General features: G+C 64.6%; 79 protein-coding genes and 1 tRNA gene. 38 read left to right on the top strand and 42 right to left on the bottom strand.

The window, feature by feature from the left end:
- Positions 1 to 286, top strand: a 286-nt coding sequence (locus GDA49_00400; protein ID MBC6438885.1) for an NAD(P)/FAD-dependent oxidoreductase, incomplete at its 5' end; no start/stop codon positions are given.
- Between the two features lie 38 nt (positions 287 to 324).
- Positions 325 to 573, top strand: a complete 249-nt coding sequence (locus GDA49_00395) for a MoaD/ThiS family protein (protein MBC6438884.1) — start codon at positions 325 to 327, stop codon at positions 571 to 573.
- A 108-nt stretch (positions 574 to 681) separates the two neighbouring features.
- Here the strand turns inward: GDA49_00395 and GDA49_00390 are convergent, their stop codons facing one another.
- Positions 682 to 960 carry a hypothetical protein gene (locus tag GDA49_00390; protein ID MBC6438883.1) on the bottom strand — a complete coding sequence of 93 codons (279 nt, stop codon included), beginning with the start codon at positions 958 to 960 and terminating at the stop codon, positions 682 to 684.
- Between the two features lie 485 nt (positions 961 to 1,445).
- Between GDA49_00390 and GDA49_00385 the strand changes: the two genes are divergently transcribed.
- Positions 1,446 to 2,366 carry an aminotransferase class IV gene (locus GDA49_00385; protein MBC6438882.1) on the top strand — a complete coding sequence of 307 codons (921 nt, stop codon included), beginning with the start codon at positions 1,446 to 1,448 and terminating at the stop codon, positions 2,364 to 2,366.
- A complete protein-coding gene (locus GDA49_00380; protein MBC6438881.1) occupies positions 2,363 to 3,103 on the top strand; it encodes an HAD family hydrolase in 741 nt (246 codons plus the stop codon). Before GDA49_00385 ends, GDA49_00380 begins: the two co-directional genes overlap by 4 nt.
- A gap of 28 nt (positions 3,104 to 3,131) precedes the next feature.
- Here GDA49_00380 and GDA49_00375 read toward each other — a convergent pair whose 3' ends face one another.
- From GDA49_00375 to GDA49_00350, 6 genes are all read right to left on the bottom strand, one after another.
- The gene (locus tag GDA49_00375) at positions 3,132 to 3,530 is read right to left on the bottom strand and encodes a hypothetical protein (protein ID MBC6438880.1); all 399 of its coding nucleotides are present in this window, start codon (positions 3,528 to 3,530) and stop codon (positions 3,132 to 3,134) included.
- Entirely contained in the window at positions 3,530 to 4,411 is an 882-nt protein-coding gene (locus GDA49_00370; protein MBC6438879.1) for a 3-keto-5-aminohexanoate cleavage protein, read from the bottom strand. The genes GDA49_00375 and GDA49_00370 overlap by 1 nt, the downstream gene beginning before the upstream one ends.
- Before the next feature lie 35 nt (positions 4,412 to 4,446).
- On the bottom strand, positions 4,447 to 4,638 hold the full coding sequence (locus tag GDA49_00365; GenBank protein MBC6438878.1) for a hypothetical protein: 192 nt from the start codon (positions 4,636 to 4,638) through the stop codon (positions 4,447 to 4,449).
- An 88-nt stretch (positions 4,639 to 4,726) separates the two neighbouring features.
- Complete coding sequence (locus GDA49_00360) at positions 4,727 to 6,235, bottom strand: c-type cytochrome (protein ID MBC6438877.1); 1,509 nt, start codon at positions 6,233 to 6,235, stop codon at positions 4,727 to 4,729.
- On the bottom strand, positions 6,219 to 7,481 hold the full coding sequence (locus GDA49_00355; protein ID MBC6438876.1) for a peptidase: 1,263 nt from the start codon (positions 7,479 to 7,481) through the stop codon (positions 6,219 to 6,221). Before GDA49_00355 ends, GDA49_00360 begins: the two co-directional genes overlap by 17 nt.
- A gap of 102 nt (positions 7,482 to 7,583) precedes the next feature.
- Positions 7,584 to 7,808, bottom strand: coding sequence for a DUF2927 domain-containing protein (locus GDA49_00350; GenBank protein MBC6438875.1), 225 nt, complete (start codon positions 7,806 to 7,808; stop codon positions 7,584 to 7,586).
- Positions 7,809 to 8,213: 405 nt separating this feature from the next.
- Here GDA49_00350 and GDA49_00345 point away from each other — a divergent pair, with 405 nt between their 5' ends.
- From GDA49_00345 to betI, 3 genes are read left to right on the top strand one after another with little or no spacing between them, the layout of a single operon-like run.
- A complete protein-coding gene (locus GDA49_00345) occupies positions 8,214 to 9,290 on the top strand; it encodes a betaine/proline/choline family ABC transporter ATP-binding protein (protein MBC6438874.1) in 1,077 nt (358 codons plus the stop codon).
- Positions 9,287 to 11,458, top strand: coding sequence for an ABC transporter permease subunit (locus tag GDA49_00340; GenBank protein ID MBC6438873.1), 2,172 nt, complete (start codon positions 9,287 to 9,289; stop codon positions 11,456 to 11,458). The genes GDA49_00345 and GDA49_00340 overlap by 4 nt, the downstream gene beginning before the upstream one ends.
- 9 nt (positions 11,459 to 11,467) lie before the next feature.
- Positions 11,468 to 12,052: a transcriptional regulator BetI gene (betI, locus tag GDA49_00335; protein ID MBC6438872.1), complete on the top strand. Its 585-nt coding sequence runs from the start codon at positions 11,468 to 11,470 to the stop codon at positions 12,050 to 12,052.
- On the opposite strand, the gene GDA49_00330 is transcribed toward betI, so the two are convergent.
- Positions 12,049 to 13,320, bottom strand: a complete 1,272-nt coding sequence (locus tag GDA49_00330; protein ID MBC6438871.1) for an FAD-binding oxidoreductase — start codon at positions 13,318 to 13,320, stop codon at positions 12,049 to 12,051. The genes betI and GDA49_00330 overlap by 4 nt on opposite strands.
- Before the next feature lie 234 nt (positions 13,321 to 13,554).
- Here GDA49_00330 and GDA49_00325 point away from each other — a divergent pair, with 234 nt between their 5' ends.
- On the top strand, positions 13,555 to 13,737 hold the full coding sequence (locus GDA49_00325) for a gamma-glutamyltransferase (GenBank protein MBC6438870.1): 183 nt from the start codon (positions 13,555 to 13,557) through the stop codon (positions 13,735 to 13,737).
- A gap of 72 nt (positions 13,738 to 13,809) precedes the next feature.
- Positions 13,810 to 14,862 (top strand): hypothetical protein, encoded by a 1,053-nt coding sequence (locus GDA49_00320; GenBank protein MBC6438869.1) that lies wholly within the window; start codon positions 13,810 to 13,812, stop codon positions 14,860 to 14,862.
- Between the two features lie 241 nt (positions 14,863 to 15,103).
- Here the strand turns inward: GDA49_00320 and GDA49_00315 are convergent, their stop codons facing one another.
- The 11 genes from GDA49_00315 to GDA49_00265 all read right to left on the bottom strand — a co-directional run bounded on the left by GDA49_00315 (position 15,104) and on the right by GDA49_00265 (position 26,314).
- Entirely contained in the window at positions 15,104 to 15,730 is a 627-nt protein-coding gene (locus tag GDA49_00315) for a nitroreductase (protein ID MBC6438868.1), read from the bottom strand.
- Positions 15,731 to 15,754: 24 nt separating this feature from the next.
- Positions 15,755 to 17,710 carry a lytic transglycosylase domain-containing protein gene (locus tag GDA49_00310; protein MBC6438867.1) on the bottom strand — a complete coding sequence of 652 codons (1,956 nt, stop codon included), beginning with the start codon at positions 17,708 to 17,710 and terminating at the stop codon, positions 15,755 to 15,757.
- 22 nt (positions 17,711 to 17,732) lie between these two features.
- Positions 17,733 to 18,077, bottom strand: coding sequence for an iron-sulfur cluster assembly accessory protein (locus GDA49_00305; GenBank protein MBC6438866.1), 345 nt, complete (start codon positions 18,075 to 18,077; stop codon positions 17,733 to 17,735).
- A gap of 46 nt (positions 18,078 to 18,123) precedes the next feature.
- Positions 18,124 to 18,516, bottom strand: a complete 393-nt coding sequence (locus GDA49_00300; protein MBC6438865.1) for a DUF59 domain-containing protein — start codon at positions 18,514 to 18,516, stop codon at positions 18,124 to 18,126.
- A gap of 4 nt (positions 18,517 to 18,520) precedes the next feature.
- Positions 18,521 to 18,973, bottom strand: a complete 453-nt coding sequence (locus GDA49_00295; protein ID MBC6438864.1) for an SUF system NifU family Fe-S cluster assembly protein — start codon at positions 18,971 to 18,973, stop codon at positions 18,521 to 18,523.
- Entirely contained in the window at positions 18,973 to 20,217 is a 1,245-nt protein-coding gene (locus GDA49_00290) for a cysteine desulfurase (protein MBC6438863.1), read from the bottom strand. The genes GDA49_00295 and GDA49_00290 overlap by 1 nt, the downstream gene beginning before the upstream one ends.
- Positions 20,218 to 20,225: 8 nt before the next feature.
- Positions 20,226 to 21,509: a Fe-S cluster assembly protein SufD gene (gene sufD, locus GDA49_00285; protein ID MBC6438862.1), complete on the bottom strand. Its 1,284-nt coding sequence runs from the start codon at positions 21,507 to 21,509 to the stop codon at positions 20,226 to 20,228.
- A gap of 2 nt (positions 21,510 to 21,511) precedes the next feature.
- Complete coding sequence (gene sufC / locus GDA49_00280) at positions 21,512 to 22,261, bottom strand: Fe-S cluster assembly ATPase SufC (GenBank protein ID MBC6438861.1); 750 nt, start codon at positions 22,259 to 22,261, stop codon at positions 21,512 to 21,514.
- Between the two features lie 33 nt (positions 22,262 to 22,294).
- The gene (gene sufB / locus GDA49_00275) at positions 22,295 to 23,755 is read right to left on the bottom strand and encodes a Fe-S cluster assembly protein SufB (GenBank protein MBC6438860.1); all 1,461 of its coding nucleotides are present in this window, start codon (positions 23,753 to 23,755) and stop codon (positions 22,295 to 22,297) included.
- Between the two features lie 9 nt (positions 23,756 to 23,764).
- The gene (locus GDA49_00270) at positions 23,765 to 24,217 is read right to left on the bottom strand and encodes an SUF system Fe-S cluster assembly regulator (protein ID MBC6438859.1); all 453 of its coding nucleotides are present in this window, start codon (positions 24,215 to 24,217) and stop codon (positions 23,765 to 23,767) included.
- A gap of 105 nt (positions 24,218 to 24,322) precedes the next feature.
- Entirely contained in the window at positions 24,323 to 26,314 is a 1,992-nt protein-coding gene (locus GDA49_00265; GenBank protein ID MBC6438858.1) for a hydantoinase/oxoprolinase family protein, read from the bottom strand.
- Between the two features lie 133 nt (positions 26,315 to 26,447).
- Here GDA49_00265 and GDA49_00260 point away from each other — a divergent pair, with 133 nt between their 5' ends.
- The gene (locus GDA49_00260; protein ID MBC6438857.1) at positions 26,448 to 26,588 is read left to right on the top strand and encodes a hypothetical protein; all 141 of its coding nucleotides are present in this window, start codon (positions 26,448 to 26,450) and stop codon (positions 26,586 to 26,588) included.
- A 181-nt stretch (positions 26,589 to 26,769) separates the two neighbouring features.
- Positions 26,770 to 27,678, top strand: coding sequence for a DMT family transporter (locus tag GDA49_00255; protein MBC6438856.1), 909 nt, complete (start codon positions 26,770 to 26,772; stop codon positions 27,676 to 27,678).
- A gap of 173 nt (positions 27,679 to 27,851) precedes the next feature.
- On the opposite strand, the gene GDA49_00250 is transcribed toward GDA49_00255, so the two are convergent.
- The 6 genes from GDA49_00250 to GDA49_00225 all read right to left on the bottom strand — a co-directional run bounded on the left by GDA49_00250 (position 27,852) and on the right by GDA49_00225 (position 33,820).
- The gene (locus tag GDA49_00250; protein MBC6438855.1) at positions 27,852 to 28,622 is read right to left on the bottom strand and encodes an amino acid ABC transporter ATP-binding protein; all 771 of its coding nucleotides are present in this window, start codon (positions 28,620 to 28,622) and stop codon (positions 27,852 to 27,854) included.
- Between the two features lie 11 nt (positions 28,623 to 28,633).
- Positions 28,634 to 29,743, bottom strand: a complete 1,110-nt coding sequence (locus GDA49_00245; protein MBC6438854.1) for an amino acid ABC transporter permease — start codon at positions 29,741 to 29,743, stop codon at positions 28,634 to 28,636.
- Between the two features lies 1 nt (position 29,744).
- The gene (locus GDA49_00240) at positions 29,745 to 30,935 is read right to left on the bottom strand and encodes an amino acid ABC transporter permease (protein ID MBC6438853.1); all 1,191 of its coding nucleotides are present in this window, start codon (positions 30,933 to 30,935) and stop codon (positions 29,745 to 29,747) included.
- A 64-nt stretch (positions 30,936 to 30,999) separates the two neighbouring features.
- A complete protein-coding gene (locus tag GDA49_00235; GenBank protein MBC6438852.1) occupies positions 31,000 to 32,019 on the bottom strand; it encodes an amino acid ABC transporter substrate-binding protein in 1,020 nt (339 codons plus the stop codon).
- Positions 32,020 to 32,299: 280 nt separating this feature from the next.
- A complete protein-coding gene (locus tag GDA49_00230) occupies positions 32,300 to 33,532 on the bottom strand; it encodes an MFS transporter (GenBank protein ID MBC6438851.1) in 1,233 nt (410 codons plus the stop codon).
- Between the two features lie 9 nt (positions 33,533 to 33,541).
- Entirely contained in the window at positions 33,542 to 33,820 is a 279-nt protein-coding gene (locus GDA49_00225) for a hypothetical protein (protein MBC6438850.1), read from the bottom strand.
- 212 nt (positions 33,821 to 34,032) lie between these two features.
- On the opposite strand from GDA49_00225, the gene GDA49_00220 reads away from it, so the two are divergent.
- Complete coding sequence (locus tag GDA49_00220) at positions 34,033 to 34,929, top strand: DMT family transporter (GenBank protein MBC6438849.1); 897 nt, start codon at positions 34,033 to 34,035, stop codon at positions 34,927 to 34,929.
- Between the two features lie 318 nt (positions 34,930 to 35,247).
- Here the strand turns inward: GDA49_00220 and GDA49_00215 are convergent, their stop codons facing one another.
- The 5 genes from GDA49_00215 to GDA49_00195 form a co-directional block, all read right to left on the bottom strand.
- Positions 35,248 to 36,441: a hypothetical protein gene (locus tag GDA49_00215; GenBank protein ID MBC6438848.1), complete on the bottom strand. Its 1,194-nt coding sequence runs from the start codon at positions 36,439 to 36,441 to the stop codon at positions 35,248 to 35,250.
- A gap of 298 nt (positions 36,442 to 36,739) precedes the next feature.
- Positions 36,740 to 38,512, bottom strand: a complete 1,773-nt coding sequence (locus GDA49_00210) for a hypothetical protein (GenBank protein ID MBC6438847.1) — start codon at positions 38,510 to 38,512, stop codon at positions 36,740 to 36,742.
- A 299-nt stretch (positions 38,513 to 38,811) separates the two neighbouring features.
- Positions 38,812 to 39,174 carry a cupin domain-containing protein gene (locus tag GDA49_00205; GenBank protein ID MBC6438846.1) on the bottom strand — a complete coding sequence of 121 codons (363 nt, stop codon included), beginning with the start codon at positions 39,172 to 39,174 and terminating at the stop codon, positions 38,812 to 38,814.
- Positions 39,171 to 40,463, bottom strand: a complete 1,293-nt coding sequence (locus tag GDA49_00200; protein MBC6438845.1) for a glycosyltransferase — start codon at positions 40,461 to 40,463, stop codon at positions 39,171 to 39,173. Before GDA49_00200 ends, GDA49_00205 begins: the two co-directional genes overlap by 4 nt.
- A 12-nt stretch (positions 40,464 to 40,475) precedes the next feature.
- Positions 40,476 to 41,618 (bottom strand): ABC transporter ATP-binding protein, encoded by a 1,143-nt coding sequence (locus GDA49_00195; protein MBC6438844.1) that lies wholly within the window; start codon positions 41,616 to 41,618, stop codon positions 40,476 to 40,478.
- 50 nt (positions 41,619 to 41,668) lie between these two features.
- Here GDA49_00195 and meaB point away from each other — a divergent pair, with 50 nt between their 5' ends.
- From meaB to GDA49_00165, 6 genes are all read left to right on the top strand, one after another.
- Positions 41,669 to 42,607: a methylmalonyl Co-A mutase-associated GTPase MeaB gene (gene meaB / locus GDA49_00190; GenBank protein MBC6438843.1), complete on the top strand. Its 939-nt coding sequence runs from the start codon at positions 41,669 to 41,671 to the stop codon at positions 42,605 to 42,607.
- 176 nt (positions 42,608 to 42,783) lie between these two features.
- Positions 42,784 to 43,368, top strand: coding sequence for a sel1 repeat family protein (locus tag GDA49_00185; protein MBC6438842.1), 585 nt, complete (start codon positions 42,784 to 42,786; stop codon positions 43,366 to 43,368).
- Between the two features lie 79 nt (positions 43,369 to 43,447).
- Positions 43,448 to 44,332: a HEAT repeat domain-containing protein gene (locus GDA49_00180; GenBank protein ID MBC6438841.1), complete on the top strand. Its 885-nt coding sequence runs from the start codon at positions 43,448 to 43,450 to the stop codon at positions 44,330 to 44,332.
- Between the two features lie 594 nt (positions 44,333 to 44,926).
- Positions 44,927 to 46,435 (top strand): histidine ammonia-lyase, encoded by a 1,509-nt coding sequence (locus GDA49_00175; GenBank protein ID MBC6438840.1) that lies wholly within the window; start codon positions 44,927 to 44,929, stop codon positions 46,433 to 46,435.
- 2 nt (positions 46,436 to 46,437) lie between these two features.
- Positions 46,438 to 47,577 (top strand): alpha/beta hydrolase, encoded by a 1,140-nt coding sequence (locus GDA49_00170; protein MBC6438839.1) that lies wholly within the window; start codon positions 46,438 to 46,440, stop codon positions 47,575 to 47,577.
- 46 nt (positions 47,578 to 47,623) lie between these two features.
- Positions 47,624 to 48,505 (top strand): TIGR01459 family HAD-type hydrolase, encoded by an 882-nt coding sequence (locus GDA49_00165; protein MBC6438838.1) that lies wholly within the window; start codon positions 47,624 to 47,626, stop codon positions 48,503 to 48,505.
- A 253-nt stretch (positions 48,506 to 48,758) separates the two neighbouring features.
- Here GDA49_00165 and GDA49_00160 read toward each other — a convergent pair whose 3' ends face one another.
- On the bottom strand, positions 48,759 to 49,388 hold the full coding sequence (locus GDA49_00160; protein ID MBC6438837.1) for a CoA pyrophosphatase: 630 nt from the start codon (positions 49,386 to 49,388) through the stop codon (positions 48,759 to 48,761).
- 102 nt (positions 49,389 to 49,490) lie between these two features.
- On the opposite strand from GDA49_00160, the gene GDA49_00155 reads away from it, so the two are divergent.
- The 6 genes from GDA49_00155 to pepN all read left to right on the top strand — a co-directional run bounded on the left by GDA49_00155 (position 49,491) and on the right by pepN (position 55,107).
- Entirely contained in the window at positions 49,491 to 49,757 is a 267-nt protein-coding gene (locus GDA49_00155) for a hypothetical protein (protein ID MBC6438836.1), read from the top strand.
- 8 nt (positions 49,758 to 49,765) lie between these two features.
- On the top strand, positions 49,766 to 50,095 hold the full coding sequence (locus tag GDA49_00150; GenBank protein MBC6438835.1) for an aldo/keto reductase: 330 nt from the start codon (positions 49,766 to 49,768) through the stop codon (positions 50,093 to 50,095).
- Positions 50,096 to 50,101: 6 nt separating this feature from the next.
- A complete protein-coding gene (locus GDA49_00145) occupies positions 50,102 to 50,752 on the top strand; it encodes a hypothetical protein (protein ID MBC6438834.1) in 651 nt (216 codons plus the stop codon).
- A 5-nt stretch (positions 50,753 to 50,757) separates the two neighbouring features.
- Positions 50,758 to 50,970, top strand: coding sequence for a hypothetical protein (locus GDA49_00140; protein MBC6438833.1), 213 nt, complete (start codon positions 50,758 to 50,760; stop codon positions 50,968 to 50,970).
- Positions 50,971 to 51,067: 97 nt separating this feature from the next.
- Positions 51,068 to 52,294 (top strand): MFS transporter, encoded by a 1,227-nt coding sequence (locus GDA49_00135; GenBank protein MBC6438832.1) that lies wholly within the window; start codon positions 51,068 to 51,070, stop codon positions 52,292 to 52,294.
- Between the two features lie 182 nt (positions 52,295 to 52,476).
- The gene (gene pepN, locus GDA49_00130) at positions 52,477 to 55,107 is read left to right on the top strand and encodes an aminopeptidase N (GenBank protein MBC6438831.1); all 2,631 of its coding nucleotides are present in this window, start codon (positions 52,477 to 52,479) and stop codon (positions 55,105 to 55,107) included.
- A gap of 291 nt (positions 55,108 to 55,398) precedes the next feature.
- Here the strand turns inward: pepN and GDA49_00125 are convergent, their stop codons facing one another.
- Both GDA49_00125 and GDA49_00120 read right to left on the bottom strand, forming a co-directional pair.
- Positions 55,399 to 56,589, bottom strand: coding sequence for an MFS transporter (locus tag GDA49_00125; protein MBC6438830.1), 1,191 nt, complete (start codon positions 56,587 to 56,589; stop codon positions 55,399 to 55,401).
- A gap of 88 nt (positions 56,590 to 56,677) precedes the next feature.
- Positions 56,678 to 58,408, bottom strand: a complete 1,731-nt coding sequence (locus GDA49_00120; protein ID MBC6438829.1) for an ABC transporter ATP-binding protein/permease — start codon at positions 58,406 to 58,408, stop codon at positions 56,678 to 56,680.
- A gap of 177 nt (positions 58,409 to 58,585) precedes the next feature.
- Here GDA49_00120 and GDA49_00115 point away from each other — a divergent pair, with 177 nt between their 5' ends.
- A complete protein-coding gene (locus GDA49_00115; protein ID MBC6438828.1) occupies positions 58,586 to 59,767 on the top strand; it encodes an aminotransferase class V-fold PLP-dependent enzyme in 1,182 nt (393 codons plus the stop codon).
- 184 nt (positions 59,768 to 59,951) lie between these two features.
- Here the strand turns inward: GDA49_00115 and GDA49_00110 are convergent, their stop codons facing one another.
- Positions 59,952 to 61,601, bottom strand: a complete 1,650-nt coding sequence (locus GDA49_00110) for a hydantoinase B/oxoprolinase family protein (protein MBC6438827.1) — start codon at positions 61,599 to 61,601, stop codon at positions 59,952 to 59,954.
- Entirely contained in the window at positions 61,601 to 63,679 is a 2,079-nt protein-coding gene (locus GDA49_00105; protein ID MBC6438826.1) for a hydantoinase/oxoprolinase family protein, read from the bottom strand. Before GDA49_00105 ends, GDA49_00110 begins: the two co-directional genes overlap by 1 nt.
- 487 nt (positions 63,680 to 64,166) lie before the next feature.
- Here GDA49_00105 and GDA49_00100 point away from each other — a divergent pair, with 487 nt between their 5' ends.
- From GDA49_00100 to GDA49_00085, 4 genes are read left to right on the top strand one after another with little or no spacing between them, the layout of a single operon-like run.
- Positions 64,167 to 65,678 (top strand): trimethylamine methyltransferase family protein, encoded by a 1,512-nt coding sequence (locus GDA49_00100; GenBank protein ID MBC6438825.1) that lies wholly within the window; start codon positions 64,167 to 64,169, stop codon positions 65,676 to 65,678.
- Positions 65,679 to 65,694: 16 nt separating this feature from the next.
- A complete protein-coding gene (locus GDA49_00095) occupies positions 65,695 to 66,132 on the top strand; it encodes an SRPBCC family protein (GenBank protein ID MBC6438824.1) in 438 nt (145 codons plus the stop codon).
- Positions 66,129 to 66,833 carry a hypothetical protein gene (locus GDA49_00090; protein ID MBC6438823.1) on the top strand — a complete coding sequence of 235 codons (705 nt, stop codon included), beginning with the start codon at positions 66,129 to 66,131 and terminating at the stop codon, positions 66,831 to 66,833. Before GDA49_00095 ends, GDA49_00090 begins: the two co-directional genes overlap by 4 nt.
- A 1-nt stretch (position 66,834) precedes the next feature.
- Positions 66,835 to 69,243: an FAD-dependent oxidoreductase gene (locus GDA49_00085; protein MBC6438822.1), complete on the top strand. Its 2,409-nt coding sequence runs from the start codon at positions 66,835 to 66,837 to the stop codon at positions 69,241 to 69,243.
- 191 nt (positions 69,244 to 69,434) lie between these two features.
- On the opposite strand, the gene GDA49_00080 is transcribed toward GDA49_00085, so the two are convergent.
- Positions 69,435 to 69,947 carry an ankyrin repeat domain-containing protein gene (locus tag GDA49_00080; protein MBC6438821.1) on the bottom strand — a complete coding sequence of 171 codons (513 nt, stop codon included), beginning with the start codon at positions 69,945 to 69,947 and terminating at the stop codon, positions 69,435 to 69,437.
- Positions 69,948 to 70,491: 544 nt separating this feature from the next.
- Between GDA49_00080 and GDA49_00075 the strand changes: the two genes are divergently transcribed.
- Complete coding sequence (locus GDA49_00075) at positions 70,492 to 70,884, top strand: DUF393 domain-containing protein (GenBank protein ID MBC6438820.1); 393 nt, start codon at positions 70,492 to 70,494, stop codon at positions 70,882 to 70,884.
- A gap of 1 nt (position 70,885) precedes the next feature.
- Here GDA49_00075 and GDA49_00070 read toward each other — a convergent pair.
- From GDA49_00070 to GDA49_00055, 4 genes are all read right to left on the bottom strand, one after another.
- Positions 70,886 to 70,972 (bottom strand) — tRNA-Leu (locus tag GDA49_00070).
- 238 nt (positions 70,973 to 71,210) lie between these two features.
- The gene (locus GDA49_00065) at positions 71,211 to 72,014 is read right to left on the bottom strand and encodes a metal ABC transporter permease (protein ID MBC6438819.1); all 804 of its coding nucleotides are present in this window, start codon (positions 72,012 to 72,014) and stop codon (positions 71,211 to 71,213) included.
- Positions 71,996 to 72,751, bottom strand: coding sequence for a metal ABC transporter ATP-binding protein (locus tag GDA49_00060; protein MBC6438818.1), 756 nt, complete (start codon positions 72,749 to 72,751; stop codon positions 71,996 to 71,998). The genes GDA49_00065 and GDA49_00060 overlap by 19 nt, the downstream gene beginning before the upstream one ends.
- Positions 72,748 to 73,224 (bottom strand): transcriptional repressor, encoded by a 477-nt coding sequence (locus GDA49_00055; GenBank protein MBC6438817.1) that lies wholly within the window; start codon positions 73,222 to 73,224, stop codon positions 72,748 to 72,750. The genes GDA49_00060 and GDA49_00055 overlap by 4 nt, the downstream gene beginning before the upstream one ends.
- 113 nt (positions 73,225 to 73,337) lie before the next feature.
- On the opposite strand from GDA49_00055, the gene GDA49_00050 reads away from it, so the two are divergent.
- The 4 genes from GDA49_00050 (at position 73,338) to GDA49_00035 (ending at position 76,382) form a co-directional block, all read left to right on the top strand.
- Positions 73,338 to 74,459 carry a zinc ABC transporter substrate-binding protein gene (locus GDA49_00050; protein MBC6438816.1) on the top strand — a complete coding sequence of 374 codons (1,122 nt, stop codon included), beginning with the start codon at positions 73,338 to 73,340 and terminating at the stop codon, positions 74,457 to 74,459.
- A 238-nt stretch (positions 74,460 to 74,697) separates the two neighbouring features.
- Complete coding sequence (locus GDA49_00045; GenBank protein MBC6438815.1) at positions 74,698 to 75,282, top strand: DedA family protein; 585 nt, start codon at positions 74,698 to 74,700, stop codon at positions 75,280 to 75,282.
- Positions 75,283 to 75,312: 30 nt separating this feature from the next.
- Positions 75,313 to 75,825: a disulfide bond formation protein B gene (locus GDA49_00040; protein MBC6438814.1), complete on the top strand. Its 513-nt coding sequence runs from the start codon at positions 75,313 to 75,315 to the stop codon at positions 75,823 to 75,825.
- A complete protein-coding gene (locus tag GDA49_00035; GenBank protein MBC6438813.1) occupies positions 75,822 to 76,382 on the top strand; it encodes a demethoxyubiquinone hydroxylase family protein in 561 nt (186 codons plus the stop codon). Before GDA49_00040 ends, GDA49_00035 begins: the two co-directional genes overlap by 4 nt.
- A 146-nt stretch (positions 76,383 to 76,528) precedes the next feature.
- Here the strand turns inward: GDA49_00035 and GDA49_00030 are convergent, their stop codons facing one another.
- Positions 76,529 to 77,089: an HNH endonuclease gene (locus tag GDA49_00030; GenBank protein MBC6438812.1), complete on the bottom strand. Its 561-nt coding sequence runs from the start codon at positions 77,087 to 77,089 to the stop codon at positions 76,529 to 76,531.
- A gap of 166 nt (positions 77,090 to 77,255) precedes the next feature.
- Positions 77,256 to 78,275, bottom strand: a complete 1,020-nt coding sequence (locus GDA49_00025; protein MBC6438811.1) for a helix-turn-helix domain-containing protein — start codon at positions 78,273 to 78,275, stop codon at positions 77,256 to 77,258.
- Positions 78,276 to 78,385: 110 nt separating this feature from the next.
- On the opposite strand from GDA49_00025, the gene GDA49_00020 reads away from it, so the two are divergent.
- From GDA49_00020 to GDA49_00005, 4 genes are read left to right on the top strand one after another with little or no spacing between them, the layout of a single operon-like run.
- Positions 78,386 to 80,524, top strand: coding sequence for an acetate--CoA ligase family protein (locus GDA49_00020; protein MBC6438810.1), 2,139 nt, complete (start codon positions 78,386 to 78,388; stop codon positions 80,522 to 80,524).
- Positions 80,521 to 81,696, top strand: a complete 1,176-nt coding sequence (locus tag GDA49_00015; GenBank protein MBC6438809.1) for a TauD/TfdA family dioxygenase — start codon at positions 80,521 to 80,523, stop codon at positions 81,694 to 81,696. Before GDA49_00020 ends, GDA49_00015 begins: the two co-directional genes overlap by 4 nt.
- Positions 81,693 to 82,028, top strand: coding sequence for a hypothetical protein (locus tag GDA49_00010; GenBank protein MBC6438808.1), 336 nt, complete (start codon positions 81,693 to 81,695; stop codon positions 82,026 to 82,028). Before GDA49_00015 ends, GDA49_00010 begins: the two co-directional genes overlap by 4 nt.
- A gap of 11 nt (positions 82,029 to 82,039) precedes the next feature.
- Positions 82,040 to 82,867, top strand: a complete 828-nt coding sequence (locus tag GDA49_00005; protein ID MBC6438807.1) for an enoyl-CoA hydratase/isomerase family protein — start codon at positions 82,040 to 82,042, stop codon at positions 82,865 to 82,867.
- Positions 82,868 to 83,644 lie beyond the last annotated feature (777 nt).

The following is an 83,644-nucleotide window of genomic DNA, read 5'->3' as shown; positions in this document are numbered from 1 at the left end:
CGGCCTCATCTCGACATCCTATGGCCTGTGGGACGGTGCCGAGGGCGGTGACGAGTCGGTCCTGGTCGATGCGGAGCGGTCGAAGTATCTGCGCCTCAGCTTCAAGGACGACCTGTTGGTCGGTGTTCTGGCGCTCGGCGTCACGCAGCACGTCGGCGTGCTGCGCGGCCTGATCCAGACCAGAACGCCGCTGGGCGAATGGAAGGATGTGCTGATGAAGGATCCCCATCAGTTCATGTCGGCCTATCTCGCCTGTGCGCAGGACGCGAGCCGCCGCGCCGCATGAAGATCACCGCATGAAGATCACCGCATGAAAATCACCGAATGAAAATCCTTGTGAGGACCGCCGGGCTCCTGGGCAAACATCTGCCTGGGGGTCCGGAGAAAAACCGCGCGGAGATCGAGGTGCCCGAAGGCTCCACGCCCAGGAGCGTGATGGACCGTCTGGGTTTCCCCGAAGGCAGCTATCTGGTGACGCTGAACGGCAAGGCCCTGCCCACGGCCCAGCGGACCCGGGTCGAGCTGACCGACGGCGACAATCTGGCCCTGATGCCGCCGCTCAAGGGCGGCTGAACGCCTTGCCATGTCGGCGATCCGTCTCGGCAGCCGATCTTCCGGGCCTGCCGGAGACGGCCTGGCGTTTGCTGACCGATCAGGACCACTCCACCCGTTCAGATGGATTCAATCTGAACGGGATATGCTCTTGCCCTTCTTCCGCTCCATACCGATCGCGCGAGGCGTGTGCTTTCGGGCATCGATATCGAAGCCCTTGCGGATCTCCACGTTGCGCAGAATGACGTCGAGCACATGGGCATCGTCGAAGTCGCTGTGGCCCGGATCCTCATATTTCTCCTTCAGGTGCCGGACCATCTCGAGTTCGTTGGGCGTCAGCTTGTCCTCGATCTTCGCGATGTCCTCGAAGAGCGATGTGACGTGAACGTGGCGGGCGAGATCGATCACGACGAAGTCCTCCCTTGTGTCATCCCGGAAACTGCGACGCGGTTATCCGGGACCTCGGGACAGGAGCACATGCCTGTCGAAGTCCCGGCTCTGCGCCCTGTGAGTTCTGGCCGGAATGACATGAACGCGCCCACGCTCCGACCATGGGATAGCAGCGCACGCGCCGATTCCGCTTATCTCTAGCATGTATCGAACATGTATCGGAATTGGGCTCTGACGTTCGGGCTATGGCGGTGCGCACGAACGTCAATCCGCCGAACCCTCTGGATCGACATGGTTGAGAAGACGAGAGAATGACGGCACGGGATCGCGGGCACCATGCTGGCAACGCCGATGCTGACCGGTCAGGCCGGTGCGCAGGCCGGTGGATGCGACTGGACGGAAGAGGCGTTCAAACATTCGAAGGGATTGTCGGCCATGCCTCACCTTGAGTAGCGTGGCTATTCCTGAGAGTGTCCCGGCCGGGACACGGGAGCGCAAGGCGGATGGCCGGACAGCAGGGTACGCACCACTACGTCGACGACCCGCGCAACGCGGATGTGCTGATCTCGGTGAATGGCGAGCTGGTGCCGCGCAACAAGGCTGTCGTCAGTGTCTTCGACTCCGGCTTCATCCTCGGTGACGGCGTATGGGAGGGCCTGCGCCTCCACAACGGTCGCTTTGCCTTCCTCGACCAGCACCTCGGACGTCTGTGGCAGGGTGCCAGGGCGATCGACCTCGACCTCGGTATGACACAAGACGCCATGGCCGCCGAACTCCAGCGCACGGTCGAGGCGAACGGCATGGAGTCGGGTGTTCACGTGCGGCTCATGGTGACCCGCGGCATGAAGGCGACGCCCTATCAGGATCCCAGGGTCAACATTGGCGTGCCGACGGTCGTGATCATCCCCGAACACAAGAAGCCGTCGGAACGCAAGGACGGCGTGCGGCTCTTCACCGTGCATGTCCGCCGGGGTGCGCCCGACGTGCAGGATCCAGTGATCAACAGCCATTCCAGGCTCAACTGCATTACCGCCTGCATCCAGGCCGCCAAGGCCGGCGCGGACGAAGCGCTGATGCTCGATCCCCACGGCTTCGTCGCGACCTGCAACTCCACCCACTTCTTCATCGTGCGCGGTGGTGAGGTCTGGACCTCGACCGGACGCTACTGCCTGCACGGCATCACGCGCGGCAACATCCTGCGGGTCGCGCGCGAGGCGGGTGTTCTCGCGCTGGAGAAGGATTTCAGCCTGACCGAGGTCTACGACGCCGATGAGGCCTTCATCACCGGCACCTTCGCCGGTGTGACGCCGGTTTCGGAGATTGACGGGCGCATGATCGGCGACGGCACGCCGCCGGGTCCCGTGGTCCGCACACTCCAGGGCCTCTATGCCGATCTCGTCGAACGGGTGTGTCCGGCGCCGTGACGGTTCGCATCGCCATGTGGTCGGGCCCGCGCAACATCTCGACCGCGATGATGCGGGCCTGGGAGAACCGGCCCGACACGATGGTGAGCGACGAACCGTTCTACGCCGCCTATCTCTCGATCACGGGGATCGACCACCCCATGGCGGCTGAGGTCATGGCATCCCAGCCGAACGACTGGTGCGCGGTCGCCCGGGCGATCAGTGGCGATGCGCCGGATGGTGCGGCCATCTGGTTCCAGAAACACATGGCCCACCACATGGTGCCGGAGATCGGGCGCGACTGGTTCGGCACCCACCGCCACGCGTTCCTGATCCGCAATCCGGACGAAGTCGTCGCGTCCTATGCCCGGAAGCGGAAGGGCGTGACGCCGGTCGATCTGGGGTACGACCTTCAGGCCGGGATCTTTGACGAGGTCGTCGATCGCACCGGGTCGACACCGCCTGTGATCGCGGCATCCGATGTCCTGAAGAACCCCGCAAGGGCGCTCTCGGCATTGTGCGCCGCGCTCGATGTGCCGTTCGACGCGGCGATGCTGGCCTGGCCCGCCGGACGGCGTGAGAGCGACGGGGTCTGGGCCGGGCACTGGTATGCCAGCGTCGAGACGTCCACCGGCTTTCGCCCGTGGTCTTCGCCTCGGACAACGCTGACCGACGCACAGCGAGAGATCGCCGAGGCCTGCCGTCCGGCCTACGATCGGATGTCACACCACAGGCTGGCGATGGAAGACGGATCGTGAAACACGTCGAACAACGCCACGAAGACGGCTACTCCATCGTCCGTGGTTTCCTGCCGTCTGAATTGCCCGTGCGCGGCGAATGGGCCTTCCGCGACGGCGAGCCGGTCCCGCAGGTCGCCTTGGCGGGTTCGTGTTCGGTGGCGATCATGACCTCGTTCTCAAGACTGTTGTCGCGGATCGCAGCAGCCGGACAGAGGGTCGAAACGCCGAACGACGTGCCGTCCTCGACCACGCCCCGGACACCGACGGAACGACAGAGCCGCTGGCAGAACAGGGCCTTGTCGCGATCGGGCGCGACCATCCTGCAGACGAAGAAGCGATGGGTCTCGTCATCGCAACAGCCCGCCATGCATGATAGCGGCTCCCACAGCATGGTCACGCCGTCGGTGCAGGACCGGACAGCAAACCATGTGTCGGCAATGCGCATCAGTGCTGTTTGCTGAGGCCCAGCTTCTGGCGGGTCTCTGCGGGGCTCATCACGTTGCAGCCGAGGCGCTCGACGACGCCGACGGCCCGTTCAACGAGCTGTTCGTTGGTTGCCAGCACGCCACGGTCGAGATAGAGGTTGTCCTCCAGGCCCACACGCACATTGCCTCCGGCGATCACGGCCTGGGCCGCCATGGGAATCTGCATGCGGCTGATTCCGAAGGCCGACCAGTGGGCGTTCTCGGGCAGCATGTTGCGCATCGCAAGCAGCGTCTCGGGATCGGAGGGCGCGCCCCAGGGCACGCCGAGGCACAGCTGGAAGAGCGGCGGTTCCCTGATGTGGCCCTCGGCGATGAGCTGGGTGGCCAGCCGGACATGGCCGAGGTCGAAACACTCGAGTTCCGGCTTCACGCCCGCGGCCTTGATCCTGTCGGCCATGACCCGGAGATGGGCCGGGACGTTCATGAAGGCGCCATGGGTGAAGTTCATGGTGGCAACATCGAGGCTGCAAATCTCGGGCAGGAGCTCTTCGATGTGGAGGACACGGTCTTCCGGGCTCGCCATGTCGCAACCCTCGGCGGCCCGGCCGGGATCGTCGGGGTCGGGGACATAGTCGCCGCCCATGCCCGTGGTCAGATTGATGATGACGTCGGTGTCGCTGTCGCGGATGCGGGTGACGACCTCGCGGAAGTTGTCGCGATCACGGTTGCCCTGACCGGTCTCGATATCGCGCACGTGGATATGGGCTATCGCGGCGCCGGCCCTGGCCGCCTTGATGGCCGAATCGGCGATCTGTTCGGGCGTCACCGGAACATGGGGGCTCCTGTCGGTCGTGTCGCCCGCACCGGTCAGCGCGCAGGTGATGAAGACATCGTTGTTGATCGTCATGCGTCCCCCCCCCGGAGAGTGCTGTGGCCTCAGGCCGTCATGTGGTCGGCCACCAGCTTCTGGAAATGGTGCACGCCACCTTCCCGGAGGCCGTTGAACCGGGCGCCCGTCATGGCAGGCGACTTGTGGCCCTCGTGGACGGCTTCGACCGCCTCGAAGTCTTCGATATTGGTCTTGAACGCCCCGGCGGCGAAGGTCCAGTCCGTAACAATGCGCCATATCTGCCGCCCGTGTCACTTGCGGGTACAGAATCATGTGGTGGAACGAATGGGAATCCCTTCTTATGATCCAACGCAAGATGAAAACGCTCTAGAGCGACTCCAGGAGGGCGATCAGGCTGTCGCGTTCCTCTGCCGACATCGCTGCGAAATGGTCACGCGAGCCCTGCGCCTCGCCGCCGTGCCACAGGATGGCTTCGGTCAGGTTCCTCGCGCGGCCGTCGTGCAGAAAGTATGTGTGGCTGACCACGGTCTCTGTCAGTCCGATGCCCCAGAGCGGCGGCGTGCGCCATTCCGTCCCGCTTGCGAGACCTTCGGGACGCCCGTCGGCGAGACCCTCGCCCATGTCGTGAAGCAGGAGATCAGTGTAGGGCCAGATGAGCTGGCGCGACTGTTCGGGCTGACCGTCAATGACCGGCGTGATGAACTTCGGTATGTGGCAGCCGATACAGCCTGCCTCGTAGAACAGGCGCTTGCCTTCCAGCACCATGGGTTTGTCGACATCACGGCGCCCCGGTACGGCGAGATTGCGCGTGTAGAAGAGGATCTTCTCCATGATCCCGGCCGTAGCTTCGAGGCCGTCTTCATCGGCGCCGTGCGGCGCGTTGATGCAGGCTTTCTGGCCGGGCGTGCAGTCGCCCCAGAGAAAGGGAGAGACCGGTGTGGCGAGCCCGACGTCGGCCGTGAAGGCGTGGGCGTTCTGCTGATCGAGGAACGGCTCGCCGGCCTTCCAGCCGAACCGGCCTATGGCGGGTTCGCCGAGCGCCTCGCTCCAGACAATGTTGGCGCGACCGGAGATGCCATCGCCATCGGTGTCGTCGGGATCCGCGTGGGCCAGAATGTCGTCGACAGCGATGGCTTCGAGAAGGCCGAGCCCGATCATCTGAGGGGCCACACGTGGCGACATCATGATGTCTTCGGAGACCGGACCGTAGCCCGGCTTCGCAATGCTGTAGCTCGGCTGGCGCAGGCTCACGACCGTCCCGTCGTCGAGCGTGACGTCGAACTCCTCGTATTCGATGACCATCCGCCCCTCGGCATCCAGTCCGGGGATCGCGAAGTCCTGAAGCTGGCTGCCATAGACCGGATCCGGAATGACGTTCTGGCGATGCTCCGCCAGGAGAGCCTCCTCCTCAGGCGTTGCGGGCGGCACGCTGAGGCGCAGGAACATGGAGATGGCGTTGTCGTCGGGCCAGTTGCCGAGCGGGGGATGCCCACGGCCATCCTTGATGTGGCAGCGCTGGCAGGCGCGTGCATTGTAGAGCGGACCGAGCCCGTCGCTCGACGCGGTCGACGAGGGCGCTGTCACCCAGAGGCGCTTGAAGAAGCCGTTGCCGACCATGAAGTTCAGGCGATCCTCGAACGACATGTTGGTCGCCGGACGTGAGAAGGCGTCGTCGTTCAGGGTGCCGTGAAAGGTTCCGGCGCCGCCCTGATTGGTCTCATAGCGTTCGGCCGATGAGAATTCGGTTGTCGGCGCGATGATCGCCGCGTCGTCGGCACGCGGCGCCGCGAACGGGGCAGGCACAACAGCAAGCAGCAGGAGCACGACGGCTCCTGCTGCTTGCCGTATGACCACGGGATTACCGGAAGACGGCATTCGGGTCGTCGAGACTGTCGGAACCTTCGACGTCCAGAGACCCGAGGCCCAGGGTCGCAACGACGACCTCGATCTGGGTGGTCTGCTCCTTGAGTGCGTCGATCACGTCCCTGATCACGCGGTTTCCGTGTTCGTCACCCTCGGCCAGCATCTGGTCGTAGCTCTTGCCGGCTTCGGCGACCGTCACCATGCTCATGGCACGCGCCAGGCTCCTGTTCAATGCGCCGCGCATGGCCGCATCGACCTCGGCATCGGCCTCGGCCACGAGGTCGGAGACGCCGGTGCCCGACACGACGCTGCCATCGATCCGGGTGTAGGTGCCAAGGTAGACGTTCTGAATGCTGACGATGTCGTAGTAGTGCGACCAATGGGTGTTGTCGCTGAAGCAGTCGTGCTCTTCCTCGGGATCATGGAGCAGGAGGCCGAGCTGCATGCGCTCGCCCGCGAGCTCGCCGTAGCTCAGGCTGCCCATGCCGGTGAGGATGATGGCGAGGCCACCCTCATCGCCGGCGTCCATGACATTGGCGCGCGCATCGCCATCATTGGCCCACATGGCGACGGCATCCTCCAGATCGGACACCAGGAGATCGCTGGCCGCTTTCAGGTAGGCGGCACGCCGGTCGCAGTTGCCGTTGGTACAGTTCCTGGTGTCGTAATCGGTGGCCGCGCGATTGCCGGCGCCTGCATCGGTACCGTTGAGATCCTGTCCCCACAGGAGGAACTCGATAGCGTGATAGCCGCGCGACACGTTGGCCTCGACCCCGTCGATCTCATGCAGGGAATCCAGCAGGTCGGCGTCGATCGTTGACGCATCGACCTCGACGCCACCGATCTGAAGCGTCGGATTGGCGATCACGTTGGCGGCATGGAACATGTTGGCGTCCGAGCTGTCGCCGTAGCCGCCGTCGACGTAGTCGATCAGGCCTTCGTCGAGCGGCCAGGCGTTCACAAGGCCCTCCCAGTCGTCGACCATGGCATTGCCGAAGCGATAGGCTTCGGTCTGCTGATAGGGCACGCGCGCATGGACCCACGCTTCCCGGGCGCGTGCCATGTTGGCGTCGGTCGGCGCGGCGATCAGGGTGTCGATCGCGACGTCGAGCTCCCGGGCGCGGATCAGGGAGTCTTCGTAGGCCGCGTGTGCAATGTCGGTGTAAGTTGCAAGGACGTCCCCGACATCTCCTGCCTGCGCCGTTGTCGTGTGAAACCCGGCAGCGACCGCTGCTGCCGCAAGGACTCTCAATCGCATGATGACCCCTTCGTCTCTGGTGATGGCGGCATCGTAAACGCGAGTGCGAGTGAGTTGCAATTGAAATATCGACTTTTTCTGGAATGAACTGAAGCTTGTCGTTCAGCCGCTGGGGTCGCCGCTGGGGTCGTTGGAGATGGACGGCTTGATCTCGTCCGAGTCGTTCACCGGTCCCATCACCTGTGTGAGCGCCTCCACGCTACAGGCGCGCATCAGGAAACGGTCGACGTTGGTGGGGATCAGAACGAGCGCCTCGGTCCGCTCATCGGTGACGATGCGGCCGATGCAGGCGGCAACCTCCTGCATGGCTTCGTTCGACTTCTCCATCGCCGCTCAGGAACACCTCGGTCACGACCCTCTCCCACAGCGCGGATTCCCGTTCCGCTCCCATGTGCCGGCGCAAGGACCTCTCAAACCTCAATTTCACATGATCCGCGCTCAAGGGAGCATGTAAGACCCATGTTACGGAATCGACAGCAGCGATCACGGAGGCGAGACCGCCGTCACCGGGGCAAATCGACGCAGGAACGGCAAGCGTGACGTCTGTCACCCGTTTTCTGGAAACAAGGCAGGTTCCGGGCCATTCGCGTCACTCCTCGAGGCTCTTGCGGGGTAGTGGACGGTGAGGGGCGCGCGAGACTAGTCTGTCATGTTCGCGCCTTGGAGGCAGCAACCGGGAACATGAAGGACTGGGCCGAAACGCCGAAGAGCGACGGTCCAGGTGAGGTGGAGATGGCAGAGGCGTCTGAGCGCGACGTGAAGGTGACCTGTCGACATGTCTGGAAGGTCTATGGGCCCGATGCTGACAGCTTTTTTTCGAATGGTGACGGCAATGTGCCCGATCCCCGGGCTCTGGTCGCGAAGGTCCGCGAGAGCGGCCACATCGGGGCGGCCTGCGATGTCAGCTTCGACGTTCACGTGGGCGAGATTTTTATCATCATGGGCCTGTCGGGTTCGGGCAAGTCCACGATCGTCCGCTGCCTGTCGCGTCTGGTCGAACCGACCGCCGGCGAGGTCATCCTTGATGGTAAGGACCTGTTGCGCGTCAGCAAGGAACAGCTGATCGACATCCGGCGGCACAAGATGGGCATGGTGTTCCAGAACTTCGGACTGCTGCCGCATCTTTCCGTGGTCGAGAACGTCGCCTTTCCGCTCCAGGTCCAGGGTGTCGACAAGCACACCCGAGTGGAGCGCGCGATGGAGATGATCGAGCTGGTCGGGCTGTCGGGCCGCGAGACCAGCTACCCGCGGCAGCTTTCCGGTGGCCAGCAGCAGCGCGTCGGTATCGCGCGCAGCCTCGCGGTGGAGCCGGAGCTGTGGTTCCTGGATGAACCGTTCTCCGCGCTCGATCCCCTGATTCGACGGCAGATGCAGGATGAGTTCATGCGGCTGCAGCAGATGCTGCACAAGACCATCGTCTTCATCACCCATGACTTCCTTGAGGCGCTCCGGCTCGCCGACCGCATCGCCATCATGAAGGACGGTCAGATCGTGCAGATCGGCACGCCGGCCGAGGTCGTCATGCAACCGGCCGACGACTACGTCGAGGAGTTCACCCAGGACGTCCCGCGCGTGAAGGTGATCACGGCCGGCGACATCATGGGGCCTGCCGAGAACGGGCTTGAGGCCGCCGGGGCCGCCGGGGCCGTTGAGCCGGGCATGACGCTGGAGCATCTCATGCCGCGCTTCGGCGAGGGCCTCAACGCGATCGCCGTGAAGAACGATGGCGGTAACGTGATTGGCCAGGTTACGCCCCAGGCTGTTCTCTCGGTGCTTGCCACCGAAACCGACGAGGGAGCCGCTTCATGACTGTTGCGACCCGGGACCGGGCCCGGTCGCCGTTCAGCGGTGCGTTCACCGAACGGGTCTCGCCGCAACTGATCAGTTGGCTGATCTTCGCCGGCTTTGCCGCCCTCTGCCTGTACTATCGTGATGTCGAGGGCTTTCTGTTCAATCAGAAGGACTGGCTCGTCAACTATCCCGACGAGTGGTTGTTCGGCCTGACGATCGGGGGAGAGTTCCTGGCTATCAGCGATCTGCTCGAAGCGGCGATGGACAGGTTCACGCTGCACTTCAAGCCGATTTTCCGCTTCATATCCGACATCCTCGAATACCCCATGGAGGGCCTGCTCGAAGTCCTGCACTGGCTGCCCTGGCCTGCGACGATCGGTATCGTTGCCGTCATCGCGTACGCCGCGAAAGGTTGGCGTCTCGCGGCCTTCTGTGTCGCGGCCATGCTCTACATGGTGATCGTGGGCTATTGGGACGAGAGTATGTCAACGCTTGCGCTGGTCGGCATGTCGGTTCCGCTGTCCCTGGCTTTGGGTCTCACCCTCGGCCTCCTCGGGTTCCAGTTCCGCGGGGCGCGCCGGATCATCGAACCCATGCTCGATGTCATGCAGACGGTGCCGACGTTCGCCTATCTCGTGCCGATCCTCATCCTGTTCGGCATTGGCCCCGTCGTCGGCATGGTGGCCTCTGCGATTTACGCCAGCCCCCCGATGGTCAGAAACGTGATGCTGGGACTCGGGCGTGTTCCCGACAACGTCATCGAAAGTGGCCAGATGTCGGGTTGCAACGGCTTCCAGCTTCTGTTCCTCGTGCGTATCCCCGCGGCGACGCACACCATCATGATCGGTGTGAACCAGACCATCATGGCCGCTCTTTCCATGGTCATAATCGCAGCCATTATCGGCGGCTTCGCCGACATCGGCTGGGAGGTGCTCTCGACCATGCGCAAGGCCCAGACCGGCCAGAGCCTGCTTGCCGGCCTGGTGATCGTGTTGCTGGCGATGATGATGGACCGCATCAGCCGCGGCTTCGCAGAGCGCACCGGCGATATTCATCTTTCGCGCGGCGGCAACGTTCTGCAGCGGCACCCGTATATGACGGCCATGGTCATGGCGACGGGTATCGGCCTGATCCTTGCTGCGATCTTCCCGGCGTTCGAGGAGTATCCCGAGACCTGGATCTTCTACCCCGCCGAGACGCTGAACGACTTCGTCGCCTGGATCACGGTAAACTTCTTCGACGTCACCGACGCCATCAAGACGTGGACGCTGTTCTACTTCATGCTGCCGATGAACCGGGGTCTTGAAACGATCGCACGCCCGTCGACCTGGGGCTTCGACATGACGACCATGGCGTCGCTCATCTACCTCGGGATCGTGGTGGCAATCGGTGCCGCGATGATGCGCTGGCAGGGCTGGCGCGCCGGTGTCATCGTCGGGCTGATCTCAACTCTGTTCTACTACGGTTCGAGCGGTACGCCCTGGCCGGTGTTCATCGCCGCGGTCACGCTGATCGCTTGTCAGGTCGGCGGCTGGAAGGTCGCGCTGTTCGCCTTCTGCGGCATGCTGTTCATGCTGACCACAGGAGCCTGGTCGCGAGCCATGCTGTCGTTCTACCTGACCGCGACGTCGGTGCTGCTGTGCTTCGCGATCGGTTGTTCGATCGGCATCTGGGCGGCGCAGAACGACCGTGTCTCGGCGATCCTGAGGCCGATCAACGATACGCTGCAGACGATGCCGCTCTTCGTCTTCCTCATCCCCGTCATCATGGTGTTCCTGGTCGGCGACTTCTCGGCGCTGCTCGCGATCATCATGTACGCGATCGTGCCGGCCATCCGTTACACCGAACACGGCCTGCGCCAGGTCGATCCCGTCGCGGTCGAAGCGGCGCAGATGATGGGCTGCACGGAGCGACAGGTGCTGTGGAAGGTCAAGCTGCCGCTCGCCATTCCGGAGATCATGCTGGGCCTGAACCAGGTCGTGATGTTTGCGCTGGCCATGCTGGTGATCGCCGCACTCGTGGGCACCAGGGGGCTGGGCCAGTGGGTCTATGACGCCCTCACCAACGCGCGTTTCGGACAGGGTGTGATCGCCGGCGGTTCGATGGCTCTGATGGCGATGATCGCCGACCGCATCATCCAGGCCTGGGCAGTCAGGAAGAAGCGCGACCTCGGCCTGGCTGCCTGATCGGGTTCCATGCCGAAACTCGGTATAGAGCCGGTCCGTCGGCAGCAGCTGATCGATGCGACCATCGCGTCGATCCATCAGGACGGGTTCCAGGACGCGACGGTGGCGCGGATCAGCCGCCGCGCGGGCCTCTCGGTCGGGTTGGTCAACCACTATTTCGACGGCAAGACCGACCTTCTGGAAGCAACCATGCAGATGCTGGTCGACCAGACGCTCTCCGATATCGAGTCTGGCATGGCTGCCGGCACGACGGCGCGGGACAAGCTGATCGGCTTCACCGCCGGGAACTTCGCCCCCGGCCAGCGTTCACCCGAAGCGATCAGTGCGTGGCTCAGCTTTTATGCTCAAGTGCCTGAGCATGACGGGTTCGCGCGCATTCACAGGGCGTTCGACCGTGCGCTGTTCGACTTGCTTCAGCCGGTGCTCGCCGATGTCATGGCCCCGGACCAGGTCGATCACGCCGCCCATACTCTGATTGCGCTGATGTACGGACTCTGGCTGCGCCACGCCCACGATTCCGAGCGTATAGGACTTCGCCTGATCCACACCATCGCCCGCGAGCACGTCGAAACGCTGGCACCGCTCGACTCCTAGTTCCCCCACTTGTCCATGGCGCGGTAGCAGGCCACGGCCGCACCGAGGAACCAGGGATCACCCGTATAGAACGGACGGGTCGGGAACCTGGCATTGTCGAACGCGGTCGCGCCTTCCGGGTTGCCCAGAACCTTGTGGGCCAGTTTGTGGCCCATGTAGCTCGCCCAGGCGACACCGGACCCGCAATAGCCCATGGAGAACCAGACGCCATCGCGCCGCCCGATGTGGGGCAGGTGGTCGAAGGTATAGGCAACGAAGCCCATCCAGCTGTGGCTGATCCTGGTCTCGGCAAGCTCGGGGAAGATCCCGGTCATGACCTTGTGCAGCCGCGGTGCGTTGACCTCGGGGTCGGTCTCCTTGAGCGCGACGCGCCCGCCGAAGACAATACGCGTGTGATCGGGGGAGGAGCGGTAGTAGTAGATCATCTTGCGCGAGTCCGAGAGCGCTCGCTGCTGCGGCATGATCTTCTTCATGACGTCGGGGGCGACAGGCTCGGTGGTGATGATGTAGCTGCCGATCGGGATCACGCGGCGGCGCAGACCGGGTGTCAGCCGGCTCGTGTAGCCATTGGTCGCCACGATCACGTCGCGCGCCAGAACCTTGCCGCGCGTCGTCACGACCGATGTGCCGCCCTTGGCCGGATCGAGGCCAAGAACCGGCGTATGCGTCTCGATCCGGGCGCCGGCCCTGAGCGCGAGAACGGTCAGACCGTTTGCGAACTTGGCAGGGTGGAGAACCGCGTGGTGCGGCAGGACGGCGCCGCCGTGATACGCTTCGGTGCCGAGCTCGCGGTGCATGTCGTTCCTGGGCACCATGTGCCACTCGAACGGGACGACCTTGTTGAGGGTCTCGAAGTTCTCGGCCATCGAATCGTATCGATTGGGCCGATGGGCGCCGATGAAGCGGCCATTCTGCTTCAGGTCGCAGTCGATCTTCTCCTGCTTCACGAGATCCACGGTGAAGTTGAGGCTGTTCAGACCCTCTTGAAGGACGGCGCGGCCACCTTCACGGCCGAACTGACTCTCGAGGTCGCTGACACCGGGCTTCACGCCGGAGCTGATCTGGCCGCCGTTCCGCGCGCTGCATCCCCAGGCTGCGTCCTCGGCCTCGAGGACAACGACGCTGCGCCCGGCGCGGGCCAGAACCCGCGCGGCATTGAGGCCCGTATAGCCGGCGCCGACGATCGCAACATCGGCCGTCTCGGGCAGCGGCCGGTTGTCGATCGTCGGCCGTGGTGCGTCGTCCCACCAATAGGGCGTCAGCTTCATGTCGTCGGCGAACAGGGGATGGGTCACGGTTGCACTCCTGTCATACGGGTGAGGCCCCAGACTAGCCGACCTGGAGTCGGTTTTACAGCAATCCGGACGAGGAGGGTGTCTTGAGTGTACAGCTGACGGAAACCTGGCAGATCGCAACGCTCGAGCGCCTGCGGGATGCCGGACCGCGGGACCTCTACCGCGGCGATCTGGCACAGACGGTCGCGGCGGATATGGCCGCCGTCGGTGCCAGGGTTACGGCGGACGATCTCGCGGCCTGCGAGGCGCGCATCGTCGCGGCCAGGACCGGCCGTTATCGTGACGCGACGGTCCACGTCGCACCTCACCGTCGTTGACGCCAAGGGCAACATGGTGGCGCTGACACAGACCTTGCTGTCCGTTTTCGGCAGCCGGGTGATAGAGTGTTGACTTGATCCGGGATAGGTGCTGTGAATCTGTCCCATCTACAAACGAAGTAACGGAAAACGGAGTAACGGAACGATGAACCCTCTGTTGAAATCTGTATCGGCACTCGTGCTGGTCGGTGCACTTTCGGCCTGTAGTCATAGCGGCAGCAATCCGCCGCTGAATCCGCCCCCGCCCGCCGCTGATCTGACCAGCGAGGAGGGTATCGGAAGTTTTCAGGCTGCGCTGGAAGGAGCGACGGAGCCGACGGAAACCTATGAGACGCAGCGCAAACGCGCGGAGGATTTCGCAAGCTTCAGCAGTTCGGACGGACGTCTGAGTTCGAGTTTATCCTACCTGCTAACCGATGGCGACCAATCCTTAGATGGAAGGGATTTCTTATTAGGTAAGTGCAACGATAAAGGCACCTGCAACGTGCTCGGTTTCATAACTAACCGTGGGGTGGTAAGTATTGCTGCACCGGCAGCAGAAATTAACCTTGGCGACTTGGATCCGGAAAACGCGGCCGCTGGACAGGCGTTGCTGACGACCGAGAACGGTATCACACTTTTGGAAACCGTTAATGGCTATGTAGGCCCGGATCACCGGCTTTACGGCTCCTGGATGGACCACCGTGCGTTCGCCGTGGCGATAGGCATTGAACCAGAATACAGGAACGGCGTTACGAGCAGCGTAGAGGCCGAGAGCATTCTTGCCATCGCCAATGGCGGCGAGACCGGCACGCGCCCTGCCGCGACCGCGACATGGACCGGCGTGATGGTCGGTGCCTCGACTGCCCCTGCCTTTTACGGCGACCGCCTTGTGGGCGATGCGAAACTGACCTTCGATGCTATGGAAGGTCAGATTGACGCGACGTTCGACAACATCGTCAATGTTGACAACGACGAACACACTATACCCGAGATCGTGGTTGCGGCGCCTGTCACCCCCGAGGGAACCTGGGGTACGATTGACCTCGCGTCGCGGGCAATAAGTATCAATGGTGCCTTTGGTGGGGACAATCATGAAGAAGTCAGCGGTACCGTCGTGAGGTTGAATATCGATGTCAGGAACAATGGCGTTGTCGCTGCCTACGGGGCGAAGAAAGATGACGCCACCATGGACGCCACCATGAATGGGGGTCAGTGACCTTTCGCACTTGTGTGGTTGGACCTTTGATACGGCCCTGTTTCTGCTGTCTTGAGGCCTCGCCTCGCCTTGAGCCCATGGCCCGAGGCGAGGCGAGTGACCGCCGGGAGGAGGCGTCGAGACCGGCGCCAGACATGATCTGGCCACAGAGCGCCGTAAGGTGCCGGCGGTGAAGGTGCCGGCGGTGTAAGGTAGTTGTCTTCCAGTGCCCGTGTGGGACCGGTTCGGCCCCACAGCACACCTATGCAAGCTGGGACAGGCTTGCGACTCGATGGACGACGTCGGCTATCTCGGGGCGTTGCCGCTCGCTCGGCGCGTTCTTCGGCGTGCCGATGTGGATATAACCGACCAGGTGCTCGTCGGTCGGAATCCCGAGCGCGGACTTGATGCGCTCGTTGTAGGCGCACCAGTTGCTGACCCACTGTGCGCCATAGCCCATGGCTGTCGCGGCATTGAGCAGGTTGAAGCAGACATTGCCGCAGGACAGGAGCTGCTCCACGGGAGGCACGCCATCCCTATCGGCGGTCGTCCGGCTGCTGACCACGACCAGCACCGGCGAGCGCTGCGGCCGGATGCGTTCCAACTCGAGCCGTTCGGCATTGGCATCCGGCTCGGCCTTGCGGAACTCATCAACGAAGAGCTCGCCCAGTTCGGCCTGGGCGACCGGGCTCAGCACCTGGAGGCACCACGGGGTGAGACAGCCGTGATCGGGCACACGAACCGCGATCTCGAGCATGCGGTCGAGTTCGTCGCACGACGGACCGGGCGCGATCAACCGGGCGGCCAGGACCGAGCGACGGGACGCCAGAAGATCGAGCGGCGTGCTGTCGTTCACGTTGAGACCGGGTGCGGTGTCGGCGTTGCTCATGGGACCTCGAAACGGCAGGGGGCGTCAGCAGCCCGAGATGCAGGCCCGCCTGGAGTCCGGCACCTGGGTGCCGCTCAGCATGCGGTAGACCCGCATGCCCTCGATCACGCGCTGCACGTAGTTCTGCGTCTCGGAGAAAGGGATTTCCTCGATCCAGTCGACAATATCAATGCCTGGCGCATGGGGATCGCCGCGTTCGGCAACCCATTGGCGAACGCGCCCGGGGCCGGCGTTGTAGGCGGCAATGGCCTTCACGAACGAGCCGTCGTTCCGGTCGAGCATCTTGTCGATGTAGGTCATGCCCAGGAGCATGTTGTGCTGCGGATCCGAGAGCAGCTTGTTGGCCGAGGTCGAAACCCCGAGTTCACCCGCGATCTCGCGTGCGGTCGGCAGCATGAGCTGCATCAGGCCGTGTGCGCCGGCGGGTGAGATGGCGCCGGGGTTGAAGACGCTTTCCTGGCGGATGATCGACAGGGCGAGCGCCGGGTCGACATCGGTGCCGGCCGGAAGCGCGATCACAGGGTAACCCGCCGTCACGAGGACGGTGCCGGCCTTGACGGCGCGTTTGGCAACCATCACGGTGAGATCAGGCCGGTTCAGGACCAATGCGAGCTGCCCGATCAGTCGATGTCTCGGGCCCGATGAGGTTGCGTCGGTCATCCGCAACAGAAAGATGCGAACCAGGTTTTCCTCACCGATCTCGTGAAGCTGGCGCACCACCGTGGTCAGCTCGTCATCGGCAAAGGCCTGGATTTCGGCCTCCGAGATGTTGGGGGGATCGGGCAGGCGTGGCGCTACCCCGATCTTGTCGGCACCGAGCTGGCCGTAGAATGTCTGCCCGTTCCCGGCAGCCAGGTCGTACCAGACGGCCGCCAGCCCAGGGTCGCCGATCTCCTCGGCGGCGCGACCGGCCCAATAGGCCCCGCGAGCCTTGCTGATCGGGAAGTTGACCTGGCCGTGGAAGGTCGTGAAGTGGTCGAGCGCAGCCGCGGGGTCGTTCAGCTTGCGTAGCGCCAGCCAGCCAGCCAGCCAGTCGACCTTGTAGTGCAGGGCGCCGCTCTGCTCGTAATGTCCTGCGAGCACCCGGTAGGCGGCGAGGTATTCGCCGTCGTCCATGAACATCTCGGCCAAATCGAGCCTTTGCGCCGCCCAGAGATCCGGATAGGGGAGGTCGCCGGGGGCAACCATGAGCAGCGCGAGCGTGCCGGCAAGACGGCCATGCGCTCTGCGCCAGCGAATCCGTTCGTAGATCAGGCCGGGATTGTCCTGAAGATGGGCCGGCACGGCGTTGATCGCGGCATCGACACCGGCGGCGTTGCCGCGCAACGCGATACGGGCCTTGGCCAGAAGCTGCCGGTCGTTGTCGACGAGATGAAGGATGCGCCGCGCCGCGGTGGTCTTGCCTTCCCAGATCAGCCGGTCGATCCTCTGCCAGTGCTGGTCTGCCGTCAGCAGAACGCCGTGGTCGCTGAGGAAGTCCTCTTCCTTCGCCAGGGCGAAGTCCCGGCCAGCCCAGGCGCGGTTGATCTCGTCGCGTGCATCATTGTCCCGGTTCAGGGAGATGAGTGCAGCGATGTAGCGCTGCATGCCGTCGTCGGTCTGGGGCGGGTAGAGATCGAAGAACGTCACCACGTCGCGGGCGGCCAGTTCGTCGGGTATGGCTTCTTCGGCCCGCTTGCGCAGCGTGATCTGCGACGGCCACTCCGGATTTTGGATCAGGAACCGGGCCAGCGAGACGAAGTCGTTGTGCCGGTTCGTGTCCTTGAGCTCCATCCAACGCAGGACCTTGGCGAGCGTGTGGTCCCGGGCCTGTTGCGCGAGGCTGGCGACCTCGGACCACCGGTCGGCATAGGCCGCGGCGAAGGCCTGTCGATAGAGCACATTGTCCCCGTCGCTCAGCGCATGCTGGGCGTGTGCGGGGCCGGACAGCAGGACGATCGAGAGGACGGCCGAGAGCGATACGAGACGGGCTTGACGCAAGGCGGCGGTCTCCGGAAGCAGGTCAGACGGTGAACGACTCTCCGCAGCCGCACATGCCCTTGACATTCGGGTTGTTGAAGACGAACCGGCTTTCCAGCTTGTCCTCGTGCCAGTCGAGCTCCGTGCCGAGCAGGAACATCGCGGCGGCAGGATCGATCAGGAGTTTGACACCCTTATCCTCGATCACGTCTTCCTTCCCGCTTTCTTCCTCGGCGTAATCCATGGTGTAGGAAAAGCCGCTGCAGCCGGCCATCTTGACGCCGACTTTCAGCCCGATCGCCTTGTCGTTCAGGTGCATCAGCGACTTCACGCGGTCAGCCGCGGCGTCGGTCAGGGTCAAAAGCTGCTTGTCAGGGTTGCCTAACATCTTCCTGTTCCGCTCGGTTCACGTCTCGATTTGAACACACCTGCACCTAATACATGCCCAGTTCGATCTTGGCATAATCGCTCATCATGGATGGATCCCACGGCGGATCCCAGACGATCTCGACACCGATATCGGTGGTGCCGTCCACCTTTGCAACAGCATCGCGCACCCAGACCGGAATGTCCTCGGCCACCGGACAGCCCGGTGCCGTCAACGTCATCTCGACCTTCACGCTGCCGTCCTTGCGCGAGTCGATCGCATAAATCAGGCCGAGATCGTAGATGTTCACGGGAATCTCGGGATCGAACACGGTGCGAATCGCATCCACGATATCGCCTATCAGCGGTTCGCCCTCTTCCTGGGGGATGCTGCGGGGATCGATATCTTCGTCGGGATGCCAGCTCTCGTGTGCCTGGGCCGCGGCGGGTGTTTCGTCCATCGCTTTACTCTGTCGTTGCCGAATCGCGGCCGTCCATGGCCGCCGTCATCGTATGCCACGGCAGCGTGGCGCATTTGATCCGCATGGGGAACTCGCGCACACCTGCCAACACAACCAGCTTGTCGAGATCGTCAGGATCGTCGATCTCGTCTTCCTTGCCGGTCACCAGCCTGTGGAAGGTGTCGAACAGCGCGCGTGCCTCGGCTTCGCTCTTGCCCTGGACCATCTCGGTCATCATCGAGGCCGATGCCATGGAGATTGCACAGCCGCGCCCTTCGAACGCAATGTCGTCGACAAGGCCGCTGTGGCCAAGCTTCAGGTAGACCGTGATCTGGTCGCCGCATAGCGGGTTGTCGCCATCGGCCTGGCAGGTGCAATCCTCAAGAGGTCCGAAGTTCCTGGGGTTCTTGCCGTGATCCAGGATCACTTCCTGATAGAGTTCGCGCAACTCGTCCATCAGCCGAACAGCTCGCTGATCTTTTCAAGGGACGCCACCAGCGCATCGACCTCTTCAAGCGTGTTGTAGAGCCCGAAGGAGGCGCGCACGGTTGCTGCCACATCATAACGCTTCATGACGGGCTGTGCACAGTGGTGCCCCACACGCACGGCCACGCCCTCACGATCGACGATCGTGCCGATGTCGTGGGGATGCACATCGTCCATCGAGAACGACAGGATTGAGGCCTTGCTCGGATGTGTGCCGTAGATCGTGATGCCCCCCATCGCCTGCAGGCGTTCAGTGGCATGGCTCAGCAGCATGGCCTCGTGTTCGGCGATGCGGTCGAGACCGAGATCCGTGACGTAGTCCAGCGCCGTCTTGAGCGCGATGGTCTGGGCGATGGCGGGTGTGCCTGCCTCGAAGCGGTGGGGTGGTTTCCTGAAGGTCGAGCGCTCCAGACTGACGCGTGCGATCATCTCACCGCCACCCTGCCAGGGGGGCATGGCCTCCAGCAGTTCGGCCTTGCCGTAGAGCGCACCGATGCCCGTGGGCCCGTATATCTTGTGGCCGGAGAAGACATAGAAGTCACAATCGAGCGCCTGTACGTCGACGGTTCTGTGGCTGACGGCCTGACAGCCATCGAGCATGACCCGTGCGCCGGCGTCATGGGCCAGGCGGATCATCTCTTCGACCGGGGGAATCACGCCGAGTGCGTTCGACATCTGGGTGATGGCGACCAGCCTGGTGCGTTCGGTCAGCAGGCCGCCGTAGGCCTCCATGTCGATCTGGCCGTCGTCGTGGATCGGGATGCCCTTCACGACCAGGCCCTTCTCCTCGGCCAGCAGGTGCCAGGGCACGATGTTGGCGTGGTGCTCCAGCGTTGAGATCAGGATCTCGTCGCCTTCCCGGAGCGCCGTTCGGCCCCAGGTCCGGGCCACCAGGTTCACACCCTCGGTGCCACCCCGCACGAAGACGATCTCGTCCGCGCTCACGGCGTTCAGGAAATGCTGGATCCGCGTCCGCGTGGCTTCGAAATGATCGGTGGCGACCTGTGAGAGATGGTGAACGCCGCGGTGTACGTTGGCGTATTCCTCGCGATAGACCGCCGATTCCGCATCAATCACCTGCCGCGGCTTCTGGGCACTCGCGGCGCTATCGAGGTAGACCAGCGGCTTGCCGTAGACCTCGCGGCCGAGAATCGGAAAGTCCTCGCGTATCTTCGCCACGTCGAGCGCGGCATTGCTTGCCGCCGGCTGTGCCAAAGCGGCGTTCACGCTGCCTCTCCGTCGCGCCAGGCCGCGGCCACGTCACGGAAGGCGTCACGCACGCCGACGTGGCTGATCTCCTCGATCGCACCTTCGACGAAGGCGTCAATCAGCAGTCCGCGTGCTTCCTCAAAGGGAATGCCGCGAGCGCGCAGGTAGAACAGCGCGTCCTCGTTGAGTTCGCCGACGGTTGCGCCGTGGCTGCACTGCACGTCGTCGGCGTAGATCTCCAGTTCGGGCTTGGCGTCGATCTCGGCGCGTTCCGACAGCAGAAGCGCCTTGTTGCTCTGGTGACCATCGGTCTGCTGCGCATCCTTGCGCACCACGATCCTGCCCTGGAACACACCCTTTGAGCGGTCGTCCAGCACGCCCTTGTAGACCTCGCTGCTGGTGCAGCCCGGCGCGGCATGATCGATCAGAGTGGTTGTGTCGAGCTGCTGGCGGCCACGCCCGAGATATGCTCCGTTGAGGCGGCAGGACGCCCCCTCGTTCTGCAGTTCGACGGCGATCTGGCTGCGTGCCACTGCACTGCCGAGTGACAGCACGAAGCTCTCGTAGACCGCCCCGGCCGAGACGCTGGCCTCGGCCGTGGCGACATGGAAGGCGTCGGCGGCCTCGTCCTGGATCTTGTAGTGGTTGAAATGCGAATCGGTGGCGACGACGACTTCGGCCACCGTGTTGGCCAGATAGGTTCCGGTGCCGATGTGGCGTTCGACTACGGTCACCGCGGCACCGGGCTGCAGGACGAAGAGATTGCGCGGATGCCACGCGGCGCGGGAATCGCCGGGGACGCCGACGAACACGAGTTCGATGGTCTTCTCGACCGCCACGCCTTCGCTGACCGCGAGCACGAAACCGTCGCTCATCCAGGCCGTGTTGAGCGCCACGAAATGCTTGCGCCCGAGGGTCGCGACCCGGCCGAGACAGGATTCGAGCAGCTTCGGTTGATCGGTCATGGCCTGCGCCAGCGGGACAGCCGTTACGCCAGCGGGCAGATCGCCGAGGTCGGACAGCGCGGCATCGAAGCGGCCGTTCACGAAGACGGCGCGGTGGGTTTCGCCCAGCCCGCCATCGGCCACGGTCACGCCATCCGGCGTCACCGACGGGCCGAAGGCATCGGCGGTCAGTGCACGCAAATCGGTGTACTTCCAGTCCTCGACCCGGCGAGTCGGCAGGCCCAGGCCCGCGAAACGACGCGCGCCGTTGGTGCGCAAGCCGTCCAGCCAGGCCGTGCCGGCACCCGGAAGCGCGGCGGGGTCGTGGTTGGTGAGGAGGCCGGCGTCGCTCATGGTCAGGCCGCCGCCGCCACGATGTCGGCGTAACCCTTCTCCTCGAGCGCGAGCGCGAGCGATTTGTCGCCGCTCTTCACGATCTTGCCGTGAGCCAGCACGTGGACATGATCGGGCACGATATAGTCGAGCAGACGCTGGTAGTGAGTGATCACCAGCATGGAACGTTCGGGCGAACGCAGTGCGTTGACGCCGTCGGCGACCAGCTTCAGCGCATCGATGTCGAGGCCGGAGTCGGTCTCGTCAAGCACCGCCAGGGTCGGTTCCAGAAGCGCCATCTGGAGCACTTCCATGCGCTTCTTCTCACCGCCAGAGAACCCGGAGTTGAGCGCACGGCGCACCATGTCGTTGGCGATCGAGAGTTCCTTCAGACGCGCATCCATCAGCTTCTTGAACTCGAAGGCGTCGAGTTCCTTCTCGCCGCGTGCCCTGCGCACCGAGTTCATGGCCTGCTTCAGGAAGGTCACGGTCGGCACGCCGGGAATCTCGACCGGATACTGGAAGGCCAGGAAGACGCCCGACTGCGCGCGCTCCTCGGGTTCCATCTCCAGCAGATTCTCACCCTTGTAGATCACCTCGCCCCTGGTGACCTCGTATCCGTCTCGGCCCGAGAGCACGTAGCTAAGGGTCGACTTGCCGGAGCCGTTCGGGCCCATAATGGCGTGGACCTCGCCCGCGCCCATCTCCAGGTCGATGCCCTTGAGGATTGCCTTGCCGTCGACTTCGGCATGCAGGTTCCTGATCGAAAGAATGCTCATGGTGTGTCCTGTTGTTTCTGCTTTGCCTTAACCAACGCTGCCTTCGAGGCTGATGCCGACCAGCTTCTGGGCTTCGACGGCGAACTCCATCGGCAGCTCCTGCAGCACTTCGCGACAGAAGCCGTTCACGATCAGGGTCAGCGCCTCCTCCTCAGGGATGCCGCGCTGGCGGCAGTAGAAGAGCTGATCGTCGGAGACCTTTGAGGTCGTCGCCTCGTGTTCGACCCGCGCGCTGCGGTTCTTCGATTCGATGTAGGGCACGGTGTGCGCGCCGCACTCGTCGCCGATCAGCAGGCTGTCGCACTGGGTGTAGTTGCGCGCGCCCGAGGCCATGGCGTTCATGCGGATCTGGCCGCGATAGGTGCTCTGCGATTTGCCCGCCGAGATACCCTTGGCGATGACGCGGCTGCGCGTGTTCCTGCCGATATGCAGCATCTTCGTGCCGGTGTCGGCCTGCTGGCGGTTGTTGGTGATCGCCACCGAGTAGAACTCGCCGACGCTGTCGTCGCCCTTGAGGATGCAGCTCGGATACTTCCAGGTGATCGCCGAGCCGGTCTCCACCTGGGTCCAAGAGATCCTGGCCCTGTCTTCGCAAACACCGCGTTTGGTGACGAAATTATAGATACCGCCCCGGCCCTCTTCGTCGCCCGGATACCAGTTCTGCACCGTGGAATACTTGATCTCGGCGTCATCGAGCGCGACCAACTCGACCACGGCGGCATGAAGCTGGTTCTCGTCGCGCTGTGGCGCGGTGCAGCCTTCGAGATAGCTCACATAGCTGCCTTTTTCGGCAATGATAAGCGTGCGCTCGAACTGGCCGGTTTCGGATGCGTTGATCCGGAAGTAGGTCGAAAGCTCCATCGGGCAACGGACGCCCTTGGGGATGTAACAGAAGGAGCCGTCGGTGAAGACCGCCGAGTTCAGCGTGGCATAGAAGTTGTCGGAGTAGGGGACCACGGTGCCCATGTACCTCTTCACGATCTCGGGGTGCTCCTGCACCGCCTCCGAGATCGAGCAGAAGATGATTCCGTCCTTCTCCAGCCGGTCCTTGAAGGTGGTGGCGACCGAGACGCTGTCGAACACGGCGTCGATCGCGACGTTCTTCACGCCCGCCAGAACCTCCTGCTCCTTGAGCGGGATGCCGAGCTTCTCATAGGTCTCCAGCAGCTTGGGATCGACCTCGTCGAGGCTCCTGGGCCGGTCGGCGTCGGACTTCGGTGCGGCGTAGTAGTAGCTGTCCTGGTAGTCGATCGGCGCATAGCCGACCTTTGCCCAAGTCGGCTCGGTCATCGTCAGCCAGTGGCGATAGGCCTTCAGGCGCCATTCCAGCAGCCATTCCGGCTCATTTTTCTTGGCCGAGATGAAACGGACGGTGTCTTCGGAGAGCCCCCTGGGCGCACGATCCATCTCGATTTCGGTGACGAAGCCGTGTTTGTAATTGTCCGTCGTCTGACTGACGGTATCGATGGTCTCCTGAACGGCGGCCATTCGGTGCTCCTACTGGCTGGCGGCCGGCGCATCGCTGCACTCGGCAATCTCTGTCACGGTGGGGAAGGCCATGGCGGCAAGCGACACGTCCTCGAAGGCTTCGCGCAGTGCCGTGTTGATCTGGTTCCAGCCGCCGCGCATGGGACACAGCGACTCGACATTGCAGCTGCCCGGGTGCTCGTCGACGCAGAGCGTCAGCGCAATGGGGCCGTCCACGGCCTGGACGATTTCGGCGATGGAAATCTCCTCGGGCTTGCGCGTCAACTCGTAGCCGCCGCGTGCGCCGCGGTGGCTCTCCAGCAGGCAGCCCCTAGCAAAGACCTTCAGCAGTTTGCCGACGGTTGCCTCCGACAGGCCCGTGCCTGCGGCCACCTGATGGGCGGTCTGGTTCTCCTGACGGCGCCACGCAAGGTAGGTCATGACGACAACGCCGTAGTCGGCCATCCGGCTCAATCTGATCATGGGATGTCTTGGCTGATCATGGGATGTCCTGGATCTCGCGAAACAGAACCGATTTGGTTCTCTTTCTCCCATATGTGGCGGAACGTCCCGGGAGTCAAGTCGGAATCAGGAGGTCGCCAACGCCGGTCGTCCGGTCGCCAGCGCCGAGATCCGGCTTTCGATGAAGAGCCTGCTGCCGTCCTTGCCGGCGACGATCTCGTCGTGACGCTCGATTTGTACGGCGATGTCGTCGGCACCGATCTGTTCGGCGGCCAGCCGTGCGCGCAGGCTCACGTCGGTCTCCGTATGCTTGGCCGCTTCCTCGAGGTCCTCGAAGTCGGCGATGCCTTCGGACAGGTGACAACGGTAAAGGCCCTCCTGGGGTGCCGTGATCAGCGCATCGACCCGTTGGGCTACGCCGCCGGCGACTGCGCCGACGGCGTTGCAGACATCGGCGTGCGGCGGGACGACCGCTTCGGTGTGAAGCCTGCGGCCGATTTCGGGATAGTAGGTCTCAGCGGGTGCGCCGACGGCCACCACCGGGCGTTTGAAGTGGATGCCGATGTCGAAGAGGTCGCTTTCACGGCCCTCAAGCGCCGGGGCCAGCAGGGCCGCGGCCGCGCGCCCCGTGGGCAGGGCCAGCCTGTGTCGTTCGGCCGCCGCTGCTTCCAGCAGCGCCCGGGTGGTCGCCGTGTTCGTGGCGTTGACCACCAGCGTGGCGAAGTCGGCCGGGTCCTCGGGCGCGTTGTGACCGGTGATGCTCCACCAGCGCACCCAGAGACGCGCGCCGATCGCCGAAGCCTCGGCGTTCCAGGATCCGTGCAGTCCCAAGACATGGGAGGCGTCGGATGGCGTGTAACGCGAGAGGATCACCAGCCCGCGGTCGAGCAGCCGTTCCAGCGGCAGCTTGGGCGACTGGTCGCGATAAAGTTCGTCCATCCCGACGGGGCCGTCGGCCAGTTGCTCCCAAAGACGGCGTTGGGGCCGCGTGAGCTCCGAGAGATCGGTGTCGAGCGACCGCTGGCGCAGCACGAAGATGCCATCGTACTCGGCGGGCCAACCACGCTCCATCTGGGCTTCCAGCACCGCCATCGTCTCGGGAAAGCGCGAGGTCAGGAGTGCCAGCGGTACCGCCCGTCGGGGGCCGACCTGAATGCAGCCACGGTCGTCCAGTCGAACCTCGCTGTCGCCCCCGAGGCCGGAGGTGTGCACGGCCACCGCGCGCACCATGGTGCGATAGCCACCGACATAGGCACCCTGCGGGTCGAGCAGAGGGCGGCCGTCGCGCACCAGAGCAATGTCGGTCGTCGTACCGCCAATATCGGAGACAAAGGCGTCGTCGCGGGAGGAGAGATGGTGAGCGCCTACCACGCTGGCAGCCGGACCGGAGAGAATGGTCTCGACCGGCGATTCCAGCGCCGTTGCGGCATCGATCAGCGAGCCGTCGCCCTTGACCACCATGATGGGGGCGGCGACGCCACGCTCTTCCATGAGGTCGCGCACGGCGACGATCAGGCCCTGGATGAGCGGGATCAGCCGGGCGTTGAGCAGAGCGGTCAGGGCACGGCGCGGTGCGTCGAGCTCCGAACTCAGGCTGTGGGCGCAGGAGACCGGCAGCCCGGTCGTCTCGCGCAGCATGTCGCGCACCGCGATCTCGTGTTCGGGATTGCGCACGGCAAAGAGCGAGGAGACGGCAAAGGCGGAAACGCGGCCACGCACCTTGTCAGCCTCGGCTCTGACCGTGTCGAGATCGAGCGGGGCGCGTTCCTCACCCATGGCGTCATGCCCGCCGTGGACGGCAATGACGGGATCGCCGCCCAGCGCACGTGTCAGATCGGGCCGGGTCGCATCGGCCGGCGCATGGCCGACCAGGATCAGCGCGGCCGGACTGCCCTGGCCTTCGACGATGGCATTGGTCGCCAGCGTGGTGGAGATAGAGACCAGCGCGATGTCTGCGGCATGCTCGTCGATCACCTTGTCGACGGCTTCGGCCACGCCGATGGTCAGGTCGTGCTTGGTGGTCAGCGCTTTCGCACCGGTCAGCACGCCGCGTTCGGTGTCGAACAGCACCGCATCGGTATAGGTGCCGCCGGTGTCGATGCCGAGCGTCAAGGCCAAGGTCTGTCTCCGGGAAAGGGTAGGCGAGCGGGGCGCGGGACGCCGGACTATGAAGAAAAGCCCAGCCGGAATCGAGCCTTTGTTGTCACCGCATCCGACACCTGGTCTGCGCACCCGAAAGGGAACATCTCGCATGGCCATGACCCACAAGGAACGCATCCTCCGCTTCGTCCGACCGGATCTGGTCCCGCACCACACGCTGTTTCTGTACCAGCGCCATACCGGCCAGCAGGATGCCAAGCGCCGCCCAGCCCCTGCCGGAAGGTCAGCCTGAGCGGATGAAAACCGTCCTCGCGCGCCAGCCGGGCGGCCGCGAGAGAAGAGAGCAAACGACGCTGTGTGTTCATCAGGCGGCCTCCCGGGGGCGTGACGGGAGAATCGTAGGCGTGCGGCCCAGCGGCGTCCATGCGGGCGGGCGTTGACCGGTGATCCGATTGGGGAAAGGTTGCGGCGTCATGACTGCCAACGCCCCCCGAACCCGTACTTTTCCGGTCGCCGCCATCCTCGGTGCGGCAGCCATCTGGGGAACCTTGTGGATTCCGAGCCGCTGGCTCGATGGTGTTGGCATCACCGCAGGTTATGCACCGGCCATCATCTTCGCTGCGGCGGTCGTTCTGATGTTGCCCGTCGCGATCGCTCGTCGCCGTCGCCTTCGGAACCTGCGCTTGTGGCTCGTCGCCTCGACCGCGGGCCTGTCTGCCGTGATGTACATGGATGCGCTGATCTACGGCGACGTCGCACGCACGGTTCTGATCTTCTACACCTTGCCGATCTGGACTACGCTCGCAGGCAGGCTCCTGCTGGGCGAAGCGATCACACTGCCGCGCCTGGGCGCCATCGCGCTCAGTTTCGGCGGACTGCTGGTCGTGTTGTCGGGCGACGGCAACGCCGCGCCATGGCCCACGACCTGGCAGGAATGGATGACGCTGGCATCGAGCGTGCTTTTTGCGCTCGCCATTGTCGGAATGCGCATGACATCGGCCCTGCCGGATTTTGAAAAGGTCTTCGTGCAGTCGCTGGCAGGTGCGGTGGCCGCCGTGGCGCTGGCTCAGATTCCTGCCATTGCGGCGGTGGGTGCGCCTGCGCCGTCTGCCTGGCTCGATGCCTTGCCCTGGGCGGCTGTTGCCGCTGCGGTCTGGGTCGTCCCGAGCATGTGGATGAACTTCTGGGGTGCCCGTTGGCTCTCGCCCGGCCTGGTCGGCATTCTGATGCTGTCGGAGGTGCTGTTCGGCGTCGTCTCGGCAGCGCTGCTGACCGATGAGGTGATGGGCCTCAACGTCCTGATCGGCGCTGTGCTGATCGTCGGCGCGGGAGTGCTCGACGTCCTGTCACCACAGCGGCGCGCGACCCCTATCGAGCCGTGATATCGCCTTCGATCACCGTGAAGGGATGCAGCGTGGCCGGGCTCTCCTGCATCCAACAGCAGGTGCCGTCGCGCTTGACGACCGGGTAGCGGCCCTCGTCGAAACGCGTCCGGCGGCACTCTGGCTTTCAGACCACCGCCCCAAACGAATCAACTGCCGGTGATGATCCGGAATCAGTGCGAGAGGATCTGGCTCAGGAAGAGTTGGGTCCGCTCGTTCTTCGGATTGGCGAAGAACTCTTCGGGCTCCTCCATCTCGACGATCTCACCCTGATCCATGAACACCATGGTGTCGCCCACGGTACGCGCGAAGCCCATCTCGTGGGTCACGCAGATCATGGTCATACCCTCGTTGGCGAGCTCGACCATGACGTCGAGCACCTCCTTGATCATCTCCGGATCGAGCGCGCTGGTGGGTTCGTCGAACAGCATGATCTTGGGTTTCATGCAGAGCGAGCGGGCGATTGCCACGCGCTGCTGCTGACCGCCCGAGAGCTGGCCGGGATACTTGTTGACCTGTTCGGGGATCTTCACGCGCTCCAGATACATCATGGCGGTGTCGATCGCCTCATTGCGCGGCACCTTGCGCACCCAGGTCGGACCCAGGATGAGGTTGTCGAGCACGGTCATGTGCGGGAAAAGGTTGAAGTGCTGGAACACCATGCCGACCTCCTTGCGGATCGCCTCGATCTGCTTGAGGTCGTTGGTCAGCTCCAGGCCTTCCACGAACAGGTGCCCGCGCTGGTGTTCCTCCAGCCGGTTGATGCACCGGATCATGGTCGATTTGCCCGAGCCAGAGGGCCCGCAGACCACCACCTTCTCGCCCTGGCGGACGGTGAGGTTGATGTCCTTGAGGACGTGGAAGTCCCCGTACCACTTGTGCAGATGCCGCAGTTCGACGGCGACACCCAGGTTGGGCGTGGCGGCCTCTCGTGCGTTAGCCATGCCTCATCTCCCTAATGGTTGTGACCCCTGGACAGGTCCTTCTCCAGCCACATCGAATAACGCGACATGAAGAAGCAGAAGCAGAAGTAGATCATGGCGCAGAACAGGTATCCCTCGACGAAGAAGGGGCGCCAGTTGATGTCCTGGAAGGCCACGCGACTCGTCATCAGCAGGTCGAAGAGACCGATGATGACCACCAGCGAGGTGTCCTTGAACCCACCGATGAAGCCGTTGACCATCGGCGGAATCGTGATCCTGAGCGCCTGGGGCAGGATGATCCTGAGCATGGATTGCCAGTAGGTCAGTCCCATGGCGTCCGCGGCCTCGTACTGGCCGCGCGGGATGGCCTGCAAACCGCCACGAATGATTTCCGCGGCATAGGCCCCGCCGAACAGGATGATGCCCACCTGCGCACGCAGCAGCTTGTCGATCGACACGCCTGCGGGCAGGAACAGCGGGAACATCACCGAGGCCATGAACAGGATCGAGATCAGCGGCACGCCGCGGATCAGCTCGATGTAGGCGACACTGAACGACCGGATGATCGGCATCTTCGAGCGCCGGCCGAGCGCCAGGAAGATACCGATCGGGAAGGCGAAGATGGTGCCGAAGGTCGCCAGAAACAGTGTCAGCGGCAGGCCGCCCCACTGGCTCTGGTCGACGTAGGTCATGCCGAACACGCCACCCCACATGAAGATCCCGACGAAGACCAGACCAATGCCCCAGCCTGCCAGGATCCACCAGCCCAGACGCCAGACGGGCTTCAGACAGCTCGCGAAGATCAGGAACAGGAAGATGATCATCGCCACCAGCGGACGCCAGTGTTCGTCGAACGTGTAGACGCCGAACAGGATGAAGCGATGCTTTTCGTAGATGAACGACCAGCACGCGCCCTGCGCCTCGCGACAGATGTCGGGCGAGTTGTCGCCCCAGATCGAGTCGATGAACGCCCACTGGATGATCCCGGGGATCGTCGTGACCAGGAGGTAGATCGCCAGGATCGTCAGGAAGCTGTTGAACCAGTTCGAGAACAGGTTCTTGCGCATCCAGCCGATAACGCCGACCTCGCTCTTGGGCGGGCTTTCCCACCCGGTTTGTGTGTTTGCGGTGGAATCCGTCATGTCATCGCTCCACCAGTGATATTTTCTTGTTGTACCAGTTCATGAACAGCGAGATCGAAAGGCTCAGGGTCAGGTAGACCCCCATGATGATGGCGATGCCCTCGATGGCCTGCCCGGTCTGGTTGATTGTCGTGTTCGCCGTGGAGACGATGTCGGGATATCCGATCGCAACGGCGAGCGAGCTGTTCTTGGTAAGGTTCAGGTATTGGCTCGTGGTGGGCGGAATGATGACCCTGAGTGCCTGGGGCAGAACCACGAAACGCAGGATCTGCCCGCGACGCAGCCCGAGCGAGCCGGCCGCCTCCCATTGGCCCCTGGTGACCGCGAGAATGCCGCTTCGGACAATCTCGGCGATGAACGCTGCCGTGTAGAGCGTCAGGCCGAGCCAGAGAGCGAGGAATTCGGCCGTGACCTCGCCGCCGCCCGAGAACGAGAAGTTTCCCAGTTCCGGCATGTCGAAGCTGGTCGGTACGCCGCCGGCAAACCAGCCGACGATCATGAGCCCCGCGACGAGGCCGATACCCGGGGCGAAGGTGGGTTTCACGTCACCGGTCTGGTCGTGGATCTTCTTGTTGCGCCGATAGAGCCAGACAAAGACCGCCAAGCCGATGACCAGTCCGGCCAGCACGCCGAGATAACCATAGTGGTTGGGCATCGGGACATTGAAGCCGCGGTTCGACAGGTAGACGCCGAGGAACGGCCCATAGGCCTCCTTGGCCCTGGGGAGCACCTCGACGATCAGCGCGTACCAGAAGAAGAGCTGCAGAAGCAGCGGGATGTTGCGCAGGATCTCGATGTAGACGGTCGAAAGCCGCGCCACGATCCAGTTCGGCGACAGCCGGGCGATGCCGACCATGGTGCCGATGATGGTCGCGAAGACGATGCCGATCGCAGCGACCTTGACTGTGTTCAGCAGGCCGACGGTGATTGCGCGGAGATAGGTGTCGGCGGAGGAATACTCGATCAGCCCTTCGCCGATGGCGAAACCGGCTTCCATCTCGAAGAAGCCGAATCCCGACGCGATATTCTGGCGCTCGAGGTTTTCGATCGTGTTGTGTATCAGATAACCGAAGACCGCCACCACACAGATGACCGCCACGATCTGCCAGAAAATGGCGCGGACCCTGGGGTCGTTCCAGAAGACGGCTTTCGCCGGCTTCAGGTCTTCGGACTCGCCCGAATAGCTGGCCATGATGTCCCCAAAGTCAAACCGCCGCCCGGAGTCACACCGGGCGGCGGTTCAACCCGGGATCCGATCAGCGGATCGGCGGCGCGTACATCAGACCGCCGTCGGTCCAGAGCGCGTTGACGCCACGCTCGAAACCAAGCGGCGTGTTCTTGCCGACATGACGCTCGAAGATCTCGCTGTAGTTGCCCACCTGCGCGATCGCGTTGTAGGCCCATTTCTCGTTGATCTTCATGTTCTCACCCATGCCGAGCGAAACGCCGAGCAGGCGCTGGATGCCGGGATCGTCGCTCGACAGGTGATCGTCGACGTTCGATGAGTCGATGCCGAACTCTTCGGCCTGCAGCAGGGCGAAGACAGTCCACTTCACGACGTCGAACCACTCGTCGTCGTCGTTACGGGTGACCGGGCCGAGCGGCTCCTTGGAGATGATCTCGGGCAGGATCACGTAGTCGTCAGGATTCTCGACGTTCGAGACGCGGATCGAGGCGAGGCCCGAGGCGTCCGTCGTGTAGACATCGCAACGGCCGCTGACGAAGGCGGTGACGGACTCTTCGAAGCCCTCGAAGACCACAGGGTCAAACGACATGTTGTTGGCACGGAAGAAGTCCGTAAGGTTCTTCTCGGTCGTGGTGCCGGTCTGCACGCAGACGGCGGCACCGTTGAGCTCGTAGGCCGAGCTGACGCCGAGCGCGGTCGGAACCATGAAGCCCTGACCGTCGTAGAACGTGACATTGGTGAAGTTGAGGCCGAGCGCGGTGTCGCGGGTCAGCGTCCAGGTCGTGTTACGCGAAAGCATGTCGACCTCGCCCGACTGCAGGGCGGTGAAACGCTGCTGGGGGCTGAGCGGCACGAACTCAACGGCATTGGCGTCGCCGAGGACAGCGGCGGCCACGGCGCGGCAGACGTCCGCGTCCAGGCCCTGCATGACGCCCTGGCTGTCCGGAATGGAGAAGCCGGCCAGGGTGCCAGCGACGCCGCAACGCACGGCACCGCGGTCCATGACCGCATCAAGCGTCGCACCAGCCATCGCCTGGCTGGCGAACATGGCAGCGCCAGCTGCCAGACCAAGTACCTTTAGAGATTTCATGGGGACCTTCTCCCTTGATGAAGCCTGATGAAGTGCGGGCCTTTATGAACGACCCGTCAGTGAGTTAAGCTTATGTCCGGATGAATTGGAAGGTCCAGCACAATAATATCAATTCCAGATCAATTGCCAGAAACCCGAACAACCCGGCGGTGCCCGGCGATCTGTGTGCATCCGGTGCCGGGTGCGCAACCAATTCCGAACCTCTGGCAATCAACCCGACCAGAGGACGGACCGGCCCGTCGATCCGCCTCGGGACGAATCGCGAGGCTCAGTCGCAGGCTCAGTCGCTGTCGGTGCCGCGAAGCCCGAGGTGCCTCACCGTGGCAATGACGGCGAAGAGCAGGCCGCCGGTGACACAGAAGACGATCAGGCCGTGGGGATCCCAGAGCGCCATGGCAAAGCCGGCCGCCGGCGGCCCGATCAGGTGGCCCAGTTCGTAAACCGAGACGAACGTGGCGTTTGCAGCGGACAGTTCTTGCCTGCGGAAGCGCTGGCCGACATGCGCCAGGCCGCAGGTGTAAATTCCGCCCATGATACCGCCCCAGAAGAACAGCAGGGGCCAGAGCAGCACATCGTCGTGCAGCACCATGGGGAAGATCGCCGTGCAGACCGAGATCAGCGCGGCGAAGATGATCAGCAGAATCCGGCGGTCAAACCGGTCGGCAATCATGCCGACCGGATACTGCAGCATCACGTTGCCGGTCGACATGACGATCAGCATGGTGATCGCTGTCTCCTGCAGAAAGCCCTGGCGCTCGACGTAGATCAGGAAGAAGACGAACAGGGCGCCGAGCACCAGGCCATCGGTCAGCGCCGCAAACATCGTGGCGGGTGCGCGCCTGATCGCGGCGATGATGCCGAATCCCTCGTGGGTCGTGATGTGCGGGGCCAGATCGCGCGCCAGCAGGATCGGCAGCACCCCGATGGCAAGCGCAGCGACGACGATGAAGAAGTGCGTGGTGCCTTCGGTCCCGACGAACAGCAGGACGGGGAGGCCCGCCAGGTAACCTGCCGACAAGGCGGTCACGTAGATCCCCATCACCCGCCCGCGGATGCGGTTGTCGATCAGCGTGTTGATCCAGGTCTCGCTGACGACCCAGTGGATCGCGATGCCGATTCCCATGATGAAGCGCAGGGGGAACCAGGCCCAGACGTTGTCGAACACGGGCAGGAGCGCGATCGACATGATCATCAGGACAAAGCCCAGATAGAGCGCGCGCATGGTGCCCAGACGCTGCACCACCCTGGGCAGGATCAATGTGAAGATCAGCAGGCCTGCCGGCTGAGCGGCATTGTTGAGACCGATCAGCCAGCTCGGAGTGCCGCGATCCTCGAGGATCAGCGACAGCAGCGGCATGCAGATCGAGAAGGTCAGCGAGGCCGCGAAGGCACTTGCTGTCACCGCCCCGATGCTGCGCCAGATCTGCTGCGGCGTCAGGGTCGGCGTCTCGTGCGGCCCGGTTTCGAAGACACTGGCATCGTGCGGTTGTGTCGTGCTGTCGTCATTGGTCATGGCAGGCGCTCAAGCATGCTGAAGCAGCCCCACCAGGCAGCGTATCATGGGCATCAGGTCGGGCGTGTTGCAGGCCAGTCCCGGGTAACCGTCGGGACCGTCGGGACGGATCGCATCGACGCGGGGATGGTCGGTGCCATAACGGGCGTGAAGTCTGCCGTCCGCATCGCACCAGCCACTGCCGCCATGGGCGATGGGCGCAGCGAAGAGCAGACACTCGCGCGAGACGTTCAGCACGATGCGGTCGCGCGGCAGCTCCCGGTCGATCCGGATATCGGCCGGCAACATGTTGGCGTGACGCCGTTGCCGTCGCCCTCGTCCTGTCCGAAGCCCACGAGCCCGGCTTGGCCTTCGTCGCAATCGCTGCTCATCGCCTGTCCTAACCGATCCCTCGCGCCAGGGTCGCGCGATTCCGACGGGTCTGCAATCGCCGGGCGATGACCGGTGCGTCCGCGGCGGCGATGGCCTATAACGGGGTTGCCGAACCTCCGGGACGGACCGTGGACAACATTCCGCGCGGGATCGTTCTGATCCTGCTTTCGATCTTCTTCTTCGTCTCGCTCGACACCACGGCCAAGCTGATGACCGAGGCCCATCCGCCGCTTCAGGTTGCCTGGGGCCGGTACCTTTTCTCCGTGCTGCTGCTGCCCCTGCTCATCCGGCCGCGCGCGTGGCGCACGGCCCTTGTCACCAGGCGGCCCGGCCTGCAGGTCGTGCGTTCGATCCTGCTGGTCTCAATGACCTGCGGTTTCTTCATCACCGTCAGTTACATCCCGCTGGCGGATGCCGTGGCCATCGGCTTCGCTGCGCCGTTCATCACCACCGCGCTCGCCATCCCCGTGCTGGGTGAGAAGGTCGGCATCCGGCGCTGGATGGCGATCCTGGTGGGATTCATCGGCGTGCTGGTCGTCCTGCGCCCCGGCTTCGAGGAGCGCCACTGGGCCTACTTCCTGCCGCTCGGCGTGGCGCTGGTGGCGGCGATCTACAACGTGCTGACCCGTCTGGTGAACCGTTACGACAGCGCCCAGACCTCGATCGCCTTCAACAACATGGCCGGTGTCGTGGTGATGAGCATCGTGGTGCTCACGGTGCCCGGGGTGTGGTCGCCGCTGGGCGCGGTTGACTGGGCCATGCTGGTGCTGGTCGGCGGCTTCGCCATGGCGGGCCACTTCTGCCTCGTGCTGGCCTACCGCAATGCGCCGGTCTCGGCCCTGGCACCCTTCACCTTCAGCCACATGGTGCTCGCCATCATTGCCGGCCTGATCGTGTTCGGTGACGTGCCCGACTGGCCTACGCTGCTCGGCGCGGCGATCATCGCCGGCTCGGGTATCTACGTCTTCCACCGCGAGGCGGTGCGGGCGCGGGAGGCGCGGATGGGTGCCACCGCTCTGGAGTGATCTTCGATGTCTGATCCATGGCGATGTCTGAGTCCATGGCGCGGTGCATAAGCGGGCCGATATCGTTGCCGTTGGGGGGAGGATGTCGCCCTCCGGAGTCCGCTCGACGTTGTGCCGGTGCAGCACGTCCCCATCAGCTTCGATGCGTTTGCCCATCGCCTGAACCGGCGTGACCTGTTTTGCACGCTCTTGCATCCTCCGGTCAGTCGACCATTGCCCGCACGCGAGCCTCCGTGGTGAGGTCCGCGAGCAGATCCAGGCGTATGGCATGCCTGAGCAGGACAGCGCCGGTGGGAAGGCCGCCGGCATTGAGCAGGTTCACAAACAGGGCACGCGCGCCCTATACTCTACCTCTCGGATCAAGCCCTTATCGATGAGCCTCTTCTTGTAGTACTTGCAGATGAGGACGGGTTCATGCGTGGTGATGAGCCCTTCTTCAACAGCAGCCTGCGCCCACTGCTCGTAGTCCAACGGACCTTTCGCTTTGGCGAGGGCTTTGAAGCAAACTTCCGCCTGTAGAGGAAGATGGATGCCTGCAGGAATCTCCTCGACTATAGCTTCGAAGTAAGGCGGCTTACCCTTCTTCTTCAGACACGGTAACGACGGGTCCCTTAAGATGACCTTTCGGATCAAGCCCTTATCGATGAGCCTCTTCTTGTAGTACTTGCAGATGCGAACGGGTTCCTGCGTGGTGTACAGACCCTCGGCCAGCGCAGCCTGCGCCCACTGCTCGTAGTCCAACGGACCTTTCGCTTTGGCGAGGGCCGTGAAGCAGTTTACCGCTTGTGGCGGCAGTTTCACGTTGGCAGGAATATCCTTGACTGCAGCTTTGAAGGCCTGCTTGACCTGCCGGATCAAGCCCTCGTCGATGAGTCTTTTCTTATAGTACGCGCAGATGCGGACGGGTTCCTGCTCGGTGTCCAGACCCTCGGCCAGCGCAGCCTGCGCCCACTGCTCGAAGTCCAACGGACTCGTCGCCTTGGTGAGGGCCGTGAAGCAAACTTCCGCCTGACGAGGCAGCCTGGTGCTGGCAGGCATCTCCCTGACTGCAGCTTCGAAGTAAGGCCCCTTGCTCTCGACGACCTCGAACGCCTCCGCAAGGACGGCCTCGTCTACAGCTTCGAAGTAAGCCATCTTGCCTTTTTTCTTCGGACGCGGCAACGACGCACCCCCCGAGATGACCGGCTGGATCAGGCCGACGTTGATGAGCCACTGCTTGTAGAATCTGCAGACGTCTGCGGGATCCTGTTTCGTCTTCAGGCCTTCTTTGGTTGCAGCGACCCCCCACTGCTCTAAATCCAATGGACTTTCCGCTTTGGCGAGGGCTTTGAAGCAAACTTCCGCCTGACGAGGCAGCCTGGTGCTGGCAGGCATCTCCCTGACTACAGCTTCGAAGTAAAGTGTCTCGCTCTTCTTCAGGCAAAGACTTCCGGTGACTGCCTGCTTCTGTCCATTATTGAGTTCCACGCCAATCTCGGTGAGGAACTTCACCACAGGATCCGTATTTTCCATGAGTCTTGACTCTCCTTCTCTGGTCAACAAGCACTATTGTGTGCGGATATGTAGTATATGTCGCTAAAAACTTTTTTTCAATCCCGAAAAAAAATATAATTTTGCCCATCGGTATCGGGCTTCGGTGTGGTCGTGATTGGCCGCCCGCCGGTGCCACAGAAAGGCCGTCTCCTCGCTTGCCGGGACCCCTTCACCGGTTTTCGTGCCCCTTGACCGTGTTGACCACCACCATGGCTTGCAACGCCGGATGAGAGCCGGTCCAGCGAACCGGTCGCGACGGCGATGCCGTCGCCCTGGCTTACTGCATCATGCCGCCAATCAGCGGGCCCATGTCGTTGCCGTTGAGCAGGACGGTGCCGTCCGGTGCGAGTTCGACATCGTAGATGTGGCGCACGGTGCCGCCGTCGTCGAGGCGCTCACCCATGGCCTGCATCATGGCCAGGCTCCGGGCGGCCTCCTGCGCCGCATCCCGGGCCTCGGCATGACCCCGGGCGGCCTGCTCTTCCATGCGCTTCATCAAGTCGTCGAGGCCGACGACCTCCAGTCGCGCCGTGCCAACGGCCATGTTCGGTGACTGGTCGGACGCGACGATGTCGGCCACGAGATCGGCGCTGAGCGCCGGGCTCTCATACGACAACCTTTCGATCCGGACATTGCTGCCGGACTGTACCATGCGCTGCTGCAGACCGAGCGCCATGAAGCCGAGCGCCATCCGGGCCTGCTCCTCGAAAGCCTCCGGATCCTCCATCGCGCCCCCGAGCATTTCGAGCATCATCGCCGTGGCGTCCTGCAACGGAAGGTCGTTCAGGCTGATGCGCATGTCGAACATGTGCGGCACGAGATCGGCCTTCGGACCCGGCACCGGGACATCGAGACCGTCGTGACCGTATTCGATGAACAGCGACGATGCATTGCCGTCGAGCCCGTCCATGCCCATACCGAAGTTCAGGCTGGCGATCGCAACCGTTTCACCGCTGTCGGGGTCCTGGAAGAAGAGGTCGGTCACCGTCGCGGCCATTGAGAAGGCCTCGGCAACCGGCGCGCGGTCTTCGGCCATGCCCATCACGAGATCGAGGATCCCGGTGGCGTGCATCTCGATGTCCCCGTCCGGGATCAAGCCGTCTGCGATGCCGGCCTGAAGCTCGTCTATCTGCTCGTCGATGGCCGCAAAGAAGATCAAGTCCCAGCCCGCGTAGGAAAAACCCGTGTCGAGCTGCCCCAAACGCATCAGTTCCATGCCTTCGAGGCGGGCCGTAATGCCCTCCACCGTGATCGAACCGGGGCCGCTCCATTTCTGGTTCGCGTCCTCGCTGAGATCAATGTCGAGCGCCGCGCTGTCCATGACAACATCGACCTGGCCCTCACCGGGAACGTCGCTCCAGATGCGAAGGTCGGTGTAGAGTCCCACCGCTTGGGACCACATGTCGATACTCGGAACCATGGTGCCTTCGAGACGTTGGCTGCCGATCTCGGTGCCGCCGACCTGTCGGCCACGACCGTCGAGGAAGCTGGTTGTCCGGGGAAGGGCCACGGCCACCATGTAGCGGTCGTCGCCGACGGGCCTGAGTGTCATGACAGCATCACCGATTTCCCAGCTGGAGTCGGGACCCGAGACTTCGATGTCGCGCACGCGTGCGGTGATGTTGCCAGCATCGTCCTCCTCGATCCCGGTCACGTAGTGAAGGTCTCCGCCTTCCTCACCGAGGAGCCCGTTCATGCTGGACATGAAGCTGTCGATCTGGCCGCGCAGATAGGCCGCCAACCCGGACTCGTCCACCGATGCGTCGGTTTCGACCAGGCTGACGGCGGTTGCGCGTTCGGCCAGCACCGTTTCCAGTCGCGCGATGATGTCTTCGTTCAGGACGCCCTTCGGGACCTCGCCAGTGTCCCAAGGGTCGACCGGCACGTCGAACGGGTTGTCGTCGGCGGCCCGGGCAGAGAAGGCTTCGAACGCCGCCTCGTGATCGCCGCCGTCTTGGAGGCCGACCGCCTCCTCAATGGTCTGCGACCAGGCGGGCGCGGCAACCGACATCGCAAGAGCAACGACAAGAACCCGAATCGGGCGGGGCATGGCAGTCTCCCTGATCAGCCGGAAGCCGTTTCCGATAGAAGTATCCGGTGGCAGTCCATGAACGTGAGGTTAACGTGTCACAAGCAAAGGGACATGTCTGTGTGACGGTTGATACCTTTATCTATCGATTATCGATCCGGGGAATCTGGCCTGACAAAGACATGGGCCCGTCGATTCCGGTGACTGGCATGACACGGGGCCATTGCCTTTGGTCCCCCGCTCATCGGGAACCCGCGTGCCGGTCCGGCACAGGACCGTTCCGATTCAGGTCGCCCGTCGCCGCCGCGCCGTGATCGGCTTCACAGGATGACGTATGTTTTCGCGACTGTCTGCCGCACCTCGCAGCGGCCGTTCCAGCCGGCCGGAAACCAGGCTGTGTCGCCGCCTCTGATCTCGATTACCTCGCCGCTGTCGCTCGTGTAGATGCATTCGCCCTCAAGAAACTGGCAGAACTCGGCTCGTCCCACCTCGCAACGCCATGTTCCGGGCGTACAGCGCCAGTAGCCTGCCTCCGGGAAGGTTCCGCCGCCGCCGATCAGCGTGCGCCCCGAGGTGTGGGACACAGTGTCGCCTGATGGTTCAGGGACCGGACCCCAGTCGGCCAGCGCCTGATCGGCAAGCGTGGCCGCTGCCTTGAAGAGGGAAACCGTGGGCGCGCTCATAGGGAAGTCTTCTTCAGCAGAGCGTCGAGCGCTTCGGCGCCCTTGCGTGTGCCGTTCTCCGCCTGCATGTGCCTGCTCAAGGCCTCGAGGCGGGCCTTCATGTCCGCATCGGTCATCATGCGCTCGACGTGACCGGCGATATCGGCGTCGGTCCAGACGTAGCGCTCCTGGGCAATGCCGTAGCCGCGTTCGTCGATATGGGTGGCGTTGTCGTGGCCGTCCCAGCAGTAGGGCATGATCAGCGCCGGCTTCCCGAAATAGAGACATTCGTTGAAGCTGTTGTTGCCGCCATGATGGATCACCGCGTCGACCTGTTCGATCACGCTTGGCTGCGGGTACCAGCTCTCGACATGGCAATTGTCGGGGATGTTGTCATAGGCATCGCCGTAGTCGCCGACATTGACCAGAACGCGGCAGGACAGGTTGCCGAGCGCGGCCATCAGGCGCTTCATCAGGTCGGTGTCGCCCGACCCGAGGCTGCCGAAGCTGACGTAGAGCAGGGGCTTGTCATTGTGCGCCTTGAACTGTGGCAGCTCGTAGGGCTTCTCCTTGCGGATGCAGCCTTCGAGATAGACGAACGTCTCGGGGTCGAGGGGATGACGCCGGTTGAACGCCAGCGGCTTCGGATAGTGCAGCAGGTTGAGATAGGGCGAGGCCTCGAAGAACTGGCCGAGCGGGTAGGGTTCCTCGCCGCACGCCTTCAGGAACGCGTTGAACCGGGCATGGATCGGCCCGATCTCGCGATCGAATGTTTCGCGATAGGTGGCGAAACAGGCGTGGTCATTCTCGCGGCAGCCGGAAAGATGGGGCGGAATGTCGGGATCCTCGATCTCGTTCTCGCTGCACGAGATGATGCGGACCCAGGGCACGCCGTAGCGCTTGGTGGCCGGGAACAGGACCACGTTGTCGACGCAGATCAGATCGGGCTTGATCTTGTCGAGCGTCGCCGGGAGATCCTTCTCGGCCCACAGCGCCGTATCGATGATCGCCTCCCAGCAGGCCTTGATGTAGGTCGAGACCTGCTCGATCGGCGGGGTCCGGAAGTTCGGGATCTGGCCGTTGATGAAGTCGACCCAGTAACGCGCCATGGCTTCGGGCTCCATGGGCTCGGACATCGAGATCAGATGCTCTTCGAAGCCGTAGCCCTCGAACACGCCACCGAAACCCCGGTCGGCGATGAACACCGGGTTGTGGCCCATCTCGCGACAGACCTGGGCGATGCCCACGGAATTCAGCGCGGGCCCGAAAGCCCCCTCGGGAAAGAAGGCAATAGTCTTGCCGTCACGCATCACGAAGCCCCGTCAGTTGTTTGCAGCCGTCGCCGGCCCCGTTTCCAGATCAATTTCCGGATCGAGCGGCACCACGCGTGCCAACTCGTCCGCCCACGTACACCACACCCGGCGCCCTTCGGGCAAGTCATCGGGATCAAGCCTTGGTGTGTCGACGCGGGCGATCAGTGTTTCGGGCATGCCGTCGATGCGGATGTGAGCGGCCATCCCTGCGGGCGAATAGGCCAGGCTTGCGACATGTCCCACGATCGCCGGGGCGTCGGGCTGGACAAGATGCAGGTCAAGCGTGTCCGGCCGCACCAGCAGTGCACGACGGTCACCGGCCTTTGCGGCGTCCCGAGTCTGCTTGCTCACGTCGTGGCGCGGCAGATCGCGCAGGACATGACCGGGAATCAGGTTGGCGGGACCGGTCAGGCGTGCGGTCAGGGCGCTGCGCGGCGAATCGTACAGCATGCGCGGCGAACCCTGCTCGACGATCCGGCCCTCACGCATGACAACGATACGATCGGCGAAAGCCATCGCAAGGGCACCGTCCGCCGTCGCCGTGATCAGGGTGAAACCGACATCTTTCCGGAGGGATCGCAGGCCGGTCATGATGCGTCCAACTGCCGCGGGATCGACGTAGCTGAGCGCCTCGTCCATCAGCAGAACGAGCGGTTCCACGGCGAGTGCCCGGGCGAGCGCAACCTGTTGTCGTTCGCCTGCCGTCAGGTCGTCCGGCATCGCGTCGCCGCGGCCGTCGATGCCGGCGAGATGCAGAACGGACTCGATTCGATGGTCCAGTTCGCTGCGCTCCAGATCGCGCGTGTTGAGCCCGTAGGACACGTTCCTGCTGACCGTCATGTGCGGAAACAGCGCATCACGCGCCGTCAGAAGTGTAAACGGCCGCCGTCGTGGTGGAATGCCGCTGAGATCGTGGCCGTTGTAGAGCACATGGCCCGATGCGGCGGTGCCGAAGCCCGCGATCAGGCGCAACAGACTTCCACTCCCGCTGTCGGATGTGCCCATCAGAAAATGGGATTGCCCCGGCGCAAAGCTCAGCGATACCTCTTCAACCGGCGGAAAACCGTTGTCCTGGCCGCTCAGTCGTTGAAGCTCAAGGAGATTGGTCGTGCGCACGGCGGCGATGGTGCTTCGTTCGTCCCGACCGATCAAGCCGTGTCCGCTTGCTGCCGTCTCCGACGTCGCTATGCTCCGCGCCCGCCATGACCACACCCCCGACCGATCACGTGACCCGCTGGAGCGACGCGCTCTCGCGGGGCCAGAGGGCCGATCTCGCGCGTGCCATCACGGCTGTCGAGAACGACGGGCCTGACGCACCGGCGATTGTTCAGGCAGCACACGGTCTGGCGGGCAGGGCAATGGTCGTGGGGTTCACCGGTGCGCCCGGTGCCGGCAAGTCGACCCTGGTCGCTGCCTATGTCGAGGAGCTGCGCCGAAGGGATCTGTCGGTCGGCGTTCTGGCGGTCGATCCTTCCAGTCCGCTCACCGGCGGGGCATTGCTCGGCGACAGGATTCGCATGCTGAGCCATGCCGGGGACCGCGATGTTTTCGTCCGCAGCATCGCATCGCGTGGCCATCTGGGCGGTCTGGCCCCTTCGGCCTGTGCCGTGGTCAACGTGATGGACGCGTCCGGGCGTGATGTCGTTGTTGTCGAAACCGTAGGCGTGGGGCAGTCCGAAGTTGAGGTCACCGACCTCGCCGATGTCCGTGTCGTGGTCTGGACGCCTGGCGCCGGTGACGATGTTCAGGCCGCCAAGGCGGGTCTTCTCGAGATTGCCGACATCATCGTCGTCAACAAGGCGGACCTGCCACAGGCCGGTGCGACCGAGGCGGCTCTGCGCAGCGCGGCATCCTGCAGAGGCGCCGAGACGCCCGATATTCTGCGGACATCGGCGGTGCGGCGTGAGGGCATCGGCGGGCTTGCCGATGGAATCGCCGATCGTGCCGGGCGCGCCGACGGGGTTCGCGCGTCAGGGGCCGAACGCCGCCTCAGGCACCAGCTCTCCGGTCGTGCCGCAGCCCTTGTGGCCGAGGCGATCGGCGGCAGCAGACATCTCGATGCCCTGACGGCCGCGATGCGGTCGGGCGAGATGAGCCTGGATGAAGCCGCCCGCGCCCTGATCGCAGAGCTGTCGATCTGATCCCCCAGAAATCCCCCAGAAATCCCACAAACATCCCGTGTTGTCGTGTTGTCACGGGATCGGCGCAATTCCGTTACCCATCGACTTGTTCTAGGGTGCGCGCGACCGTTCGACAGGAAGCCGGGCGGGCTGCCGCCGGAGCGGTCATTCTGGGGGTTCATCGTTTCGGATTGATGATGTCGAAACCGATCGACAGTTTCACTTGTCGCGCTCTCGCGGCTGTTGCCTGTGCGCTCATGGTGGCGTTTGCCTCGCCGTCGTCCGCCGGTGAGGTGCCGGAGACCTACGGCGAAGCGATGGCGTGGTATCGCGAGGAAGCTGCCGCGGGCAATGCGGAGGCGCAGTTCCTTCTCGCTTATGCGCTCGAGAGCGGGGTCCACGCCGCCGCCGCACCGGCCGAAGCGCGGCACTGGTACACCGAGGCCGCAGAGCAGGGCCATGCCATGGCGCAGGTCAGGCTCGCCATGATGCTGCTTGAGGGCAGGGGCGGGGCGGCTGACCCCGATCTGGCCCGCCGCTATCTTCTGGACGCGGCTGACGCCGGATCGACCGACGCGATGTCCATTCTGGGATACATCCTGGCCAGCAGCGAGCCAGCCGATCCCGAGAGCGCCTATCGCTGGTTCAGCCTGGCGGCCCGGGCCGGTGATCCGATTGCCGCCGCCAACCTTGCCGCGCTGAGCCAGGCGATGAGTGACGACCAGCGTGCGGCCGCGCAGCAGGCCTTCGAAGACTGGCTGGCGACGTCCCGGGGCCAATAGGCGAGGCGGATTCGACCGGCCGTCTTCAAATCGGCGGCAGGCGGGCGATTTCCTGGCACGGACGGTTTATGCTGGGAGCATGAATGCCCGTTCCCTCGCACGTCTGACGCCTGTCCTGGCTGCGGCACTTGTCATGTCGACAACGGGCTTGTCCCGGGCGCAGGTGATGCCCGAAAGCGTCCTGATCAATGTCGACCAGCGCTACGAGTTCCGCAAGCCTTCGCTGATGGAGTACGACGAGATCGAGGGCCACGAGTTGCCCGTGGTCGAGCATATCGAAGATATGCTCTTTGCCGCCGACATCGAACCTCTTCTGCCCGGTGACGGCGACGCTGAATCGACGATCCAGGTCGAGGTCCGGGGACAGGCGATCGGCGGAATCTATCTGGAACCCGGCAGGGCCTATCTTTACACCGGTGCCAATCTTGCAGGTGAGATCACGATTGTCGCAACAGACGGGAGCGTGGCCGCACGCAGTTTCGCTGCCACCATTCAGCGTCCGTTCGACATCACCCTGAACCTCGGCTACGACGACCCTGCCAACGCCCCCTTCCGGATCGCGCTGGAGCAGCCGGGCGGGTTTCTGGAGCAAATCTGTCATGCAATGGCGGAGGCCTGGGGCGTCGAGAGCATCATGCCATCGCTCCATGAGGACGAGCCGGCGATCCGCTACGCGGTGGCAGCGGCGCTCGGCAACATCGGTGACCCCATCGCCGTGCCTGACCTGATCGAAGCCCTCCATGACGACCACGAACGTGTTCGCTGGGAAGCTGCCTGGTCGCTCGGACGGATTGGTGATGTCAGTGCCATACCCGAGCTGATCGAGGCGCTTAACGACGATTCGGGCGATGTCCGCTGGTTCTCGTCCTGGTCTCTCAGGGCACTCACGGGAGAGGATTTCGGGTCCGACTACGACGCCTGGATCGGCTGGCTGGAAACGAGCGAGGCAACCGCCCGGGGTTGACCCGAGCAGCCGCCTCGTCGGTTCAGTCGAACAGGCTCCTGAGTGCGTCTGCAGCGTCGCCGCCCAGACCCGTCGAGCAGGCCGCCGGCATCGACATCGCCGCCGGCCAGGCTGATGTTGTTGGCCTCGATCCGGATGTTCGGGAAGATCGAGAGCTGACAGCCTGTTGCATCGGTGGGGCGGGCTTCGGCCTGCTCCTTGACTCAATCGACAGGAATGAAAAACGGCAGCGCGACGGCGACCGCTACCAGCAGAACGATGACGACACCCGGTCCGATCAGAACCTTGCGCATGGCAAGACCCTTCCTTCGCAAATCGGGCGCTCAATGTCCCATCGTGGGACGACAACGTCGGCATGCAAGCCCGTCCGGGCAGGCCGATGCAAGAGTCGTGCTCACCATCGGATTAACCTCGGAGGAAGCCGTGGCATACGCCATCGGCGGGGACCATGCATCGGGTTTGGTTGGGGGCAAATAGTGTCGGGCTCACAGGCGCCGCAATCTGACGATCCCCTTGCTTCGTTGTCGTCGAGGTTGCATTTTTTGCATGAGGCTGTGTCCGTAACGCTCGGATCGGATTGTTGAAAGGAACGGCATGACGACGGTCCTTCTTGGTGGTGGCGACACCGCAATCGCCGATGTCGTGGCGGTATCAAGAGATGGTGAAGCTGTTGCTCTGTCCGATGTCGCGCGCGATGCGATGGCGCGTTCGCGCGCGGTGGTCGAGCGCTTCAGCGCCGAGGACAGGCCGGTCTACGGCCTGACGCGTGGCCTGGGCGGCCGTGTGGTTCATGAGGTCAGCAAGGAAGAACGCGAGAACTTCAGCCGGGTCATGGTGCTGGCCCGGGCCTGTGGTGCCGGCGCACCGCTGCCGCGCGATGCCGTGCGTGCGGCGATGTTCACACGGGCCAGCAGCATGGCGCGCGGCGGAGCGGGCGCACGTCCGCTGATCGCGGAGACGCTGTGCGCCATGTTGAACGGCGGCGTGCATCCTTGGATTCCGTCGATCGGTTCGGTCGGCGCCTCGGATCTGGCGCTGTGTGCCAACATGGCGCTGCCGCTGTTCGGCGACGGTCGGGCCGAGCTCGATGGCGCGTGGTTCGATGGTGCCGAGGCCATGATGTGCGCCGGTATCGATATCGTTCAGCCACTCGAGAAGGAGGGCCTCGCGCTTTGTGCGGCCAATGCCGTGTCCGCAGGCTTGGGTGCCCTTGTCCTGCACGACATCGAGCATCTGCTCGATCTGATGGATGGCATCGTCGTTCTGTCGTTCGAGGCCTTTCGCGCCAACCCGAGTCCGATCGATCCGCGTGTCGTGATGGCGCGCGGGGCGCCGGGACAGGCGCGCGCGGCGCAGAGCCTGCGGCACAAGCTCGAGGGCACGGTGTTGTTCGAAGCGGGCGGGCCGCGCCGGGTCCAGGATCCCATCAGCCTGCGCTGCGTCAGCCATGTCCATGGTAGCCTGCGCGCGGCGATCGACTTCTGCGAACCCAATGTTACGGTCGAACTCAACGGTGCCGGGGACAACCCGGTGGTTCTGGAGCGCGACGAGGAGATCCTCTCCACCGGCAACTTCCACACGCCGGCCATGGCGGTCGCCTTCGATGCGCTGACGCTGGCAATGTCGCAGACCTCCACGATGGTGGCACAGCGTGTCTCGCGCCTGCTGCAGAATCGGTTCACCGATCTCCCGGAATCGCTGACGCGCCACGGTACGACCCATGCCGGACTCGGCCTGATGTCGCTGACCTCCGAGACCCTGTCCAAGGAGATTCACATGCTCGGTGCGCCGGCGAGCCTGCAGGACAGCTCCGGCTACAACGTCGAGGATCATGCGCCAATGTCGACTCTCGCCGTGCGCCAGGCGCGCGATGCCGTCGACCTGCTGCGCCAGGCTGCGGCCTGCGAACTGATCGCGGCGGCCGAGGCGTTCGATCTGCGTGCGCCCGCGCAAGCCGCTCATGTCGCTTGTGCGTTCCGCGACACGGTGCGGACTATCGTGTCGCCGCTCGACGGCGATCGCAGCATGACTCACGAGCTTGGCACCGTCGCGGAGGCCATCGCTGCGGGCCGCTTCGATGCATGCCTCGCCGCCGAAGGCTGACGTTGTATCGTCGGCCGCGAGATCGGGGCAAATGGCGCTGCGTCTTCCTGGCCCTGGCCGTTGTTGTCGTCCTGTTTCTGCTCGCCGCCGGTTCCATCTGGCTGCGCCATGGCGAGTCGGTCACGGTTCTGGGCGGCTTGCTCACCGCAGCGCCCGGTGTCGTCCCGGACACCATCGAGCGGCGAGACGTGATGCTGACTGTCGACGACGGCGTGCTGGCGTTTGACGTTTACGAACCCGATGAAGCAACAGCGGTGCTTGTCCTCGTGCCGGGGCTGACGCCGGCAGGCCGCGATGACGAACGAGTCATTGCCGTGGCTGGAGTTCTCGCAGGCTCAGGCTTTCGCACCGTGGTGCCGGAGCTTCCCGGTGCCACACGCTTCCGGACCGACGCCGCCGACGCAGCGGTGCTCGCATCGGTCATTGATCATGTTGTACCCGTTGCCCGCCAGGCAGAGCTTCCGACTGTCGTGGTCGCGATCTCCTACGGCCAGGGACCCGCGCTCGTTGCGCTCGCGGGTGACCGCGGTGACCTCGTGGATGCCTACCTCGGACTCGGCGGTTACTACGACGCCCTGTCGGTGGTGCGGTTCACGACGACCGGTGCGATCGGCGCCGGAGCGGATGCCCGGATCGGCGAGCCGGATCCGCGCGCCCGGTGGATCCTGCTCCTCGCCAACGCGCCGCTGGTCTCCTCCCCCGAAGATCGATGGACGCTCGACTCGCTTGCTCGCGATGCCTACGTGGAGGGCACACCATCGCTGACCGAGATCGCGGCGGTCATGGCAGTGCTGCAGCCGGATGCGCGCGCATTGCTGGCGTTCGCGGCCAACACGGACCCGGCCCGCGTCGAGCCCTTGCTGGCGGACCTCGATCCGAGCCTGCGGGCAGGCATGATGGCGGTCTCGCCCATCCTGCACGACCTCTCCGGGCTCGAAGGCAAGATCATCCTGGTTCACGGCGATGCCGATCCGATCGTGCCCTGCGAGGAAAGCGTGCGCCTGGCTGAGGCCGTGCCGGGAAGCACGCTGTTCGTCGTGCCCGGTTTCTCCCACATCGAGTCCGAGGCCACGGGCGTCGCGGGGCAGATCGCCATGGTTCGCGCCGTGACGGCCCTGCTCGATCTCCGGTCCTTGCCCTGAAGCGCACACCGTGTCAGGACGCCCCGGCTGAGCCCGGACCGTTGTCATGATCACTGCGTCCGTTCCCCTGATCTCTGGTCTCGCCGAGATCGCCGACGACTACGACGGCGTCCTGGTCGACCTCTGGGGTTGTCTGCACAACGGGATAGTGGCCTACCCGTCAGCCGTCGAGGCTCTCGTCCGTTTCCGCGAGCGCGGCGGACGGATCGTGCTGCTGTCGAACGCGCCGCGCACGGATGTGCCGGTCAAGGGCCAGATCGCGCGCATGGGCGTGCCGGACAACGCCTGGGACGCCATCATGACCGCCGGCCTCGCCCTGAGGTTGGAGATGGAGGAACGGAGCGACCCCTGGTTCGCGGCGCTCGGCTGCCGTTACTACCACGTCGGCACGGAGAACGATGCGATCCTGCTCGACGGGCTCGACTACGAACGTGTCGCCGACATCGGTGACGCCGAGTTCGTGCTGTGCTGTGGCATTCGCGAAAGCGGTGAAACGCTGGATGACATATGGCCTGAGATCGAACCCGCCTTCCGGGCCGGTCTGCCGCTGGTCTCCGCCAATCCCGACAAGTCCGTGCTGCGCGGCGAGAAGCGGGAGATATGTGCGGGCGCGATCGCCGGGGACTGGCAGGCGCGCGGCGGTGCGATGCGGCAGGAAGGCAAACCCTGCCCGGCGGTCTACCGCCGTTGTCGCGCTCTGATGGGCGACGTGCCGCCCGAGCGCATTCTGGCGGTCGGAGATGGCATCGAAACCGACATCGTCGGTGCGCAGCAGGCCGGGATCGACTCGGTCTGGATCACTGGGGGGCTGCCCGCCCACACCTGGGGTATTGCGTCCGATACGGCACCGCCGCACGATCGCGTGGCACAGGCCTGTGCCGAGCAGAATGTTCGGCCCCGTGGTGTGATGCCGCTGCTGGCCTGGTGAAGAGAAGCCCTGCCGCTCGACGGTGGCGTGCTGACCCTGGAAATGTGAGGAAGCCTTGCCCCAGGGCGGAGTTCGGATCGGCTACAGCGCCTGCCCCCACGACTGTCCCTCGACCTGCGCGCCTGGTCGCGATGATCCAGGTGCCATGGATCAAGCCGAGCCCATAGCCCGGCACAGTCAGCAGGATGATGTTGAGCCAGAAATGGAGCCTGAGGCCGACGGTCAGAAAGATGCGAAGGATATCGACAGCGATTCACTTCCAGGCGAAGACAGGTTGTTCGAGATGGGCGACGCGCGTGTCGCGTCCGGCCAGGGCGACCTCGCGGAACTGGTACATCACCGCGGCGGTCGGCGCATGGATCTTGCTGCCCAGCATGGGCATGCGGATAACAGGGCGGTCGCTTTCGGGGATCTCGACGAACTCGGGCGATCCCGGACGGAAGAGGATCGAGAACCGTACACGATGGATCGAGGCAACCTCGTCGGGATTGGGCACGAGTTCGACCCGCTCGCCCGCCCAGATCACCACCGGTGTGATCAGATAACCCGAACGGGTCGGGTAGTCGTCGAGTCGGCCGAGCACCGCGTCGGGCGGTAGCGAGAGATTGACCTCTTCTTCGAGCTCGCGCAGCGCTGCCTCTTCCGGTGTTTCGCCCGGGTCGAGGCGGCCACCCGGCAGCGCCCATTGGCCCGCGTGGCGGTTCATGCGCGGCGCACGCCGCGTCAGGATGAAGGCGCCCCGTCCCCTGCTGTCGGAAATCACTGTCATGGTGACGGCCGCACGCTTGAGACCCTCATCTTCCTGCGGCTGGCACTTGAACGCGTCGAGCCGCTGCGCCATCGCGGCGCGCAGATCGTGGTTGACGGGGAAGTCCTCGGCCATGCACCGACCTATCGCGGTGTGACCGTGGCGGCAACCGTCAGGACCCGGACGTTGCGCAATCCCGCGCGATCGGTTCTGCCTGGTCGGCGAGGAAGGGGACGAATGATGAAGAGCCTCACGATACGCCGGAGGGCCTCACCGCGATTCACGTCGGCCCGCCACAATCTCCTGCAGCGCGCGGTCAACATCTGCCTCGGTCCGGCGCTGGCGACCATCGCGCTCACGATCCCGGCCGTGCTCGCAATCGGCCGGTTCACCGATCGCCCGGTCGAACTGGGCCGCGACAGCCCCGGAATCGTGGTTCTGTCGGTAACCTTGCTGGTCAGCATCATGGGTTTCGCGACACAGCGAACGAACCTGATGCTCTGAGTCCCTGGATGCAGAGCGGATTCACGCACGAGGCCTGTCACCCCGCATCCGGCGATTCAATCGTCGCGTCCAATGCTCTAGGATGCGCCCTGCCAGACGGGGATCAGATCATGGAATTCCGCACCTTCGGTGAGTCGGGTCTCTACGTGTCGCTCGCGGGCATGGGCTGCAACACGCTCGAGCTGGCCATCGGCTGGCTTGCGAGCCACGAGGTCGTCTCGACCGTGATCTGCGGTGCGACCAGGCCGAAGCAGGCGAAGGCCAATGCGGCCGCGGTCACGGCTTGGCCGATGACGCCCGACGAAATCAACGACATCTCCGATATCGTGGGGCGCTGACCGCCGATGAAGTCCTCCTGCATGATCGTCGACGACTTCTTCGACAATCCGGCGGCGGCGCGCCGGACGGCCCTCGGGCTCGACTTCCCGCCGGCCCCGAAGGGAGTCTACTACCAGGGCCGCAACTCGCGGCAATCCATGGCCTGGCCCAATCACGAGGCGATGTTCTCGAACATTCTGGGTCAGCAGCTTGTCGCGCTGGGGCAGTCCCACGGCTGTGTCCGCGTAACTCTGGCCGATGATCCGCGCCCGTCGGGCCGGGTGCACTGCGATCCCGGCGCGGCCTGGGCCGGGATCATCGGGCTCAGCCGTGACGAGGACTGGCAGGGCGGGACGGATTTCTTCATCCACAAAAGGACCGGCAGCGATCGCGCGCCGATCAACGACGAGGAGGCCCAGCGCCTCTACGGCAAGCCGACGCCGCGCGACGCCCTGATCGACGTGCTCGATCCCGCCAAGGGTGAAAACATGGAGGAGTGGGAGCACTCCTTCACGCTCCCGTTGAAGTTCAACCGTTGCATCCTGTTCCGGCCGTGGTTCTGGCATTCCAGCGGTGACGGCTTTGGCGACAGCGTTGAGAACGGCCGCCTGGTCCTGCTGCTCTTCTTCAAACCGGGGCCCAATGCCTTGAACACCGACATCGTTCCACCGATCTGATCACCATGCTCTTGCGCCGCCTCCTCATGACCGCCGCACGGCACGCCGCCACGAACCCCCGGGTCAAGGCCGGCGTCAAGCGGCTCTATGACGAGAACGCCAGGCCTGTGATTGAGCAGAAGGCGCGCGCGATGAAGCAGATGGCCGCCGAGCGACCGGCCGGAGAACATCCGGTGCGCTTCGTCGGCCGCGCGTTCAAGAAGCTTCTGGACGGCTGAACGGCCGGTTGCAGCGGGACAACCGGGTTCTTTCCTCGGCCGTCTGACCGGATAGGATGGCAACCGTTTCTGCACTGCAGCCCGAAAGCATCCTGACATGACCCATACCGAGCCCACTGCCTCGACATGGCGCACGCCGCTGATGGTGATCGCCGCGGGCTGCGCCATCGCGATGATCGGCTTCGGGATTCGTTCGGTCTACGGCCTTTTCCTCGAGCCGATAACAGAGGCGCGTATGTGGAGCCGCGAGACCTTCTCCATTGCGCTCGCGATCCAGAACCTGCTTTGGGGCCTCGGCGTTCCGGTCGCCGGCGCCATTGCCGACCGCTTCGGCCCGGCGCGCGTGATCATCTTCGGTTCGGTGCTCTACGCCTTCGGCAACTGGGCGATGTCAGTGGTGGAGGCGGGATGGCTGTTCCACGTCACCGCCGGCGTTGTGGTCGGTCTCGGCATTGCTTTCACCACGTTTTCGCTGGCCATGGCAGCGATGGCGCGTGTTGTCGGACCGGAGAAGCGGTCGCTCGTGCTTGGCCTTGGCACCGCGGCGGGTTCGTTCGGCCAGGTCGTGTTCTCGCCCAACGCCCAATTTGCGATCGACATGTTCGGCTGGCAGGGTGCGCTGCTCGCCTTGTCCGCAGCGGCGCTGGTCATGATTCCTCTGGCGTTTATCCTGCCGCGCAGCTCGGCCGGTGTCGGCGAGGTCGCGAGCGACCAGAAGATGGTCGAGGCCCTCCGTGAAGCCGCCGCACACCGCGGATACGTGTTGCTCACGCTCGGCTTCTTCGTCTGTGGTTTCCAGATTGCCTTCATCACCATCCATTTCCCCGCCTATGTCACCGGCCTGGGTCTGGCGCCGACCGTTGCGGCCGTGGCCATTGCGATCGTCGGCGGCTGCAACATTCTGGGATCGCTGGCGGCGGGCGCGGCGGGGCAGCGCTGGTCCAAGCGCTACAGCCTTGCCTGGATTTATTTCGTCCGGTCGATCTTCGTTGTGGCCCTGATGCTGGCGCCCAGGACCGAGTTCACGATCTATGCCTTTGCGGCCGGCATGGGTTTCCTGTGGCTCGCCACGGTCCCGCTCACGACAGGGCTGGTGGCCCAGATCTTCGGCGTGCGCTGGATGGCCACACTCTTCGGCATCGTCTTCGTGAGCCATCAGCTTGGCAGTTTCGTCGGCGTCTGGCTCGCCGGCTGGCTCTACGATACCACCGGCTCCTACGACATCGTCTGGTGGATCAGCGCTGGTCTCGGCCTTGTCGCCGCCATCCTGCACATCCCGATCGACGAGAAGCCGCTGGCACGGCTCCAGGCCACACGCGGCTAGTCGTCACATGCCCTGCGGCAGGTGGCGGGCGGACCAGGCGTAGACCAGCATCGCCGCGACACCGGAAAACCGCCCGGGAAGGCGGGCCACCCGGCATCCGGGAATGTCGGAGCCTGATGGCCTTTCGTTTGGCGTGTCTCCCCCGAATCGGACAGGATGCACAGAACCAAAAAGGACCGACCATGCGCACCGAAGAGCCTCGCGCCATCTATCTCAGCGACTATCAGCCGCCCGACTATCGGGTGGAGACGATTGCGCTCCACGTCACGCTGGTGCCCGACGCCACGAAGGTGCGCGCGGAGTTGTGCGTGGTGGCCAGTCACGAGGGCGAAACCCGGCCGTTCCGACTCGACGGCGACGATCTCCCGCTCGATGCCGTCGCCATCGACGGCGAGGCGCTCGGCACCGACGCCTACAGGCACGATGCGTCGGGTCTGGTCATTCATGAACCGCCGCGGGCGTTCACGCTCGTCACCGAAACGACGATTGCGCCGGCGGCCAACACGGCGCTTGAGGGGCTCTACGTCTCGTCGGACATGTTCTGCACCCAGTGCGAGGCCGAGGGTTTCCGGCGCATCACCTTCTATCCCGACCGGCCCGACGTGCTGGCGACCTACACGGTCACGATGGATGCCGACAAGGTGCGCTATCCGATCCTGCTGTCGAACGGCAACCTGGTCGAGGCGTGCGATCTGGGCGACGGCCGCCATCGTGCGGTCTGGCACGATCCGTTCCCCAAGCCGAGCTATCTCTTCGCCCTGGTCGCCGGCGATCTTGGCTCGATCAAGGACACGTTCACGACAGCCTCGGGCCGTGTCGTCGACCTCAGGATCTGGAGCGAGCACGGCAATCAGGAGAAGTGCACCTATGCGATGGATGCGCTGAAGCGCTCCATGCGCTGGGACGAGGAGCGTTACGGCCTGGAGTACGACCTCGACATCTTCAACATCGTGGCCGTGGGCGACTTCAACATGGGAGCGATGGAGAACAAGAGCCTCAACATCTTCAATTCGAAGCTGGTTCTGGCCAGCCCCGAGACCGCGACCGACGGCGACTACGACGCTATCGAGAGTGTCATTGCTCACGAGTACTTCCACAACTGGACGGGCGACCGCGTGACCTGCCGCGACTGGTTCCAGCTCTCGCTGAAGGAGGGGCTGACGGTCTACCGGGATCAGGAGTTCAGCGCCGACATGCGCAGCCGGGCCGTCAAGCGGATCGACGACGTGCGCCGTCTGCGCTCGGCGCAGTTTCCGGAAGATGCCGGGCCGCTGGCCCACCCGGTCCGGCCCGAAAACTATATCGAGATCAACAACTTCTATACCGCGACCGTTTATGAGAAGGGCGCCGAGGTGATCCGCATGATGGAGCGCCTTCTGGGCCGCAACGGCTTCCGCAAGGGCATGGATCTCTACTTCGAGCGCCACGATGGCCAGGCGGTGACCTGCGATGACTTCGTGGCTGCCATGGCGGATGCCAACGACGCTGATCTCAACCACTTCAAGCTCTGGTACAGCCAGGCCGGCACGCCGGTCATCTCGGCCAGCGGTGCGTATGATGCCGACACCCGCAGTTATGAGCTGACACTGGCGCAGGCGACCGCGCCGACACCCGGCCAGCCCGACAAGAAACCGCTCCACATCCCATTCGAGGTCGGCCTGATCGGGCCGAACGGCAGCGAGATGGAGACGACGGTTGAGGGCGTGACGTCGTCGAGCCACGTGCTCAATCTGACCTCGGACAGCATGACCTTCCGTTTCGGGAATGTCGGCGCCGCGCCGGTGCCGTCGCTCAATCGCGGCTTCAGCGCTCCGGTCCGGCTCAAGACCGATCTGAGCGACGAGGACTGCGCCTTTCTTCTGGCACACGATACCGATCCCTTCGCGCGCTGGGAGGCGGGCCAGCAGTACGGCACCAGGGTTCTGCTCGACATGGTCGCGCAGATCCGGTCGGGCGTCGAAGCCACGATCGACGATCATTACGTCGAGGCGCTCGGTGCAGTCCTGGCCGATGGCGGGATCGACCCCATGGCCAAGGCCCAGGCGCTGTCGATGCCTGCCGAGAGTTACCTGGCCGACCAGATGGAGACCGTCGACGTCGATGCGATTCACACGGCACGTGAGGCGATGCGCCTAGCGCTGGGGCAACGCTATCGCGACGACTGGCTGGCGACCTTCAACGCCTGCCGGTGCGACGAACCGTTCAGCCCCGACGCCGCCCAGGCCGGCCGCCGTGCACTCAAGGGCGCCGCGCTGACCTACTATGCTGCGACGGCCGACGCCGAGGCGATCGCACGGGTGAAGGCGGAGTACGACCGGGCCGACAACATGACCGAGCGGCTGGCCGCTTTGGTCCTGATCGGCCTCATCGACGCGCCGGAACGCGCCGCCTGCTTCGACGACTTCTATGTTCGCTTCCGCAACGACGACCTCGTGGTCAACAAATGGCTCGGTGTGCAGGCACTGTCACCGCTGCCGGGTGCGGTCGATCGCGTCGCGGCGTTGCTCGGCCACGAGGCGTTCAACATAAGGAACCCGAACAAAGTCTACGCTCTGGTCGGTGCCTTCGCGATGGGCAACCCGGTCAACTTCCACAAGAAGGACGGTTCCGGATATCGCTTCCTCGCCGATCGACTGCTCGAACTCGACGCGCTCAATCCCCATGTCGCCGCGCGTATGGTCGATGCCCTGGGACGATGGCAGCGCCAGGACAGCGCGCGCCAGGAGCTGATGAAGGCCGAGCTCCGGCGTGTCCGTGCCCGCGACGGCCTGTCGCCCGATCTGATCGAGAAGATCGACAAGTCGCTCGCCTGAATGCGCATACGAACGCTGCGGTCGTGTCATCCCGGCCGTAGCCCGAAGGGCGTGGAGCCGGGACATCGGGCAGGGTGCTTCGGAAACAAGCGGCACGCAGGGCAGATCGAAGAGCGTCTCCCGCTTCGGGTTGACCGGCACGATGGTGCCGCCGAAACCCGGGCTGAGCGTGTTGTGGAAGATACCACCGCCGAACTTGCGCTGGTCTTGGGATGCTCCGACAAAGGCCATGGCCTTCGGATTGATGATCTCGGCAACACTCTGGCGTGGGGGCTCACGTTTTGACCCCTGTCAGTACTGCCTGGGAACGTAGCGGGCGTACCAGGCCATGGCGAGCATGCCGATGCCCGAGGTGACGAAGACGGCGGGCAGGGCGAAGATTTGAAGCAGGGCTGAGAAGAGGCCCGGCGGGCCGATCTGCGAGGTGTCGCGGAAGGTTGCGAAGACGCTGGTCATCTCGGCGCGTTCATGCGGATGCACGGCGCGCAGGAAGAGCATGTTGCCCGCGCCGTCGACCATGCTGGTGGCCAGGGCGGCCACCATGAAGAGCGTCACGCCGAGCCAGGGGCTGGCGGCAACCGCAGCGACGACGATCGTGGCGACGGCGGAGGCGAGGTAACCCATGATCAGGAGTTTGCGGATACCCCATTTGCGCCCGACCCAGCCCCAGAACGGGCAGAGCAGGACAGCGCCCGAGCCGGCCGAGACGATGATGCCGGCGACCGTGTCGCCGAGGCCCGATTCCACGCAATAGATCGGGGCATAGACGAAGAACATCGCCCACCAGCTCGACCGTCCCACGGCCAGCAGCCAGGCGAGCCGCAGGCGCGGCTGGCGGAAGAAGTGCGGGAAGAAGCGGAACGGGTTGGGCGGCGACGATTTCATGGCCTGGATGGCCTCGCTGTCGGAGAAGCGCAGATAGAGGAAGACGAGGTAGGCGACGGTTGCCAGGACGGCCATGGCCATGAAGGGAGCCGGCCTGCCGAACGCCTGGGCCAGCAGCACGCCGCCGAACGGTCCGATGATGAATCCCGATCCCATGAAAAGCACCCGCACCGGTTCGAAACGGTTGAACTCCTGCCGCGGGATGTGGTCCATCAGGTAGAGGTTGAACGAGATATCGAGCGCGATGAAGCCGACGAGGAAACACGTCAGGCCCGCCGCGAAGACATGGATGTTGCCGAGCGAAAGTAGGATCGCGGCGAGGCAGATGAGTGCCGTTCCCATGCCCACCACCCGACGTCGTCGGAAGAGATGGACCAGCAGTGGCATCGACAGGCTGCCACCCAGGCCGACGAAGGAGGCCGCGAAATAGAGCAGGCTGACCTCCTGGGCCGATCCGGTGATTTCGAGCGCGGTGAGCGGAAGGATCGTCAGGGGTAGTGCACGGGCAATGCCCTGCAAGCCGTAAAGCACCGCGAACGGCATCGCATGCGGAAGGTCGGCAACGCCCAGCCAGACCTGAAGATGAAGACCACGCACCCGGCACGCTCCCTCGCTCTGTGCCGGGCGTCATGGGACCCCTCATCGGCACAAGATGCAAGAAAAACGCCTGCATGGCTGGGTTGCGTCACGGAAGCGGCGCGTGTTGCTCTTTCGGCTCCTCGCCGTTTTCCTGCTGGCGGTGCCACATGCCGGCGTAGATGTCGTCGGTGACGAGCAGGTCCGCGTGACGCCCGCGTTCGACGATCTGTCCGTCCTCGAGCACTAGGATTTCGTCGGCGTCGACCACGGTCGAAAGGCGGTGGGCGACGACCAGCGTCGTCCGCCCCTTCGCGATGTCGTTGAGATTGGCCTGGATGGCGCGCTCGGTGTGGGTGTCGAGTGCGCTGGTCGCCTCGTCGAAGATCAGGATCTGCGGGTTCTTCAGGATCGTGCGGGCAATCGCGACCCGCTGTTTCTCACCGCCGGAGAGCTTGAGCCCGCGTTCGCCGACGATCGTGTCGTAGCCGTCGGGCAGGCCGGTCACGAAGTCGTGGATACGCGCCAGCCGGGCCGCCTCCTCCACCTCTTCGCGCGATGCCCCGGGCCGTCCGTAGGCAATGTTGTAGGCAATCGTGTCGTTGAACAGCACGGTGTCCTGCGGAACGATGCCGATTGCCTGGCGCAGGCTGTTCTGCGTGACGTCGCGCAGGTCCTGACCGTCGATGGTGATCGTACCGGTGCCGACATCGTAGAAGCGATAAAGCAGGCGGGAGAGCGTCGACTTGCCCGCACCCGAAGGGCCGACGACTGCAACCTTCTTGCCGGCGGGAACCGTGAAATCGATGCCCTGCAGGATCGGTCGCCGTTTGTCATAGGCAAAATCGACGCCATCGAACCGTATCGCTGCGCCGTCAATCACGAGGGGCTTTGCGTCGGGCTTGTCCGTGATCTCGGCCTCGACGGCGAGCAGGCGGAACATCTCCTCGATGTCGATCAGCGCCTGCTTGATCTCGCGATAGACGAACCCGAAGAGGTTGAGCGGCTGATAGAGCTGCATCAGATAGGTGTTGGCCAGAACGAAGTCGCCCACCGTCATGCTGCCCTCGACGATGCCCGCCGCGGACATCAGCATCACGAGCGTCAGGCCGATCGAGATGATCGCGGCCTGGCCGAAGTTGAGCGCGGCGAGCGAAACATTCGATTTCACCGCCGCATCCTCGTAGCTCGCCAGCCGGTCGTCGTAACGCCTTGCCTCGTGCTCCTCGTTCACGAAGTACTTGACGGTTTCGTAGTTCAGCAGGCTGTCGATGGCACGTGTGTTGGCGCTGGTGTCGGCGTCGTTCATGCGCCGCCGGAAGCGGATGCGCCACTCGGTCACGACCATCGTGTAGGCGATGTAGACCACCACCGTGACCAGCGTGACCGCGGCGATGGCGAAGTCGAGCATGTACCAGAGGATACCGAAGGTCAGGACGAGCTCGATCACGGTCGGGATCAGGTTGAACAGGCTGATCCGCAGCAGCAGCTCGATCGCCCGGTTGCCGCGCTCGATGATGCGCGAGAGGCCGCCGGTCTGGCGCTCCAGATGAAAACGCAGCGACAGCCTGTGAAGATGGCGGAAGACCTTCAGGATGATGCGGCGGATGGCGCGCTGGCCGAGCCGGGCGAAAATCGCATCGCGCAGCTCGTTGAAGCCCAGCGAGGCGATGCGCGCCGCACCATAGGCCAGGATCACGCCGATCGGGATCGCGACGATCAGGCCCTCTTCGGCCGAGACCAGACTGTCGACCGCATCCTTGTAGAAGATCGGCACGGTCACGATCGCGATCTTGGCCAGCACCAGGCAGATCAACGCCAGCACGACCCGGGCGCGCATGCTCGTCTGACCCTTCGGCCACAGATAGGGCAGAAGACTCAGGATGGTGCGAAAGCCGTTGGCGGGCTTCGCATGTGCCTCGCCGAGTGATCGGATTGTCAGGGTCCTTTTCAACGCTGGCGGATGCCAGGGCCTCGTGACATATCAGGCAGCGCCGAACAGAAACAGGGCAGTGCCATGATCGATCTCGCCAGGGTCCGGGCCGACACACCCGCGCTCGACAACCAGGCCTATTTCATGAGCTGCGGTGCGGGCCTGATGCCCGACCCTGTACTCCATGCGTTGCAGGAGCACCTGCGGCGGGAGGCCGAGGTCGGCGGGTATGCGGCAGAAGGCGAGGCCAGCCCCGCGATCGACGGCACCTACATGTCGATCGCGCGCATGCTGAACTGTTCGTCCGACGAGATCGCGCTGGTCGAAAACGCGACCGTCGCCTGGGGTCAGGCCTTCTACGGGCTGGTTCAGGCCATGAAGCCCGGCGACAATGTCGTCACGGTGGTCGCCGAATACGCCTCGAACTTCATCGCTTGCCTGCAGGCGGTGAAGCAGCGGGGAATCGAGATCGTTGTCGCGCCGAATGACGGGCACGGCCAGGTCGACGTCGCGGCCCTGGAGGGTCTGATCGACGCACGCACACGTCTGATTGCCATGACGCACGTGCCGACGTCGGGAGGCCTGGTCACACCGGCCGGGGAGGTCGGACGAATCGCGCGTGCAAAGGGCGTACCCTACCTGCTGGATGCCTGCCAATCGGTCGGTCAAATACCGCTTGATGTCCAGGCGATCGGCTGCGACTTCCTGTCGGCCACCGGTCGCAAGTTCCTGCGCGGGCCGCGCGGGACGGGCTTTCTTTATGCGTCAGAAGCGATCATGGAACACCACGAGCCGCCGGTTCTCGACCTCTTGTCGGCCGAATGGGTCGCGCCGGATCGCTACGAAATGGCGCCGACCGCGCGACGCTACGAAAACTGGGAGAGCTTCGTGGCCGGCAAGGTCGGCCTCGGCGTTGCGGTCGATTATGCGCTGGATGTCGGTCTCGATGCGATTGCCGGGCGCAATGCCGCGCTGGCTGGAGATCTGCGGGATCGCCTCGCGGCGCTCGACGGCGTCACGTTGCGCGACGCCGGCACGCAGGCCGATCGGTGCGCTATCGTGACCTTCAGTCACGACCGCGTGGACGCCAGCGAGATTGTCGCGCAGCTGGGTGCCCGGGGCATTGTCGTCGGTGCCTCGTCACCATCGTCGACACGGCTCGATTTCGAGAGCCGCGCCATGCCGTCGATCTGCCGCGCGGCTGTGCACTACCACAATACGGACGATGAGATTGTGCGGCTGGCTTCCGCTGTCGCCGCGCTCTAGATCTCGCGAGGCACCCGAGCGGCGAGAAGCGCATGAAGTCGCGCCGCAGCGAGGCGATGCCATCGGCCTGCTTCAGAGTACGGGCAAAGTCGGCGCTGTCCTTGCCGGGGAAACCTGTCGATGGAACCGGGACATTCGGTCACGTCCCGGTATCTCCCATCTCCCGGGAAGGGTTGACGCGGGGTCAATATCCGTAGTCGCGCGCTGCGGCCCCGGCGCTGACGAGTTCGCTGCGAAGGTCCGCCTCGATGAGCGGCGTGTCGCGTTCCGCCGGGTCGCCGTAACCGCCGCCGCCGGGAGTTTCGACCCAGAGACGGTCCCCAGGGGGAATGTCCTGCTCGCCCTTGCCGTTCATCGGCTTGCCCGAACTGAGCCGTAGCACGCCCGGGGCACCGTCGTGACCACCGGCGCGCCCGCGTGCGGGATAGGTGATGCGGTCGAGCGCGGCGGCAAGCTGGAAGGGAGCCTCCTCGCTCGAGCCGATCTCCATGACCTGCCCGTGTCCGCCCCGATATTTGCCCGCGCCACCGGAGTCGGGACGCAACTCGCGCCGCCAGACGACCAGCGGACAGGTCGATTCGACCATCTCCACCTGACTCCCCATGACGCCGGACGGATAGGCCGTGGCGTCGAGACCGTCACGCGTCGGCCGGCCGCCGGTGCCGCCGTTGTGGACGAGTTCCATGGCGAACCGGGTCCGGTTCTCGCCCTGGTGGTGACCGAAGCCGCCGCGCAGGGAGAGATCCCACAGAACGCCCGTGCCTTCCGCAGGAACCGAACCCGGACGCGCCTGGTGCAGGCAGCCGAAGGCGGCGTCGGGTAGCATCTGGCCCACGATGTGGCGCATCACAACGGGCGCGGGTTTCAGTGCGTTCATGATCGAGCCCTGCGGTGCCGTCACGATGAAGGGCTCGAGCGCACCGGCATTGTTGGGGATGTCGGGTGCGACAACACACTTGATGCCGAACACGGTGTAGGCCTGGGCATAGGTCAACGGGCAGTTGATACCGTAGCGCGAGCGGCCCGAGCTTCCGGTGTAGTCGATCGTCATGCTGTCGTCGGTGACGGTCAGCGTGGCTGCGATCCTGATCTCGAAATCATAGCCGTCGGTCATCATCTCTGATTGCCACGTGCCGTTCGGCCAGCTGCGGATACGCTCCAGCGTGGCCTGCCGCGACGTCTCGATGATGTGGTCGCCCAGGCTCCTGAGCGAGGTCATGGCGAACTCGGTCATCATCTCCGCGAGCCGCTCCTCGCCCACCTCGCAGCACGCGATCAGCGCGTAGAGGTCGCCCTCGTTCTGCACGGGCACACGACTGTTGGCATAAAGCACGGCCATCATGGTTTCATCGATCTGGCCCTGCTTCACGAGCTTCACCGGCGGGATGTAGATGCCTTCCTCATGCACGTCGGCGGCGTCGGGCCCGAAGCTGCGTCCGCCGATGTCGGCAAGATGCGAGGTGCAGGCGTTGAGACCAGCGAGCGTGCCATCGACGAAACACGGCTTCACCAGGACAAAATCGTTGAGATGGCCCGCGCCCATCCAGGGATCGTTGGTGAGATAGATGTCGCCTTCCACCATGGTTTCCGCGGGGAAGTGCTCCAGGAAGTGGACGACCGCGGCGGCCATGGTGTTGATGTGGCCCGGGGTGCCGGTCACCGCCTGGGCCAGCATTCGGCCCTGGAGGTCGAAGATCCCGGCGGAGATGTCGCCCGACTCCCGCACAATCGGACTGAAGGCCGCACGCATGAGCGTCTGACCCTGCTCCTCGACGACGGCGATCAGGCGGTCCCACATGATCTGTTGGTTGATCTGTTCCAGTGCGCTTGCCATCACGTGACCTCCTCGCGGCGTTCCAGGACGATATGGCCCAGGCCGTCGATGCGGCCCGTGAAACCGCCGGTCACGACGGTGGTGGTCTGGCCCTCGGTCACGACGCAAGGGCCCTCGAACTGCGCTCCTGCAGCCATGGTGCCGCGCGTGAACACGGGTGCCTCCCTGGCGACGCCTGCACGCGGGTCGACCATCGTGCGGTAGCGGCAGGGTTCGGCGGCGTGGTCCGGGCTCTCGCTGTCGCGCCCGTTGGTGCGCGGCACTTCGGTCGAGACCACCAGCTTCCAGCCCAGGATCTCGACGTCCATACCGGGCACGCTTCGGCTGAACAGTCGGGCATACTCCTCGTCGTAGGCGGCCCGGAGATGATCGCGCTCGGCACCGTCGAGCACGCCGTTGCTGACCGGCACCTCGATTTCGTGACCCTGGCCGAGGTAGCGCATGAAACAGCTTCGTTTTTCCGTGACGGGCGCATCGGCAGCACTTTCGTGCACCACCGCGCACGCCTCATCGCCGAGTTGCCGGAAGACCTCGTTGGCGGCCTCGGGCTCAAATGCCGAGAGCGTCATGTAGCGGCTGCGGATGACCTCATAAGCGATCGGCGCGCGCAGGAAGCCGACGGCCGAACCGACGCCGGGGTTGTTGGGAATCACGACGCGCGGGATCTGCAGTTTTTCTGCCATGCGGCATGCATGGAGCGGGCCCGCCCCGCCGAAGGCGATCATTGTGCGTTTCCTGAGGTCCTTGCCGCGTTCGACGGCGTGCACGCGGGCGGCATTCGCCATGGTCTCGTCGATCACCTCGGAGATGCCGAGTGCGCCGTCGGTCGCGTTGAGCCCGAGGCCGTCGCCGACCTGGCGTGCGATCGCGCCGCGTGCCGCCTCGCCGTCGAGCGTCATACGCCCGTCGGCGAAATCGCCGGAGTCGAGCCGCCCCAGCGTCAGGTCGGCGTCGGTCACCGTGGGTTCGGTGCCGCCTCGGCTGTAGCAGGTGGGGCCGGGCTCGGAGCCTGCGCTGTCGGGGCCGACGGTGATCCGATCGAGATTGTCGAGCCGGGCGATCGAGCCGCCGCCCGCACCGATCTCGATCATCTCGATCACCGGGATCCGGACAGGCAGGCCGCTGCCCTTGATGAAGCGCGCCGCCCGCGCGATCTCGAAGGTGCGGGCGGTCATCGGTTCGGCATTGTCGATCAGGCAGATCTTCGCCGTGGTGCCGCCCATGTCGTAGCTCAGCACCTCGGCCTCGCCGCGCTCGGCAGCCACGCTGGCGGCCAGGATCGCGCCGCCGCTGGGGCCGGATTCAACAAGACGGATCGGGAAGCGTATGGCGGTCTCGAGTGAGCAGACGCCCCCGCCCGATGTCATCAGCAGCATCGGTCCCCCGATGCCGGCGGCCTGCAGCTCGGTATCAAGGGCCTGCAGGTAGCGCGCTATCAGCGGCTGGACATAGGCGTTGCATGTTGCCGTGGTCAGGCGTTCGTACTCGCGAACCTCCGGGCAGACTTCCGACGACAGCGTGACATGGAGATCAGGCGCTTCGGCCAGCAGCAGGTCGCGCACGCGATGTTCGTGGTCGGGGTTGGCATAGGCGTGAAGCAGACCGATCGCGACAGCCTCCACGCCTTCGGCCTTCAGGCGTTCCGCGATCGGTGCGATCGCATTTTCGTCGAGCTCGGTGAGGACCTGTCCGCGCACGTCCATGCGTTCGGCGACGGGGAAGGTGAGGTGGCGCGGTACGATGGGATCGGGCTTGTCGAGCCAGATGTCGTACTGGTCGTAGCGGTTTTCGTAGGCCAGCCGCAGCGTATCGCGGAAACCTTCGGTGCAGATCAGGCCGGTCGCTGCGCCCTTGCGTTCGATCAGGGCATTGGTCGCGAGCGTCGTGCCGTGAATGACGCCGGTGACCGCCTCTGCACCGAGCCCGGCCTTCTCAAGGGCCAGTCGCGCACCGTTCATCACACCCTGTTCGGGCGTGCGCGGCGTGGTCGGGACCTTCGAGGTCTCGAGCCGCCCTTCATCAAGTTCCAATGCAATGTCGGTAAAGGTGCCGCCGATATCGACTGCCAGACGCGCCATCGCCAACCCCCAGCAAGAGAAAGCGGCGGACGCTGCCAGCGTCTTTCGGGCGTGACAACCGAAATCGTATGCCCGGCGCAACATCGGCGAACGATTTTCATCAGCCCATGGTTGATCTGGACAATTGAGATTTCAGGCGGCGGATTTCAGGCGGCATGGCCGCCTGAAGTCTTCCGTTTCTTCCCGACCGCCTCCGCAGACGGGGAACGGTGGATTGTTCCGCAATCGGCACCCTGTTGAATCGGGCCTGACCCACCAGCCGCCGGTCGCCGGGATCGAACACGGGTCGCGCAGGAGTGGCTTTTCCTCGACGTCCTGATCGCCGTCACTGTCGTCGGGCACCTGCCCGACAATCCCTGGGTCGACTGACCGCAACAGCGGTGGAATTTGTTCACGCTCGCATCTTGTGTGCGTGTCATCTTTGTTGAATCGTTTTTCTTGGATCCGCGCCATCGGCGGGTCTTGCTCTCTGGGACAGCACAGGCTTATGGCAGCGACACGACGGGTCCGTCAGACACGACGCGAACGGGCGGCGGCCACGACCGGGGCTGTCATTCTTCCGGTACCGCTGGGCGGTTGCTATTGCCCGCTGGATGGCGCGGGCGTTTCGGCGGTCGTTGACACCGCCTTCGGTATCCTGGAACAGATCGGGCTTGCCGCACCCGGTGGAATCCTTGACAGCCTCCTTGCGGCCGGCGCGGCCGACATGCGGGACGGCCGTGTCTTCTTCCCGCGCTCCGCCGTCGAGGACGTTCTCTCTCGCGCACCGTCTACAGTCGCCCTCCCGGGCTTTCTCGATTCGACAGGTCTTCAGATCGGCGGCGGTGCCGTTCACGCTGGAACGGGCGGCGCGGCCGTTCAGGTTCTCGATGCGCGGGATGGCGGCTATCGCGACAGCACGCTCGACGATCTCTCGCGCATGATGCGTGTGCTCGATCGTTGCGAGAACGTCAGCTACGGTCTGCGCCCGCTGATCGCACGCGACCTCGACAATCCGTTCGAGCTCGACATCAACACGGCCTTCGCCTGCATGGCGGGAACTGCCAAGCCGATCGGGATCAGCTTCGACAGCGCCGACCACGTTGCACCCGTGGCGTCCATGTTCGACAAGGCGCTCGGCGGCGAGGGGCGATTCCGTCGCCAACCCTTCTGCATGGCGGTCGTGGTTCATGTCGTGCCGCCGCTGCGCTTTGCGCCCGAGGGCTGCGCCGTGCTTGCCGAGGCGATCGGGGCCGGCATGATCCCGCAGATCTGTTCGGCCGGGCAGGCCGGTGCGACAAGCCCGGCCTCACTCGCCGGTTCACTGGCGCAGGGCCTCGCCGAGTGCCTGGCGGGCATGATGCTGGTTGAGGCGATCCGGCCCGGCCATCCCTGCATTTATGCCTTCATGCCCTTCATCTCCGATCTCCGGACCGGTGCCATGTCGGGTGGCAGCGGTGAGGCTGCTGTCGCAAGCGCGGCGGCGGCGCAGCTCCTGCTCCATCTCGGTCTGCCGTCGACCGTCTCGGCAGGGATCACAGACGCCAAGATCGCCGATGCGCAGGCAGGCTATGAGAAGGGTTACACCGTGGCGCTCTCCGCCCACGCCGGTGCGGACATGATCAACCTTTCGGTCGGTATGCTGGGTTCGATCATGGTGGCGAGCCCCGAGGCTCTCGTGATCGACGACGAGATGTGCGGTGCCATTCTGCGTTCGGTCCGTGGCGTCGACCTTGAGGCAGGCGGCCTTGATCTCGACGCGATCGCACGGGTCGTCGGTGGCGAGGGTCACTATCTCGGTGAGCCCGAGACGCTGCAGCTCATGAAGACCGAATACGTCTATCCCCGTCTCGCTGACCGCAACAGCGTCGACGATTGGCAGGCGGCGGGGGGCACCAGCATCTGGGAGCGGGCCAGGGCCCGGGTCGACGAGATTCTCTCAAGTCCGCCGTCCTCGCATCTTTCGGCCGCCGCGCAGACCGAGATTCGTATGCGCTTCCCCATTCGTCTCGATCCCTGATCAAGGAGCAGACCCGATGCATGTCTTTCGCAGCCTAGTGCTCGACGCACCGATTGCGCGCGTCTGGGAGGCCGTCCGCGCCTTCGACGGTGTCGCCACCTGGAACCCGGGCGTCACGGCATCGCGCATGGAGTCCGGCACGTCGACGTCGGTCGGCTCCATCCGGCATCTCGACGGGGCGGACGGCTCGATCTGGCGCGAGACCCTGCTGGCGCATTCCGACCGCGAGCACGCCTATACATACGACATCGTCGAGGGCCCGCTGCCCTGCAACGACTACGTCTCGACCAACCGGTTTGTCGAAATCACCGAGGGCGCGAAGACGCTGGGCATCTGGGAATGCACGCTGACCTGCGATCCCGCAGACGCGGCCGAGCTCGAGCATATCGTCGGCGAACTCATCTATGTCGGGGGCATGACCGGCCTCAACGACCACCTGAAAGGTTGCTCATGACCGACACCCTGGGACACCGCGCCGTTATCGGTGTCATGACACCGGCCATGAACACCGTGGTCGAACCGGAACTCGCCATGCTCCGGCCCGATGGTGTGACCAACCAGATGCAGCGTTTCCGGCTGGGCGGCGAGCGCATCTCCGACGACCTCGACGACGAGGCGTCCAGGCTGATGGACTGCTCGCCCAGGCTTCTGGCAATCGGGCTGACGACCGATGCCGGTCCCGGTGGCCCGGCCAGGCTGGCCGACCGATGCGCTGGACTGGAGCAGGTGACAGGCATTCCCGTCGTGAACGCCTCGGCCGCCGATTATGCCGCGCTTCAGGCGTTTGGTGCGAAACGCATCGCGGTGGTGACCCCGTTCAACGCCGAGATCGATGCCAACGTGAAGGCCAATACGGAGGCAGCGGGTTTCGAGGTCGTTGCGATCAAGGGCACGGAAGCGCCATCGCTGCCGGCGATCGTCGAGACCTCGCTTGAGGACATCCGGCGCGTCGTTGCAGAGGTCGCTGTCGATGGCATCGATGCCATCCTGCAGGTTGGCACGGCGCTGCCGGTGGTTGGCCTGATCGACGAACTCGAACAGCGCCACGGCCTGCCGCTCGTCGCCTGCAACGCAGCGCTCTACTGGCAGGCCCTGCGTCGGCTCGACATCAACGACGCAATCGAAGGGTACGGCACCCTGCTGCGGGACCACTGAGATGGAGCAGGCCCGGATTGTGGTCATCGGCGGCGGCATGAGCGGTGTCTGCTGCCTCTACCAGCTCGCTCGCATGGGCGAAACCGATACATTGCTGGTCGAGCGCGAGGAGTTGACGGCCGGTTCGTCCTGGCACGCTGCAGGCCACGTCACCGCGTTCTCGGGAAGCTGGGGCAACATGCGGGCCCAAGCCTATGCCAGGGGATTCTATGAGGAGCTCGCCCGCACGGTCGACGACCCTTTCAGCTTCCACATCGACGGCTGTCTTTATCCCGCCCATTCGGCCGAACGGATGGACCACCTCAACTACGTCGCGGGGATTGCCCGCGCCCAGGGCCTCGACATGACGATCGTGAGCCCGGCCGAGATGGAGGCGCTGCATCCGTTCCTCGAAGCCGGTGACAGTGTCGGCGGTCTGTTCGACGCCGCCGAAGGCGTGATCGATCCGGCCCAGGTCGTCCACGCCGTGGCTGCCGGAGCCCGCCGCCTGGGCGCGCGTGTCATGCGCCACAATCCGGTGGAGGCCATCGAGCGCGACGGTGACGACTGGGTCGTGCGGGGGGCGACGGGTTCGGTGCGGTGCGAGATCGTGATCAACGCGGCCGGTTTCCGTGGTGCCGAGGTCGGTGCGATGATGGGCCAGGACCTGCCCATCGCGAATCTCGCCCATCAGTACGTGGTGACCGACGCCGTGCCTGAGGTCGCGGCGCTGGACGGCCGTTTCCCGATCGTGCGTGACCCCGACGGCGAGTTCTACGCGCGGCGCGAGCGCGACGGGCTTCTGCTCGGCTCCTACGGCCACGATGCCAACATCGTCTGGCGCGACGGTGTGCCGGCGGATTTCGGTCAGGAGCTCTTCCCCGACGATCTGGCGCAGCTTGAGGCGATCTACGAGGATGCCGTCACGATGATGCCGCTGATCGCCGAGGCCGGCATTCAGCGCTGCGTCAACGGTCCGATTCCCTATGCGCCGGACGCGCAGCCCCTGGCCGGACCGGCGCCGGGCTTGCGCAACGCCTACCATGCCTGCGCGGTGCAGATCGGTTTCTGTCAGGGACCGGCGGTGGGCAAGGCCATTGCCGAACTGATCACCGGGGGCGAGACCGAATGGGACAACTGGGCCTGGGATCCCCGCCGCTTCGGTGCCTGGGCCACCGCCGATTTTGCGGCAGCCCGCGTCGCCGAACTCTACGAGAACCAGTACGCCCCGCCCTGGCCGCACCGGGTCTGGCAGTCGGCGCGGCCGGTCTCACGCAGCCCGCTCCATGACACCATGGCCGAACGCGGCGCGGTGTTCGCACAGATGGGCGGCTGGGAGCGCGCCCTGTGGTTCCGGACCGGGGACGTGCCTGACGACGGCCATCCGAGCTTCCGTCATGAAGGCTGGATGCCGGCCGTGGCACAGGAGTGCCTCGCCGTGCGCGACCGGGTCGGCGTCATGGATCACAGCGGGTTCACCCGCTACCATGTGTCGGGCGAGGGTGCGGCTGCCTGGCTCGACGGCCTGATCTGCGGTCGCCTGCCAGCCGTGGGACGGGTCGGCCTGCGCTATCTCCTGACCCCCGGCGGCATGATCGAGACAGAAGCCACGGTCACGCGATGGAGCGAGAACGACTTTGTCCTGCTCGGTCCGACGCTGGCGGCAACACGGGATTTCGACATCTTCCAGCGTCTCCTGCCGACGACCGGCAGTGTCTCGCTGGCCGATGAGTCGGGCTCCCGGGCGACGCTGATGGTGATGGGTCCCCGGTCGCGTGCTCTTCTGTCATGTCTGACATCCGACGATCTCTCGCGCGAGGCGGCACCATGGATGTCCGCGCGTCATATCACGCTTGCGGGTGTGGCGGTCGAGGCACTGCGGGTCAGCTTTGTCGGGGAACTCGGCTGGGAGCTTCATGTCGCTCCCGGCGACGCTGCCGTTTTGCTGAATGCGCTCCGGGCGGAAGGCGCGGCGTTCGGTCTCGGCGACTTCGGTTCCTACGCGCTCAACGCGATGCGGATCGAGAAGGGCTATCACGGCTGGCAGGCGGAGTTCGGCGTCGAGTATACACCCTTCGATGCCGGGATCGATCGCTTCATCGCTTTCGACAAACCCGCCTTCCGGGGTCGTGATGCGGTGCTGGCAGCACGCGACAAGCCGGCGGACTGGTCGTTCGTGATGCTCGATGTCGCACCCGGCGACAGCGATCCCCACGCCAACAGTCCGATTCTGGCCGACGGCAAGCCGGTCGGTTTTGTCACCTCGGGTTCGCACGGCTACCGCACGGGCAAGTGCATCGCGCTTGGGTTCGTCGAGGCCGCCGCGGGCAAGCGTGACCGCTTCGACGTGCTCGTTCTCGGCGACGAACGCTCTGCCACGCGGCTCGAACGGTCAGTCTATGACCCCGACAACAGGCGCCCCAAGGCCTGACCTTCCGCAACCGGATCGGGCTGGACGACGCTGGATTCAACGGGACGTGGATTGTTTCAACACGGCGTCGGGGCCGGGATCGGGGCCGGGGTGTTTATTGCTTCCACGTCGCCGGAAGCCGCGGCCTTGTGCGGCAAGATCGACGGGACGCGTGCCGCCTTCGTTTCGCACCCCGATCCCGGCCCCGCCGGTCAGTCGAACCGCGCTTCGTTCAGCGTCCGGAACACGTCATGATTGCGCACCGCTGCGTTGTCTTCGGCAAGATGGGCGGCGAGCAAGCCGTCTTCGGTCCGCGCTCCGATCTCAGCCCCTGCGGCGATCAGAGCCTGCACGGTCTCCGCTGTACCCAGAAATGCCGCCACGTGCAGCGGTGTCCATCCGTGCCTGTCCCGCGCCTCGATGTCAGCCCCTGCGGCGATCAGGACCTCCACGATCTCCGCTGTGCCGCCACCCGCCGCCATGTGCAGCGGTGTCCATCCGTGCCTGTCCCGCGCCTCAATGTCAGCTCCGGCAGCGACCGGGGCCTCCACGCTCTCCGCTGTGCCGCCAATCGCCGCCATGTGCAGCGGTATCGATCCGTCTTCGGTCCGCGCCCCGGCCTGACCGGTCAGCATCAGCGTTGCCAGGATTGCGCCCGCGATCCCGTGGCGGATCCTGCCACCCACATCCCGTGTTCCGGTGCCCCATGTTCCGGTACAAGCCATTCTCTCGTCTCCTCGTGTTGATCCAAAGGATTCGGTGGATTGACGTTCACGCGCACTTGAACAGCCCGAACGTCAGAGTCCGGTTTCGACAGTCAGGCGCTGCCGGCGCAATGTAGGGCACGGGGGATGCATCGGGCAATCGCTGCGCCCGATGTGCGCCCCAATATGCGCTTCCGGCCGCGATTGGTCACGGATTGGCCGGGTGACATGCATTCAACGTCTTCCCCGCGCTGCCACGTGAACAGTGCGCGACCCTGATGCGTCCGGTTGCCGGGAGCAGCTTCGCCCGCGACGGGATGCGTGCAGCGGTCGCGGCGGGCCTCGCCGCCAGGGGCTGGAGCGACAGCCGGTTCGGAGAGGACCGGGAACGGATCGGTGCTGTCATCGACCGGGCGGTCGGGACCTGTCGCCGCGCTCCGGCAGGCTCGCCGTCCGGGGCTCATCCGATGTCGGCCCCGAGGCGTAACCAGGGTTGGACCGGAGCTGCGTTCGCGATGCTCCCGGTCAGCCTCTTCATTGCCTTGATTGTCGGTCATGTCCGCTGATGTCGAACGCTCAACAGAAACCTGTCACCGTGTTCTACGACGGCGCGTGCCCTTTGTGTGCGCGCGAGATCGCCTTCTATCGTCGTCAGGATGGTGCCGACGCGGTCCGCTGGGTCGATGTCGCCAGCACCGACCCGTCATCCGTCGTGTGCGGGCTCGATCGCGAGACCGCCCTGGCTCGATTCCACGTTCTCGACAGTGACGGAAACCTGGTCTCGGGCGGGGCGGCTTTCACCCGGTTGTGGCTTGAGCTGCCGATCTTTCGTTCATTCGCCCGCGTGCTCCGTGTGCAGCCGTTCGCCTGGGTCACGGAGAGAGGCTATCGCCTCTTCCTGCGCTTCCGGCCGCGATTGCAGTCAGCCCTGAGGGCGCGAGACGCTTGCGACGGTTGACTGGTGCCCCTGGAGGGACTCGAACCCCCACGCCCTTTCGGACAACAGATTTTGAGTCTGTCGCGTCTGCCAATTCCGCCACAGAGGCACCGTGGCGGCGAACATGGCGATGCTTCCCCACAGGGTCAAGCGCACGACCACGGGGTGGCCGCAATCTCTCCCTTCCTGCGTCGGATTTGCCCCTGACCTTTCTTGTCGATGTCTGGCCTTGTCGATGTCTGGCCTTGTCGATGTCTGGCCTTGTCGATGTCTGGGGCTCGATGAATTCGCCCGGAGGCGTCGCGCGTCGATCGCGCGTGCGGGCGTTGCGGCATCGTAGCATGGCCTCAGGCTTTCAGGCCGCCTCGGGTTCGCCAGCGGATGAGGTTCAGGGCGGCAAAGATGATCGCTGCGACGCAGACGATCGACGGACCTGCCGGCGTGTCGAACACATAGGCACCCTGCAGGCCTGCGACCGCCGAGATGGTGCCGATCACGGCCGCGATCCGGGCCATTGCCTCGGGCGTGCGGGCAAGGCCCCGCGCGGCGGCGGCGGGGATGATCAGCAGAGCGGCAATCAGGAGCACGCCCACGACCTTGATCGCGACGGCCACGGTGATGGCGAGAGACAGGGTCAGCACCAGTTGCTCGCGCCTGGGGTCGATCCCGCTCGCATAGGCCAGCTCTTCGTTCAGGGTCGACGCAAGCAGGGCCGACCATCGCCAGACGATCAGGCCGAACACCAGGGCCGCGCCGCCCCAGATCACGAGAAGATCGATCCGGGACACCGCCAGGATGTCACCGAACAGATAGGCCATGAGGTCGATGCGGATGCCTGACAGGAACGATACCGCGACCAGTCCGAACGCCAGCGCGGAATGGGCCATCACGCCCAGGAGCGTGTCCATGGCGTAGCCGCGCCCGGTCAGCACCGTGACCGTGCAGGCCATCACCAGCGCGACAGCCATCGCACCGGCAAAGATCGAGACCTGGAGCGTGAGCGCGAGTGCGACACCGAGGATCGCGGCATGTGCCGTGGCGTCGCCGAAATAAGCCATGCGCCGCCAGACAACGAAACACCCCAGGGGAGCGGCCGCACATGCCACGCCGATCCCGGCCAAGGTTGCACGGGTCATGAAATCGTCGAGCACGACCGGGCGGCCTCGTGGCTTTGTGCGCGATCATGATCGTGATCGTGATCGTGCTTGTAGAGGGCGAGTGCGCCGCCGGTGCCGCTGCCGAAGAGCGCGCGATACTCGGGCGCCGACGCCACGACGTCCGGTGTGCCCTCGCAGCAGACATGACCGTTGATGCAGATCACCCGGTCCGAGGCGCTCATCACGACGTGAAGTTCGTGGCTGATCATCAGAATGGCACAGCCGGTGTCGTGGCGGACCGCCTCGATTTGCCGATAGAACGCAGCCGAGCCCGGCTGATCGAGACCCGCCGTGGCTTCATCGAGAAGCAGGACATCCGGACTGTTGATGAGGGCACGAGCCAGCAGGACGCGCTGGAATTGCCCGCCCGACACCTGTGTCATCTGCCGTTCGAGAAGGTCGGGGACACCCGCGGTCACAAGGGCCGCCTCGCACGCGGCGCTTGAGGCCCGATCGGTCAGCCGCATGAAGCGTTCGACCGTGATCGGCAGGGTCGGATCGATCTGCAATCGCTGCGGCACGTAGCCGATCCCGAGGCACGGCGTCCGCTGGATCCGGCCCGCTGCGGGCCTGACTGCGCCGATGATGGCGCGCAGCAGGCTTGTCTTGCCCGAGCCGTTGGGGCCGACGATGGTCACGATTTCGCCGCGCTCCAGGGTCATGGAGACATTGCGAAGCACCGTGTTCGCGCCATAGGCGACGGTCAGATTCTCAACCGAGACAAGGCTCATGCGTCGGCCTTGTCGGCGCAGGAGGAGCAGACGCCTTCCGCTTCGACAACGGCCCTTTCAATCCGGAAGCCTGCGGCCCGGGCGGCAGCACCGAGCTGACCCCTGGCGGGAGCCGATCGGGCTTCAGCGACGATGTTGCAAAGGCGGCAGATCATGAAGGCCGGTGTGTGGTTCTCGCCGGGATGAGAACAGGCGATGAAAGCGTTCAGGCGTTCGACCCTGTGAACGAACCCGTGCCGCGACAGGAAATCGAGTGCGCGATAGGCCACCACAGGCTGAGAGCTGAAACCCGCCGCCCTCAGAGGGTCGAGAATGGCGTACGCGCCCAGCGCCGTATTTTGCTGCAACAGAATCTGGAGCACCTTGCGACGGACGGGTGTGAGGCGCAGTCCGTCGGACGCGCAGCGGTCTTCGGCTGCCGCCAGGGCCTGCCCGACACATGTCGCGTGATTGTGGGTTTTGAAACCGATCATGCGTGAATTCCCGGCAGACACGCACCGTGCCTCCCTTGTCAGGGGATGCTGGATTTGTTATGCGGCTGAAATGTTATAAAATCACAACGTTATAAAATCACAAGGAGGTGATGATGTCCAGAACGTTCACGTCGCTTGCAGCGTTCACAACGGTGTTGATGAGCGGAACGGCCCTGGCGGATGTTCCGAACGTGACTGCCGATATCGCGCCGGTGCATTCCCTGGTCGCTCGCGTCATGGACGGCGTCGGCACACCGAGCCTGATCGTGCAGTCCGGCGCGACCCCCCATGGCTACACCCTGAGGCCCTCTGAAGCCGAGGCGTTGCAGGAAGCCGATCTCGTCTTCTGGATGGGCGAGGACCTCACCCCCTGGATGGACGATGCAATCGGGACCCTGGCGGCGGAAGCCCATGTGACGACCCTGCTTGAGGCGGACGGGACCGTCCTGCTTGATGGCCGGGAAGGTGCCCTGTTCGAGGCCCATGCCCACGACGATCACGCGGGTCACGACAGTCACGATGACCATGACGACGATCACGCGGGTCACGACAGTCACGATGACCATGACGACGATCACGCGGATCACGACAGTCACGATGACCATGACGACGATCACGCGGATCATGACAGTCACGATGACCATGACGACGATCACGCGGATCACGACGGTCACGATGACCATGACGACGATCACGCGGATCATGACGGTCACGATGATCATGGCGAGCATGATCCGCATGCCTGGCTCTCGCCTCGGAATGCCGGCACCTGGCTGACCATCATCGCCGCTGGGCTTTCGCAAGCCGATCCGGACAACGCCGACACGTATCAGGCGAATGCTGCCGAGGCGCGCGAGGAGCTTGAGGCCCTGTCCACCGAAATCAGCGCGACCCTCGATCCGGTTCGTGGCGGCAGCTTCATCGTCTTCCACGACGCCTATCAGTATTTCGAGACCGACTTCGACGTCCCGGCGTCGGGCGCGATCTCGCTGGGCGATGCGTCTGACCCGAGCCCGGCCCGGATCGCCGAAATCCAGGGTCGTGTTCAGGACGAGGGAATCGATTGCGTCCTGTCAGAGCCCCAGTTCAATCCGGGCCTCGTGGCGACGGTCCTTGACGGCACCGACGCCAACACAGGCGTGATGGATCCGCTCGGTGCCGATCTGGAGCCCGGTCCAGAGCTCTATCCGCAGCTCCTCCGGAACATGGCCAACACCCTGGCGGACTGCCTCTGAGCGGAGCTGTGCGGCGCTCAGGCACCGCGCATCCTGCTCTTGTCTGGATTGACGAAGGGCACCCGGTGGACCATGGCAGCCTGCGGTCCCTCCGGTGTCCTGACGACGAGCGGGCTGCCCAGGGTCCCGGCGGTCCGGTCCAGCCATGCCGTTCGGACCGGACCGCATAAGGCCGGATGACATCGCCTGATTGAGCGTTTATAGGGTCGCACCCGCCCGGAATCGCCCCGGAATCGCCATGCTGCAACGTCTCTACGACCGGACCATGGAACTTGCTGCACATCGCCATGCGGTGTGGTGGCTTTTTGTCCTGTCGGCAACGGAAGCCTCGTTTTTCCCGATCCCGGTCGAGGCGATGATGTTGCCCATGATGTTCGCCCGGCCGAAGCGGGCCTGGCTCTATGCCGGTGTGGCGACGGTCGGCACCGTGATCGGCGGCGTGCTGGGATATGCCATCGGCGCGCTGCTCTACGAGGGTCTCGGCCAGCCGATCCTGGCCTTTTACGGCCTCGAGGACGCCTACACTGATCTTGTTGACGATCTCGATGCCGAGTGGGCTGCCTGGATCGTCTTCGCGGGCGGTTTCACGCCGATCCCCTACAAGGTCGTGACGGTCGCCTCGGGCGCGGTGCACCTCGACCTCGTCGTCTTCATCGTGGCATCGCTGGTTTCGCGCGGGCTGCGTTTCCTGCTTGAGGCGGCTCTCCTGCACTGGTTCGGACCGCCGATCCGCAACTTTATCGAAAAGCGCCTGGCGCTCGTCGCGACCGTTTCGTTCCTTGTCGCCCTTGCCGGATTCGCATCGGTGAAGTGGCTCTTGTAGCGATGTCCCGGCGCGACGACATGATGTCCCATGGCTGACGAGGCAAAGCCCCTGATCACCGACGGCCCCCGCGCCCTGGGGGGGCTTCTGGCACTCGCCAGCGGGCTGATGCTGGCCGGCGCGTTCTATTTCCAGTACGTCGAGGGCTTGCAGCCCTGTCCTCTGTGCATCTCGCAACGCTGGGCTCACGCGGCTTGTCTTGTCGTCGGACTGGCGACGGCCTTCGCCGGGCGCGGCAGTGTGGCCCCTCCGCTGCTGGCCCTTCTGACGCTTTGTTTCGTCGCCAGCATGGGCATTGCGGGCTACCACGTGGCGGTCGAGCAGGGCTGGATCGAGAGTTCGTTCTGCGGTGCCGGCGATGTCGTCGGCCAGACGGTCGAGGAGCTGAAGGCGGCCCTGTGGGAGACGGCAATCCTGCGCTGCGACGAGGTGCCCTGGTCACTCGCGGGGATCTCGATGGCGGGCTACAACATGATGATCTCGAGCCTGCTCGCGGGGGTGGCGGCCTGGAGTCTGCGGAAGACGGGGTTGAGCCGGGCATGAGCCGAACACGCATCACAGGCGAGGACCTGCTGCCGGGCGACCGCAGCCGCGGGGACCTCGTGGAATCGATGATCCGCGTCGACCACGCCGGCGAGTACGGTGCCAGGCGCATCTACGACGGTCAGCTTGCCGTTCTGGGCGGCACAAAGGCCGGTCAGGTCATCCTCGGGATGGCAGATCAGGAACAGCGCCACCTGGATCGGTTCGACGACCTGATCGCCGAGCGCCGGGTCCGGCCGACCGCGCTCTCACCGATCTGGCATGTCGCCGGGTATGCCCTGGGCGTTGGATCCGCCCTTCTCGGTGAAAAGGCGGCCATGGCCTGCACCGAAGCGGTCGAAAGCGTGATCGATGAGCACTATGCCGAACAGGCCAGGCGTCTCGGTGACGACGAGGCCGACCTCCGGGCGACCGTCGAGGCGTTCCGGGCCGACGAGCAGCATCATCGTGATACGGCGCTCGAGCACGGCGCTGCCGACGCGCCTCTACATGCCGTGCTGACCGGTGCCGTGAAGGCCGGTACCCGCGTCGCCATCTGGCTGTCGACCCGCGTGTGATGTCGGACACCCGGCAATATGACGTTGTTCGCCAGCAGGTCGAAAGCCGGGGCATGGTCGGTCCAGGCGTTGCAGCCTCATGGGCAGGACGCGGGCCAATATCCACACTTCGATGACGGATTGTCGGAGCTGGAGCGGTTCCAACTCTAGTCGCTCTCGAGTTCGCTGTCCCAGTAGAGGTAATCGCGCCAGTCCTCATGAAGGAAACTGGGCGGGAAGGCCCGCCCGTTTTCGCGCAACTGGTACGTGGTGGGAGAGGCCGGCACGGCGAGAGGCGGCATGCCGGCCTCGCGTGGCGTTCGGTTGGCCTTGCGCATGTTGCAGGTGCTGCAGGCGGTGACGACGTTTTCCCAGCTTGTCCGCCCGCCGCGGCTGCGTGGCATGACATGGTCGAAGGTCAGTTCGCGTGTCTCGAACCGGCTGCCGCAGTACTGGCAGGAGAACCGGTCGCGCAGGAAGACGTTGAAGCGCGTGAAAGCGGGCCGCTTGTTGAGCGGAACGAACTCACGGAGTGCGATGACGCTCGGCAGCTGTATCTCCAGCCTGGGCGAGCGGACGACCCGGTCGTATTCGGAAAGGGTCTGGACCCTTTCCATGAAGACGGCCTTCACGGCGTCCTGCCAGGACCACAGCGACAGCGGAAAATAGCTCAACGGACGGAAGTCGGCGTTGAGGACCAACGCTGGACATGCTTCCGGCGACTGCACCTGTCACGTCTCCTTCCTGCTCGTGTTCCTGCTCGTGTTCCTGCTCGGGCCCCGCCCCCGCCCATGGGAACCAACGTCCTGCCGGCGCGGGGCATCTTAACCCCAACGCTGTGGACAACAACACTGCAATTTGTCGATCCCGTGACAGGAACCGCAAGATATGGTGTCAGTCACGGTCTGGACCGCCGTCCCGTTCCTCCGGCCAGAACGGCGATGGCAAGAGGCCGACATAGGGTTCGCGCTGGGTCGAGGGCGCGAAGCCGAAGTGACCGCGGAAGGCCCGTGCAAAGGACGACGGGTCGTCGAAACCGCAAGCGAGAGCCACGTCGGTCACGGCCATGTCGGTGCCGACAAGCATGTAGCGCGCCTCGGTCAGGCGCAGCGCCTGATAGTAGCGCATCGGCGAGACGCCGAGCGCCTTCCGGAACAGGCGGCGGAGCCGGCGTTCATCGATCTCAAGCTTTCGGCAGAGCTCGGTCAGGCGCAGCGGCTCCTGAAGATTGTTCTGCATCAGGGCGCGGCAGCGCTCCAGAACGGTTGTCCGTCCATGTTCGGGCGCAGGTTCGACCACCCGGCCCAGGGCGTCCCGTCGCGCGTGCAGACAGACACGCGCCACCTGGTCGGCGAGCAGTGTGCCGACATCGTGCTCGATCAGTGCCAGCGCGAGGTCGGTCGTTGCACTGACCCCGGCGACCGACGCCACGCCGCGATCGATGTTGAAGAGGCCGCGATGGATCGGCTGGTCGGGCCAGGCCTCGCGAAACGACGCCTCGTCTTCGGGATGGAGTGCGACGGCGTGATCGCCGAGCTGACCCAGTTGCGCGAGAATCCGCGTGCCGCTCTCGACGCCGACCAGTCGTGCACCCTGGCGCCGCTGCGCGCGAAGCCAGGACCGAAGTGGCGCCTCGATCCTGGGGAGGGGCGTGTAGGAGGCGAGAACGAAGACGATGTTGGCGGTTTCGCGAAGCGAGGCGCAGGCCTCGGTCACGACCCGGCTGCCATCGTTCGCCTCGACGATGCCGCCATGGGCTGAGGCCATCTGCCAGCGGTAGAGTGTCTGTCCGAGTTCCCGGTTGGCGACACGGAAGATGGTCGTCAGCGTGGATGCGGCCATGGACGGAAACTGCGTCACGACAAGCACCACAAGATTGACGGGTTGGTACTGGGCGCGGACGGGCTGCGTCATCGTGTTTGTCCGAATCTGCCTGGTTTGTAGCATTCTCGGCATGGCCTGTCAGCGCGTTGCTCGACACGTTGGACAGCGACGTCACACCGAGAAGACCGATGCAGGACCTGATGAACGATCTCGGAATCGCACCCTCGCGCCGCGTGCGCTTGAAGCGGGCGCTGGCACCCGAGCGCATCGCATTTGTCGGCGGCGGCTGGGTGGAGGCAGGTATCGCCTATCTTCATCAGCTTGGTTTCGAGGGCGACGTTGCGGTCGTGAACCCGAGGCGCGATCGCATCGGCGGTCTGCCGTGCGTTCCGTCGCTCGACGCCCTGCCGTTCGTACCCGACGTGGCCTTTGTCTGCGTCAACCGGGAACGGACGCTGGAGATCGTCCCGGAGTTGCGAGCGCTCGGTGCCGCAGCGGTTGTCTGCAACGCCGCCGGGTTCGCCGAGATCGGCAAGGACGGTGCGTTGCTTCAGGACCGGCTGGCCGAAGCGGCTGGCGAGATGCCGGTGTTTGGCCCCAACTGCCCGGGCTTTGTGAACTTTCAGGTCCGTGCCGCCGTCATGATGGAGCGTTTCGGTCTCCAGGATCCCGGCGTCGGAACCGCGCTCGTCACCCAAGGCGGCGGCGTGATGCTCGATTTGCTGTCATCAATGCGCGACGTGCCGCTGACCCACATGATCGGCCTCGGCAACCAGATGGATGTCACGATCCCCGAGTGCATGGACATCGTGCTCGACGACGCGCGGGTCCGGGCCCTGGCTGTCTACGTCGAAGGCCTGCCGGACGTGCCGCAGCTCTGCGCCGTGGCCCATCGCGCGCTCCGACAGGGCGTGCCGATCGTTCTGATGAAGGCCGGCGCCAGCGATGCCGGCGCGCGGGCCATGTTCTCGCACACCGCCTCGCTCACCAGCCCCGAAGCCGTCAACGATGCCCTCTTCGATCGCCTCGGCATCCTGCGCGTGGGCGACCTGCCGGAGATGACCGAGACGCTCAAGATGCTCACGGTCGCGGGCATCCCATCCGGCAAGCGCACGGCGATCGTCACGGCCTCGGGCATGCACTCGTCGCTTGCCGGCGACGAAGCCGAGCGCTGCGGTCTCGACGTCGCTCTGCCAAGCGAGACGGCCACTGATGCGCTCGGCCAGCTTCTCCCCGACATCGCGACGCCCGGGAACCCGCTCGATCTCACGACCGTGTATTGGGGCCAGCGCACCGAGCAGGCCGACTGCTACCGTCCGCTTCTGGCCGACGGCTACGATGTGGCACTGAACGTCTGCAACTATCCGCGTCCGGGTATCTGGGAGATCGAGGCCTGGCGGCAGGAATTCCTGGGCTTCGCCGACGTCGTCGCGGAGACCGGCGTGAAGGGCGCAACGGTCACCATCTTCCCGGAGAGCTTTCCCGAGGACGCCAAGCGCCTCCATGTCGAACTCGGCATCGCGCCGCTCCAGGGCCTGCGTGAGGGCATGCAGGCGGTCGCCAATGCCGTCCGCTACGGCGCGCTGCGACGCGCGTGCCTTGAGCGCTCGGACGAGCACATCCTGCTCGCCTCTGCCCCGCCGAGCGCGGGCCCGGTGATGACACTCGGTGAACACGAGGCCAAACAACGGGCTGCCGCGTCGGGACTGCGGATTCCCGAGAGCATTGTCGTGGAGCGCCGCGACGCGAGCGCGCCGGCCATCCCGTTCGACGGGCCCTATGTGGTGAAACTCGCGAACGATGCCGTGCTCCACAAGTCCGACCTCGGCGCCGTCGTGGTCGATATACCCGATGGTGCGGGCGTGGCCGCGGCGATGGATGCCATTGCCGCATCGGTGCGGGCGCATGATCCCGGGATCGCGACCGACCGTTTTCTCGTCGAGAGCTTCGTCAGTGATGCCGTGGCCGAACTCCTGGTCGGCGTGACACGGATTGAGCATGTCGGTCTCGCCATGACGCTTGCGACCGGCGGTACCATGACCGAGTTGATCGCCGACCGTTCGGTCGTGCTGTTGCCGGCCGATCCCGCCGGTCTGGAACGGGCGTTCGATGGCCTCGCCGCAGCGTCCCTGTGCCGGGGCTTCCGCAGTGCCGTCGCAGGCGACCGTCAGGCTGTGCTCGGCGCCATTGCCGCGATTGCCGCGGTCGCCTGCGAGATCGGTCCCGATCTCGTCGAACTGGAAGTCAACCCGCTGCTGATCCGTCCGCGGGACCAGGGCGCGGTTGCCGTCGACATGGTCCTGCGGCAGACCGGGACCCCGATGAGGAGCGCATCATGACCGTTGTCGTGGCGACCCCCGATTTCCGGACCTATCCGATGGAGCCAGGCATTGTCTTGGCCGTCGCGCAGGACCGCATGGTCGTTGTGCATTGGGCCGACGGGACCACGGCGCGGTTTCACGCGGTCTGGCTGCGCGACAACGCGGCGGGCCCGGCCTATCTCGATGCGCATTCGCGTGAGCGTGTGTTCGACATCCTGGACTTCGGTCAGGACATCGTTCCCGGCGCGGTGTCGGCGGGTGACGACGGAACACTGATGGTCGACTGGTCAGACGGCACCGGGCCCTGTGCGTATCATCCCGGCTGGCTGCGGGCGCATTGCTACGACAGGCGAGAGTCGGACACCGCACAATCCGGATGCACGACATGGGGTGCGAACCTGCAGGCCTCACTTCCCCTGTTCGACGGCAACGCGATCAGCGACGATCCGGCCACGCGGCTGCGCTGGTTCGAGGCACTGCAGCGGCTCGGCCTGACGGTCGTCACCGACACGCCCGCCGACCCGGATGCCTTTGCCCGCTGGGTCGAGGCGCTGTTGATCGTGCGGGACATGAACTGGGGCAAGTACGCCAGCGTCGTCTATGAGCCGGACGGCGAATACATCGCCAACAAGGGCATCGTCATCACGCCGCATGTCGACGGGCCGACGCGCGAACACATGCCCGGCATCCAGATCTTCCATTGCGTCGAGAACACGGTCGACGGCGGTGAGAGCTCGTGGACCGACGGGTTCCACATCGCGGAGATCCTGCGGCGCGATCATCCCGAGGACTTCCGTCTGCTGACCACGATTCCCTGGACGATGGCGAACCGGCATCCCGACACCGAGTACGTCTCCCATGCACCGCTGATCACCCTCGACAAGGTTGGCCGCCCGGTCGAGGTACGCGACACGCACTGGCTGCGTGAACCGCTGATGACCGAGTTTGACCTCGTCGAGCCGCTCTATGCCGCCTACCGCCGCTACGCCACACTCACGCGCGATCCGGCGAACCGGGTGTTCCATCGGCTCCGGCGCGGCGAGACCGCCTTTATCGACAACCGCCGTGTCCTGCATGCGCGCGGCACCTATGTCACCACGAGCGGCCAACGCCATATGATCGTCTGCTACTCCGAACGCGAGGAAGTCGAGTCCGCCGTCCGTGTCCTCAGGCGTGGAGCCGCGGCATGAGCGCGCCGGATCGCACCGATGTCGAGGCGGAATGGCGTGACGTCTGGTTCCGGCTTTCCCTCAACACCTTCCTGCAGCTCGAACTCGTCGCCAGCGATACGGGAAACGGGCATCGCCACGATCGCATGGCGTTTCGCCGCGAGATCGGCAACATGATCCGAACCGACTTCGGCATCGAACAGGCCGGGATCGCACCGCGGCTCTCGGAGACGCCGGGTGCGATCCAGCGCCCGTCCGCTGCATCTGGCGCTCGAGCCTATGCCATCCTGGCCGATTTCGACTTCACCACCGATGAGATTGCGGCGCAGCGCCGCAACGGAGTTATTTCCTGACGGGGACATTCATGACCGACACCACCTACGAGCACCTCCTCTACGAGGTCGACGACGAGAAGATCTGCTGGCTCACGCTGAACCGGCCCGAGTGTCTCAACGCCTTCAACGCGAAGCTGGTGAGCGAGCTGTGTCACGGACTGGAGCGGGCCGAGCATGACGAGGCGGTGAACGCCATCGTGATCCGCGGATCGGGCAGGGGTTTCTCCTCGGGCCACGACCTCAAGGAGGATGCCGGCGACGACTTCAAGACGATCTACGACTACCGCAACGCCTATAACGACCAGCAGCATGAGTTCATGGCGGCCTGGCGGGTCTCCAAGCCGGTCATCGCCTCAGTGCACTACTGCGCAATCGGCAAGGGTTTTGAGCTCGCGCTGTTCTGCGACATCACCATCGTCACCTCGGACACGCGGCTCGGCTACAACGAGATGCGCTACGGCATCGCCGGCATGAGCATGGTTATGCCATGGCTTGTCGACATGAAGACCGCCAAGGACCTGATGCTGACCGGTCGCGAGGTGACCGCGGCCGAGGCCAGGACCATGGGGCTCGTCACCGAGGTCGTTCAACCCGGCGAGCTCGAAGCCGCGACACTGAAGAAGGCGCGGCTGGTCGCCCGCATGCCGAGCGCCATGCAGCGCGCGCACAAGCTCTACCTCAATCGCATCTACGAGTTGCAGGGCATCAGGTCGGCGACAGACTGGTATCAGGACATGCAGTCAATGCTGACCTTCAACGCCGTGCCCGAGTACGAGGAGTTCCAGAAGACGACGAATGCGAAGGGCCTGAAGCCCGCGCTGGCGGAGGCGCAGAAGCGCTACGAGGGCCTCGACTGAGCGGCTTCGGACTTGTCAGCGGATGCCGATGATGGCCAACATTTCCGCTCGTGCGTGAGGATTGGTGCTCCATGAACCGTCCGTCGCTTCCGTGTTTTATGCGGGGCATAATCTGACATCCTGCCGAGCTCTGAGAAGAAAGCTTGTGGCGCCGTCCGGTGTCCGAAATATTTCCGAGGACCAACGCTGGACATGCTTCCGGCGACTGCACCTGTCACGTCTCCTTCCTGCTCGTGTTCCTGCTCGGGCCCCGCCCCCGCCCATGGGAACCAACGTCCTGCCGGCGCGGGGCATCTTAACCCCAACGCTGTGGACAACAACACTGCAATTTGTCGGTCCCGCGGCAGGATCGCACGCGAGGACATCGGGACGGAGGACATCGGGACGATTTCGGGCGCTGCAAAAAAGGGCTTGACACCGACTTGATGTGCTCTAGACTTCGGGATGCATGCAAGGCGTGCGACCACTCGACCACGACAAACGCGACCACGAGAAAGAGGAAATCAGCCATGACCAGGTCCACCATGACCAGATCCACGATGAACAAACTGTCAAGCGTTGTTGCAGCTGTGCTCCTGATTGCAGGGGTTGCCCCCGGAGCTTCAGGCCAGCAGGGACCCGAACCCCTTGTAGTGCCGCACTATGCAGGTTTTCGAAATGCAACGATCCAGACGAGCACATATAACAAACAAGCCAGCAAGCTTGCTTCGATAAGTAATGCTGTCTTTCTGGGCCCTGCTCTTTCCAACCCGTCTTCCCTCCGGAGCGCTGGGAAAG

The sequence above is a fragment of the Rhodospirillales bacterium genome, from assembly GCA_014323865.1.
In the GTDB taxonomy this organism is placed as follows: Bacteria; Pseudomonadota; Alphaproteobacteria; order SP197; family SP197; genus SP197.
Note: the sequence above shows the minus strand (reverse complement) of the source record. Positions and strands in the feature narration are given on the sequence as shown.

Coding starts and splice junctions, on each gene's coding strand:
- betI (MBC6438872.1), top strand. CDS start 11,468: ATGCCGAAACTCGGTATAGAGCCGGTCCGTCGGCAGCAGCTGATCGAT.
- GDA49_00395 (MBC6438884.1), top strand. CDS start 325: ATGAAAATCCTTGTGAGGACCGCCGGGCTCCTGGGCAAACATCTGCCT.
- GDA49_00165 (MBC6438838.1), top strand. CDS start 47,624: ATGATCACTGCGTCCGTTCCCCTGATCTCTGGTCTCGCCGAGATCGCC.
- GDA49_00320 (MBC6438869.1), top strand. CDS start 13,810: ATGAACCCTCTGTTGAAATCTGTATCGGCACTCGTGCTGGTCGGTGCA.
- GDA49_00230 (MBC6438851.1), bottom strand. CDS start 33,532: ATGACCAATGACGACAGCACGACACAACCGCACGATGCCAGTGTCTTC.
- GDA49_00105 (MBC6438826.1), bottom strand. CDS start 63,679: ATGGCGCGTCTGGCAGTCGATATCGGCGGCACCTTTACCGACATTGCA.
- GDA49_00115 (MBC6438828.1), top strand. CDS start 58,586: ATGATCGATCTCGCCAGGGTCCGGGCCGACACACCCGCGCTCGACAAC.
- GDA49_00330 (MBC6438871.1), bottom strand. CDS start 13,320: ATGAAGCTGACGCCCTATTGGTGGGACGACGCACCACGGCCGACGATC.
- GDA49_00180 (MBC6438841.1), top strand. CDS start 43,448: ATGAATGCCCGTTCCCTCGCACGTCTGACGCCTGTCCTGGCTGCGGCA.
- GDA49_00120 (MBC6438829.1), bottom strand. CDS start 58,408: ATGCGCGCCCGGGTCGTGCTGGCGTTGATCTGCCTGGTGCTGGCCAAG.
- GDA49_00250 (MBC6438855.1), bottom strand. CDS start 28,622: ATGGCTAACGCACGAGAGGCCGCCACGCCCAACCTGGGTGTCGCCGTC.
- GDA49_00235 (MBC6438852.1), bottom strand. CDS start 32,019: ATGAAATCTCTAAAGGTACTTGGTCTGGCAGCTGGCGCTGCCATGTTC.
- GDA49_00085 (MBC6438822.1), top strand. CDS start 66,835: ATGGAGCAGGCCCGGATTGTGGTCATCGGCGGCGGCATGAGCGGTGTC.
- GDA49_00045 (MBC6438815.1), top strand. CDS start 74,698: ATGCTGCAACGTCTCTACGACCGGACCATGGAACTTGCTGCACATCGC.
- GDA49_00270 (MBC6438859.1), bottom strand. CDS start 24,217: ATGATCAGATTGAGCCGGATGGCCGACTACGGCGTTGTCGTCATGACC.
- GDA49_00160 (MBC6438837.1), bottom strand. CDS start 49,388: ATGGCCGAGGACTTCCCCGTCAACCACGATCTGCGCGCCGCGATGGCG.
- GDA49_00300 (MBC6438865.1), bottom strand. CDS start 18,516: ATGGACGAAACACCCGCCGCGGCCCAGGCACACGAGAGCTGGCATCCC.
- GDA49_00020 (MBC6438810.1), top strand. CDS start 78,386: ATGAACGATCTCGGAATCGCACCCTCGCGCCGCGTGCGCTTGAAGCGG.
- meaB (MBC6438843.1), top strand. CDS start 41,669: ATGACCACACCCCCGACCGATCACGTGACCCGCTGGAGCGACGCGCTC.
- GDA49_00040 (MBC6438814.1), top strand. CDS start 75,313: ATGGCTGACGAGGCAAAGCCCCTGATCACCGACGGCCCCCGCGCCCTG.
- GDA49_00340 (MBC6438873.1), top strand. CDS start 9,287: ATGACTGTTGCGACCCGGGACCGGGCCCGGTCGCCGTTCAGCGGTGCG.
- GDA49_00385 (MBC6438882.1), top strand. CDS start 1,446: ATGGCCGGACAGCAGGGTACGCACCACTACGTCGACGACCCGCGCAAC.
- GDA49_00255 (MBC6438856.1), top strand. CDS start 26,770: ATGACTGCCAACGCCCCCCGAACCCGTACTTTTCCGGTCGCCGCCATC.
- GDA49_00200 (MBC6438845.1), bottom strand. CDS start 40,463: ATGCGTGACGGCAAGACTATTGCCTTCTTTCCCGAGGGGGCTTTCGGG.
- GDA49_00205 (MBC6438846.1), bottom strand. CDS start 39,174: ATGAGCGCGCCCACGGTTTCCCTCTTCAAGGCAGCGGCCACGCTTGCC.
- GDA49_00245 (MBC6438854.1), bottom strand. CDS start 29,743: ATGACGGATTCCACCGCAAACACACAAACCGGGTGGGAAAGCCCGCCC.
- GDA49_00210 (MBC6438847.1), bottom strand. CDS start 38,512: ATGCCCCGCCCGATTCGGGTTCTTGTCGTTGCTCTTGCGATGTCGGTT.
- GDA49_00080 (MBC6438821.1), bottom strand. CDS start 69,947: ATGGCTTGTACCGGAACATGGGGCACCGGAACACGGGATGTGGGTGGC.
- GDA49_00110 (MBC6438827.1), bottom strand. CDS start 61,601: ATGGCAAGCGCACTGGAACAGATCAACCAACAGATCATGTGGGACCGC.
- GDA49_00185 (MBC6438842.1), top strand. CDS start 42,784: ATGTCGAAACCGATCGACAGTTTCACTTGTCGCGCTCTCGCGGCTGTT.
- GDA49_00360 (MBC6438877.1), bottom strand. CDS start 6,235: ATGCCGTCTTCCGGTAATCCCGTGGTCATACGGCAAGCAGCAGGAGCC.
- GDA49_00005 (MBC6438807.1), top strand. CDS start 82,040: ATGACCGACACCACCTACGAGCACCTCCTCTACGAGGTCGACGACGAG.
- GDA49_00350 (MBC6438875.1), bottom strand. CDS start 7,808: ATGGAGAAGTCGAACGAAGCCATGCAGGAGGTTGCCGCCTGCATCGGC.
- GDA49_00175 (MBC6438840.1), top strand. CDS start 44,927: ATGACGACGGTCCTTCTTGGTGGTGGCGACACCGCAATCGCCGATGTC.
- sufB (MBC6438860.1), bottom strand. CDS start 23,755: ATGGCCGCCGTTCAGGAGACCATCGATACCGTCAGTCAGACGACGGAC.
- GDA49_00150 (MBC6438835.1), top strand. CDS start 49,766: ATGCAGAGCGGATTCACGCACGAGGCCTGTCACCCCGCATCCGGCGAT.
- GDA49_00225 (MBC6438850.1), bottom strand. CDS start 33,820: ATGTTGCCGGCCGATATCCGGATCGACCGGGAGCTGCCGCGCGACCGC.
- GDA49_00315 (MBC6438868.1), bottom strand. CDS start 15,730: ATGAGCAACGCCGACACCGCACCCGGTCTCAACGTGAACGACAGCACG.
- GDA49_00100 (MBC6438825.1), top strand. CDS start 64,167: ATGGCAGCGACACGACGGGTCCGTCAGACACGACGCGAACGGGCGGCG.
- GDA49_00155 (MBC6438836.1), top strand. CDS start 49,491: ATGATGAAGAGCCTCACGATACGCCGGAGGGCCTCACCGCGATTCACG.
- GDA49_00135 (MBC6438832.1), top strand. CDS start 51,068: ATGACCCATACCGAGCCCACTGCCTCGACATGGCGCACGCCGCTGATG.
- GDA49_00010 (MBC6438808.1), top strand. CDS start 81,693: ATGAGCGCGCCGGATCGCACCGATGTCGAGGCGGAATGGCGTGACGTC.
- GDA49_00015 (MBC6438809.1), top strand. CDS start 80,521: ATGACCGTTGTCGTGGCGACCCCCGATTTCCGGACCTATCCGATGGAG.
- GDA49_00025 (MBC6438811.1), bottom strand. CDS start 78,275: ATGACGCAGCCCGTCCGCGCCCAGTACCAACCCGTCAATCTTGTGGTG.
- GDA49_00215 (MBC6438848.1), bottom strand. CDS start 36,441: ATGGAAAATACGGATCCTGTGGTGAAGTTCCTCACCGAGATTGGCGTG.
- GDA49_00095 (MBC6438824.1), top strand. CDS start 65,695: ATGCATGTCTTTCGCAGCCTAGTGCTCGACGCACCGATTGCGCGCGTC.
- GDA49_00355 (MBC6438876.1), bottom strand. CDS start 7,481: ATGCGATTGAGAGTCCTTGCGGCAGCAGCGGTCGCTGCCGGGTTTCAC.
- GDA49_00375 (MBC6438880.1), bottom strand. CDS start 3,530: ATGCGCATTGCCGACACATGGTTTGCTGTCCGGTCCTGCACCGACGGC.
- GDA49_00295 (MBC6438864.1), bottom strand. CDS start 18,973: ATGGACGAGTTGCGCGAACTCTATCAGGAAGTGATCCTGGATCACGGC.
- pepN (MBC6438831.1), top strand. CDS start 52,477: ATGCGCACCGAAGAGCCTCGCGCCATCTATCTCAGCGACTATCAGCCG.
- sufD (MBC6438862.1), bottom strand. CDS start 21,509: ATGAGCGACGCCGGCCTCCTCACCAACCACGACCCCGCCGCGCTTCCG.
- GDA49_00240 (MBC6438853.1), bottom strand. CDS start 30,935: ATGGCCAGCTATTCGGGCGAGTCCGAAGACCTGAAGCCGGCGAAAGCC.
- GDA49_00145 (MBC6438834.1), top strand. CDS start 50,102: ATGAAGTCCTCCTGCATGATCGTCGACGACTTCTTCGACAATCCGGCG.
- GDA49_00050 (MBC6438816.1), top strand. CDS start 73,338: ATGTCCAGAACGTTCACGTCGCTTGCAGCGTTCACAACGGTGTTGATG.
- GDA49_00345 (MBC6438874.1), top strand. CDS start 8,214: ATGGCAGAGGCGTCTGAGCGCGACGTGAAGGTGACCTGTCGACATGTC.
- GDA49_00075 (MBC6438820.1), top strand. CDS start 70,492: ATGTCGAACGCTCAACAGAAACCTGTCACCGTGTTCTACGACGGCGCG.
- GDA49_00090 (MBC6438823.1), top strand. CDS start 66,129: ATGACCGACACCCTGGGACACCGCGCCGTTATCGGTGTCATGACACCG.
- GDA49_00305 (MBC6438866.1), bottom strand. CDS start 18,077: ATGTTAGGCAACCCTGACAAGCAGCTTTTGACCCTGACCGACGCCGCG.
- GDA49_00140 (MBC6438833.1), top strand. CDS start 50,758: ATGCTCTTGCGCCGCCTCCTCATGACCGCCGCACGGCACGCCGCCACG.
- GDA49_00035 (MBC6438813.1), top strand. CDS start 75,822: ATGAGCCGAACACGCATCACAGGCGAGGACCTGCTGCCGGGCGACCGC.
- GDA49_00260 (MBC6438857.1), top strand. CDS start 26,448: ATGGCCATGACCCACAAGGAACGCATCCTCCGCTTCGTCCGACCGGAT.
- GDA49_00060 (MBC6438818.1), bottom strand. CDS start 72,751: ATGAGCCTTGTCTCGGTTGAGAATCTGACCGTCGCCTATGGCGCGAAC.
- GDA49_00055 (MBC6438817.1), bottom strand. CDS start 73,224: ATGATCGGTTTCAAAACCCACAATCACGCGACATGTGTCGGGCAGGCC.